This is a genomic window from Curtobacterium phoenicis (genome assembly GCF_047238015.1).
In the GTDB taxonomy this organism is placed as follows: domain Bacteria; phylum Actinomycetota; class Actinomycetes; order Actinomycetales; family Microbacteriaceae; genus Curtobacterium.
In genome coordinates this window covers 1,994,601-2,109,943 of the sequence record NZ_JBDFLZ010000002.1, presented here as the reverse complement: position 1 = coordinate 2,109,943, position 115,343 = coordinate 1,994,601, and the positions used below count along the sequence as shown (strand labels likewise).

Below are 115,343 nucleotides of genomic sequence, written 5' to 3'. Positions count from 1 at the left end.
TTCGACGAGCAGACCCACCACTACGAGAGCAACCTCGTCATCACCGCGACGCCGGTGGCATGACCCCGGAGCCACGACCGTGTGCCCGACGGACTCCGCCGCCACGGCACCCGTACGATCGGGGCACGGTCGATGCCGACCGCCCCGACGACAGGACCACGTGACGACCACCCTCCCCGACGACGGCGAGCTGTCCGACGCCTTCAGCGCCGGGAGCGAGGCCGCTCTGCGTGCCGTGTACGACCGGTGGTCACCGCTCGTGCACACCCTGGCGCTCCGGGCGTTGCGGGACACGATGGCCGCGGAGGACGTCACCCAGCAGGTGTTCGTCAAGGCCTGGCGGCGGTCCGGGAGCTTCGACCCCGCACGTGGACCGCTCGGCGCGTGGCTCGTCGGCATCACCCGCAACTGCATCGCCGACGCGATGGCCGAGCGCGCTCGGCAGGCACCCACCGCCGACCCGACCGTCGTCGAGGAGACGGCCGTCGCGCCGGAGTCTGCCTTCGACCTCGCCGAACGCGCACTCGTCGCCGGGGAGCTCGACCGCCTCGACGACGAGCCGCGCCGCGTCATGCGATTGGCCTTCTACGAGGACCTCAGCCATCGCGAGATCGCGGAGCGACTGCAGATCCCCCTCGGCACCGTGAAGAGCCACATCCATCGGAGTCTGGCTCGGCTCCGAACACGTCTGGAGGTGATCGAGTGAAGCACGTGGACGACGAGACACTGGCGATGCTCGCGGTCACCGGTGTCGTCGCGGACGACGACGTCGCGGCGCACCTCGCCGCGTGCGCGCGGTGCCGCGCCGAGGTCGCGGACCTCCAGCGCGTCGCGGCCGTCACCCGTTCCGCTGCCGACGTGGACCTCGTCGCGCCCCCGGCGCGCGTCTGGGACCGGATCGCGGCCGCCGTGCGCGCCGAGCAGGCGGAGGACGGACTGGAGGCCCGGGGCGACCCCGCCCCGCCGGTGCGGCCCGCCACCCCCACGACGCCCGTCACCCCCACGCGATCTGCGTCGACGACCGCCCGCCCCGCTGGCCGACGCGACCGGCGGGGCACCGCCGCGGTCCGCAGACGTCGTCGGACGGTCGCCGGCGTCGTCGCGGCCGGCATCGGCGTGCTCGCGCTCCTGATCGGGATCGGCGCGGTCACCGGGGTCGTCCCCGGCACCGGCAACGCCGAGACGGTCGTGGCTCGGGCGACCCTCGACGCCCTGCCGGACTGGGGCGGCGCGCGTGGGACCGCGGAACTCGAACGCGACCGGGACGGCCGGCTCACCCTCGTCGTCGACGTCACGGGCGACCGGGACGCGCCGGACTCGGGAGCGCTCCGAGAGGTCTGGATGATGCAGTCGGACCTCAAGGGTCTCGTCAGCGTCGGCTTCCTCGACGGCGACCGCGGCCGCTTCACGGTGCCGTCGGACATGGACCTGGCGAAGTACCCGGTGGTCGACGTCTCCGCCGAACGCGACGACGGCGACCCGGCGCACTCGGGCGACTCGATCGTCCGCGGCGACCTGCACGACCGGTAGCCTCGGGCCGTGATCACCGCGGCGGACCTGCTCGAGGGCCCGCGTGGCCGACGGTTCATCCTCGAACTCCTCCGGCAGTTGCTCGACGACGAGTCCGGCCCCGGCGAGCACCTCCACCAGGTGCTGTTCTGGGCCGAGTACCACGTCATGCGCGAACGCGGGGACGCACCGACGCTCTTCGGCCCCGGGGCCGACCGCCCGGAGCCGGCACCGAGCGACCGGGAACTCGCCGACGCACTCCGCGCCGCCGTCGACGTGGCGGACCCGTCGTCCGTCCGACCGGTGCACGTGCTCCGCGCACTGGCCGACACGGCCGCGGCCGCCCGGTACTGGCAGGAACCAGACGGCGAGGACGTCCTGCTGGCCCGGGCAGGCCTGGGCCCGGAGCTCGCACGGCTGGCGCGCGCGTGGGCCGGGGCTCCCGCTGTCGACTCGGTGGTCGCACCGAGCGATCCGGCCGCACCGTGGAGCACCGTGTTCGACGGCGACCACGGCCCGGAACCGCTCCGCTCGACCGCGCCCGGCGACGCCGCACGTGCGTTGCGGGACTGGCGTCGAGCACTGCAGGCCGAGGTCGACGCCGTCGGGTGGCGGGACCGACGACGACGTGTCGACGCGCGGTACAGCGGCGAGTGGTGGTCGACCCCGCCGTCCGGGCTCCTCGTGACGACCCCGTCCGTTCCGTCGCACGGGCCCCTCGGGGTGTGGGCGGTCGAGGACGACATGGGCTGGGAGCAGGCGACCGTCACCCCGGTCGTCCCGAGGGAAGGCGCGCTCGTGCTCGTCCTCGACGACGCGGACGACTGGGCAGCGCTCTGTCGCCGTTGGCCGATCGACGTCAGCTGGACCACTCGACGGCACGACTGGTACCGGACGACCGGCCGCGACGGCCGGTGGGTCACGCCCGACTGGGAGGGCGTCGCCGAGGCGTACGACGCGGTGCACCTCAGCGTGCGGTGCTGGCTGCGCGCAGCGGGCACGGCGATCCCGGTCAGCGCCGACGCCGCGAGCGTGATCGCCGGGTGGACGCCGGGGAGCACCGTCTGGCTCCGCGATCCGGTGCCCCCGGCCGACGTGCCACGGGCTGTCGACCTGATGTTCGACACCGACGAGCAGCAGTGGCACCGGAGCGATTGACTTCTCACAGACGGTGTATTCCCGATCCGTTCCTGTGAGTTCAGGCGCGGATGTCACCCGTTTTATCTCACGAGCGTGTTAGCGTGCCGTTCATGACCGACACCACCCTCGTCGCTCCCCAGACCACCGCAGCACCCCTCCGCGAGGTCGGCGCGCTGATCCGCGGTGCCCGCAAGGGCCGCGGCATGACGCAGGCGCAGCTCGCCGAACGCGTCGGCACGAGCCAGAGCGCGATCAACCGCATCGAGCAGGGCGGGCAGAACCTCAGCCTCGAGATGCTCACCCGGATCAGCGACGCGCTCGACCAGCAGATCGTCTCGATCGGCGGGGCCCCGCAGCGCGCGCACCTCCGCGTGCAGGGTGGCCGGAAGCTCAGCGGGTCGATCGCCGTCAACTCGTCGAAGAACGCCGCCGTCGCGCTCCTCTGCGCCTCGCTCCTCAACCGCGGCGTCACCCGGTTGCACCGGGTCGCGCGCATCGTCGAGGTCGACCGGATCATCGACGTCCTCCGGAGCCTCGGCGCGAGCGTCACGTGGTCCGAGGACGGCGAGGTGCTCGAGATCGTCGCCCCGTCCGACCTCCGCCTCGACGCGATCGACGCCGACGCCGCCCGCCGGACCCGCAGCGTGCTCATGTTCCTCGGCCCGCTGAGCGGCCGCTTCGACGCGTTCCGCCTGCCCTACGCCGGCGGCTGCGACCTCGGCACGCGCACGGTCGAGCCGCACCTCATCGCGCTCCGGCCGTTCGGGGTCGACGTCGAGGCCACCAACGGCTGGTACGAGGTCGACGTCGCGAACAAGGACGTCCCCACGAAGTCGATCGTGCTCACCGAACGTGGCGACACCGTCACCGAGAACGCGATCCTCGCCGCGGCCGCCCGCGACGGCGTGACGACGATCCGCAACGCCAGCCCGAACTACATGGTGCAGGACCTCTGCTTCTTCCTCGAGCTCCTCGGGGTCCGGGTCGAGGGCATCGGCACGACCACGCTCCGCATCACCGGCCGCAGCGTCATCGACGAGGTCGTGGACTACTGGCCGAGCGAGGACCCGGTCGAGGCGATGAGCCTCCTCACCGCGGGCATCGTGACCAGCTCGACGCTCACCGTGACGCGTGCGCCGATCGAGTTCCTCGAGATCGAGCTCGCGACCCTCGCCGAGATGGGGCTGCGCTTCGACGTCTCCGAGGAGTACGACGCCGCGAACGGCCGCACCCGCCTCGTCGACATCACGGTGCACCCGTCCGAGCTGCACGCCCCGATCGACAAGATCCACGCGATGCCGTTCCCGGGCCTCAACATCGACAACCTGCCGTTCTTCGTCGTCATTGCGGCGTGCGCGACGGGCACGACGCTCGTCCACGACTGGGTGTACGAGGGCCGGGCGATCCACCTGCTCGACCTCACCCGCCTCGGCGCGAACGTCACGCTGCGCGACCCGCACCGTCTCGACGTCACCGGGCCGACGCACTTCTCCGGCGCCGAGGTCAGCTGCCCGCCGGCCCTCCGTCCGGCCGTGGTCATCCTGCTCGCGATGCTCGCCGCGAAGGGCGAAAGCGTCCTCCGGAACGTCGGCATCATCGCCCGCGGCTACGAGGGCCTGCAGGAGCGGCTCAACTCGCTCGGCGCGTCCATCGAGACGTTCCACGACTGAGCCGCTCGGGCTGCGGTCGCTGACGTGACCGGATGACGGACGGGAGGCGCGGTGCCAGCTGGCACTCCTCCCTCGCAGGCTCGGTCGGCGCGCCCCGCGCAACGCTTCGCGTCGCCGCTGAGCGGGGCGCGCCCGTCCGTCGTCAGCCGCGTCCGACGAACGGCATGGCGGTCGGCATGATCGTCAGGTTCGGCACGTTCGTGCCGGTCGGCAGGCCGGCCATGTAGGCGACCGCGCGCCCGGTCTCCGCGACGTCCATCGTCGGCTCGGCGCGGGTCGAGCCGTCGGCCTGGAGCGTGCCGTCCGCCGCGCCGGAGCCCATCGAGGTGGCGGCGTTGCCGATGTCGATCTGCCCGCAGGCGATCCCGAACGGGCGGCCGTCGAGCTGGAGCTGCTTCGTCAGTCCGGAGATCCCGTGCTTCGCGACGGTGTAGGGCGCGGACAGCGGCCGGGGCGCGTGCGCGGAGATCGAGCCGTTGTTGATGATCCGACCACCCTGCGGGGTCTGGGCGCGCATCACCCGGAACGCCTCGCGTGCGCAGAGGAACGAGCCGGTCAGGGTCACCGCGAGCACCTCGTCCCAGGTGTCGAGCGTGAGTTCGTCGAAGGGTGTCGCGGCGGCACCGGTCCCCGCGTTGTTGAACAGCAGGTCGACGCGGCCGAAGCGGTCCACGGTCTCGTCGAAGAGTCGTCGTACGTCGGCCTCGACCGACACGTCGGCGACCACCGGGACGATGCGCTCCGACTGCACCGTGACCTGCTCGAGCGGTCCTGGCCTGCGCCCGGCGACCACGACCGTCCAGCCGTCGGCGGCCAGGGCGAGGGCCGCTGAACGACCGATCCCGCTCCCGCCACCGGTGACGATCGCGGTCCGGGAGGGCGTGGTCGGGTCGTCGCTCATGACCGCACGCTACCGGCCCGGCCCGCTCAGACGTCGAGGACGCCGTCGACCGCCTCGCTCCGGGGCGGGATGTGGCGGGTCGCGATCTCCTCCTCGAGGTACACCGTGACGTACCCGTGGTCGACGGGCCGGCCGGTGTCGTCGAACACACGGTAGCGGCGGCGGAGCCGCAGGAACGGGACGGCCGCGTGCTCGAACGACACCACGACCTCGGTGAACGGCCACTCGCCCTCGACCTCGACGCGCACGTCCCGGTAGTCGCTCCGGAACCGCCTCGGACCGTCGACGCCGCGTGACCAGCCGATCACCGGGTCGGCGAGGTGCGTGAACTCCTCGACGAGGTCGGCGGTGGCGCCTTCCCGTGTGTCGGTGTCGAGCTGGCGGAGGCTCCACCGCGTGCCATCGATGCCGTCGAGGTCGAACCGGTCGACGAACGGCGAGCGGCGCGCTTCGAGCTCGCCCGACGCCCGCTCCCGCTCGGCGTCAGCCGCGTCAGCGTCGTACTCCTCGTCGTCCTCGACCGGCACCGAGTGGAGCGACTCGGTGTCGATCGACCGTGGGAGGCCGGCGGACACGTCCACGACGACCTCCAGCGATCGGTAGACGACGTCGTGCCCACCGAACCGCCCGGGGACGAGGTCAGGGCCGGTGCGGTGGAAGCGGACGGTCATGCTGTCCCCGTCCACCGACACGCCCTCCACGAGGTGGTCGACCTGGATGGTCGTGCGTGTGCCGTCGGGGGCGATGCGCTGCAGTTCGGTCGGTGGGGTCGACGACGGCGGGCCGGGCTCGCCCAGCTCGGGTGCGTCGGATGCGTCGGCGTCGTCGGCGAACCCGATGGACCACTGGTACGCGGTGGCGACGACGCGGTCGTCGTCCGCGTCCGGGTCGGCGTCGTCGTCCGGTTCGGCGTCGTCGTGCACCGGCTGCCCGGCGTCCTCGTCCTCGTCGTCCTCGTCGTCGTCCGTCGGTTCGATCCAGGTCGTGGGGTCGGGCCAGAAGGGCTCGGCCTCTGCCCAGGGCAGGTCAGCGGACGCGAGGGCATCGAGGTCGTCCTCCTCCTCCCCGCCCTCGTCGTCGTCCCCGCTCTCGCTCCCGACCGGCCCCATCCACGCCGACGCGTCCCGGGGGTCCGCGAGCCAGAGGCCGGTGGCGTCCACGCCGACGACGCGCCGGTCTCCGAGGTCGACCGCTGCACCCACCCGCTCGGGGTCGAGGTGGACCGCGGTGCGGGTGGTCTCCTCGATGCCTTCGGAGCAGTACACGATCCAGAGGCCGTCGGGGGTGGGCCAGGCCTCGGCTCCGTCGACCGCCCGCTCCGGCAACGGGGCGTCCGGCCACGTCAGCCACCCCACGGGCTCGCCGTCCCGCAGCACGGCGGCCACCGGTCGTACCTCGTCCGGGACGATGACGTGTTGCCCGACCGGCACGGCGTCGAGCGGGACGAGGTGGTCGGGACGGCCGTCGGTGCTGGTCACGATCGTGACGCTACCGGCGCCGGTGCCCGACGCCCCGCCGACACCGCCGTCAGCGAGGAACGGGTTGACTGGGACGTCGGCCACATGAGGAGGAGGAACGCGTGCTCGGACCCGAACTCGTGGTGGTGCTCGGCCTCGCGATCGCCGTGACCGCCGGGGTCGCCGACCGGATCCGTGTCGCGCCGCCCGTGCTGCTGCTCGTCATCGGCGCGGGGTTGGCACTCGTCCCGGAGTTCGCGGACCTCCAACTGCCCGCCGACGCCGTCCTGCTGTTGTTCCTGCCGGCGCTGCTCTACTGGGAGAGCCTGACGACCTCGCTCCGGGAGATCCGGAAGAACCTGCGCGGCATCGTCCTCATGGGCACGCTGCTCGTGGTGCTCACAGCGGGCGCCGTGGCCGTGCTCCTCCACCTGCTCGGCGTCCCGTGGGGACCCGCGTGGGTGCTCGGTGCCGCGGTCGCTCCGACCGATGCCACCGCCGTCGGGGTCCTCACCCGGATGCTGCCGCGGCGGAACGTCACGGTCCTCCGTGCCGAGAGCCTCGTGAACGACGGCACGACCCTCGTCGTGTACGGCATCGCCGTCGCCGTCACGGTCGGGACGCAGGAGCTGACGTTCTGGAGCGTGTCCGGCATGCTCGTGCTCTCGTACGTCGGCGGGGTCGCCGCCGGACTCGCGGCCGCGTGGCTCGGGACGCTCGTGCTCCGTCGCGTCGAGTCCGTCGTGCTGCAGAACCTCCTCACGCTCCTGGTGCCGTTCGTCGCGTTCCTCGGTGCCGAGGCGATCGACGCGTCCGGCGTGCTCGCGGTCGTCACCGCCGGCATCGTCGTCAGCCAGGTCGCGCCGAAGCTCGACCGCGCCGAGACCCGACAGCAGGTGCGGGCGTTCTGGTCCTTCCTGACGTACCTGTTGAACGGTGCACTCTTCGTGCTGGTCGGCATCGAGGCCATGATCGCCGCGCGAGCGCTCGACGGGGGCGACCTGCTGCGGGCGACGGGCATCATCGTCGCGGTCGCGGTCCTGCTCGTCGTGGTCCGGTTCGCGTTCCTGGGTGCCGCGGGCGGCACCGTCTGGCTCGTCACCAGGAAGACCGGCGGCCAGCCACGCGAGGGTCACCGGGACCGTCTGGTCAGCGGGTTCGCCGGGTTCCGCGGCGCGGTGTCGCTCGCGATGGCCGTTGCGGTCCCGCGCACCCTCGAGTCGGGTGCGGCGTTCCCCGATCGGGACCTCATCGTCTTCGTCACCGCCGGCGTGGTCGTCCTGACGGTCGTCGGGCAGGCGCTCGTGCTGCCGGCGGTCCTCCGACGTGCCGCGCTGCCCGAGGACGAGTCGGTCGGCGAGGAGCGCCGGTACGCCGAGCGCACCGCGATCGAGGAGGCACTGGACGCCCTGCCCCGGCTCGCGCGCGAAGCGGGGGCCGACCGGACGATCGTGGACCGTGTGCGGAAGGACTACGAAGCCCACCTCGACGTCATCCGGGCGCGCGAGGAAGCCGAGGACGACGAGCACCCGGCACTGCAGCGGCACGACGCCGCGGTGGCGCTCGAACTGGCGCTCGTGCAGCACAAGGCGGCGACGCTCCTGCGGCTTCGCGACGCGGACGAGATCGACGACCTCGTCCTGCGCCAGGTGCGCGCCGGCTACGACGCTGAGGAGGCTCGGCTCGAAGGATCGACGCCGCCGTGACCGTCGACCTCGGCACACTGCTGTGGACGCTCGTCGGGGTCGCCGCGCTCGTCGCGATCGCCACCGCGGCGCTCCTGCTCGCGCGCGCACCGTCCCCGTGGGCACCCGCCCTGGCCGTCCTGCGGGGCACCGTGCAGCTCGCGGTGCTCAGCGTCGTGCTGACGGGTGTCATCCGGGACCCGGTGTGGATCGCGGTCGCGCTCGTCGTCATGTTCGGCGTCGCGACGACCACCGCGGCCCGTCGCCTCGGATCGCTGCGGACCCGCCTGCTCCCCGTGGCCCTGTCCATGGCGATCGGGATCGGGGCCGCGCTCGTCGTCGTGTTCGGCACGGGCGCGATCGAGTTCTCCCCGCGCTACGTCCTCGCGATGGGCGGCATCGTGATCGGGAACGCGATGACCATCGCCACGCTGTCCGGCCGTCGCTTCGTGGAACTCGTCGACGACCGCTGGGAAGACGTCGAGGGATGGCTCGCGCTCGGGGCCACACCACGCCGGGCGACCGCGGACCTCGTCCGACGTGCGATCCACGCGGCGATGGTCCCGAGCACCGACCAGACCCGCACCACGGGCCTCGTGACGCTGCCGGGAGCGTTCGTCGGCGCGGTGTTCGGCGGGGTGTCACCGCTCGAGGCCGGGCGGTTCCAGGTCGTCGTGCTCGCGGCGATCATCGCGGCGGGAGCGCTCGTGGCGGTCACGTTGACGCACCTGCTCGCACCGGTGCGGACGCGCCCGGTGCGCGCCGACTGACGCCGAGGTCCGTGGCGCCGCCGTGGCGGAGGCGAGTCGTGCCTCCAGGCCGGCAGCGAGGGTCTCAGGAGGAGGCCGGCGTGGTCGAGCGCACCATCCGCTCAGCGCCGGGTGTCGCCCAGACCGCACCGTCCACGTCGAAGGCGAGGACGTCGACCGCACCTTCGGCGGTGATCCGCCGCAGGTCGTCTGCGTCCCCCGCCACGATCGCCGTCGCGAGGACGTCAGCGCTGACGATGTCGTCCGCGACCACCGTCGCCTGGACGAAGGTCGGCGTCGACCGTCGCCAGACGTGCTCGCCGCGCTCCGCGGTTCCCGAGGTGGCGACGGCGCGTCGGCCCTCCTCGAGCGCGACGACCCCGACCACGGTGTCCCGTCGAGCGGGGTCGACGACCCCGACGCTCCAGGGCGCCACCCCGCGGTGACGCCCGCGTGCCAGGACGTCCCCGCCGGCGTTCAGCAGCCAGTCCTCGGAGACGTCGTCGAGCACCGCACCCGCGTCGCGGATCGCGAGCGCCTTCACGACGCCGGACAGGTCGACGACCCCGTCCGGGCGGTGCGGGGTGAACGCGCCAGCGGTCCGGTCCCGCCACTCGAGGGCGAGCGCGTAGGTGTCGCGGACCTCCTGCGGGGCGTCCGTCAGCCGCAGGTCACCGCGGGCGATCCTGCTCAGGACGGACGAGGGGTCGTACAGGCTGTAGCGGTGGTCGTAGGCCGCGAACACCCGACGGACGTCGGCCGCTGCGGACACATCGGCACCGCGGATGCTCACGACCGTGCCCATCGTCTCGAAGGTCGCGATGCTCACAGGCCGGCCTGGTCCAGCGCGGACTGGAGGGACGTGACGTAGCCCTCGCTCGTGTACGTCGCACCGCTCACGGCTTGGATCTGCGCGGACTGTGCCTGCAGGGCCTCCTGCCGGAGGACGGGGGCGGCCTGCTGGCTGATCTGCACGGACCGACCACCATCGTTCGTCAGCTGGAGCGCGGTGACGTCGGTCAGCTTGCCGCCGGACACCGTGATCTGCACCTGGACCGGCCCGTACTGGGTCTGCGCGGTCTGGCCGGCGAAGGTGCCGTCCTTGACCGAGGCCGAGCCACCCGTGCTGGTGCCGGTGCCGCTGCCTGTGCCGCCGCTGGTCGAGCCGGAGCTGCTGCCGCCGGTGCTCCCGCCGCCGGTGGTGCCGGCGCCTGCGCTGCCCGCACTCCCCGTGCCGCTGCTCGACCCGCCCGAGGTCGTCGCCTGCTGTTGCGAGGCCGTGAGCCCCGGCTGCGCACCGACCTGCCACCCGATGACCAGGATCGCTGCCGAGGAGACGATGCCCCCGGCGACCACCCGCCCGCGCATCACTCGAACCGTTCCTGGTGGATCTGGTGCTCGGGGACGCCGGCGAGCCGGGCCTCCCGGACGACCAGGTCGGACCACGCCTTCGGCCCGCAGACGTACAGGTCGGACTCGAGCAGGTGCGGGAACACCGATCGCAGGGTGACCCCGCGTCGGACGTCGTCCTCGGTCATCCAGCTCTCCCGCGAGTGGGCACGCCGTCCGACCATCGCGAACAGGGCACTCCCCGTGCGGGCGGCGAGCTCGGCGGTCTCGTCCCAGAGGTACTGCTGGTCGGCGTCGGTCCCGCGCAGGAGCACGGTGGCCTCGCCCGGTCGGAGGTCGGTGTCCTCGAGGAGCGACCGAACCGGGGTGATGCCGATGCCGGAGGCCACGAGTGCGAGGTACGGGGCGGTGCGGGCTCGGCTCGTGAACAGCCCGTAGGGTCCCTCGAGCGACACGAGGGCGCCCGGGCTGATGCGGCCGAGCCTGGCCGAACCGGCGCCGAGGTCACGCACCGTGATGCGGGCGTGTCCGCTGCCGGGGACCGCCGAGAACGACACCGGGTGCGCATGCCACCACGTCCGCGCGGTCCAGAAGCGCCAGACACCGTACTGCCCGCCCTGGACGCCGAGGCGGTCGAGGTCGCGTCCGGCGAGGTGGATCGACACGACGCCGGGCGCGATCGGCTCGACGGCGGTGACCCGGATGCGGTGCCGGAACGTCACGACGAGCGGGAGGACGAACCGGTACAGGGCGATGAGCCCGAGGGCGAGCACGTACAGCGCGATCCAGTAGGTGCGCTGCCACGAACCGGCGGACAGGACCCCGCCGACGCTGAGCATGTGCGGCAGCGCGACGAGCACGGCTGCGTAGCTGAGCAGGTGGATCACGTGCCAGGCCTCGTACGGCAGCCGGCGGCGGACCGCCACGAGCGACGACACCACGACCACCACGAACAGGCCCAGGGCGAGGTACGCGAGCGGCATGTCCGGGGTCGAGAACAGCGCGATCGTCTCGGCGACCGGGCTGGTCGCCGACTCGGCCGAGTAGCCGAGCGTGAGCAGGGCCCCGTGCGCGAGGAGCAGGTAGAACACGGGCTTGCCGAGCGACCGGTGCACCGCGATCGCGTTGTCCTGCCCGAACACGCGGTCGATGAGCGGGACCCGTGCGGCGAGCACGAGCATGACCAGGGTGAGGTCCGTACCGATCAGCCCGGCGACGATGCCCGCGTCGGTGATGACGCTGCCGACGCCGGTGATCGTGCGCGACGACGGGGTGACGAGCCAGAGCACGACGGCGAACGCGGTCGAGCTCCAGGCGAGCACGCTGAGCAGGTCGGCCATCGCGGTGCGGACACGGCGCGCACGGCGACGCCGTCGCGCGGCCGCGGCGAGCGGTTCGGACGGCGCGGGCCGGAGCCGGGCTCCGCTCGCTCCGGCCGGGCGAGCCGGGGGGCGGGTGGCAGGGCCGGCGGTGTCGATCATCGTCGTGGTCCTCTCCAGCAGCTGATCGGGTGACACCCAGCATCTGCATCGGAACCATGAGCGAACCCGGAATGGGCACGGTGCTTCGTTCGAGATCTCGAGTGATGGCGCGCCACGCACCGGGCACGCGCCGCGCACGCCGACCGCGGCGCGCGCAGCCCTCAGCGCGGCGGCAGCCTGACGGTCGCGACCGCTCCCCCGCCGACGCCGTTCTCGAGCACTGCCGAGCCGCCCGCACGTTCGGCGATGCCCCGGACCAGGGCGAGCCCGAGCCCGCTCCCGCCGAGCGCCGTCCGGGAGTCGTCCGCCCGCGTGAACCGGTCGAACGCCTGCGGCAGGAAGGCCTCCGGGACACCGGGGCCGTCGTCCGAAACGGTGAGGACGAGCGTCCCGTCCGCGGTCTGCCGGAGGTCGACCCGCACGACGCCGCCGTCGCTGCCCGCCGCGATCGCGTTGGCCACGAGGTTGTCGACCACGCGGGCGAAGGCCGCCGCTGCGAGACCGTAGCGAGCCTCGGGCTCGTCGACGTCCGCGGTGAAGTCGACGTCTCGCGGGCCCATCGCGTCGATGGCACGTGCCCGGTCGATCGAGGCCATGAGCTCCGACACGAGGTCGGACGCAGCGGTGGACGGCGCGGGCCCCTGTTCGTCGAGCCGGCTCAGTTCGAGCATCGTGTTCGCGAGCGCGACCAGCCGTGCCGCGTCCGCCTCGGCCGCGCTCAGCTCGCGTTCCAGGGCGGCCGCGTCGCCGGAGGACCGGTGGGCGAGCTCCAGCCGCGCCGTGAGCGCGGCGAGCGGGGTCCGCAGCTCGTGGCTCGCGTCCGACACCATGCGCCGCTCGCGCTCGGCGTTCTCGCGCTGTCGGTCGAGGAAGGCGTTCAACGTCCGGGCGAGGCCGGCCAGCTCGTCGTCCGTCCGGCCCTCCGGCAGGTGTCCGTCCGAGGAGCCAGAACTGATGGCCTCGGCCGTCCGCCGCATCCGGCCGACCGGTCGGAGCGCGAGCGTCGTCAGCAGCCACGCCGTCCCCCCGAACGCGGCGAGTGCGAGCACCGTCCCGACGACGAGCGACCGGTCGACGCGCTCCAGGGTCTCGTGTCCGGCCCGACCGTCCTGTGCGGCCCAGACGACGTACGAGCCGGTGTCGTTGCGCACGGGGATCCCGACGACGGTCGTCCGGTGGCCGTGCTCGGCGAGCCGCAGGGTCGTCTCGTGCTCCACCGTCCGCGGGAGCGCGTCCCGCAGGCCGTCGGGCAGCCGGTCGAGCACCCACGACCCGGAGGACGAGCGGATGCCGACGAGCAGTCCCTCGGTCGGACGGTCCGGAGCCTCGCCCGGGTTCGACCGGAGGTCGGCGACGAACGGCGCCGCGTCGCTCATCGCGAGCGACCGATCGGTCTCCAGCGACGCTCGGTCGATCTGCACGTGCAGGGCGACGGCACTCGCGACGAGGACGACCGCGCCGACGAGCACACTGCCGAGCGTGATCCGCGCACGGATCGACCAGCGCCGGAACAGCCTCACGACGAGCCCGTCACGACGCCACGACGTCGAGCGCGTACCCGACCCCGCGCACGGTGCGGATCGCGACGTCGGCGTCGGCGGCCTGCAGCTTCTTCCGCACGTAGCTGACGTACTGGTCGACGATCGTCGGGTCGAAGTGCTCCGCGCTCCCCCAGACCTCGTCGAGCACCTCGCTGCGCGACCGGGTCTGTCCGACGCCCTGCACGAGGAACCGCAACAGCGAGAACTCCTTGACGCTCAGCGGAAGGTCACGGCCGCGGACGGTGGCGCGGACGGCCACGGTGTCGAGCCGGACCGCTCCGGCCTCGACCACGGTCGGCGTGCCGGCGGCACGACGCCGCAGGTGTGCACGGATGCGCGCGTTCAGCTCCGCGATCGCGAACGGCTTCGTGAGGTAGTCGTCGGCTCCGGAGTCGAGCCCGAACACCCGGTCGTCGACGGCGTCCCGGGCGGTGACGAGCACGACCGGGAAGTCCTCGCCCATCTCCCGCAGGCGACGACACACCTCGAACCCGGTCATCTCGGGGAGCATCACGTCGATCGCCGCCGCGTCGAACGCGCCGGCCCGTGCAGCGACGAGCGCGGCGACACCATCGGTGACGAGGGTGACCGCGTGCCCCTCGTCACGCAGTCCGCGTTCGACCAGCGCACCCATCTCCGGGTCGTCCTCGACCACCAGGATCTCCGCCATGCACCGTCCCTTCCACCCACATCGTGCCGCATCCGACGACCGTCGCGCTGGGCGGGTGGTCGTGACGCGACCGCCTGGAGGCCCGGTGCCGGTCCGGCGAACCGGCACCGGGCCTCCAGGCGGTCACCGTCAGGGCCTGCGTCAGGCGACGCCGGTGGTCCCGAGGAGCGATCCGATGAGGAACGTCGCGGCGAGGGCGATCGCGCCGCCGACGACGACGCGGACGGTGGCGCGTGGGACGGAGCCGCCGCCGATCCGTGCGCTCGTCGCTCCGGTCAGGGCGAGCGCGAGGAGCACGACGACGAACGTGACCGGGATCCGTGCGCCGTCCGGCGGCAGGAGGATCGCGAGGAGCGGGAGCAGCGCACCGACCGAGAACGACGCGGCGGAGGCGAAGGCCGCGTGCCAGGGGCTGACGACCTCGTCCTCGTCGATCCCGAGCTCGGTCGACAGGTGCGCGGCGAGGGCGTCCCGCTCGGTCAGCTCGGCGGCGACCCGCTCGGCCGTGGACCGCTGCAACCCACGGGCCTCCCACAGACGGGTCAGCTCCTCGAGCTCGGTCTCCGGGTCGTCGGCGAGCTCCTTGCGCTCCTTCTCGATGAGCGCCTTCTGGCTGTCGCTCTGGCTGCTCACCGAGACGTACTCACCGAGCGCCATCGACACCGCGCCACCGACGAGCGCCGCGACCCCGGCGGTGGCGATCGCCGGCACGGAGGTCGAGGCCCCTGCGACGCCGACGACGATCGAGGCGGTGGACACGATGCCGTCGTTGGCGCCGAGCACCGCGGCGCGGAGCCAGTTGAGCTTGGAGGAGAGGCCGCCGGCGTGCGGCTCGCCGTCGTGGTGTTCGGTGTCGGTGTCGGTCACGTCCGCCAGACAACCACGCCGTCGACGACGCGTTCGTGTGTGTTTTCGAACGATGTCCGAGTGCGGTGACCGGCCTGCTCACGGGCGGGCGGCCCGTCGAGCGGGTTCAGTGGCCGTGGACGCCGAGGTCGCTCGGCGCGGAACCTGGAAGGGCTCTCGATGAACTGGCAGTACGGGGGCATCCCGCTCCACCCACTGTTCGTCCACCTCACCTCCGTCGCCGTGCCGGTCGCCGCGCTCGCGGCCGTCGCGGTCGCCGCCTGGCCCGCGGCACGCCGCTGGCTCGCGGTCGGCGCGCCGATCATCGGTCTGGTCGCGCTCGTCTCCGTGCCGCTCGCGACCCAGTCGGGCGAGTGGCTGGAAGAGCACGAGAAGGAGACCGCACTGCTCGAGCGCCACACGCACCTCGCCGACGGACTGCTGCCGTGGTCCGTCGCGGTCTTCGCGCTGCTCACCCTCTGGTGGGCGTGGCAGCGCTTCGGTGTCGCACGGGTCGACAGCCGCGGGCTCGTCCGCGCCGTCGGCATCGTGGGACCGGTCCTCCTGATCGCAGCCGGGATCGGCTCGCTCATCGAGGTCGTCGTCATCGGACACGCAGGGGCCGTGTCCGTCTGGAAGGGATAGGGAACAGGATCGATGGAACACGACGAGACGAACACCTGCAGCTACCACATGGGCGGGTCGCTCCCGGCGGGCGGTGACCACCTGGGCGGGGCGTTCGGCCAGTCGCCGACGCTCGAGCACTGGTACCCCCAGCGGCTCCGCGTCGATGCGCTGCACCGGAACGGGGTGGACGCGGACCCGCTCGGCGCAGAGTTCGACTACGCCGCGGCGTTCGCGACGATCGACCTCGAGGAGCTGAAGCGAGACATCAAGACGCTCCTCACGACCAGCGTCCACTGGTGGCCGGCCGACTACGGCAACTACGGCCCCCAGATGATCCGTATGGCCTGGCACGCCGCCGGGACCTACCGCATCGCGGACGGCCGGGGCGGTGCGGGCACGGCCATGCAGCGGTTCGCGCCGATCGGGAGCTGGTGGGACAACGGCAACACGGACAAGTCGCGCCGCCTGCTGCAGCCGATCAAGCACAAGTACGGCAACGCCCTGAGCTGGGCCGACCTCATGGTCTTGACGGGCAACTGCTCGCTCGAGCTCATGGGCCTGCCGACGTACGGCTTCGCGGGCGGCCGCCTCGACGCGTGGGAGCCGGACGACGGCACGTGGTGGGGCCCGGAGGTGTGGAACCCGCACGACGTGCACAGCATGGACGAGATGGTCTCCCGCGACGAGCGCTGGCACGGGCAGAACGGCGACGACGACTACGACCTCCAGAGCCCGCTCGCGGCGTCGCACCAGGCGCTCATCTACGTCAACCCCGAGGGGCCGTACGCGAACGGCGACCCGATGGGCTCCGCCCGGGACATCCGGATCACCTTCACGCGCATGGCGATGAACGACGAGGAGACCGTCGCGCTCATCGCCGGCGGACACGCGTTCGGCAAGAGCCACGGTCAGGTACCCGCGGCCGAGATCGGCCCGTCGCCCGAGCTCGCCCCGATCGAGCAGATGGGTCTCGGCTGGCACAACCCGCGCGGCACCGGGAACGCCGAGTACACGTCGACGAACGGCATCGAGGGCAGCTGGACCCAGGACCCGACCCGCTGGGACAACAGCTACCTCGAGAACCTGTTCGGGCACGAGTGGGAGCAGACGAAGAGTCCCGCCGGCGCGCTGCAGTGGACGCCGAAGGACCCCGATGCGCCGCGCACGCCGGACGCCCACGTGCCCGGTCAGACGCACGCGCTGATGATGATGACCTCGGACATCGCGCTCAAGGTCGACCCGGAGTACCGGAAGGTGTGCGAGAAGTTCCTCGCCGACTTCGACACCTTCACGCTGGCGTTCTCGAAGGCCTGGTACAAGCTCACCCACCGCGACATGGGTCCGAAGTTCCGGTACCTCGGGCCCGAGGTCACGATCCAGGACGACCTGCTCTGGCAGGACCCCCTGCCCGACGCCGAGGGCGCCCCGATCGGCGACGCCGACGTCGAAGCGCTGAAGGCCGCGGTCCGTTCCGCCGGGATCAGCGCCTCCGACCTCGTGTTCACCGCGTACTCGGCCGCGTCGACCTACCGCGACAGCGACAAGCGCGGCGGTGCGAACGGCGGCCGGATCGCCCTGTCCCCGCAGAAGGACTGGGCGGTCAACCGCCGGACGGTCCCGGTGGTCGAGGCGCTGGAGCGGATCAAGGACCAGCACCCGTCGGTGTCGCTCGCGGACCTCGTCGTGCTGGCCGGCTGCGTCGGGGTCGAGGACGCCGCCCGTGCCGCCGGCGTCGAGGTGACCGTGCCGTTCACGCCCGGCCGGGTCGACACCACGCAGGAGCTCACCGACATCGAGATGTTCGAGTGGCTCCGCCCGGTCGCGGACGGGTTCCGCAACTTCCGCTCCGAGCGGTTCGAGCAGTTCGCCCCGGGCGTCGCGCTCGAGCAGGTGTTCCTCGACCGCGCGAACCTGATGACCCTGACCGCGCCGGAGTGGACCGTGCTGACCGGTGGCCTCCGGGTCCTCGGCACCAACTGGGACGGCTCGGACGTCGGCGTGCTGACCGGGCGCGTCGGCACGCTGTCGACCGACTGGTTCGTCAACCTGACCGACACCGACCTGGTGTGGACGAAGACGGACGACAGCGAGACGGTCTTCGCCGGCACCGTGCAGGCGACGGGCGAGCGACGGTGGACCGCGTCCCGGCACGACCTCGTGTTCGGGTCGAACGCGCAGCTCCGGTCGATCGTCGACGTCTACGCCGGCAGCGACGGCCAGGAGCGCTTCGTGCGGGACTTCGTCGCCGTGTGGGACAAGCTCATGATGCTCGACCGGTTCGACGTGAAGGGACACAAGCGGTACGGCCCGATGGCCGCCTGACACCCCTTCCCGACCCGGCGCCCGCTCTGTCACCATGGTGGCGGAGCGGGCGCCGTCGTCCGCGCAGTTCGAAGGAGAACGCCATGACCGTCCACCTCAACCCCTACCTCGGGTTCCGGGACTCCGCCCGCCAGGCGCTGGAGTTCTACCACTCGGTGTTCGGCGGGGACCTCCGGATCGGCACCTTCCGCGAGATGGGCGCCGACGTGGGTCCGGACGACGCCGACAAGGTCATGCACGGCCAGCTCGACATCGGGGGCGGTCTCGTCCTGATGGCCTCGGACGCCCCTGCTGACCACCCGGTCGACTCCGGAAGCAGCATCTCGGTGTCCCTGAGCGGCGACGACGTCGAGGCGCTGACCCGATGGTGGCACGCCCTGTCGGAGGGTGCGACGATCATCGAGCCCTTCACCCAGGCGCCGTGGGGCGACACCTTCGGCATGCTCACCGACCGCTTCGGCACGACGTGGCTCGTCAACGCGACCACCACGCAGCTCGCATGAGGCGCCACCGCTGACGCGGTGACCACCGGACGGGAGGCCCGTGGCGGCGCCGCCACGGGCCTCCCGTCCGGCCGTGGCCACGCCCAGGGCGTTCCGTCCGTCCCGCGAGGGGGCGCGACGCGCGAAGCGCGGCGTCCGTAGGCTCGGGAGCATGTCCTACACCGCCGCGGACGACCGCTACGACTCCATGCCCTACCGCCGGACCGGCCGCTCCGGCCTCGACCTGCCCCTGCTCTCGCTCGGGTACTGGCACAACTTCGGCGACGACAAGCCGTTCGAGACGCAGCGGGCGGTCAGCCGCCGCGCGTTCGACCTCGGCATCACGCACCACGACCTCGCGAACAACTACGGCCCGCCCTACGGCGCCGCCGAGGTGAACTTCGGCCGGCTCATGCGCGAGGACTTCCGGCCGTACCGCGACGAGATGGTCATCTCGACGAAGGCCGGGTGGGACATGTGGCCCGGGCCGTACGGGCAGGGCGGCGGTTCGCGGAAGTACGTGCTCGCCTCGCTCGACCAGTCGCTCCAGCGGATGGGCCTCGACTACGTCGACGTCTTCTACTCGCACCGGCTCGACGCCTCGACGCCGCTCGAGGAGACCATGGGTGCGCTGCACACCGCCGTCCAGCAGGGCAAGGCGCTGTACGTCGGCATCTCGTCGTACGACGCCGAGCGGTCCCGGCAGGCCCAGGCGATCCTGCGCGACCTCGGGACCCCGCTCCTCATCCACCAGCCGTCGTACTCCATGCTGAACCGGTGGATCGAGGACGAGGGGCTCCTCGACGCCGCCGGCGAGCTCGGCTTCGGCGTCATCGGCTTCACCGCGCTAGCGCAGGGGCTGCTCACGGGGCGGTACCTCGACGGGGTGCCGGAGGACTCGCGCGCGGCGGCCGGCAAGTCCCTCGACGCCGGGTCGCTGACCCCTGAGGTCGTCGACCACCTGCGGGCGCTGAACGACGTCGCGGCCGCGCGTGGTCAGAGCCTCGCGCAGCTCGCGCTCGCCTGGGCGCTGCGCGACGAGCGGGTGACGTCGCTCGTGATCGGCGCGTCGCGGGTGGAGCAGCTCGAGCAGAACGTCGCGGCGCTCGGCAACCTGACCTTCACGGACGACGAGCTCCGAGCGATCGACGAGCACTCCGTGGGCGTGCTCGACGTCGACCTGTGGTCGGGCGCCCGGTCGGGCCAGGTGAGCTGAGGGGCTCGCGCCGGGTTCGGTGTGGTGCGGTGCGGTGGAGGTCGGTACGGGTGCGCCGAACCACGGAACCGACGTCGAAGCAGGGGCTGAACCTGGTTCGACGTCGGTTCTGCGGTTCGACGGCGGCTCAGACCGTGAGCACGACGGGCACCGCAGCCGACGTCTCCGACGCCGTCGCCGCTGCCGGCAGGGACGGCGTCCGCTGCCCGCTCATCGTCTCGAGCACCCGCACGACCTGCCGACTGTAGCCGTACTCGTTGTCGTACCAGACGTAGACCACCACCTGCCGCCCACCGTCCGCGATCGTCGCCAGCCCGTCGACCACGCCGGCCTTGCGCGAGCCGAGGAAGTCGCTCGACACGACCTCGGGCGACTCCACGTAGTCGACCTGCCTGCGGAGGGCCGAGCGGAGCGAGACCTCACGGAGGTACGCGTTGAGCGCCTCCCGGGTGACACCGGTGCCGAGCGTCAGCGTGAGCACCGCGATCGACACGTCCGGCGTCGGCACGCGGATCGCGCTGCCGGTGAGCTTCCCCGCGAGCGGCGGGTAGGCCTTCGCGACGGCCCGTGCGGCCCCGGTCTTCGTCGGCACCATGTTGAGCGCCGCCGAGCGGCCCCGCCGGGGTCCTCGGTGGTGGTTGTCGGTGAGGTTCTGGTCGTTCGTGAACGAGTGGACCGTCTCGATGTGCCCGTGCTCGATCCCGTACTGCTCGGTCAGCGCGGCGAGAACGGGTGTGACGGCGTTCGTCGTGCAGGAGGCCGCGGCGAGGACCGGCTCGTCCCCGATCGCGGCGTCGTTCACCCCGTGCACGATGTTCGGCACGTCACCCGACGCCGGTGCGGTGAGGAGGACACGGGACACGCCGGGAGCAGCGAGGTGCTCGGACAGCGCCGACCGGTCGGTGGACGCGCCCGTGCTGTCGACGACGATCGCGTCGTCGATCCCGTACGCCGTGAAGTCGACCTCGGACGGTGACGCCGCTGCGATGAACCGGATGACGGTCCCGTTCGCGGTGATGCTCTGCCCGTCCGGGTCGACGGTGATCGTCCCGTCGAAGGGCCCGTGCACGGAGTCGCGTCGCAGCAGGCTCGCCCGCTTGACGAGGTCCTCCGGGCCGATGGAGCGCAGGACGACCGCTCGGAGGCGGAGGCCGTACGCGCCTCCCGACCGGGCCAGGAGGATCCGCGCGACCAGTCGGCCGATGCGACCGAAGCCGGCGATGACCACGTCCCGCGGCGCAGCCGCGTACGGACCGCTGCCGACCGCGTCCGCGAGGACGAGCCGCAGGTGGTCGTCGAGGCCGAGCGTGTCCTGCCGACGGAAGCCGGCGTTGCACGCGGCGACGTCGACCACCGAGGGCCCGAGGTCGAGCCTGGTCAGTGCGTGCAGGACCGGCAGGACCTCGTGCGGCGAGAGCTCGACACCGTCCACGTGCCGTGCGAACCGGTGCAGCTTGAGGATCTCGTTGACGGAACGGCCGACGAGGCGCCGACCGTGGATCGTCGTCACCACGTTGTGGCGCCGGTGGAGTCCGTCGATGATCGGGATCATCGCGGCGGCGACCGATCCGCGGTCGACCCACTCGTCGAAGACCCGGTCGGTGCCCGCGCGGTTCACGCCGCGACCCCGACGGACGCGGTCACGCCGCGCTCGGTCGCCGCCTCACCGCGTTCGGTCGCCGCCGCCTCGAGGCGCGCCCGCAGCGCCGCGAGCTGCGCCCGCACCGCGGCGGGGACCGTCGGTCCGAGGGAGGCGAAGAACGCCTCGGTCCGGTCCGCCTCCTCGAGCCAGCTCACGGGGTCGACGTCGTACAGGGCCTGGAGGCTCGGCCCCGACAGCCCGAGACCGCTCACGTCGAGCGCACCCTCCGCGGGGACCGCGCCGAGCGGCGTCGAGCGCGTGGTCGGCGCGTCCGGGTGCGCGACCCGGTCGGCGATCCACGCGAGGACGCGGGCGTTCTCCCCGAAGCCCGGCCAGAGGAACGCGCCGTCCTCGCCCTTCCGGAACCAGTTCACCTGGAAGATCCTCGGAGCGTCCGGACCGAGCGCCTCGCCGACGTCGAGCCAGTGCTGCCAGTGCGACCCCATGTCGTAGCCGACGAACGGGAGCATGCCGAACGGGTCGCGGCGGAGTTCACCGACCGTGCCCTCCTGCGCCGCCGTGCGCTCGCTCGACACGGTCGCCCCGGCGAAGACGCCGTGCGCCCAGCTGTCCGTCTGGACCACGAGCGGCACGTTCGTCGCTCGGCGACCGCCGAAGAGGATCGCGTCGACCGGGACGCCGTCCTGCTCGTACCAGTCGTCGGCGAGGGTCCGGCACTGCTCGATCGGGCTCGTGAAGCGGGCGTTCGGGTGCGCCGCGGGTGTGCCCGACGCCGGCGTCCACTGCTCACCCCGCCAGTCGATGAGGTGCGCCGGCGGCTCGTCGGTCAGGCCCTCCCACCAGACGTCGCCGTCCTGGGTCAGGGCGACGTTCGTGAAGATCGTCCGCTTCCGCATGGTGTCCATCGCGACGGGGTTCGTGGCGACGGACGTCCCCGGAGCGACACCGAAGATGCCCGCCTCGGGGTTGATCGCGTACAGCCGCCCGTCCGCGCCCGGCCGGAGCCAGGCGATGTCGTCGCCGATCGTCTCGACGTGCCAGCCCGGCAGCGTGGGCTGGAGCATCGCGAGGTTCGTCTTGCCGCAGGCGCTCGGGAAGGCCGCGGCGACGTGGAACGCACGGCCGGCGGGGTCGGTGAGCTTGAGCAGGAGCATGTGCTCGGCGAGCCAGCCCTCGTCGCGCGCGATCGTCGACCCGATCCGCAGCGCGAAGCACTTCTTCGACAGCAGCGCGTTGCCGCCGTAGCCGGAGCCGAACGACCAGATCGCGCGTTCCTCCGGGAAGTGCGAGATGTACTTCGTCGGGTTGCTCGGCCACGCGACGTCCGGGCGCCGGGTGCCGTCGGCGTTCCGGAGCGGGTACCCGACGCTGTGCACGCCCGCGACCCACTTCGTGTCGGGTCCGATGAGCTCGAGCGCGTCGTCCCCGACCCGGGCCATGATCGCGAGCGAGACGGCGGCGTAGGCGGAGTCGGTGACCTGGACCCCGAGCTGCGAGATCGCGCCGCCGACCGGACCCATCGAGTACGGGACGACGTACATCGTCCGACCGCGCATCGACTCCGCGAACAGGCCGTTGAGCTCGGCGTGCATCGCGCGGGGGTCGCGCCAGTTGTTCGTCGGACCGGCGTCGGCCGGGTCGCTCGTGCAGATGAACGTCCGGTCTTCCATCCGGGCGACGTCGTCCGGTGTGCTCCGTGCGAGGAAGCTGTCCGGGCGAAGACCCGGGTCGAGGCGGATGAGCGAGCCTTCTTCCACCATGCGGTTCGTCAGGTGCGTCCACTCGGCCTCGGATCCGTCGCACCAGACGACCTCGTCCGGACGGGTCAGCAGCGCCGTGCGGACGACCCAGTCCGCGAGCTCGCGGTTGGCCAGCCCGTGCCGGTGCGCGCCGTCGGGGACTTCCGCACTCGAGCAGGCGGGGACCGGTGGGTGCGCGTGCCGGTGGGCGTCGGCGGTGGGGATCGGGCCCGTCTCGGCGTCACCGAAGCGGCGGTCACGGGTCGTGTCGGTCATCGTCATGCTGGTCTCCTCGTCGAGCCCTACGGTGGTCGTGCTCCTCAGCATGCGGGGCCGGACGCGCGCTATGCTCGCGACCAGACCGAGAAGAACGGCAGTTCTTCACACTCGAGGAAGAGTGACGACATGTCCCACGACGACGGCCCGCAGCGACTCCTCGGGCAGTGGATCCGGCACGTGCGGACGACGCGCGGGATGACCCTCGACGTCCTCGGTCGCGCCACCGACCTCGCGCCGAGCCGCCTCTCGATGATCGAGAACGGGCTCCGGGAACCGAAGGTCTCGGTCCTGGCCCGGATCGCGGCAGCGCTCGACGTCCCGGTCTCGACCCTCACGTCGTCGACCCCGCCGACCGAGCGGGCGCGGTTGGAGCTCGCGCTCGCCGCGTACCAGGACGCACCGCTCGCGGCCCGGCTCGACCTGCCCCGGATCGACGTGCGGAGGAGCCTGCCCGACGACGTCCTCGCCAGCGTCGTCGCGCTGCACGAGGCGTTGGAGCGGCGTGTGCAGGAGTCCGCCGTGACGCAGGCCGCCGGTCGGGAGGCGATGATCGCACTGCGACTGCAGGGCCAGTCGTCCGACAACTACTACGAGGACATCGAGGACCAGGCTGCCGACCTGCTCGCCACGGTCGAGCGCCCACCAGGGCCGCTCATGCACCACACGGTCGCCGCCCTGGCGTCGTCGCTCGGCTTCCGGCTCGTGCACGCCGACGACCTGCCCTCGTCCTCCCGCACGATCACCGACCGCGAGCACGGGGTGATCTACCTGCCCCCGGCCGCGACCCCGGGTGGGCGAGGCCTGCGCAGCCTGGCGCTGCAGGCGCTCGCGCACGTGGTGCTCGGGCACCGGCCGCCCGCCGACTACGCCGAGTTCCTGCGGCAGCGCATCGAGATCACGGCGTTCGCCGCGGCGTGCCTCGTCCCGCGTGACGCCGCCGTGCCGTTCCTGCAGCAGGCCAAGTCCCGGCGCGACATCGCCCTCGAGGACTTCCGCGACACGTTCGGCGTCACGCACGAGACGGCAGCGCACCGGTTCACCACGCTCGCCACCCGTTTCCTCGACCTGCCCGTGCACTTCGTCCGGGTCCGACGGTCGGGCGCGATCGTCAAGGGCTACGAGAACGACGGCATCACGTTCCCCACCGACACCGACGGCGGGATCGTCGGGCAGGTCGTCTGCGCGAAGTGGGCATCCCGGACGGCGTTCGAGGACCGCAACCGCTCCCGGGAGCACTACCAGTACACGGACACGCCGAACGGCACGTACTGGTGCAGTGTGCAGACCGGCACCGACGACGACGAGTTCTCCATCACGCTCGGCACGCCGTTCGCGCACGCGCAGTGGTTCCGGGGACGGGACACCACCGTCCGGCGGCAGTCGAACTGCCCCGACCCGTCGTGCTGCCGGCGCCCTCCGGCACCGCTCGAGGCGAAGTGGAGGGACGTCGCCTGGCCGAGCGCGAAGCTCGGCGAGCATGTCCTCGCTCCCCTGCCGACCGGTCGGTTCCCCGGGGTGGACGACGGCGAGGTGTACCGGTTCCTCGAGGCGCACGCCGACTGACGCCGTGCCGGCGGCGAGCCGCGCGTCGGAGCCGACCCGCGCCTCCTGGCCGGTACCGTCGCAGCCATGGTCGGAGCCGACTGCACCTTCTGCCGCAACATCGCGGACGACTCGTTCGACGTCGTCGGGAGCAGTGAGCGCGCACTCGTCGTGCTCGACCGTCAGCCCATCAACCGCGGACACGTCCTCGTCCTCCCTCGGCGGCATGCCGAGGACCTCGGCTCGCTCACCGAGGAGGAGGTCGTGGAGGTCGCACTCCTCGCGCAACGAGCGGACCGCAGCGTGCGGGCGGTCTTCGGCGACGTGACGACGGGGACGAACCTGCTCATGTCGAACGGTGCCAGCGCCGACCAGGGCGTGCCGCACGCACACCTGCACGTCATCCCGCGTCGCGCCGACGACGGGTACGAGTTCCGCGAGGACCTGACCCGGTACCCCCTCGCGCCGCTCGACGACGACGAACGCGAGGGTCTGCGTCGGCACATCGACACGGGTCACGCACCGTCGCCGAACCGCTCGAGGACGTGACCGTGACCGAACACCCCCTCGGGCGCCCGTTCGCCGCCGGGAGCAACGCCGCGCGACAGTCTCAACGGTGGCCTTCCGACAGACGGAGCCCGGGTCTCCGCAACCGTACGACCCGGGGTGGCGCGACTCGTACTCGCACGTCCGGGACCTCGTCACGGAGGCCCTCGGCGCCGACCACCGCATCCAGCACGCCGGCTCCACGGCCGTACCGGGCATGACCGCGAAGCCGGTCATCGACGTCGACCTGCTCGTACCCGACGTGCTCGACGAGGGTGCTTGGCTGCCGGAGCTCGAAGCCGTCGGGTTCCGCCTCCTCTTCCGCGACGCGATCGCCGGTGATCCACACCGGCAGCTCACCCTCGGCGAGCCGAACACGAACCTCCACGTCTGGGGGCCGGGTGCCGTCGAGCCGCAGCGTCACCGGCTCTTCGTGGCGTGGTTGTGCGACCACCCCGAGGACCGGCAGATCTACGCCGAGGCGAAGGCGCGTGCAGTGCGGGGCGAGGACGGACTCCGCTACGACGACGCCGAGGCCGCCGTCGTGTACGACATCTACGAGCGGGCGTTCGCGGCCGACCCGGACCACGCCCACGACCCTCGACCCCGATCGTGATCGCTCGGGATCACGGAAGGACGCGACCGTGCGACCACTGATCCTCACCGGGGGCCCGGCCGTCGGGAAGACGACCTGCGCGCGGGCCCTCGCCGCGGAACGGGAGCGCGGGGCCTACATCGACGGCGACGACATCCGGCAGCTGGTCGTCGCCGGTGCCGCGACACTGTGGTCCGGCACGGAAGGGACGGCGCAGCACGAGCTGGCTGCCCGGAACACCGCGGCGCTTGCGCGGAACCTCGCGGGGGCGGGCTTCGACGTCACTGCCTCCGACGTCGTCACCGCCGAGGTCCTGCCCGTGTACCGCGCACACCTGCCGGGGTGCTTCGTCGTGCACTTGGCGATCTCCGTCGACGAGGCCCGCGCACGAGCAGCGACCCGTCCGGAGTTCATCACGGACGAGGAGTTCGCGTTGCTCCACCGGACGACCGCCACCCCTCCGGCCGTGGACCTCGTGCTCGACGTCACGGGGATGACCGAGGACGAGCAGATCGAGCGGGTCCGCAGCGCCTGGGTCGCGGCCTGACGGCCGTCGCCACCACGTCACCGCGGCGCTGCCGCGCTGCCGCGCTGCGGTCGGCCCGTCGTGGGCCGACGAGCCGAACCCCGTGTGCGGTCGCCTCGGTGGACGAACAGGGAGCGGACGCTCCCGCGTCCGCACTTGTGCAGCCCCTGGGCACGGCCTGACCGGCACCCGGCAGGATGGACCCGACCGCGCGAGGGCGTCGGTCGGAGAGGACACCGTGTCGGACGACACCAGCAACGCTGCACTGCAGACGATGATCGAGCGCGCAGGGCGGATCACCGCCGAGGAAGCAGAAGCACTCGACGTGACCTGGAAGGCCGACGAGGGCATCGTGGTGCCCGAACCGAGTGCGTCGCTCGCCATCCAGGGCGGCGCGGACGGACGGATGGTCACGAACGCCGACCTCGTCGCCGCCTGGCAGCACGCGCTCGACGCTGCCGGCACTGCGGGTCGGGTCGAGGAGATCGAGGCCGCCCAGCAGGCCGGCCGCGCGGTCCGGCACTCGGACGCGCACCTGCGGGACCGCTCCGGAGCCGAGGAAGCGGTCCGGTCCGCGGTGCTCGCGACCGGCGTCCGCGACCTCATCGCCGACGACGAGTACGCCACGCTCACGGCGGCCTGGCGGAAGGTGCTCGGCGAGCTCTGACCAGCCCCAGGTGTGACGAGGGGACCCTGCCGGTTCCGACAGGGTCCCCTCGTCACGACGTGGCAGGTGCTCAGGCGCGTCAGCGCTTGAGGTTCGTCAGCTCCTGCAGCACCTCGTCCGAGGTCGTGATGATGCGGGCGTTCGCCTGGAACCCGCGCTGCGCCACGATGAGGTTCGTGAACTCCTGCGACAGGTCGACGTTCGACATCTCGAGCGTCCCCGCCGCGAGCGAGCCGACGCCGGCCGAACCCGGGCCGCCGATCGAGGCCTGGCCGGAGTTCGCGGTCGCGCGGTAGCCCGAGGCCCCGGTCTTCTCGAGGCCTGCCGGGTTCGCGAAGGTCGCGAGGGCGATGCGGCCGAGGGCGAGGGAAGCGCCGTTCGAGAACGTGCCCGTGACCGTCCCGTCCTTGGAGATCGAGTAGCCCTGGAGCGACCCGGCCTCGTGACCGTTCTGCGAGGAGATCGTCGCGGTGTTGAGGGTCGCGAACCCGGTGAGGTCCGACATGTCGACGGCGATGCCACCGACGGTGAGGGCACCGCCCGACGCGACCTTGCCGTCGGCGCCGAACGTGATCGACGAGCTGGCGGTGGCGCCCTGCCCGTTCGTGGCGGTGACGTCCCAGCCGGTGGCGGTGCGCTGGTAGGCGATCGACATGGTGTGCTTCGCACCGGTGGCGTCGTACACGGTGGCGTCACGGGTGACGGTGTCGCCGACGGCCGTGTCCGAAGGCAGGTTGCCGGTGAGCGCGGCGGTCGTGGTGCGGACGGCCGGAGCTGCGGCGTCGAGCGGCAGCGTGATGTCACCGAGCTGGCCGTTGGCGTTGACGACGCCGTTCACGGCCGGGTAGCCCTGGACGATCTTGCCGTCCGAGGAGACCAGGCGACCGTCGGCGTCGAAGTCGAACGCGCCGGCGCGCGTGTAGACGGTGTCGTTGCCGAGGCGGGTGACGAAGAACCCGTCGCCGGAGATCATGAGGTCGGTGGCCTTGCCGGTGGCCTGCGCCGACCCCTGGGCGAAGTTCGTGGACACCCCGGCGACCTGCACGCCGAGGCCGATCTGCGCGGGGTTGGTGCCACCGATGCCGGTCTGCGGACCACCGGCGCCCTGGGTCATCTGAGACAGGGTGTCCTGGAAGACCGTCGACGACGACTTGAAGCCGACGGTGTTGACGTTGGCGATGTTGTTGCCGGTGACGTCGAGCATCTCCTGGTGGGAACGGAGGCCGGAGATGCCGGAGTAGAGCGAGCGGAGCATGGTGCGTCCTTTCGTGGAGGTACCGCGGTACCGAGGAAGAAGAAGGGGAAGTGTGGGTCAGGAGGCGGTCGTGATGCCGGAGATCACGTCGAGGTCGACCTCCTTCCCACCCACCGTGACCGTGGGAACGCTTCCCGCGTACGACACCGCTGTCGCGGTCCCCTCGATCGACTTCCCCGTGGTGGCGTCGGTGTAGCTGACCTGTTTCCCGACGAGGTTCGCGGCGGCGATCCGCATCTGCAGCGAGAAGTTCTCGTTCCCCGTCGTGGTCTGGTTGGTGATCTGCTCCATCATCGCGAGCTGCGTCTGCTGGCTGATCATCTGGTTGGTGTCCATCGGCGAGGACGGATCCTGGTTCCGGAGCTGCGTGACGAGCAGCTTCATGAAGACCTCGGAGTCCATCGTCTGCGACCTGGAGGACGACTGGTTCGCGGCGAGGGCCGCGGCCTGCGTGGCCTGGTCGACCGAGCCGGAGATGCCGTCGAGGGGCATGGTGTGGTCCTTTCGTGCCGTCGCTCAGGCGAGGACGTCGAGGCCCGCGGTGCGGACGGTGGTCGTGGACGGGGTGCGGTGCGTTGCGGGCTCGGGTCGCGCCTCCCGGCCTTGACGGAGCACCTGCGGGCCGGGCGCTGGGCGCTCGTCGCGCCCCGGGGCGGAGTCCGGGTGGTTCTGCGAGGACAGGTCGAGCGTCGTCGACAGCCCGGTGCCGGCGGCGTCGCGACGGAGGTCCGGCAGGATCTGGCGGACGGCTTCGCGTCCCGCATCGGACGGCGCGAACAGCTCGACGTGCATGCTGTGCGCGGACACGTGGGCGCGCACAGTGACGGGCCCGAGCGTGTCCGGCGTCACCTGCACCGTGACAAGGTGCTCCCCCGGACCGGCGTGTGCGAGCGTGAACACGGGCCGCGCGAGTTGCTGGGTGAACGTCACCGGGGCGGCGTTCGCGGTCGCGGCTCCGGACGGCATAGCCGCCGTCGGTCCGGTGGTCGAGGGGGTCGGGAACGCCGTGGGTGCGGCTCCGGTGCGTGCACCGTCGACGGCCTGGAGGCTCGGCTCGGCCCCGGCGCTCGGCCGTCGATCCGTGCCGGTGCCGGTGCCGGTCCCTCCGGCATGTCCGCTGCTCACGGCCGCCGGTGCGACGGTGGCGCCCTGACCGGCGTCGCCGTCGGCTCCGGTGGCCGTCGGCTCGGAACGCGTCGGTGCCGTCGGAGCGGTGAGCGCTCCGGTCGCGGACCCCGCCGCACTCGCGGACGTCGCGGCGGTCGCGGACTCCGCTGCGGTCGCGGACACTGGCGCGGCCGCGGACGCGGACACGGACGCGGTGGGGTCGTCCCCGGCCGTGTGCGCAGCCGTCGGCGCCGCCGTCGCGGGCGCGGTGACCGCCGTCGGGGACGCGACGACCGCCGTCGTGACCGGAGCCGGTGCGGTGCCCGGCCCCGTCGAGCCGTCTGCGGCCGCCGTGCCGGGTGCCGGCGCGACCAGACCGACGGTCGTGGCAGCCGTCGGTGGCTGCGCGCCGTCGTGCACTGGTGCGCCCGCGGCGTTCGCGGCGCCCGCGGAGGCGCCGGTCGGCCGGTCGCTCGTGGGCGGCCCGACCGCGGCGGCCACACCGGCGGCGGCCACACCGGCGAGGGTCGAGGATGCGAGCGGTGTCCCGCCCAGCTGATCGGCCGCGGCGGCGTCGCTCACGGTGTCGGTGCCGCCGATGGCGTGTCCGTCCGTGGCGGGGACGGCCGAGGACGTCGACGGGGCACTCGGGGTCTCGGTCGTGAGCACCGGTCCGACCGCCAGGACTGCGAGCGGCACCGCGCCCGCGGTGGACGTGCTGCTCGCGGGGGCCGGGAGCGTCGTGCCGGTCGCGTCCACGGCGACGGCAGCACCGTCCGAGGCCCCCGGACCGTGGCCGGTGGCTGCTCCGTGCTCGCGCGACCCCACGACCGCGGATCCCCCGGCGTCGACCCCGTCGCGTCCTCGGCGCTCCTCCGTGACGCTCGTCGCGCCGTGGTGTGGTGCTGCCTCCGAGGTGTCGTGGCGGCCGGAACGAGCGCCTGCTCCCGCCACGACCCGCGAGCCGGCGAGGACGTCGCCGAACGCTGCTCCGCGGTCACCCGGACCGGCGGACGCCGTCCGTCCGGTCGGGACCGACGACGGCGTGGTGGTGGTGGTGGTGGTGGCGATCATCGTGCTCATGCGGCGCTCCCGGACTGCATCAGGGCCATCAGTGCGGCGGTCTGGAGATCGGTCCCGGACCCCGCGGTGCCCGAGCCCGCGGCGCCGGCGCTGCCGCCGACTGCCGTCCGTGCGGCGTCCTGGGCGGACGGCACGATGCGGCGGATCGTGGCGATGTCGGCGTCCGAGTACCAGTTGTCGACGATCCGGACGTCCTTGCCCGGACGCGGCGCGTGCAGCACCTTCCCGTCGCCGACGTAGATGACGATGTGCTGCTCGCCCTTCGGCACGATGAGGTCTCCGGGCTGCGCGTCCTTGAGCGACCCGACCGGGACCCCCATGTCCGCCTGGTCCGGCACGACCCGCGGCATGGTGACGCCGAGGTCCTTGAAGACGGTCTGCACGAGGCCGGAGCAGTCCATGCCGGCGGTCGTGGTGCCGCCGAAGACGTACGGGACGCCGAGGTACTTCTTCGCGTCGGCGACGACGTCCGCTCCGGTCGCCCCGCTGCCGGTGGCGAGGGTGCCCTTCCCGGCGTCGACCGAGGTGGCGGGCTTGGCCCCGGCGAGCCCGGCGGCAGCGGTGAGGTCGGCAGCTGCGGCGCCGGTGGTCGATCCCGTGCCCGTGCCGTTCGCGGTGGCGAGGGCGTCGGCGAACGCGGTCGACGCGTCGGCGGACGCGGCGGAGCCGGTCGACGAGGTCGTGTCGACCGTCCCCGTCCGCAGGGCGTCGATCTGGCCCTGGATCTCGGAGATCCGGGAGAGCACGGCGTCCACGCTCATCGGGCACCACCTTCCGCACGGCTCCGTGCCGCGATCTCGTCGAGGGCGTTCTGTTCGGCGCGGAGCTCCTCCGCGGTGGCGGCGACGGTGTGCTGCTCCTCGAGCTTCTCGAGCCCGAGGGCGGCACGGCGCGCGGTGCCGTACGCGTCCTGCGCGCGGTCGGCCTCTGCCCGCCGGCTCTGCACCACGGCGTCGAGTTCCTCGAGCATCCCGCGCGTGGCGGCCCGGGCCGCGGCGACCGCGCTGAGCGTCGCGGCGTCCCCGATCTGCTGCGCGTCTGCGTGGTCGGCGAGGGAGCGGCGAGCGGCGACCCGGGCGTCGGCGGCGTCGCGGAGCCGCTCGTTCGCGGTCGCGAGTCCGGCGGCCGCACGGTCCTGTTCCGCGTGCCGGAGCCGGAGCAGCCCGGCGAGCGGGAACTTCCTGGCCATCAGGCACCACCCCCGACACCGAGCGTGCGGACCAGGGAGCCGAGGGCGTCCCAGGACGCGGCCGCGGTCACCCGTTCGTCCATGCCCTGCCGGAGGAACGCGTCGATGGCGTCCTGGTGGTCGACCGCGGCGTCCACGAGCGGGTTCGTCCCCCGCTGGTACGCGCCGACGTCGAGCAGGTCCTGCGCGGCCCGTCGGGCGGCCATGACCTTCCGGAGCGCGGTGGCGGCGTCCCGCTGCTGGCGGGACGTCACCTTCGAGGCCACACGTGAGACCGAACCGAGCGCGTCGACCGACGGGAAGTGTCCGGTGACGGCGAGCTTCCGATCGAGCACGACGTGCCCGTCGAGGATGCTGCGTGCCGCGTCGGCGATCGGCTCGTTGTGGTCGTCGCCGTCCACGAGCACCGTGTAGAGCCCCGTGACGCTGCCGACCCGGTCGGTACCGGCTCGCTCCAGCAGTCCGGCGAGCACCGAGAACGTCGACGGCGGGTAGCCCCGCGTCGCCGGCGGCTCCCCGACCGACAGGCCGATCTCACGCTGGGCCATGGCGACCCGGGTGAGCGAGTCCATCATGAGCACGACGTCCTGGCCGGCGTCACGGAACGACTCGGCGATGCGCGTGGCGACGAACGCCGCACGGAGGCGCATGAGGGCGGGCTCGTCGGACGTCGACACGACGACGATCGAGCGAGCCAGGCCCTCGGCCCCGAGGTCGTCCTCGAGGAACTCGCGCACCTCGCGGCCGCGCTCCCCGACGAGGGCGATGACGTTGACGGCGGCGTCGCTCCCCCGCGCGATCATCGACAACAGCGAGGACTTCCCCACGCCGGAGCCGGCGAACAATCCCATGCGCTGCCCACGGCCGACGGTCGTCAGGGTGTCGAGCACGCGGACACCGAGCTGCATCGGCGTGTCGATGCGCGCTCGGCCCATGGCGTTCGGCGTCGGGTGGTCGAGCGACACCGTGCCGACGGGCTCGCCGTCGGCACCCCGCAGCGGACCGCGGCCGTCGATCGGTCGTCCGAGTCCGTCGAGCACCCGCCCGAAGAGCCCGGCGCCGGTCGGGACGAGCACGGGGCGACCGGTGGGCCGGGCGGGCGTGCCGGCGGTGACCCCGACGAGCCGACCGAGCGGCATGCACCGCACACCCGAGGCATCGGTCGCGACGACCTCGACGGCCGTCTGCGGTGCCCCTTCAGCACCGACGAGGACGACCTCGCCGACGTGGGCGTCGAGTCCGGCGACCGTGAGGCCGAGCCCGACGGCGCTCGTCACGACGCCCTGCCGCACGGGCCGCGCCCGGGTGACGGCGTCGTCGAGGAGCCGCGGTCGGAGGATCGTCGTGGTCACCGGGCACCGCCCAGGGCTTCGCGGGCGCGGTCGAGCGCGGCCCCGATGCGGGCGTCGAGCAGCCCGTCCGGCAGGTCGACGACGGCGTCCCCGTCGGAGAGTGACGCATCGCCGACGACGGGGACGACCGTGTCCAGGTCGGCGACCCGCTCCGCGTCGGTGACGCTGACCCGGACACGCAGCGCGACCGTCGGGTCGACCGAGGCGAGCGCCCGCAGGACGGTGGCCTCCGCGCCGGACGCGCACGGTGCCTCCCGGCCGGCGTCGGTGGTGTCCGTCGGCCTGGAGGCACGGATCGCGTACCCGACGACCGCCTCGGCCAGGTCCAGGGCCGCGTCCGCGAGCGACGCCTCGGCGTCACGGAGGACCGGCACGACCTGCGAGAGCAGGGCGTTCGTCGCGGCGTCGAGGACGGCAACGCGACGGACGGTGTCGGCGGTGAGCGAGGCCAGACGCTGGTCGTGCTCGGCCTGCAGTCGGGCGTGCAGCGCGGCGGTCTCCGCCTGGGCGGCGCGGAGCCCGGCCGCGTAGCCCGCGGCGTGCCCGCGGACCTCGGCCGCGGCGTCGCCGACGGGGGCGGCGGACCCGAGGACGGGGAACGTCATGCGCCGGACGGTCTGGTCAGTCAACGAGCTCGTCCTCCTCGGCGCGGTGGACGGTGATGACGCCCTGGGCCTCGAGTTCGCGGACGGAGCGGACGACCTCGGCTCGGGCCTCCTCGACCTGCGACACGCGGATCGGCCCCATCGCCTGCAGCTCGTCGTCGAGGAGCTCGCGGTTGCGCTCGGAGACGTTGGCGCGGATGGTCTCCACGACCGGTCCGGCGGCACCCTTCATCGCGGTCGCGAGGATCTTCGAATCGATGCCGCGGAGCACCTGCTGGATGTCGCGCGCCTCGAGCTTGACGATGTCCTCGAAGGTGAGCATCCGGGATCGGATGTCCTCGGCGAGCTCCGGGTCGCGGGCCTCGAGGCCGTCGAGCACCGCCTTCTCGGTCGCGACGTCGGACCGGTTGATGATCTCGACGAGCGGCGCGATGCCACCGACGACCTCGACGCTCTCGCGGGGCGACACCACGGCGCCGGCGCGCTGCCGGAGCACCCCGGCGACGATCCCGACGGCCTCCGGGGTGGCAGACCCCATCGTGGCGAACGCCTGGGCGACGTCGGTCCGGGCGCGCTCGTCGACCCCGGCCAGCACGGCGCTCGCCTGCCCGGGCCCCAGGTGGGCGAGGACGAGCGCGATGGTCTGCGGCAGTTCGCCCTCGAGCAGGGTGACGACCTGGCCGGGCTCGGCGTCGTCGAGGAAGTCGAACGACTGCCCGGCGAGGTTCGACGCCAGCCGGTCCATGACACCGGCGGCGCGCTCGGCCCCGAACGAGGCCTCGAGGAGCCCCATCGCGGTCTCCTTGCCGCCGCGCTTCTGCATGCGGCCGCTCTGGGTCATGCGGTGGAACTCGGTCATCGTGCGGTCGACGACGGCGTCGTCGACACGGCGCATCCGCACGATCTCGGCGGAGATCTCCTCGGCCTCGAGCTCGGTGAACTGCTTCATCACCTCGGCGGCGCGGTCGGTCTCCATCTGCATGAGGATGAGCGCGACCTTCTGCGCGCCGGTCAGCGGACGGTCGCCCCCGCTCACGCCGCTGCCGCCGGGTCCGCCGGGGCTCGGGACGAGGGCGCTCACACCGACGCCCGGTCGTCGAGCAGGCCGCGGAGGAGTTCAGCGGTCCGCTTCGGGTCCCGCTCGGCGAGGGACTGGATCTCCTGGCGGCGACGCTCGGCGCTGATGTCCTCGGTGGTGAGGAGCTCGGTCGGCGCGTCGTCGACGGGCAGGGTCGGCAGCGCGACGGTCGGGGCGTCGCCGGCGCGGAGCGCGTCGGGCTCGTCGACCGCGAGGGGCAGCTGGAACGTCTCCCCCGCGAACGCGTCGAGCTCGCCGAGGTCGACGGCCTCGCGCTCCTGGCGTCGGGCGCGGCGTGCGATGACCCACATGATCGCGATGAGGGCGAGGAGGCTGCCGATCACGATGCCGGCGGTCCGGATCGTCGCCCAGAGCGAGGCCTGCTGATCGGCCTGCTGCTGCGCCTTGAGCGCGGCGGCGGCCTGCGCGGCTGCGGTCGTGTCGAAGTCCATCATCGCCACGGCGACCTTGTCCCCGCGGTTCGTGTCGACGCCGGCGGCCCGGGAGACGAGGTCGTTGATGCTCTGCAGGTTCGCGTTCTGCACGCTCGCGGCCTTCGAGTTCAGCGCGACGGAGATCGACTGGTTCTCCAACGCCCCGGCCGGGATCTGCGTCGTCTCGGTGGTGTGGTCGACGGCGTTGTTCTTCGTCGCGGACTCGTTCTTGTAGTCGTTGCCGGTGCCGCTGCTCGCGGTGCCGTTCGGGACCGCGATGTTGTCCGGGCCGAGGACGCCGGTCGCCCCCGCGCCGCCCGCACCCGAGCCGGCGCCGTACTGCTCGGTCGTGCTCGACTCGTTCAGGGCGACCGGGCCGCTCGTCGGCGCGGCGTACGACTCGGAGGTCTTCGTGCCCGTGTTCTGGTTCATCGTCGCGGACACGACGACCGTCGCGTTCCCCGCGCCGAGCGTCGTGTCGAGCAGGTCCTGGATCTTCTTGCTGGTGGCCTGGTCGTAGTCGGCCGCCTGGTCGCTCCCGCTGCCCGCTGCGCCCGTGCCGACCGCGGAGAGGGTCTGCCCCTTCGAGTCGACGACCGACACGTCGGTGGGCTGCATGCCCTCGACCGCTGCGCTCGTCAGGTGCACGATCGCCTGCACCTGGTCGGAGCTGAGCTGCGCGCCGTTCTTCGTCGCGATGAACACCGACGCGGTCGGGTCCTTCTCCTCGGAGACGAACACGGTCTTCTCCGGGATCGCGAGCTGCACCGACGCGGTCTGCACGCCGTCCATCGCCTGGATCGTCTTCGCCAGCTCGCCCTCGATCGCGCGCTTGTACGTCACATTCTGCTGGAACTCGGAGCTCGTCACGCCCATCTGGTCGAGGAGCGAGTAGCCGCCCTCGTTCGACGACGGCAGACCGTTCGCCGCCGCCTTGAGCCGCTCGGAGTACACCGAGCCCTGCGGCACGAGGATCGTCGCGCCGCCGTCGGTGAGCTGGTACGGCACGCCGTCGGTGGTGAGCTGGTCGGTGACGCTCGCGGCGTCCGCAGCGGCGAGGCCGGTGAAGAGCGGGGCGTAGGACGCCTTGCCGAGCCAGCTCGCGAGTGCGATCCCGCCGAGCACGAGCGCGGCGACGACGAGGATCGCGATGGTGCGCTGGGCGGCGCTGAACCCCTTGACGTAGGCGGCGAGGCGCGCCCAGACGTTCTTGACGGCGACGGGCATCAGGCCTGCATCCTCATGATCTCGTTGAAGGCGTCGACGCCCTTGTTGCGGACGGCCGCCACGAGCTCGAGCGTGACCTGCGCACGGGTCGCGGCGATGGTGGCGTCGTGGATGTCGTCGAGGTTGCCGGTGACGGCCTTGAGCGCGAGGGTCTTCGAGTCGCTCTGCAGCTGCTGGAGGCCGTCGACCGCGTTCCCGAGGCTCGCGGCGAAGCCGTCGCCGGACGTCCCGGTGGCGGCGGTCGCCCCGACCCCGCTCCCGCCGACGGCACCGGCACCGGTCGCGGCGTCGGTCGCGTCGGCGAAGGCACGGGTCATCGCGTTGGTGGTCACACCGTTCACGGCGTCGATGGGCATCAGTTCTTCCCGATCTGCAGTGCCGCCTCGTAGGCGGTCTTGGCACGGTCGACCACGGCGGCGTTCGCCTGGTAGCCGCGCTGGGCCATGATGAGGTCCGCCATCTGCGTCCCGAGGTCGATGTCCGGCATGCGGACGTAGCCCTCGGCGTTCGCGAGTGGGTTGTCCGGGTCGTACGTCACCCGTCCGGCGGCGCTGCCGAACGCCGCACCCTTGACGTAGGCGCCGGAGACGCCGGCACCCTCCTGGACCTCGACGTAGCGGGCCTGGAATGCGGAGTCGTCCATGGACCGCACCGTGTTGACGTTCGCGATGTTGTCCGAGATCGCGTCGAGCCACTTCCGGTGCACGGTCATGCCGGTGCTCGCGATGCCGATCGCGTCGAACGTGGTCACGAGTTCGTCCGCATCGCCGCACGGACGCTGGTCAGCTCGGCGTTCATCGCCTGGGTCGCGAACTGGTACCGGAGCACCGTGTCGACGTTCGAGAGGGTCTCCTCGTCGAGGTTCACGTTGTTGCCGTTGGTGTTCGTCGGCTCCAGGCTGCGCGCCACCGTGGGGGTCGCCGCACCGTTGCCGTCGACGATCGACTTCGCGAGGGCGTCCTCGAACTGCACCTTCTCGGCGTGGTAGTTCGGCGTGTTGATGTTCGCGACGTTGTTCGCGATCACCCGCTGGCGCATCGACAGGCCGTCGAGGGCGCTCTGCAGCGCGGCGCTCGTCACGGAATCGAACACAGTTGGACCGTCCCCTTCGGATCGACGCGTCCCTGCGACGTCGTCGATGTGCGGTGGCCGATCCGTGGCCGGTTGGGCGAGCGATCCGTGCTCGTACGGGCCTGTCGGCCGCCGTGCGCCGGCGCGTTAGGCGTCGCCCCGAACGGGGGTGGTGCGGGTCCGGGGTCCACGAAACGCGCGCGTTCCGACGTCCCGCCCGTCGTTCGACGCGTGCGACGTCGCTCGCGCCGTGGTCCACGAAACGCGCGCGTTCCGACGTCCCGCCCGTCGTTCGACACGTGCGACGTCGCTCCATGCACGCGCACACGCACGCATGCGCTGCGCGCGACGGAACACGACTCGTTCGACACGTGTGACGTCGGAACGCGCGCGTTTCGTGTGGAGGAGGACCGCCTACGCGGAGGCGTCGAGGTAGACCGCGCCGCGCGGCTCGCGCGTCGCGTCCACCGCGCGCAGGGCACCGAGGTGTTCCAGGACGGCGGCGCGCTCGGCCTCCAGTGCGCTCACCCGGTCCCGCTGCGCGGCCAGCAGCCGGGAGGCACGACCCACCAGGTCGCGCGGCACCGGTCCCAGCCCGGCCGGTTCGGTCCACGCCGACGCCAGCGGTCCGGCAGCGGGTCCGGCTGCCGCCCCGGCCACCTGCGTGTCGAGGTCCTGTTCCAGGGAGGTGAGCAGTGCCTCCCAGTCGGCCCGCTGGGCGTCCGCGTCAGGCGACACCGAGCGCTCCGCCCGCCGCGTGTCCGACGACCGGCGCGGCGGAGGCCGCCGGGAGCGACGCTGCCGCGTCGTGCCAGGCCTGCCGGAGCGGCTCGAGGATGCGGATGCAGTCGCGCGTCGCCTGCACGTCGCGGTGCACGTTCGCCGTGATGAGCGAGGTGCTCGCGTAGTTGTAGATCGCGAGGAGGCCCTCGCCACCGTCCCACGCGTCGATGCGCAGGGTCGAGGACAGTTCGCCGACGATGGCCTGCGCGTGCAGGAGCTGCTCGCGCGCGGCTTCCCAATCGGAGCCGGTCTGGGCGGCCTCGGCGCGGTGCAGGTCGAGCAGGAGCCGGTCGTAGAGCATCGTGACGAGCTGGGCCGGCGTCGCCGAGAGCACGGCCTCGTTCGTGTACTGGGCGCGACGCTGGTCGGTCACGGTGCGCGGCTGCGCTGCCTGCCGGAAGGCGGCGGCCTGGAGGTCGTAGGTCATGGTCGTTCCCGTCAGGAGCTCGAGCTCGACAGTCCGGCGAGCTGGCCGGAGAGCCAACTGGACTGGGACTGGAGCTTGCTGAGGCTGGTCTCGAGCGCCGCGTACTGCGTCTGCAGGGTTGCGCGGCGCATGGTCAGGCGGTCGGTCCAGCTGTCGATCTGGGTGTTGAGGTCCTTCACGACCGACTGCTGACCGGAGATCGTCGAGGTGATCGAGCCGTCGTACTTGTCGGACGCCGCCGTGGCGGCCGCGCCCACCGTGGCCGCGATCCCGGACAGCATCGCCTGGGTGCCCGCGGGGTCCGCGGCGAGGGCCTTCTGGAAGGCGTCGGCGTCGAACGTGAAGTCACCGTCCTTCGTCACGACGATGCCGATCGACGACGGCGACCTCCCGTTCACCGGGGCGGACATCGCGGAGCTGAGGGCCTGCACCGCCGAGCGGGTGGTCGCGTCACCGAGCAGGACGCCCGCGGTCGTCGTCGTCGTGCCGGTGGTCGGGCTGGTCGTGCTGGTGACGGACGTGTTCGACCCGTAGTAGCTCGTGACGGCGTTGAGCGCGTCGACCAACCCGGACGCGACCGCCTGGGCCTTCGTGGTGTCCTGCGCGACGGTCACGGTGACGGGGTCCGTCGTCACCTGGCTGACGGTGACGCTGAGCCCCGGCAGCAGGTCGGTGAGCGTGTTCGACGCGCTGGTGACGGTCTGTGCGGCGGCGGTCCCCGCCCACAGGGTGACGCTCGCGTCCTTCGCGGGCGTGACGACGGCCGCTCCCGTCCCGGCGAGCACGTCCGTCGCGGTCCCGGCGTCGACGTCGGCACCGGAGCCGCGGTACACGCTGAACGCGCCCGCCGCACCGGTCGTCGACGCCGTGAACTGGAGACGGTACAGCTTCGTCCCGTCGGCGGCGGTGCCGGCGGCGACCTTCGTCGCCGTGACGCCCGCCCCGGACTTGTTCACCGCGGACACGGTGTCGTCGAGCGAACCCGACGCCGGGGTGACGGTGGTCTTCGTGCCGTCGGAGCCGACGATCGTCACCGGGCCCGGATCCGCCGGCCAGGTCGACATCGCGGCGGTGACCCCGACCTGCGCGGTCGCGGTGGAGCCGACGGTGAACGACACGGAGCCGGCCGAGGCGCCGGTGCCCGTCGTCGTGGTGACCGACGGCGACGAGGAAGTGGCGGCGAAGACGTCGAGCGAGGTGGCCTTCGCGGCGTCGGACGCCTTGGTGGCCAAGGTCTGGACGAGCCCGTTGATCGTCTGCAGCGACGAGATGAACGAGTTGGTCGACGTGACCTTGTTCTTGAGCAGCGTCTGCGGGACCTGCTCGATCGACATCAGGGAGTTGATGAGGTCGGTGGTCTTGAGGCCACTGACCAGGCCGTCGATCGCGAGCGACGACGCCGAGGACACGGACGACACGTGCGCTCCTTCCGACGGACTCGTACGGGACTCAGAGGGGGTGCGGCGTCCACCGGCATGCCTGAACTCTGCCGGTGGACGCCGCGGGGTTCACTAGCGGAGCAGCGAGAGCACACCCTGCGTGCTCTGGTTCGCCTGGGCGAGCATCGAGGTGCCGGCCTGGCTGAGGATGTTGTCGCGCGTGTACTTGACCATCTCCTCCGCCATGTCGACGTCCGTGATGCGGGAGCCCGCCGCGGTGAGGTTCTCCTTGGCCACGTTCGTCACGTTGATGGCGTGGTCGAAGCGGTTCTGGATGGCACCGATGTTCGAACGAGCGGACGAGACGTCCTTGATCTGCGCGTCGATCGCGGTGATCGACGCCTGCGCGTCGGCCGCGGAGTCGAACTTGAGCGCGGCGACGGCGGTCGAGACCGTCTTCACGTTCGCACCCGACAGGTCGACGGTGATCTGGCTCGCGGCGTCGCCGTTCGCGCCGACCTGGAAGTTCAGCTTGCCGTCACCTGCGGTGCCGGCGGTGCCGTCGAGCAGGTTGATGCCGTTGAAGTTCGTCGAGTCGGCGATCCGGCCGAGTTCGGCGCTGAGCTGCGTCACCTCGGTCGAGATCGCGGTGCGCGAGTCCGCGTTGTTCGAGTCGTTGCCCGCCTGCACGGCGAGGTCACGGACGCGCTGGAGGATGGCGTGCGTCTCGGTGAGACCGCCTTCCGCCGTCTGCACGACCGAGATGCCGTCCTGGGCGTTGCGGGCGGCGACCGTGAGGCCACCGACCTGGGACTTCAGCCCCTCGGAGATCGACAGACCGGCAGCGTCGTCGGCAGCACGGTTGATGCGGAGACCCGACGAGAGCTTCTTGAGGGACTTCGACAGGTCGTTCTGCGTCGCGTTGAGGTTCCGGTACGTGTTGAGTGCCGAGAGGTTGGTGTTGATGGACATACCCATGGTGGTTTCCTCCGTGAATCCTTGGGTTCGGTGTGTCTGCCCGTCCATGGGCTGACACGGGTGACTCTCGGCCGGCGGCGTCGAGTCGTTAGTGCCCGTCCGGAAAAACTCCGGCGGGACCTCTACCCCGCCGCGGGCACCGGCGCCGCGGCGGCGTCGTGCACGGCGCGGGCCACCCCGGCGGCGGCGTTCGCGGCCACCTTCGCGAGGTAGGCGCTGCGGCGAGCGGCGGTGGTCCGGGAGGCCGGCCCGGGCGCGGCCCCGCCGTCCCCGTAGTGCGTCGCGAGACCGTCGCGGAGCAGGCGCATCGCCTCGGAGCGCTGCTGCGACACCGCGGAGTGCGTGATGCCGAGCTCGGCGGCGACGTCAGTGACCGAGCGGTCGCCGAAGTAGACCTGCTCGACGATGAAGCGCATCCGCTCCGGCAGCGCCTCGACGGCGGCGCGGAGGTAGCGACGCTTCTCGGACTCGAGGAGGTCGTCCCCCGGGAGCGCGATGTCGGCGGCGATGACGTCGTGGACGGTCTCGTCGATGGCGGTGACGGTGCGGCCGGCGTCGCTCATGGCGTCCGCGGCGGTCTGTCGGTCGACGCCCATCGCGTCGGCGATCTCCTGCACGCCGACGGAGCGGCCGAGCCGGGCGGACAGTGCCTCCTGCGTGGCGAGGGTCTCGCGGATGCGCTTCCGGGTGCCGCGGGACGCCCAGTCGGCGGAGCGCATGTCGTCGGCGATCGCGCCGGTGATGCGGGTCCTGGCGTAGGCACCGAACGGGACGCCGAGGGTCGGGTCGAACGCATCGGCGGCGGCGACGAGGGCGAGGGACCCGACGGCGGCGAGGTCGTCCCGGTCGAGGTGGGTCGCGCGTGCTCGGACGTCGGCGACGATGTAGCCGACGAGCGGGAGGTGCTCGACGATCATCGTGTTGCGTTCGGTGCGGTCCATGCTGCTGTCCCCTGATCGACCTGAAGTCCCGTCCGTGGGTCGCCCGTCGGTGGGCACGACGGACACCGGCCTCGGCAGGCCGGAACGTACGTCGAAGACCGCCCGGGTCCCTCCGGGCGAGCACCTCCGCGTCCCTGCGACGCGTGCCGGGTCTGTCCCCCGGGGTGCGTTCTGAATGTATCGGCTGGGAGGGCACTGAACAGGCCCTCATCCGTACCCAGTGCGGGGGTGACCCCCGTGCACACGGGTCGGCATTTGGGAGGACACCGGGCCCGGAACGCTCCGTTCTGTCCCCCGATCACGGTCCGGACGGGAGGCCCGGGGTACGCCGCCCCGTCGGTCGCGTCGCCTCGCACCGCGGCGCGTCTGCGCTCACGACCGCACGGCGCTTACGTCCGCACGCGGCGGACCGATAGTTCCCGGTGTCCGCAGGATGACGGACCGAACCACCACCGGGAGGAGCTGATGAGCGTGAACGACCTGTCCGCCGTACTGTGGCGCGAACGTGAACTGCTCGAACTGCTCACGTTCAAGCTCGAGGAGGAGCAGCTCCTGCTCGCCGCCGGGCGCTCTCGCTGGGTGTCGCACGCCAGCCGTGAGGTCGAGCAGGTGCTCGAGCGGCTGCGCAGCACCGGACTCGAGCGGGCCGCGTCGAGCGCCGAGGTCGCCGAGGAGTGGGGCGTCGCCGCCGACGCTCCCCTGCGCGACGTCGTCGCCGCCGCACCGAACGGCCCGTGGGGCGAGATCCTCGCTGCGCACCTCACCGCGATGGTGGAGCTGACGACGCAGATCGGTGCGCTCCGCGACGAGAACGACCGCTTCCTCCGTGCCGCGGCCCACGCGACCGAGGAGACCCTCGCCGGCTCGGTCGGCGCCCCCGCGACGTACGACGCGAGCGGCACGAGCGGCTCCGGCGCCGACGGGGCACGGCTCTTCGAGGGGAACCTGTAGTCGTGGTCAGCACCTTCGGTTCCCTCGCCACCGCGTACTCGGGCCTGGCCGCGGCCCGCGCCGGCATCGACATCACCGGGCAGAACATCGCGAACGCCGGGACCACCGGGTACACGAGGCAGCGCGTGACGCAGTCGTCGATCCCCGCGGCACAGACCGGCTTCATGCGGGGCACGGCGGCCCTCGCAGGGCAGGGCGTCTCGGTCGACGGCATCGCCCGACTCGGGTCGCTCACGCTCGACGCAGGGGTCCGCGTCGCCGCCGGCTCCTCCGCGTACGCCGATGCCCGCGCCACCGCACTGAGCGCGCTCGAGACCGGGCTGCGGGAACCCGGCAAGGACGGTCTCTCCGCCGGGCTCGACGCGTTCTGGTCGGCCTGGGGCCAGGTCGCGGCGCACCCGGACGACCCCGGCGCCGCGAGCACGCTCCTCGGCGCCGCGAACACCGTCGCGTCGACGCTGTCGAGCGGTTCGAAGGCCCTCGACCAGCAGTGGTCGCAGGTCCGATCCACCGTCGCGGCGCAGGTGACGCAACTCAACGACGCCGCGAAGCAGGTGGCCGACCTCAACGGGCGGATCCGCTCGGCGCTGGCTGCCGGTGGCAACGCGAACGAACTGCTCGACCAGCGCGACCAGCTCACCGAGCAGATCGCGTCGCTCGCGGGCGGCACGGTCCGGACGAACGCCGACGGCACCGCGGACGTCCTCATCGCCGGCAACCCGATCGTCCAGGGCACCGATGCGCGTTCCCTCGCCCTCGGCGGCGCGACGGCGCTGCGCGACGGCGCCCCCGTGACCCTGACCTGGACCTCCGGACAGGCAGGTGCCGTGTCGCTGTCCGGCGGGTCGATCGGCGGCGCGCTGTCGCTCCTGGCGCCCGCGGATGCCCAGGGCACCGGAGGTGCACTCGCACAGGCGTCGGCGTCGTACGACGCCGTCGCGACGAAGCTCGCGGCCGTCGTGAACGCCGTGCACGAGACCGGCTCGACGGCGGACGGCATGACCGGCCACGCCTTCTTCGCGATCGCGACCGGGGTGTCCGCCGCGCAGGGTCTGTCCGTCGTCCCCACGGACGCGACCGGCCTGGCGACGCGGAACGCGGCGGGAGAACTCGACGACTCGTTCGCCGACGCGCTCTCGCGACTCGGGGCGGCGACCGACGGCCCGGACGCCGCGTGGGCGACGTTCGTGACGGGGGTGGGCAGTGCCTCCCGGTCGGCCGCGTCGGAATCGACACTCACCGGACTCGCCCTGACCAGCGCACGCACGCAGCAGCAGTCGGGTGCCGGTGTGGACCTCGACGAGGAGAACGTCAACCTGCTGAGCTACCAGCACGCGTACCAGGGCGCCGCGCGCGTCCTGACCGCCGTCGACGAGATGCTCGACACCATCATCAACCGCGTCGGCCTCGTCGGCAGGAGCTGAACATGATCACCCGGGTGACCACCCAGATGTCGATGGCCGCCGCCAGCGCGCGACTCCAGGCGGGCGCCGCCAAGGTCGCGCAGTTGACCGACCAGGCGACCACGCTCAAGAACATCTCGCGGCCGTCCGACGACCCGGTCGGGACCGGTACGTCGATGCAGGTGCGCAAGGAGCAGGCCGCGAACGCGCAGTACGCCCGGAACGCGGACGACGCGGTCGGCTGGCTCGCGACGACCGACAGCGCGCTGACCTCGGTGTACTCGGTGCTGAACAGCGTGCGCGACCTCACCGTGCAGGCCGCGAACTCCGGCACCATGAGCGACACCGACCGCGATGCGTTCATCACCGAGTTCCGGGCCCTGAAGTCGGACCTCGAGGCGCGCGCGAACACGACGTACGGCACGCGGAACGTCTTCGCGGGTTCGTCGACCGCCGCGACCGCGTACGACCCCGCGACCGGCTTCGCCACTGCCGGCACCGCCGTCTCGCGCCGCACCGGTGACGACGCCACCGTCCGGGTCGACACCCCCGGATCAGCCGTGTTCGGCTCCGGGTCGACGTCGGTGTTCTCGGTGATCGACTCGATCGTGTCCGACCTGCAGAACGGCGTGAACGTGAACCCGAGGCTCAACGACGTGGACGGTGCGATCGACACCGTGCGGGGTGCGCAGGCCGACGTCGGTGTCCGGCACGCCGCCGCGTTGACCGCGCAGGACACGCTCAAGACCGCGTCCGTCGCCCTCGAGGGGCGCCGCTCGGACGTCGAGGACAAGGACCTCGCGAAGGCCGTGCTCGACCTCCAGGTGCAGCAGACCAACTACCAGGCAGCACTCGCCGTGACCGCGAAGGTGCTGCAGCCGACCCTGATGGACTACCTCCGATGAGCATCGACCTGACCTTCCCCGTCCCGCCGTTCGGACTGACCGGGTCGGCCTTCACGCTGACCGCGGTCGACGGCTCCGAGGGGCTGTTCACCCTGGTCGGGGACGGCTCGCGCCTGTTCCTGCTCGACGCCGCGGTGCACCTGCCCGCGTACGCCCCGGTGCTCTCCACCGAGCAGGTCGACGTGCTCGGGCTGACCGCGCCCGAGGACGCGATGCTCCTCGTCGTCGCGAACCCGGCGGCGGAGGCCACGACGGTCAACCTGCTCGCCCCCGTCGTGGTGAACGCCCGCACGTCGGTCGGCGCCCAACTCATCCTCGAGGACCAGGACTTCCCGCTGCGCGCGGAGCTCGCTCGCCGGTAGGCGCCCGCGTCGGTCGGGTCGGGTCGGGTCGGGTCGGTCGGGTCGGGTCGGGTCGGTCGGTCGGGTCGGTCGGGTCGGGTCGGGTCGGTCGGTCGGGTCGGTCGGGTCGGGTCGGGTCGGTCGGGTCGGTCGGGTCGGTCGGTCGGGTCGGGTCGGTCGGGTCGGTCGGTCGGTCGGGTCGGTCGGGTCGGTCGGGTCGGGTCGGCCAGGTCCACGAAACGCGCGCGTTTCGACACCGCACGCGTCGTTCGACGAGGACCACGTCGAAACATGCACCCGAATCCGATGCACGCGCATGAGGCGACGAAACACGTGTCGATCGTCGAGCGTGTCGTCGCGGTAGGGAGACACCGAGCGCCGGACGATTCCTGCACCGATGCCCGCCGATGCTGCGTATTCCACGCATTCTCCGGCCAGGCCGGAGCGACGATGCTGATCACGCGACGGTGGGTGCATGCAACGAGCACTGGACGTCGAATTGATCCGGACCCGCGGTCTCACGAGTGCTGAACGCCGAGCCGTCGAACGCGACGCTGCTCGAGGTCGTCTGCAACGGATCCGACCAGGCGTCCTCGTCCGGACCGGCGCGCTCGACGGTCTGTGGCCGGAGGAGCGCCACGTCGTCGTCGTACGAGCGAACGCTCCACGCATCTCAGAGCCGTCCGTCGTCTCGCACGAGTCGGCGTGCGCGCTCCTCGGCATCCCGGTCGTCGCCGATTGGCCCACTCGCGTCCACCTCGCGGACGACACGACCAGCACGAGCCGCGTGACGTCGCACTTCGTCCGACACGGTGTCCGACGGCGCCGAATCCGGAAGACGGAGCACGTGCTCGGCCTCCGGGTGACCGACGGTGCACGGACGGCTGTCGATCTTGCCGCCCGGCGCGCGGAGGTCGTCGCCCAGCCGGCCGTCGACCACGTCCTCCGCACGGGGCAGGCGACTCCGCAGCTGCTCGTTCACGAGGTCGAGCGGCTCGCCGTCGGCAGCACCAAGGCGAGGAGTATCGTCGAGCGGGGGTCTGCGCTGTCCGGCTCGCCCGCGGAGTCGGTCTGCCGCGTACGGTTCCGGCAACTCGGTACCCCCGAGCCTGTCCAGCAGTACGAGTTCCGCCGCCCGGGTGCAGCTCCGGCGGTCGTCGACTTCTGGTTCCCCGAGCAGGGCGTGGTTGTCGAGGTCGACGGGCGCGCCAAGTACGAAGACCCGACGATGCTCGACGGCGAGACGACGGCCGATGCGCACTGGAAGGAGAAGCGGCGCGAGGACTTCGTGCGGTCCTTCCCCGAGGTGCGCTTCGTCCTCCGGTTCACGTGGCGGGACCTGCTGCACCCCGAGCGGATCCGCGACGCCCTCCGCCGAGCGGGTGTCCCGTGCCGCTGATCGGCCGGATCGCTCCCATGGGCGCGGCGTACGGTCTGGTGCATGGCCCGACAGCAGAAGGACCAGGCGATCATCCCGATGCCGGTCGCCCCGGTCGAACAGCACGCACTCGACGGCGACCGCAAGCGTGTGGACACCGGCACCGGCTGGGTGAAGTGGCTGGACCGCGTGCTCAGCGTCCAGCGCCCCATCGTGGTCGCGCACGTCAACCGGCTCCGTCGACGCCACCCGGACGCCACCCCGGCGGAGATCATCCAGATCCTGGAGCGGCAGTACCTCACGGCGGTCACGTCGGGTGGAGCGGCGGTCGGTGCGAGCGCGGTCATCCCCGGTGTCGGGATGGCTGCCGCACTGGGGTTGAGCGGCGCGGAGACGGTCGGATTCCTCGAGACGACCGCGCTGTTCGCGCAGTCGGTGACCGAGGTGCACGGGATCGCGCTGGACGACCCGGAGCGCGCACGCACCCTCGTGATGGCTCTCATCCTCGGCACGCCGGGGACGCAACTCATCAAACAACTCGCCGGTCAGGCGGCCGGGGGCCAGGCGCGGACGGCCTTCTGGGGCGAGATGGTCACGGCATCGCTGCCGAAGCAGGTCGTCTCCGGCATCGGCGGTCAGGTACGGGACCAGTTCGTCCGGCGGTTCGCAGCCCGACAGGGTTCCACGATCGTCGGTCGCGCACTGCCGTTCGGGATCGGAGCCGCAGTGGGTGGGCTCGGGAACCACGCGCTCGGCCGGAAGGTCATCCAGGCGTCGCGGACCGGGTTCGGGATGCCGCCGTCGCAGTTCCCGATCGTGCTCGACCCCACGCCTGCGCGTGCGTCGAAGGACCGCGGCCAGGGCGGTCAGAGCCGCGGGGCGCTGCCGTGGCGCCGACGGAAGGCAGACAAGGACCTCTGGGCGGAGACGCCGGACCCGAACCCGGCCGACCGAACGTCGTAGCGTCGCCACGACCGACCGGATTCGCACGGCGCGGCCCGGGAGCCAGAACCTGGGTGCGCAGCGCGTCGGCCCCGACGTACCGCGCCGCACGTCAGGGCGTCGGCCCGGACGCAGCGCGTCGGCCCCGACGCGCCGCGCCGCAAGTCAGGGCGTCGGCCCCGACGCACCGCGCCCCACCGCAGCGCACCGCGCGTCAGGGCGTCGGCCGCACCTCACCGCACCGAACCGCGCCGCGAGTCAGGGCGTCGGCCCGGGCGCACCGCCACGCCGCGCCGCGCCGCGCCGCGCGTCAGACTCAGCTCCGGCGCACCGGCGTCGTCACGACCTGCCCCGCGTGCGCGAACCCGCCGCCGAAGCCGAAGAGCAGCGCGGGCACACCCTCGGGCAGTTCCCCGCGGGACCACGCCTTCGACAGCCCGAGCGGCACACTCGCCGCCGACGTGTTGCCCGACTCGACGACGTCGCGGACCACGTAGCTGGGCGACCCGCCGAGCGCCTCGACGAGGGGTTCGATGATCCGGAGGTTCGCCTGGTGGAACGCGAACACCTCGATGTCGTCGATCGTCAGCCCGGCGGCGGCGACGACGGCGCGGGCGTGGTCGGCAGCCTCCGTGATGGCCCATCGGTAGATCGACCGTCCCTCCTGCGAGAACCGCTCGGGGTCACCGGACACGCGGACGGCCTGCTGCAGGTGCGGCACGCTCCCCCACGACACCGGCCCGATCCGTGGTTCGTCGGAGACGCCGACCACTGCTGCGCCGGCACCGTCGCCGACGAGCACGCAGGTCGAACGGTCCTCCCAGTCGACGATCCCCGAGAAGCTCCTCGGACCCGATCACGAGCGCGGTGTCGGCGGAACCGGTGCGCACGGCCTGGTCCGCGATGCCCATCGCGTACTCGAAGCCGCTGCACGCCGTGTTGATGTCGATCGGCGCTGCCCGTCCGGACAGCCCGAGCTCCGCCGCGACACGACCGGCGGTGTACGGCGCGCGGTCCTGGTGCGTGGTGGAGGCGACGACCACGAGCCCGACCTCGGCGGGGTCGACCCCGGAGTCGGCGAGTGCGGCACGCCCCGCCTCCACGGCCATCGAGGTGACGGTGTCGTCGGGCCCGGCGATGTGCCGCGTCTTGATCCCGGTGCGGGTCGTGATCCACTCGTCGTTCGTGTCGACCATGGTCGAGAGCTCGTCGTTGGTCAGGATGCGCGAGGGCTGGTGGTGGCCGAACCCGATGATCCGGCTGCCTCGGAGTGCGGGGATGTTCACCTGCGGCACGCTACTCCCACCGCCGACCGGTCCATGCCACCGCACGCATGCGCCTCGGCCCGCGCAGAGCGCAGCACACGACACGGACGAACGCGACCCGCGGCACGCCGCACGCCGCACGCCGCACGCGACGCCGACGAGCCAAACCCACTCCCGCAACCGGTACCGACAGGGCCTGGCTCACCCAGCGGACCGCGCGTAGACCGGCTCCATGGACTACACACACCTCGGACGGACAGGGTTGTCGGTGTCGCGAGCGGTGCTCGGCACGATGAACTTCGGGCCGGAGACCAGCGAGGACGACTCGCACGCCATCATGGACCGCGCCCACGAGCTCGGCGTGAACTTCTTCGACACCGCCAACGGCTACGGCGGATCGGTCGGCAAGGGGGCCACGGAGGAGATCATCGGCCGCTGGTTCGCCAAGGGTGGCGGCCGACGCGAGAAGACCGTCCTCGCCACGAAGGTCTACGGCGAGATGATCGACTGGCCCAACGGCGGCAAGCTCAGCGCGCTCAACATCCGCCAGTCGCTCGACGCCAGCCTCCGACGCCTGCAGACCGACCACGTCGACCTCTACCAGATGCACCACGTCGACCGGGACACCCCCTGGGACGAGATCTGGCAGGCGATGGACCTCGCCGTCCAGCAGGGCAAGGTGCTCTACGTCGGCTCGTCGAACTTCGCCGGTTGGCACATCGCCCAGGCGCAGGAGGCCGCGAAGCGCCGGAACTTCCTCGGCCTCGTCAGCGAGCAGGCGATCTACAACCTCGTGGTCCGCGACGTCGAGCGCGAGGTGCTGCCGTCCGCCCGGCATTACGGCCTCGGCCTGATCCCGTGGTCGCCGCTCCAGGGGGGTCTGCTCGGGGGGATCATCGAGAAGACCGAGCAGGGGTCGCGCCGGCTGTCGGGCCGCAGCGCCGAGTACGTCGACGGGCACCGCGACCAGCTCACCGCCTACGAGTCCTTCGCGAAGGAGCTCGGCCACACCCCCGGCGAGCTCGCGCTCGCGTGGCTGCTGCACCAGCCGGGCGTCACCGCGCCGATCACCGGCCCGCGCACGATGGAGCAGTGGGAGTCGGCCGTCCGAGCGGTCGACATCCGGCTCGACGACGCCGCGCTCGCGCGCCTCGACGAGATCTTCCCGGGGCACAAGACCTCCCCGGAGGACTTCGCCTGGTGACGTCCGTGACGAGACCGCCAGATCGCTGACGCAACCAGCAGATCGCTGACGCGACCATCCGACGGGAGGCGCGGTGCGGGTCCGACCCGCACCGCGCCTCCCGTTCGTGCTCACGACGACAGCGGAACGCGCGTGGCGATCAGAGCGCCGCGTTCTCGTCGTCCCGCAGCCCGATGCTTCGGAAGTACCCGTCCACCGAACCCCAGCGGTGCTCGAGGCGGTCGATGACCGTCGTCATGATCTCGGGCACGCAGCGCTGTGCGGTCGCGGTGGCCTCGGGGTCGGCGCTCGCTGCACGCTCGCGCGCGAAGCGGTCGACCAGGCCGGCGGCGCTGGCTGCGTAGTCCGTGCCGACAACCTCCAGGTCGGCGCCCCAGTGCCGCGCGAGCAGCGCACTCACGATGCCCGTGCGGTCCTTGCCCGCGGCGCAGCACACGAGCACGTCGCCGTCCGTGGCGGCGATCGTCCGGAGCGCGGCGGCGATGCCGGTCCGGTCCCGATCGAGCCAGTCGGTGTACTGGTCCTCGAGCTGGACGGCCTCCTCGGCGGACTCGATCGCGGACGACGGGTCGAAGAGCGGCACCGACCGGTACGCGGGAGTCGCGGCGAGCGGGTGCGGGACCGCTGCCGTCTCGTCGTCGCGGCGGAGGTCGACCACGGCGGCGAGACCGGATGGGTACGACTCCGGAGCGACCGGCTCGGTGTTCGCCCGGTACACGGTGCGCCGGCGGCCGTCCTGGAGCCCGAGCCCCCCGACCTCGCGCAGGTTGGTCAGCGTGTTCGACGTCGTCGTCATGCCACCACTCTGCCGGACGGAGCGCAGGGCAGCCCCGGGGATCGGTGGGCGGCTCCTGCGGCCAACCCGCACGACCGCGCGACCGCACGACCGCACGACGGCGTGACCGCACGACCGCACGACCGCACGACCGCACGACGGCGTGACCGCACGACCGCACGACCGCACCACCGCACAACCGAAGTCACCCGGAACCGCGCGTTCGCGTGGCTCGAGGTGACTTCGGTTGTGCGAATCCGTTCCGCGCCGCAGCGCAGCGCGGCGCAGCGCGGCGCGCCGGGGCCGCCCGGAGCCGCGGCACGGTGCCGCCGCCCACAACGGGCCCCGCGCCGCACACGACGACGGGCCCCGCGCCTGCTGTGTGCGCGGGGCCCGTCGGACGGGTGGTGCAGGTGCTACCGGACGCTGATCGGCGTCTCGTCGCGCTCCTCGTAGAGGACGTAGCCCTCTTCACCGTGGACCGCGGTGTCGATGCCGGCGACCTCGTCCTCGGTCTTCACGCGGAACCCGATCGTCTTCTCGATGGCGAAGCCGATCACGAAGGCGAGGACGAACGAGTAGAGCCCGACGACCGCGGCGGCCGTGGCCTGCTTGCCGAGCTGCTCGAACGAGCCCGAGAAGATGAGCCCGGTGCCGTTGGCGAAGAAGCCGAGGTAGAGCGTGCCGAAGATGCCGCCGACGAGGTGGACACCCACGACATCGAGCGAGTCGTCGAAGCCGAGGCGGTACTTCCAGTCGATCGCGAAGCAGCAGATGATGCCGGCGAGGAAGCCGAGCAGGATGCCCCAGCCGGGCGTCAGCGCGGCGCAGGCCGGCGTGATCGCGACGAGACCGGCCACGGCACCGGACGCGGCGCCGATCGAGGTGGCCTTGCCGTCGCGGATCTTCTCGATGAGCAGCCAGCCGAGGACGGCGGCGGCCGGAGCGGCGAGGGTGTTGACCCAGGCGAGCGCGGCGACGCCATCGGCGGCACCTTCGGATCCGGCGTTGAAGCCGAACCAGCCGAACCAGAGGATCGCGGCGCCGAGGAGGACGAAGGGCGGGTTGTGCGGCTTGTGCGCACCCTTGGCGAAGCCGACGCGCTTGCCGAGGACGATCGCGAGGGCGAGACCCGCGGCTCCGGCGTTGATGTGGACCGCGGTCCCACCGGCGAAGTCGATGACACCCCAGGTGGCGAACATGCCCGACGTGAGGTTGAACACCCACGAGGCGACCGGGAAGTAGACCACGGTGACCCAGATGCCGGAGAAGATCATCCACGCCCCGAACTTGGCGCGGTCGGCGATGGCACCGGAGATCAGGGCGACGGTGATGATCGCGAAGGTGGCCTGGAAGCCGACGAATGCCATCGAGGGGTACGCGGCGTTGATCTTCGAGGCCTGCGACTCCTCGAACGCCTGGCCGAGGCCGATCTGGTTCCAGTCGATGCTGAAGAAGCCGACGATGCCGGCGACGTTCGTCCCCGCACCGTGGTTCGCGAAGGCGATCGCGTACCCGTACAGCACCCAGAGGACGCCGACGAGCGCGATCGCGCCGAACGACATCATCATCATGCTGATGACGGACTTGGCCTTGACGAGGCCACCGTAGAAGAAGGCCAGGCCGGGTGTCATGAACAACACCAGCGCCGCCATGATCAACACGAATGCCGTGTTGCCCTGATCAAGCATCTGTTCACCTCTCGATTGCACGAACGGCTCTTGGACCGCCTCGGGTGCTGTCGAGTTTGGCGAGGTGCTGTTTCACCGATGAGCACGATCTGTTTCGCGGATGTAACGCGATGGCGCCCCGTGTGAACGTTGTGTTTCGAGGTCCGGCGGGTCGCCTGGATGCGACCCACGACTCCCCTGCGACCGTCTGGACGGTCGCGTCACGCGGGTGGTGACCACCGGACGGGAGGCGCGGTGCGGTCCCGCCGTGTGCCTCCAGGCGGTCAGCCGAACGGCCGTCGCGCGGACTCGGGCCGTCGGGCGGAACCAGGTTCCGGACACAGCACCGCGAATCTTCGCGGTGTGGTGTCCGGAACCTGGTTCCGCGGGTCGCCGCGACGGCAGCCGGCGCGACGTCAGGCGGCGCGCGTCAGCGCGACCACGCGCGATGCGGCGCGCAGGTACTTCTTGCGGTACCCGCCCTCGAGCATGGCCTCGGGGTAGACGGCGTCGAGCGGCGTGCCGGAGGCGACGATGCGCACCTGCGCGTCGTACAGCCGGTCGACGAGCGCGACCCAGCGGAGCGCGTCGGTCTGGTCCGTGAACGGCTTCGCGTCGGTGAGGCCGACCGCGTCGAGCCCCTCGACCAGGGCCACGTACTTCGAGGGGTGCACGGTGCCGAGGTGCGCGACGACCGCATCGAAGGCGTCGAGCGTCACGGTGCCGGCGGGCAGCGCTGCTGCGACGTCGGCCACCACCGCGGCGGACTCGTCGACGGCACGGCGGCGGTAGTCGAGCCCGTCGATCCGGAGGGTGTCGAACCGGTCGGACATCGCCTGGATCTCGCGGAGGAAGTCCTGCGCGGCGAAGCGCCCCTCGCCGAGCGCGCCCGGCGGGGTGTTCGACGTGGCGGCGAAGCGGGTGCCGGTCTCGGAGAGCTCCTTGATGAGCCGGGTCATCATCATCGTGTCGCCCGGGTCGTCGAGCTCGAACTCGTCGATGCACACGAGCGCCGTGCCGCGGAGCAGGTCCACGGTGCCCTGGAAGCCGAGTGCGCCGACGAGCGCCGTGTACTCGATGAACGTGCCGAAGGTCTTCCGGCCCGAGGCCGCGTGGTACGCCGCGGCGAGCAGGTGCGTCTTGCCGACGCCGAACCCGCCGTCGAGGTACACGCCCGACTTGGCGGCGGCTTCCGGCGCGGCGTTCCGGCGTCGCCCGAACAGCCCACGCCGGGGTGCACCGGTGCCGGCACCCGACGCGACGAACGCGGCGACGGTGTCGCGGACCTCGGCCTGGGACGGGTAGTCCGGGTCCGGGCGGTAGGACCCGAACGACGCATCGGCGAACTGCGGCGGGGGCACGAGCGCGGCGGCCATCTGCTGCGGCGTCACCTGCGGATCGCGGTCGACGAGGTGGCTCGGCGCCGAGGCGTGTTCAGGCAAGGACGGCCCTCCGGGAAGCATGTCGTGCGGTGCAACGTTGCGGCTGGAGCACGGTCCGCACGCGTACCGTTGCCCACAGGCACCGAGGACCGATCCTAGTCCGGCGCCCGATCACCACCTGGAGGTAGCACGCCATGACCGCACCGGTCGACCCGTCCGAGAAGTTCGCCGCCTACGCCCACCCGGAGCGCCTCGTCTCCACCGAGTGGCTGCAGGAGCAGCTCGACGCCGGGGTCGGCGCACCGGACCTGGTCGTCGTCGAGTCCGACGAGGACGTGCTGCTCTACGAGACCGGGCACGTCCCCGGCTCGGTGAAGATCGACTGGCACACCGACCTCAACGACCCGGTGCAGCGTGACTACGTCGACGGTGAGGCGTTCGCCCGGCTGCTCGGCGGCAAGGGCATCGCCCGCGACACCACGGTCGTGATCTACGGCGACAAGAACAACTGGTGGGCCGCCTACGCCCTCTGGGTCTTCACGCTCTTCGGCCACGAGGACGTCCGCCTGCTCGACGGCGGCCGGGCGAAGTGGATCGCCGAGGACCGCGCCCTGACGACCGACCGCACCGAGGTCACCCCGGTCGAGTACCCGGTCGTCGAGCGGAGCGACGCGCAGGTCCGCGCCTTCAAGGAGGACGTGCTCGCCCACCTCGGCAAGCCGCTCATCGACGTCCGCAGCGCCCCGGAGTACTCCGGCGAGCGGACCACCGCGCCCGACTACCCGGAGGAGGGCGCCCTGCGCGGCGGCCACGTCCCGACCGCGGTGAACATCCCCTGGGCGACCGCGGCCGCGCCCGACGGCACGTTCAAGGACCGCGCCGAGCTCGACGCGATCTACCGCGACGGCGCGGGCATCGGCGACGCGGACGAGGTCATCGCGTACTGCCGCATCGGTGAGCGGTCGAGCCACACGTGGTTTGTCCTGCAGCACCTCCTCGGCTACGAGAACGTCCGCAACTACGACGGCTCCTGGACCGAGTGGGGCAGCGCCGTCCGCGTCCCCATCGTCCAGGGCTCCGAGCCGGGCGAGGTCCCCGCCCGATGAGCGACGACACCGCGGCGCTGCCGGCGACGCTCGCCGAGATCCGGGACGACTTCCTCGAGCTCTCCCAGCAGGACCGGCTCCAGCTGCTCCTCGAGTTCTCCGACGAGCTCCCGGCGCTGCCCGAGCGGCTGCGGGGCCACGAGGACGAGCTCGAGCGCGTCGAGGAGTGCCAGTCCCCCGTGTTCATCACGGTGACGGTCGGCGAGGACGGCGACGCCCCCGACGTCGTCCGCATGCACGCGACCGCCCCGCGCGAGGCCCCGACCACGCGCGGCTTCGCGTCGATCCTCGCCCAGGGGCTCTCCGGCCTGACGGTCGACGAGGTCCTCGCCGTCCCTGCGGACTACCCGCTGACGATCGGGCTCTCCGAGGCCGTCAGCCCGCTGCGCATCCGCGGCATGGTCGGGATGCTCGGCCGGGTGCAGCGGCAGGTCCGCGCGCTGGCATCCTCATGAACGCGACCCGGTGACGGACTGGAGGCCCGTGGCGGGTCCGCCACGGGCCTCCAGGCCGTCACCGGGTCGCGTCTACGACGCGCGCGCCGCGCCCTGGCGCTGCACCACCTCGGTGAGCCACGCGAGGATGCGGGCGTCGAACCAGTCGGCGTCGTGGTTCCAGAGCTTGGTGTGCCGCGCGGTGTGCTGCACCTCGAGCCGAACGATGTCGGGTCGGACGCGGGCGAGGTCGTGCGACGCCGACGACGGGACGAAACCGTCGTCGTCGCTGTGCAGGAGCAGGATCGGGACGTGCAGTTCGTCGGCACGGGCGACCATGTCGAGCTCGCGGAGGTCGACGGGTGCGCGCAACCCGGCGAGGCGGTGCAGCACGGGCGCCCGGAGGAGCCACTGCGCGGTCTTCCGCACCGTCTTCGGGAACCGGAGCAGACGGCTCTGCGACTTGAGGACCGCGTGCCAGTCCACGACCGGGGACTCGAGCACGACGCCGTCCACGAGGTGGGCCGACGACGACCGCAGGAGTGTCTGGAGGACGACCGCGCCGCCCATCGACCAGCCCATCAGGACCACGCTGGTCGCGCCCGCGCCGGCCACCCAGCGCAGGGCGGCGTCGACGTCCTCCCACTCGGTGCTACCGAGGCCGTACCGGCCGTCGACACTCCGCGGGGCGACGCCGTCGTTCCGCCAGGACGCGAGGAGCACCGAGTACCCGGCAGCCCGGAACACGGGCACCGCGCGGATCGTCTCGGCGCGGGTGACACCGCGGCCGTGCACGAGCACCGCCCAGGGCGCGTCCGGGTCGTCCGCCCGGACGACCCAGGCAGGCGCGGGGCCGTTCGGGGTGGGGACGTCGACGTCCTCGACGGGGACGTCGAGCTCGCCGGGCGTCAGGTAGAACCAGCCGCCCCAGCGACCACGGCGGGCGTTCCTCGGATCACCGGCGTCGATCGCGATGATCCGTCGGGTGACGGTGGTGTCGGTCGTGCCGAGGACCTCGCCGACCCGCATGTGACCGGTGCCGGCCCCGAACCAGAGGCTGTACCGCCCCTGCAGCTCGGTGTCGGCCGTGCGCTCGATCGTCACGGTCCGGGATTCGGGGTCGACGGCGTGGATGGGGACCCGCTCGGTGCGCTTGCGGTCCGGCGTGACGACGGCCCGCGCGACCGCGGCGACGAACCCCCCGACGACCGCGGCGCCGATGGTGGCGGCCGCCAGTCCGGCGCCGAGCGCCACGACACCGGCCGACCGGGCCGATCGCTGGAGGGCGTCCTCGGCGGGTCGTGCTGATCCGGGCATGCCCGGGAGCCTAGTCTGCATCCGTGTCCGAATCCCGAGAGCCCGACGCCTTCGCGCGGCTCCGCGCGTTCGTGGCGTCCGACCGACCGCGCACCGAGACCACCGTCACCGAGATCCCCTCCCCGTCGCGGATCGCGCCGTGGTCGCTGGCGCTCGCCGCCGACGTCTCCGGTGCCGCGCACGGGGTCGACTCCGACCTCGGGACGGGCCGGTTCATCGCCCTGTACGACCCCGAAGAACCGCAGGGGTGGGACGGCGCGTTCCGCATCGTGACGTTCGCGCAGGCACCCCTCGAGCCGGAGATCGGTGTCGACGAGTTCGTCGCCGACGTGACGTGGAGCTGGCTCGTCGACGCGCTGGCCGCGCACGGTGCGACGTACGACCACGCCTCCGGGACGGCCACGAAGATCATCTCGCGCGGGTACGGTGACCTCGCGGCGCAGGGCGACGGTGCGCAGCTCGAGCTGCGCGCGTCGTGGACGCCGCGCGACGAGGACCTCACCGCGCACGTCCGGGCCTGGGAGGACATCGTCGCGATGCTCGCTGGCCTGCCGCCGACCTCTGACGGCGTGACCCTGTTGGCCCCGAGGAGGACCGCACGTGACTGACCCCGCTCCTTCGGCCGACGCACGCACGTCGGGCTCGTCTCCGTTCGAGGAGGGGCACGCCACGGTCCACGTGATCGAGTCGCGCGACGAGTACCTCGCCGCGGTCGAGGCCATCGCCGCCGGTCACGGGCCGGTCGCCGTCGATGCCGAACGCGCCAGCGGCTACCGGTACTCGCAGCGCGCCTACCTCATCCAGGTCTTCCGCCGCGGGGCGGGTTCGTTCCTGTTCGACCCGATCGCGATCGCGTCGTTCGCCGAGCTGCAGGACGCCATCGTCGACGAGGAGTGGCTGTTCCACGCCGCATCGCAGGACCTCCCGTGCCTGCAGGAGGTCGGCCTCGTCCCGACCCGGATCTTCGACACCGAGCTCGGCGCGCGCATCGCGGGCTTCCCCCGCGTGGGGCTCGGCGCCGTGGTCGAGCAGCTGCTGGGCATCACCCTCGCGAAGGCGCACTCCGCCGCGGACTGGTCGACCCGGCCGCTCCCGCAGTCCTGGCTCGTCTACGCCGCGCTCGACGTCGAACTGCTCCCCGACCTCCGTGACGCCCTCGCCGCGGTGCTCGACGAGGCCGGCAAGACGCGCATCGCTGCGGAGGAGTTCGCGGCCGTGCTCACCCGCGCCCCGAAGCCACCCCGGGCGGAGCCCTGGCGACGGCTCTCCGGCATGCACGCACTGCGCGGTGCCCGTGCGCTCGCGATCGCCCGCGCGCTCTGGACGGCCAGGGACGACTACGCCCGCGAGACCGACATCGCCCCCGGACGCACGATCCCCGACGCGGCGATCGTCGCCGCCGCGGCCGCGAACCCCGCATCGAAGGGCGAACTGGCCGGGCTCAAGGCCTTCACCGGACGGGCGAGTCGGAGCGAGATGGACCGCTGGTGGGCCGCCGTCGAGTCCGGTCGCACGACCGAGGACCTCCCCCGGCTCCGCGCCGCCGGCGACCCGTCACTGCCGCCGCCCCGAGCCTGGGCGGACCGCAACCCCGAGGCCGACCGCCGCTACAAGGCCGCACGAGCCGCGGTCGTCGCCCGCGCCGAGGCACTCGACCTGCCCGTCGAGAACCTGCTCACCCCGGACACCCTCCGCACGGTGTCGTGGGAGCCACCGACGCCGATCGCGACCGAGACCGTCGGCGCCGCACTCGCCGCCCACGACGCCCGGCCGTGGCAGGTCGAAGAGACCGCCTCGATCATCGCGCAGGCCTTTGTCGCTGCTGCACAGGAGCCTGCTGCTGAGAGCAACACCGACTCGTAGGAACACCCCAACCGGCATGCGCCCGCCCAGGCGGCGGGCATAGCGTCGGTACCGTCGCCGGGCTCGTCCCGGCCGGTCGGGGCGGAACGTGCCCCGACTCGATCGATGAGGATCTGGAGGGCCAGATTGCCCAAGGCAGCAGACGTCGTCTTCGTTGACGGCGTACGGACACCGTTCGGACGAGCCGGAGAGAAGGGGGTGTTCTGGAAGACCCGCGCGGACGACCTCGCGGTCCACGCCATGCGCGGTCTGCTCGACCGGAACAGCCAGCTCGACGGTGCAGCGGTCGACGACGTCGCCGTGGCCGCCACCACCCAGCAGGGCGACCAGGGGCTCACGCTCGGCCGCACGGTCGGTATGCTCGCCGGCCTGCCGAAGTCCGTCCCCGGGTACGCGATCGACCGCATGTGCGCGGGAGCCATGACGAGCGTCACCACGCTCGCGGGCGCCATCGCCTTCGGTGCGGCCGACGTCGCCATCGCCGGCGGTGTCGAGCACATGGGTCGGCACCCGATGGGCTTCGGAGCCGACGTCAACCCGCGGTTCGTCGCCGAGCGCATGGTCGCGACCGACGCACTCGTGATGGGGTCGACCGCCGAGCGCCTCCACGACCGCTTCCCGGCCATCACGAAGGACCGCACCGACGCCTACGCCGTCCAGTCGCAGCAGCGGTACGCCGCCGCGTGGGCGGCCGGCAAGCTGCAGCCCGACGTCGTCCCGGTCGAGGTCAACACCGGTGCGGGATGGGACCTCGTCACGAAGGACGAGCCGCCGCGGCCGGACACGACGCTCGAGGCACTCGCCGCGCTCAGGACACCGTTCCGCCCGCACGGCCGGATCACCGCGGGCAACGCCGCCGGCCTCAACGACGGCGCCACGATGAGCCTCCTCGCCTCCGCCGACGCCGCGAAGGAGCACGGCCTGCCGCAGAAGATGCGGATGGTCTCCTTCGCCTTCGCCGGGGTCGACCCCGAGGTCATGGGCATCGGCCCGGTCCCCGCGACCGACAAGGCCCTCGCCAAGGCGGGTCTCACCATCGACGACATCGGCCTGTTCGAGATCAACGAGGCGTTCGCCGTGCAGGTGCTCGCGTTCCTCGACAACTACGGCATCGCACAGGACTCCACGAACGTGAACGCCTGGGGCGGCGCCATCGCCGTCGGCCACCCGCTCGCGTCGAGCGGCGTCCGCCTGATGAACCAGCTCGCCGCACAGTTCGCCGAGCGCCCGGACGTGCAGTACGGCATCACGACGATGTGCATCGGGCTCGGCCAGGGCGGCACCGTCATCTGGGAGAACCCGAACTACTCGAAGTCCGCCGCCCGTTCCGCCCGGAAGGACGCCTGATCATGACCACCACCCCGACCGACCAGCTGACCGAGCTCAGTGCCGACGAGGTCGTCACCCACTCGTACGTCAAGCACGTGTCGCTCCCCTCCGGTGGCACGCTCGCCCTCGTCACCCTCGACAACGGCAAGGACTACAAGCGCCCCTCGACGCTCGGCCCGCGGACGATGCGCGAGCTGTCGGACGTGCTCGACACCCTGCGAGACGCGGCGTCCGCCGGCAGCATCCAGGCCGTCGCGATCACCGGCAAGGAGTACTGCTTCGCCGCCGGTGCGGACCTGTCGCAGGCGGCGGCGCTGCCCTCGCGCGAGGTGGCGCACGAACTCGGAGTCCTCGGACACGCGACGCTCCGCAAGCTGTCCGACCTCGGCGTCCCGTCGTTCGCGTTCGTGAACGGCATCGCGCTCGGCGGCGGACTCGAGATCGCGCTGCACTGCACCTACCGGGTGTTCTCGTCGGCCGCGCAGGGCATCGGACTGCCCGAGGTCTTCCTCGGCATCATCCCCGGCTGGGGCGGCGCCACCCTGCTCCCCCGTCTGATCGGCCCGGAGAAGGCGCTGCGGGTCATCGTCGAGAACCCGCTCAAGAACAACCGCCTCATGGACGGCACGGCGGCGGTCGAGCTCGGCATCGGTGACGCGCTCATCCCGTCGGTGACCTTCCTGCCGTCCGCGGTCGCGTGGGCCGACGGCGTCGTCTCCGGGCGCACCAAGGTCGTCCGCAAGAACGAGCCGGGCATGCTCGAGAAGGCCGCGTGGGGCACCGTCGTCAAGGTCGCGCGCCAGCAGGTCGCGTCGAAGATCGGCACCGTCCCGCAGTCGCCCTTCCGCGCGCTCGACCTCGTCGCCGCCGCGAAGTCGGGTTCGCTCGACGAGCGCTTCGCCGGCGAGGACGACGCCCTGGCCGACCTGCTCGCCGGTGACCAGTTCGCCGCGTCGATGTACGCGTTCGACCTCGTGCAGAAGCGCGCCAAGAAGCCCGTCGGTGCTCCCGAGGGTGTCGAGGCGAAGAAGATCACGAAGGTCGGCGTCCTCGGCGCGGGGCTCATGGCGTCGCAGTTCGCGCTCCTGTTCGCCCGACGCCTCGGTGTCCCGGTCGTCATCACCGACGTCGACCAGTCGCGGGTCGACGCCGGGGTCGAGCGCATCCGGTCCTCGGTCGACGAGCTGCTCGCCAAGAAGCGGGTCTCCCCGGACGACGCCAACCGCATCAAGGCCCTCGTCTCGGGCTCGGTGTCGTACGACGCCTTCGCCGACGCCGACTGGGTGATCGAGGCCGTGTTCGAGGAGATGTCCGTCAAGCAGGACGTCTTCCGCAAGATCGAGCAGGTCATCGCTCCCGACGCGATCCTGGCGACGAACACCTCGTCGCTGTCGGTCGACGAGATGGCGTCGGTGCTCGAGCACCCGGAGCGCCTCGTCGGCTTCCACTTCTTCAACCCGGTCGCCGTGATGCCCCTGCTCGAGGTGGTCCGCGCCGCGAAGACCTCGGACGAGGCCCTCGCCACGGCCCTGGCCGTCGCGAAGACCCTGAAGAAGACCGCGATCATCACCGCCGACCAGCCGGGCTTCGTCGTCAACCGCGTCCTCGCGCGCGTCCTCGGCGAGGCGATGCGCGGCGTCGAGGAAGGCACCCCCTTCGAAACCGTCGCGGACGGCGCTGCTCCCCTCGGCCTGCCGATGTCGCCGTTCGAGCTGCTCGAACTCGTCGGCCTGCCGGTCGGTGCCCACGTCCTCGACTCGCACCACGCCGCTTGGCCGGAGCGCTTCTACCCCGGCGACGGGCTGAAGCGCATCGCTGAGCACGGGAAGATCCTCACCCGCGACAAGAAGGGCAACGTGACCGGCTACGACCCGGCGGCCGTGAAGCTCGTCGCGCCGGCTCGTCGTGACGCGGAGCCGGTCGATGCCGCGACGATGCAGCAGCGCTTCGAGGACGCCCTGGCCGACGAGGTGCACCGCATGCTCGAGGACGGCGTGGTGCAGCACGTCGAGGAGATCGACCTCGGACTGATCCTGGGCGCAGGCTACCCGTTCCAGGCCGGTGGCATCAGCCCGTACCTCGACCGCTCCGGCGCGTCCGAGCGCGTGTTCGGCGGCCGGTTCCACGACCCCGCGATCGTGGGTCCTGCCTCCCGCTGACGGCTGGCGCCGCGCACTGCACAACCGAAGTCACCCCGAACCACGGTCCCCCGTGGTTCGGGGTGGCTTCGGTTGTGCGAACCGACGCCGCACCGCGCGCCGCGCGACCGCCCCGGGCGTAGCGTGCAGCCATGCGGCAGGAGTGGTGGGCACCGAGGACGACGAACCGCCCGTCCGTCGTCGTGCCGGTCCCCCTCGAGGAGGTCCCCGCGCTGCTCCGACGCGCGGTCGACGCCGTTCCTGGAGCCGCTGCGATGGAGATCCGTGAGGACGGCGCCGTGGTCGGACGCCGCACGTCGTTCGCCCTCCGCGCGGAGAACATCGTCTTCATCTTCCACCGGGAGGGACCGGGGTCCTCCCGCGTCGAGATCCTCCGCGAAGGCCGCGACGGTCTCGACTACGGACGCATCCTGTTCGTCACCCCGATGGCTCGCGCGATCCTGCGGGAACTCGTCGTGGCAGCCGGAAGCCACCAGGAGTGACGCTCAGTCCTCCGCGCGGAGGTCGTCGATCGGCACACGGAGCCCGTCGTCCATCGCCACCGCCATCGCCGCACGGTAGGCGCGGAGGTCGGCCGCGTCTTCCAGCCTCTCGGTCTGGTCGACACCGTCTGATGCGGCGACGCCGACCTCGACCCCCTCACCGCGCATCACCGCTCCGCTCCCGCGCTCGAGCGCGACCGCGCGGGCTTCGCCTGCGGCACCTTCGTCCCGACCACCTGGTCGATCACGTCCCGCGCGATCGTCTGCGCGGTCAGGCCGACGTCGTGCAGGATCTCCGAGCGGGACGCGTGGTCGATGAACTCGTCCGGCAGCCCGAGCTCGTTCACACCGGTGTCGACCCCTGCGGCACGGAGGTCCTGCCGCAGCCGCGTCCCGACGCCCCCGACCCGCACGCCGTCCTCGATCGTGATGACGAGCCGGTGGTCCCGGGAGAGGTCGATGAGCGACGACGGGATCGGTACCACCCACCGTGGATCCACGACGGTGGCGCCGATGCCCTGCGCCTCGAGCAGCGCGGCCGCTTCGAGCGCGACCGGCACCATCGACCCGACGGCGACGAACAGCACGTCGGGCTCTTGGTCGGACGACGGGGAGCGGAGCACGTCCACCCCGTCGGCGAGGCGACGCTCAGCGGGGATGTCCGACCCGACCTGCCCCTTCGACCACCGCAGCACGGTGGGAGCGTCGTCGACCGCGACGGCCTCACGGAACTCCTCGCGGAGGGTCGCGGCGTCACGGGGTGCCGCGATCCTGATGCCGGGCACCACCTGCAGGAGCGCGAGGTCCCACATGCCGTGGTGCGACGGTCCGTCGGGCCCGGTGATCCCAGCGCGGTCGAGGACGAACGTCACGCCGGCCTTGTGCAGCGCGACGTCCATGAGCACCTGGTCGAACGCCCGGTTGAGGAACGTCGCGTAGAGCGCCACCACGGGGTGCAGCCCGCCGTACGCGAGGCCCGCGGCGGTGGTCACCGCGTGCTGTTCGGCGATCCCGACGTCGATCACCCGGTCGGGGTGCTGCTCCTGGAACAGGTGCAGGCCCGTGGGGCGCAGCATCGCGGCGGTGATCGCCACGATCTTCTCGTCCGAGGCGCCGACCTCCGACAGCGTCGACGCGAACACCGACGTCCACGACGGTCCCGACGAGACGTCGAGCGACTCCCCCGTCTCGGGGTCGATGTGCCCGACGGCGTGGAACTGGTCGGCCTGGTCGCGGAGCGCCGGCTCGAACCCGTGGCCCTTCTCCGTGATGGCGTGCACGATCGTGGGCGCCCCGTACGCCTTCGCCTGCCGGAGGGCCGCCTCCATCGCGCGCTGGTCGTGCCCGTTCACCGGGCCGATGTACTTGATGTCGAGGTTCGAGTACAGCGCCTCGTTGTTCGTGAACCGCGACAGGAAGCCGTGCAGCCCGCCGCGCATCCCGCGGTAGAACGCCCGACCGGGTGCGCCGAACCGCGAGGCGACGGCCTGGGACTTCTCGAACAGCGCCCGGTACTCGCGACGGGTCCGGACCGAGCTGAGGAAGCGGGCCATGCCACCGATCGTCGGCGCGTAGGAGCGCCCGTTGTCGTTCACGACGATGACGAGGCGGCGGTCGTTGCTGTCCGAGATGTTGTTGAGCGCCTCCCAGGTCATCCCACCCGTGAGCGCCCCGTCTCCCACGACGGCGACGACGGTCCGGTTGGCCTGCCCGGTGCGCTGGAACGCGCGGGAGATACCGTCCGCCCACGACAGCGACGATGACGCGTGCGACGACTCGACGATGTCGTGCTCCGACTCGCTGCGCTGCGGGTACCCGGCGATGCCGCCGCGCTCCCGCAGCCGCGAGAAGTCCTGCCGCCCGGTCACGAGCTTGTGCACGTACGACTGGTGTCCCGTGTCGAACACGAACGGGTCGTCCGGGGAGTCGAAGACCCGGTGCATCGACAGGGTGAGTTCCACGACGCCGAGGTTCGGTCCGAGGTGCCCCCCGGTCTTCGCGACCGCGGCCACCAGGAACCGCCGGATCTCCGCGGCCAGGTCGGTCATCTGCGCGTCCGACAGACGCTTGAGGTCGCGCGGCGACGTGATGCTCGGAAGCAGGTCCACGGGGCGCTCCTTTCGTGGGGCAGGTCCCCACACTATCCACGCAACCGGGCGACGGACTGGAGGCGCGGTGCCAGCTGGCACCGCGCCTCCAGTCCGTCAGGTGGCCGCGTCAGCGACCGGTACGGGCGCTGCTCAGACGAGCGAACGGAGCACGTACTGCAGGATGCCGCCGTTGCGGTAGTAGTCGGCCTCACCGGGGGTGTCGATCCGGACGACCGCGTCGAACTCCACCGTCTGCTTGCCCGCGGGCGAATGCTCGCTCGGCTCGGCCGTGACGTGCACGGTCTTCGGCGTGCGGCCCTCGTTCAGCTCGGTCAGACCCGAGATCGAGACGACCTCGGTGCCGTCGAGCCCGAGCGACTCGACCGTCTCGCCGGCAGGGAACTGCAGCGGCACGACGCCCATGCCGATGAGGTTCGAGCGGTGGATGCGCTCGAAGCTCTCGGTGATGACCGCCTTGACGCCGAGCAGGTTCGTACCCTTCGCCGCCCAGTCGCGCGACGAACCGGAGCCGTACTCCTTGCCACCGAAGATGACGAGCGGGATGCCCTGCTCCTGGTAGTGCTGCGAGGCGTCGTAGATGAACGACTGCTCGCCGTCGGGCGTGGTGAAGTCGCGGGTGTAGCCGCCCTCCACGCCGTCCAGCAGCTGGTTGCGCAGGCGGATGTTCGCGAACGTGCCGCGGATCATCACCTCGTGGTTGCCGCGACGCGAGCCGTAGGAGTTGAAGTCCTTGCGGTCGACGCCGTGCTCGGCGAGGTACTTGCCCGCCGGGCTGTCGGCCTTGATCGAACCTGCCGGCGAGATGTGGTCGGTCGTGACCGAGTCGCCGAGCTTCGCCAGCACGCGGGCGCCGGAGATGTCCGAGACCGCGTCCGGCTGCATGGTCATGCCCTCGAAGTACGGGGGCTTCCGGACGTAGGTGGACTCGCTGTCCCACTCGAAGGTGTCGCCCGTCGGGGTCGGCAGGTTCTTCCAACGGTCGTCGCCCTCGAACACCGAGCCGTACTCGTGGGTGAACATCTCGGTGTCGATCGAGTCGTCGATGACCTGCTGCACCTCGACGGCGTCGGGCCAGATGTCCTTGAGGAAGACGTCGTTGCCGTCCTGGTCCGTGCCCAGGGCGTCGGTGTCGAAGTCGAAGTGCATCGACCCGGCGAGGGCGTAGGCGATGACGAGCGGCGGCGAGGCCAGGTAGTTCATCTTGACGTCAGGGTTGATGCGCCCCTCGAAGTTGCGGTTGCCGGAGAGCACCGCGGTGACGGCGAGGTCGTTGTCCTGGACGGCCTGGGAGATCTCCTCGGGCAGCGGACCCGAGTTGCCGATGCAGGTCGTGCAGCCGTAGCCGACCGTGTAGAAGCCGAGGTCCTCGAGGTAGCTCGTGAGACCGGCCTTCTCGTAGTAGTCGGTGACGACCTTCGAGCCCGGCGCCAGGGTGGTCTTCACCCACGGCTTCGCCTTGAGGCCCTTCTTCGCGGCGTTCCGCGCGAGGATGCCGGCGGCCATCATGACCGATGGGTTCGACGTGTTGGTGCACGAGGTGATCGCGGCGATCGCGACCGCGCCGTGGTCGATCGTGAACGCCTCGCCGTCCCCCACGGTGACGCTCGTCGGCTTCGTGATCGACGACGGGGCGCTCGAGACGTGGGTCTCGGCCGGGGTCTCGGACGGCTGCGCGTACTCGCCGTCCTCGACCGCGTGCTCGTCGCCGGGGGCAGCCGCCACCGGGTCCGACGCCGGGAAGGTGTCGGCGACGGCCTTGTCCTGCTGCGAGTGGTCGGCCGTGGCGTAGTTCTCGAGGTCGACCTCGAACTGGTCCTTCGCCTTCGACAGCTCGATGCGGTCCTGCGGGCGCTTCGGTCCGGAGATCGACGGGACGACCGTGGAGAGGTCGAGCTCCATGTACTCGGAGTACGCGGGCTCCACCGACGGGTCGTGCCAGAGTCCCTGCGCCTTCGAGTACGCCTCGACCAGGGCGATCTGCTCCTCGGAGCGGCCGGTGAGGCGGAGGTAGTCGAGCGTGACGGCGTCGACCGGGAAGATCGCGGCCGTCGAGCCGAACTCGGGGCTCATGTTGCCGATGGTCGCGCGGTTCGCGAGCGGGACCTCGGACACACCCTCGCCGTAGAACTCGACGAACTTGCCGACGACACCGTGCTTGCGGAGCTCCTGCGTGATCGTCAGGACCACGTCGGTCGCGGTCACACCGGCCGGGATCGAGCCGGACAGCTTGAAGCCGACGACCTTCGGGATGAGCATCGACACCGGCTGCCCGAGCATCGCGGCCTCGGCCTCGATGCCGCCGACGCCCCAGCCGAGGACGCCGAGGCCGTTCACCATCGTGGTGTGCGAGTCGGTGCCCACGAGGGTGTCCGGGTAGGCGTACAGCTCGCCGTCGAACTCGCGCGTGTAGGTGACCTTCGCCAGGTACTCGATGTTGACCTGGTGCACGATGCCGGTGCCCGGCGGGACGACCTTGAAGTCCTCGAACGCGGTCTGGCCCCAGCGCAGGAACTGGTAGCGCTCACCGTTGCGCTCGTACTCGAGGTCGGTGTTGCGCTGCAGGGCGTCCTCGCGACCGAAGAGGTCGGCGACGACGGAGTGGTCGATGACCATCTCGGCCGGCGACAGCGGGTTGATCTTGTTCGGGTCGCCGCCGATCTGCGCCATCGCCTCGCGCATGGTGGCGAGGTCGACGATGCACGGGACGCCCGTGAAGTCCTGCATGACCACGCGGGCCGGCGAGAACTGGATCTCGGTGTCCGGCTCGGCGTCGGGCTGCCACGACCCGAGGGCGCGGATCTGCTCCTCCGTCACGTTCGCACCGTCCTCGGTGCGGAGGAGGTTCTCGAGCAGCACCTTCAGGCTGTACGGGAGCTTCTCGTGCCCGGGCACCGTGTCGATCCGGTGGATCGCGTAGTCGACACCCCCAACCGACAACGTGTCCTTCGAGCCGAAGCTGTTGACTGCAGCCACTGTGCCGCCTCCCTGGTTGATCGGTGTGCCCCCATCCAAGCGGGCCGCAGAACGTCCCACCAGCAAGGCAAACCTAAACCCGCCGGCCCGCGAGGGTCCGCCGGAAAGTATCTCGATGTCGAGACAACTCTACACCGCGGCAGCGTCCTCGTCGTGCCCACGGCGCGTGTCCACGAAGGCGGTCCGGACGAGCAGCCACGTGACCCAGAGCAGCGCGGCGTAGAGCGGCACCCCGGTGATCAGCTTGATGCCGGCGAGCAGTTCGACCTGCGCGGTGAGGTACAGCGGGATCTCGATGAGCAGGCGGAGCGCGAACAACCCGACCCACATCCAGGTGGCGACGGTGAGGACGCGCCGCTTCGCCGGGTCGGCGCGCCAGTCGGTGCCGCTGCCGTCCTCGTCCTGCGGGAGCAGCAGCCCGACGATCAGCCCGATGAGCGGCCGACGGATCGCCAGCGTCACGAGCAGCACGAGGAGGCAGACCGCGTTGATGACGATCCCCGGGATGAAGTTGCTCTCGGCCTTCCCGGTCAGCAGCGCGAGCCCGGCCGAGACCGCGACGCCGAGGATGCCGGCGAAGCTCATCGCGAGCGACTGCCGCTGCACGAGCCGGAGCACCACGAACACGAGGCCGATGACGACCGGGATCACGACGCTCGGCACGAGCTCCTTCGTGATCGCGTAGACGACGAGGAACCCGAATCCGGGCAGCACCGACTCCGCGAGGCCCCGGACGCCGCCCACCGCCGTGAGCAGTGCACGGCCGGACGGCGCCTCGCCCGGAGCCACCTGCGCGATGCCAGCGTTCCGGACGGCGTCGCGGAGTTGCGCGTTGAGCGACAGCGGCTCGGCCCGCTCGTCCGCGAAGCGGTCGCCGGACGCGGCCGTCGCGGCGCGGTCTCCGGACGCGACCGGGTCGGGCGCGACCCCGTCGGGCGCGACCCCGTCGGGCGCGACCCCGTCGGGCGCGACCCCGTCGGGCGCGACCCCGTTGTGTCGGGGGGTGTCGTCGTGGTCCGGCACCGGGCCTCCTGGCTGGGTCAGATGGCCGACTGGGTCGACTTCGGCATGTGCAGCGGGATGAGGTCGCGCGGCGGCATCGGCGTCGATCCGCGCACCACGACGACACTGCGGAACAGCTCCTCGATGTCCTCCGCGTCGTCCGGCGACTCGGCGGCCTTGCCGGCGATCACGCCCCGCAGGAACCAGCGGGGTCCGTCCACGCCGATGAAGCGCGCAGCGCGGGTGCCGTCCGTCATGCCCTGCTCGTTCGCGACCGGGACCTGCGCGCGGAGCTCGGGGCCGAACGGGCCGTCGACCTCGACGACCTCGCCGCCCTGCGCCTCGATCTGCTCGGCGATCTGCGCGCGGATCTCGTGCCAGAGCCCCGTCGAGCGCGGCGCGGCGAACGGCTGGACCTGGAGCGTCGACTCGTCGAAGTCGAGCCCCACCGCGACGACGCGCTGCGAGCCCTCCTCGACCTCGAGACGGAGGTGCAGCCCTTCCCGCGGGAGCACCTTCACGCCGCCGAGGTCCACGTACGGACGGACCAGGTTCGCCTCGGTCTCGTCGTGCGGCCCGTTCTCGGCACGGTCCTCCGGGGCGGACTTGTCGGTCGGCGCGACCGCGTCCACCTCATCGAGGTCGGCGTCGGCGTCGGTGGCGATGTCCACCTCGGGGGTCGTGTCGGCGACCTCCACATCGTCGGCGACGGCGTCCGCCACCTCGACCTCGTCACGCTTGCGGCGGCCGAACTTCATGCGCGGGTTCCTTCCTGGACGTTCTCTGCGGCGCTGCTGACGGTACCGCTCCGGTCACCGTAGCCGGACGAGCCGAAGCCACCCTGGCCGCGGACGCTCTCGGGCAACTCGTCGACACGGGTGAAGGTGACCCGGGGCACCGGCATGACGACGACCTGCGCGATGCGGTCGCCGACGTGCACCTCGTACGGTTCGGAGGCGTCCGTGTTGAGCAGCGCGACCTTGACCTCTCCCCGGTAGCCGGCGTCGACGGTGCCCGGCGAGTTCACGATCGTGATGCCGTGCTTCGCCGCGAGCCCGCTCCGGGGGACCACGAACGCCGCGTACCCCTCGGGCAGGGCGATCCGCAGGCCGGTGCCGACGAGCCGTCGCTCCCCCGGCTGCAGCACGAACGCCTCGGCGGAGACGAGGTCGCCGCCCGCGTCGCCGGGGTGGGCGTAGTGGGGAGCGGTGTCCCCGGTCCAGAGGACGTCGACTGGTTCGGTCACGTGACGAGGGTAGTGCAGTCCGTGACCGTTCCGTGATGTCGCCGGAGTCGTGGTGGGATGGTCTCGTGACCCTGTACCGCGAACGACTCTGGGCGCCGCCCGCGCTCTACCTGGCGACGGCCCTCGTGATCCCCGCCAGCTTGCTCGTCTTCCTCCCCATCAGCGTGCTCGCCGGGGTGCTCGTGGCGATCGGCATGGAGATCGGGGTGCTCGTGCTCCTCTGGGCGCTCGCGCCGACGGTGGAGGTCACCGACACCGAGTTCCGGGCGGGCCGGGCGCACCTGCCCCGGGAGCTCGTCGGCGAGGTGGCGGGCTTCACCGGTGCCGAGGCAACGGCCCAGCGCGGGCCGCAGCTCGACGCCCGGGCGTGGACGCTCTTCCGCGGCTACGTCCGCGGCGTCGTCAAGGTCGAGGTGCGCGACGACGCCGACCCGACCCCCTACTGGTTGGTGAGCGTCCGGCGTCCGGACGAGGTCGTGGCGGCGCTCCGCGCCTGACCCGCCCCGCGCCGGGAACACCGCTGTCGGACGGGAGGCACGTGGCGGCGCCGCCACGTGCCTCCCGTCCGACCGCAGGTCGCGCCGGGAACACTGTGTGCCGTGCCGTGCCGCGCACGCCGCGCCGCCCGTTCCGCGGCGCCCGTTCCTTCCCAGAGCGGCTGCGATGGATGGCGCTTCCGGGCGTGCCTGGTCAGAATGTTCCGCCAGGTATGCCCGATCCGACCAGGTACGCCCGATCCGACCAGGTACGCCCGACGGGCGCGGCCCCGCGCACGCAGAAGACCCCGTCACCGGTCGGTGACGGGGTCTCGAGGACAGCGTGTCTACAGTGCGGCGCACTCCGCGCACACCGGGCCGAGCTTCGACTCGTGGTCGAGCTGCGAGCGGTGCTTCACCAGGAAGCACTCGACACAGGTGAACTCGTCGACCTGGGGCGGGAGGACGACGACGTCGAGGTCGACGTCGGAGAGGTCCTGACCGGCGAGCTCGAACGAGCCCGGGTTGTCGGAATCATCGTCGACGACGCCCGACATCTTGTCGGGGACGCGCTCCTTCAGAGCCTCGATCGACTCCGAGTCAGAGGAGTCGTCGGTCTTCCGGGGGGCGTCGTAATCGGTGGCCATGCCCATCCATTTCTCGTATCGAGAGGTCGTCGCCGGTGATCGGCGGCGACAGTTTGCACCACGGCCCGCCGGAGTGCAAACCGAACATCCCGGCGGTGCGTTCGGCCCGTGCAACCCGTCGCCGGGCCCTGCCATTCCCGGGTCCTCGGAACCGTCGTCCCGCACTCCGCGGCACGCCCGTGCGCCTCCCCGGGATCGGGGGCGACGCGCTGCATACTCACGGGGTACGACGCACGACCGTACGCACGCATCGGAAGGCGGAACCATGCAGGACCTGAGAGTCATCGGAGTGGAGTCGGGCGCACTCCTGCTCGCGACGGACGGCGGCACGGAGTACCGGCTGCCCGTCACCTCGTCCCTCCCGGGGCAGGTCCGGCAGGCGAACCCCGAGGGCGGACCGCAGAAGCGCGTGTCGCCGAAGGACGTGCAGGCGCGCATCCGCGGTGGTGCCGACGCCGCCGACGTGGCCGCCGCGCTCGACGTCGACGTCGACTACGTCCGCCGGTTCGAGGGGCCGGTGCTCGCCGAGCGCGCCTTCATCCTGGACGCAGCCCGCCGCGTGGCCGTGACACCCGTCGACGACGAGGCGCCGGACACCTTCGGCGAGGCGATCACCGACAAGCTCGAGGCGGGCGAGGCCACGGACGTGCAGTGGGCGTCCTGGAAGCACGTCGACACCGGCTGGCAGGTCCGCGTCCGCTACACCGTCGACGAGGTCGAGCACGACGCCCAGTGGCGCTTCGACCCGAAGACCTCGACCCTCCTGCCCGACAACGGTGACGCGCACCGGCTCTCCCACACGGACGACGAGGGCATCGCGCCGCGACTCCGCGCGGTCGAGTTCGAGCACGAGGACGCCGACGGCACCCGCTTCGACTCCGGCGCGTTCCGGGTCGAGTCCGCGGACGAGGAGACAACGAACCCCGAGGTCGCCGAGCGCGCCCCGCTGCGCGCACCGCTCCCCCGCATCGGGGCCGTCGCCCCCGAGGAGCGCGCGCCCGGCAACGAGACCGCCGACCTGCTGGAGGCGCTCCGCCGTCGCCGGGGTGAGCGCGAGGCCGCCTCGTTCACCGAGCACCAGGAGGAGCCCCGCCGCACCTCCATCAGCGTCGTCGACGTCCCGCTGCAGGGCTTCGAGGACTCGTCCGACACCGCTCCCCAGCCGGATGCACGTCCGTCCTCGGCACCGGAGCCCGAGGCGCGGGACCGCAAGCGGCGGAACCGCCGCTCGATGCCGAGCTGGGACGAGATCGTCTTCGGCACGCGCCCGGAGGACCCCGCCTGATCCCTGGCCTGGAGGCACGACCCGGCCCCGTCACGCAACGCGCGTGACGGGGCCGGTCACGTCCAGGGCATCCGCCGCGGGCCGCTCAGGGTCGCGTCGTCAACCCGCGAACGCGCCGGCGAGGCGGAGCGGCACGAAGGTCTCCTCGTCGGTCATCGCGCCGTGCTGCCCGAGCATGCGCTTCGGGACCTCCCCGGGACGCAGTGCGCGGTCGTCGTTGAACGCCCACGACCCGCGGGCGACGAGCACGACGTCGCCGATGCGGTCGACCACCTCCGGAGCCACAGCACCGAACCACCCGGCCTCGATCGCCTCGGTGCGGGTCGCGACGTACGCCTTCTTGCCGTAGCGCGCCCGGAACCGGCCGACGAGGTCCCGCACGTCGGTGCCCGGCGCGACGGCGAGCTGCCGGCAGCGCGGGTCACCGGCGACCCCGACGACGTCCGTGAGCAGCTCCGGGTCGATCGGCAGGTTCGCGTGCTCCGGGACGTCGAGCACGCCGTGGTCGGCGGTCACGACGACCCCCACGTCGGGCTGCAGCGCGCGGTCGAAACGTGCCAGCTCGCCGTCGAGCTGTTCGAGCGCCGCGGTCCACCGGTCGGACTGCCACCCGTGCTTGTGCCCGATCGAGTCGAGCTCGGGGACGTAGAGGTAGACGAGCGAGCGGCCCGTCGCGGTCTCGGCGAGGGCGGCGTCGACGCGCTGCGGGATCGAGTCGGCCGGGACGTACCGCGCGCCGCCGAGGACGCTCGCCGTCATGCCCGACGATCGGTAGCGGCCCGGCCCCACGACGACCGGGTCGACGCCGAGCGCCGCGGCCTCGGTGAACAGCGTCGGACCGAGCAACCAGTCCCCCGGCACCTCGTCGTCCCAGCCGCTGAGCAGGTTCATCACCCGGCCGGTGTCCGGGTTCCAGCCGCTGTACCCGACCACGCCGTGCGAGCCGGGCGGTCGGCCGGTGGTGAGGGTGCTCAGCGCCGCCGCCGTCGTCGTGGGGAACCCGCTCCGCAGGCGCTTGGCGGAACCGTTCGCCGGCGGGGCCGCCAGCCACCGGGCGTGCCCGGCGCGCGCGGAGAGCGCGGCGGCGCCGAGTCCGTCGACCAGCACGACGACCGCCGAGCGGGCGGGGCGGAACGCGATCCGTGCCTCCAGGCCGCGTGGTCGCAACCACGCGTCGTCCGCAGCGCCGAGCGCCACCAGGCAACTCGGGAGGACGTCGGCGAGGTTCGCGGCGGCGTCGGGGGCCGTCGGTACGCTGGTTCCCATCTCCCCCAGTCTCGCAGAAGGGTGCCATGGCACGCATGGAAGCAGTCGGCCTGCCCGACGGTGAACGCATCGAGGACGTCGACGTCTCCGAGGAGATGCAGGGCTCCTTCCTCGAGTACGCGTACTCCGTCATCTACTCCCGGGCACTCCCCGACGCACGCGACGGCCTCAAGCCCGTGCAGCGCCGCATCCTCTACCAGATGTCCGAGATGGGCCTCCGGCCCGACCGCGGGCACGTGAAGAGCGCCCGTGTCACCGGCGAGGTGATGGGCAAACTGCACCCGCACGGCGACAGCGCGATCTACGACGCACTGGTGCGCATGGCGCAGCCGTTCACGATGCGCGTGCCGCTCGTCGACGGCCACGGCAACTTCGGCTCGCTCGACGACGGCCCCGCAGCCGCCCGGTACACCGAGGCCCGGCTCGCCGAACCCTCGATGGCGATGACGGAAGGGCTGGGCGAGGACGTCGTCGACTTCGTCCCGAACTACGACAACCAGATCATGCAGCCCGGTGTCCTGCCGGCGGCGTTCCCGAACCTCCTCGTCAACGGCGCCTCGGGCATCGCGGTCGGCATGGCCACGAACATGGCGCCGCACAACCTGGGCGAGGTCGTCGAGGCCGCGAAGCACCTCCTCATGAACCCGCAGGCCTCGCTCGAGGAGCTCATGGAGTTCGTGCCCGGCCCGGACCTGCCGGGTGGCGGCACGATCGTCGGGCTCTCGGGGGTCCGCGACGCCTACGCCACCGGCCGCGGCTCGTTTCGCACCCGCGCGAAGGTCAGCGTCGAGAACCTCACCCCGCGCAAGGCCGGGCTCGTCGTCACCGAGCTCCCCTACCTCGTCGGCCCCGAGCGCGTGATCGAGAAGATCAAGGACGGCGTCCAGTCGAAGAAGCTCGTCGGCATCTCCGACGTGAAGGACCTCACCGACCGGAACCACGGGCTGCGACTCGTCATCGAGATCAAGTCCGGCTTCAACCCCACTGCGGTGCTCGAGCAGCTCTACAAGCACACCCCGCTCGAGGACGGCTTCGGCATCAACAACGTCGCACTCGTCGACGGCTCCCCACGGACCCTGGGGCTGCGGGACCTGCTCGACGTCTACGTGCGGCACCGCCTGTCCGTCGTCACCCGACGGTCGGAGTACCGGCTGGCCCGGCGCCGTGAGCGGCTCCACCTGGTCGAGGGCCTGCTCATCGCGATCCTCGACATCGATGAGGTCATCGAGGTCATCCGCTCGTCGGACGACTCCGAGGCCGCGCGCTCCCGACTGCAGACGGTGTTCGACCTGTCCGAGGTGCAGGCCGAGTACATCCTCGAGCTCCGGCTCCGCCGCCTGACGAAGTTCTCGCGCCTCGAACTCGAGGGCGAGCGTGACCAGCTGCTCGCCGACATCGCCGCGCTCGAGGAGCTGCTCGGCTCCGACGAGCGGCTCCGGGCGCAGGTGTCGCTCGAGCTCACGGAGGTGTCGGACCGCTTCGCGACCCCGCGGCGCACCCTCCTGACCGAGGCCGACGTCCCGGTACGCGGTGGACGGAAGGCCGCGGTCGACCCGGAGTCGCTGCAGATCGCGGACTCGCCGTGCCGCGTGATCCTCTCGACCACGGGACGGCTCGTCCGGGTCGACATCCCGGACACCGACCTCGGCATCGTGCGGGTCCCGAAGCGGTCGAAGCACGACGCCGTCCGGTCCTCGGTCGTCTCCACGGTCCGCGGGGAACTCGGCGCGCTGACGTCGACCGGGCGCGTGCTGCGGTTCTCCCCCGTCGACGTCCCCGCGGTGCCACCCGCGTCCGTGCGGCTCGACGCCGGCGTCCGGGTCTCGGAGTACCTCGGCGTGCCGAAGACCGAGACCGTCGTCGCCCTCATCGCCCTGAACGCCGCCGACTCGGTGGCGATCGGGACGGCGCAGGGCGTCGTGAAGCGGGTCGTCGCCGGCGCGTGGCCGGACAAGCCCGAGGTCATCGCCATCGGCCTCAAGCCCGGCGACTCGGTGGTCGGGGCGACCCAGGCACCCGAGGACGACGACCTCGTGTTCATCACCTCGAACGCCCAGCTGCTGCGGTTCTCGGCGTCCGGCGTCCGGCCGCAGGGACTGCCCGCCGGCGGCGTCGCCGGGGTCGCACTGGCTGCTGGGGCGTCCGTGATCTGGTTCGGATCGGTCCCCCGCTCCGACGACGCGGTGGTCGCCACGGTGTCCACCTCCTCGTCGGCGCTGCCCGGCACCGACAACGGCCGGGCCAAGGTGTCGGCGCTGTCCGAGTTCCCGGCGAAGGGCCGTGCGACCCAGGGTGTCCGGGCGCACGCGTTCCTCAAGGGCGAGGACGGCTTGACCGTGGCGTGGGCGGGCATCGCGCCGCCGCACGCCGTGGGGACGGACGGCGCAGCGCGGACCCTGCCGGACTGGCTGTCGAAGCGCGACGGGTCGGGCAGTCCGCTCGACGCCGTGATCGGCACGATCGGCGGGAGCGCGGCCGCGCTCGACGGGACCGCAGGCGAGGCGTAGGCGCGCGGCCTCCCGCTGCATTTCGCGAAAGCGACAGTTCACCGCCGAGTTCTCCTGGCTATCCGTCGCTTTCGCGGCACGAACGGCCTCGGAGCCCGGCGATCTGTCGCTTTCGCGGCACGGACGGCCTCGGAGCCCGGCGATCTGTCGCTTTCCCGGCACGGACGGCATCGGAGCCCGGCGATCTGTCGCTTTCGCGGCGCGCCCGGCAACGGAGCCCAGCACACTGACGCAACCGCAGGTCGCACGACGCGCGGTGCACGGAAGCGGATCAACCCGCCGGGGCGACAGAGTGCGGCCGTACACACGCGGGACTCTGTCGATTCCGCAGAACAACGCGCAGAGCGGCGGTGTCTTCGACGGCTCCCACCGCGCGCAGCGGGCCGCGCGCTACGCGTCGATGCGGTCGCGGTCGAGCCCCTCGCCCGCGAGGATGAACTCCTTGCGCGGCGCCACGTCGTTCCCCATCAGCAGCTCGAACACCTTCGCGGCGTTCTCGGCGTCGGGCACGTTCACCCGCCGGAGCGTTCGGTGCGTGCGGTCCATCGTGGTCTCGGCGAGCTGGTCGGCGTCCATCTCACCCAGGCCCTTGTACCGCTGGATCGGCTCCTGGTACTTCTTGCCCTGCTTCTCGAGCTTCTTCAGCACGGCCTGCAGCTCGGCCTCCGAGTAGGTGTACAGCGTGTCGTTCGCCTTGCCGCGGTTCACCACGACGACCCGGTGCAACGGCGGCACGGCGGCGAACACCCGGCCCTGCTCGATCATCGGCCGCATGTACCGGAAGAACAGCGTGAGCAGCAGTGTCCGGATGTGGGCGCCGTCGACGTCGGCGTCGGACATGATGATGATCTTGCCGTAGCGGGCCTGGTCGATCTCGAACGTCCGGCCCGACCCGGCACCGATGACCTGGATGATCGACGCGCACTCGGCGTTCGACAGCATGTCGGACACGGAGGCCTTCTGCACGTTGAGGATCTTGCCCCGGATCGGCAGCAACGCCTGGTACTCGCTGTTCCGCGCGAGCTTCGCGGTGCCGAGCGCCGAGTCACCCTCGACGATGAAGAGCTCGGTGCCCTCGGCGTCCTGCTTGCGGCAGTCGGCGAGCTTCGTCGGCAGCGAGGAGTTCTCGAGCGCGTTCTTCCGCCGCTGCGTCTCCTTGTGTGCGCGGGCGGAGATGCGGGTCTTCATCTCGTTGACGATCTTCTCGAGCAGCGTCGCGGCCTGGGCCTTCTCGGTACGCTGCGTCGAGGTGAGTATCTCGGTGAGCCGCTTCGAGACGACCTGGTCGACGATCTTCCGGACCGCCGGCGTGCCGAGCACCTCCTTCGTCTGGCCCTCGAACTGCGGCTCGGGCAGGCGGACGGTCAGGACGGCGGTCAGGCCGGCGAGCACGTCGTCCTTCTCGAGCTTGTCCTGGCCGACCTTGAGCTTGCGGGCGTTCGCCTCGACCTGCGCGCGGACGGCCTTCACCACGCCGGACTCGAAGCCGGCCTGGTGCGTCCCACCCTTCGGCGTCGCGATGATGTTCACGAAGCTGCGGAAGACGGTCTCGTAGCCGCTGCCCCACCGCAGTGCCAGGTCGACCTCGCACTCGCGGGTCACCGCGGTGGAGACCATGTGCCCCTTGTCGTCGAGCATCGGCACGGTCTCGGTGAAGGTACCGGTGCCCTGGATGCGCCAGACGTCGGTCACGGCGGAGTCGACGGCGAGGTGCTCGACGAACTCGCTGATGCCGCCCTCGTACCGGAAGCGCTCGATGACCGGGCCGTCCTCGAGCGGCGCACCGGTGGCGGCGGCCCGCGCGGCGGCTGCTTCGATCGACGACGGTCGAGCGTCCGTGATGGTGATCCCCAGCCCGGGCACCAGGAAGGCCGTCTGCCGCGCGCGGTTCACGAGGTCCTGCGTGCTGAAGCGTGCGTCGGGCGTGAAGATCTGCCGGTCGGCCCAGTACCGGATGCGCGACCCGGTGACGCCCTTCTTCACCTTGCCGACGACGCGGAGCTCGCTGCCGGAGGTGAAGGGCGTGAACGGTGCGTCGGGACCGTCGCCCGAGAACGTGCCCGGTTCGCCCCGGTGGAAGGACATCGCGTAGGTCTTGCCGCCCCGGTCGACCTCGACGTCGAGCCGCTCGGACAGCGCGTTCACGACCGAGGCACCGACGCCGTGCAGTCCGCCGGACGCCGCGTACGAGCCGGAGCCGAACTTGCCGCCCGCGTGCAGCTTCGTGAACACGACCTCGACCCCGGTCAGGCCGGTCTTCGGCTCGACGTCGACCGGGATGCCGCGCGCGGTGTCCCGGACCTCGACCGAACCGTCCGGGTGCAGCACGACGCCGATCTCGTCACCGTGGCCGGCGAGGGCTTCGTCGACGGAGTTGTCGATGATCTCCCACAGGCAGTGCATGAGACCGCGGGAATCCGTCGAACCGATGTACATGCCCGGACGCTTGCGGACCGCCTCGAGTCCCTCGAGGACGGAGAGATGGCGTGCAGAGTAGTCGGAGCTCACCACCCGATCGTACTGAGCACCACCGACTCGCAGCGCCCTGACACTCGGTCTGGGGCCCTCGGGTCCGCGCTGAGCGAAACGTGCCCCGAAGATGCCGTACATCCAGGCAGCACGTGTTGAAATGGTCAGCAACCGGCACCCGTTGGGTGGCAACACCGGCACCCGACCTGCGATCCGTGAGGAGCACAGCAATGACCCAGACCGTGCAGGACCTCTCCATCGACGAATTCGGCAGCAACCAGCTCACCGCTGCTGACCGCTGCGACAGCTGCGGGGCGCAGGCCTACATCCGAGCGACCATGGCCAGCGGCGAACTCCTCTTCTGCGCGCACCACGGCGCGGAGTTCAAGGACAAGCTCGCGGCGACCGCCATCGAGTGGCACGACGAGAGCAGCCGACTCTACGAGTCGAAGTAGCGTTCCGACGGCCGTCGGACGCAACGGACGGGAGGCGCGGTGCCAGCTGGCACCGCGCCTCCCGTCTGTGTGTGGTGGGCCTCGTCAGGCGATCCGCTTGAACGCCTTGTCCACGTAGCGGTCGATGGTGGCGCGCGCCTCGCGCGCGAACCGGTCGATCGTCGCGGTGCGCTGGGCGTCCGGCGCGTACGAGCGCCCGAGCCGCGCGGTCGCGGCGGCGAGCACACCGTCGGTCAGCTGCGGGTTGAGCGGCAGGATCGGGCCCTGCGTGTGGGTCCCGAAGGAGGTCCCGGTGATCGCTCCCTCGACCGGGCTGCCGGCCTGGTTGCCGCCACCGGACACGACGTCGGCGAACGGCGTCACACCGTCGCCGAGCTCGATGCGGGTCGCGTGGTCCTCGAAGCCCGCGATCCGGGTCGGGGCGCCGCCGAGCAGGGGGTACCGGGTCTCGAGCACGAAGTAGTTCACCCGGCGCTCGGCTCCGCGGACGGCTCGGGCGTCGAACACCCCGAAGCCGGTGACGTCGGCACCGTCGGAGGACACCACGCTGTTGGTGGCGAGGTCGAACCCGCCGCCGACCGCGACCACCGGGACACCGGACGCAGCGAACTCGCGCAACGGCGCGCCGACACGGGAGACGTCCGCACCGAGGGACCGCATCGCGCTGAGCGGACCGTTGCCGATCACGACGACGTCCGCCGTGGTGGGCAGTGTGTCGCCGGGGGCGTACTCGACGACCTCGGTGGCGATGTCCGCGGCCGCCGCACGGCGGACCAGGGCAGCGACGTTGCCGCGGTCCCCCGAGACGCCCATCTGCCGCGGGTAGACGTGCAGGATGGTCAACCGGTCGGCGGTCATGCCGTCTTCTCCATGTCCGGGTGGCCGAGGGCCTTGCGGGCAATCATCATGATCTCGTAGTTGACGATGAAGTTCTTCGTCCCGCTCGTCGTCGTGCCGAGCTGCTCCATGTGCCGGATGGCGGCCTCGACGTCGGGCTCGACCTTCCCGATACGGACACCGGCGTGCTCCAGCGCGATCGCGATCTGCCAGGCCTTGTCGCCGGAGACGACGTCCACGTGGTCGAGCTTCGAGAAGTCGATGTCGTAGATCCAGGAGATGTCCGGCGTACCCTCGTCGATCGCCATGAGCACCTGCTCGGGGCGGTCCGGGAGCGCGTCGAGGTTCAGCTGGAGGCTCGCGGCGTTCTTGAACATCGTGAACTCAGCCGACTCGCCCGCGATCGGGAGGCGCTCACCCCGGCCGTAGGCGGGCTTCATCGTGCCGAAGGCCTTCGTCACCGCGTCCGCACGGAACTGGTCGCCCAGTGCCGCACTCGCGGAGGCCGTGGCAGCGGCGGCGTCCACGGCGTAGTGCAGGCCGCGGGCCGGGAGCCGGACGGGGATGTCCGCCCCGGCGAACCGGATGGTCGCACCGTCGCCCGTGTTCACGACGACCTCGGCGTCGGCGACGTTCGGCTCGGCGTCCTGCCGGTCGAAGTCGTCGGCGTTCTGCAGCCCGTTCGGCGCCGCCGCCACGACCTCGGCGCTCGCGCCGAAGCGGAGCACCTGCTGGCCGGCCGCACCGACGTACGCGTCGAGGAACTGGTCGTCCCGATTGGTGATGACGTTCCGGGCCGAGAGCGCCGCGGTGTCGAGCATCATCGTCGCCACGCGCTCGGTCTCGAAGAACCGGTAGAGCTGGTCGACCTGGACGTTGAGCATCGTCACCGTGGACGGCGACAGGATGCCCGCGAGCTCGACCGCGAACGCCTCGTCGACCTCGAGGATGCCGATGTCGGCCTTGAGCTTGCCGGTCAGCGACACCTCGGAGAGGAGCGCCGAGGCGATGCCCTGCGGCAGGTTCGCACCGGAGGGGTTCGTGAAGACGCGGAGCCCGTGTGCTCGCACGATGTCGGAGATCATGTGCGTCGTCGTGGACTTGCCGTTCGACCCGAGCACGAAGACGACGCCGTTCGGGAACTGCTTCGTCACGTGCTGCAGGAAGTCGGGCACGAGCTTGAGGACGATGTACCCGGGGTAGGCGGATCCACCGCCCCGCGCACGGGCGAGGGCGCGGAGGATCCGCCCGACGAGGATCGGGATGAGGAAGCGCATCGGCCTACTCGAGGTAGTCGCGCAGCGACTGCGACCGCGACGGGTGGCGGAGCTTCGCCATCGTCTTGGACTCGATCTGGCGGATGCGCTCGCGCGTCACGCCGAACGTGTCACCGATCTGGTCGAGGGTCTTCGGCTGACCGTCACCGAGGCCGAAGCGCATGCGGATCACACCCGCTTCACGCTCGGACAGGGAGTCGAGCAGGCTCTCGAGCTGCTTCTGCAGCATCGTGAAGCCCACCGCGTCAGCCGGCACGACGGCCTCGGTGTCCTCGATGAGGTCGCCGAACTCGGAGTCGCCGTCCTCGCCCAGGGGCGTGTGCAGCGAGATCGGCTCGCGACCGTACTTCTGGACCTCGACGACCTTCTCCGGGGTCATGTCGAGCTCGCGGGCGAGCTCTTCCGGAGTGGGTTCGCGACCGAGGTCCTGCAGCATCTGCCGCTGGACGCGCGCGAGCTTGTTGATGACCTCGACCATGTGCACCGGGATGCGGATGGTGCGCGCCTGGTCGGCCATGGCGCGGGTGATCGCCTGGCGGATCCACCACGTCGCGTAGGTCGAGAACTTGAAGCCCTTCGTGTAGTCGAACTTCTCGACGGCACGGATGAGGCCCAGGTTGCCCTCCTGGATGAGGTCCAGGAACTGCATGCCACGGCCGGTGTAGCGCTTCGCGAGGGAGACGACGAGGCGGAGGTTCGCGCCGAGCAGGTGCGACTTCGCTCGCTGACCGTCGCGGGCCACCCAGCGGAGCTCCCGCTCCTCGGGCTTGGACAGACCCGTCGCGTGCTGGAGCTTGTCCTCGGCGAACAGGCCGGCCTCGATGCGCATCGCGAGCTCGACCTCTTGTTCGGCGTTGAGGAGCGCGACCTTACCGATCTGCTTGAGGTAGTCCTTGACCGGGTCGGCGGTGGCACCCGTGATGGTCGTCGAGTAGACCGGGGCCTCGTCGTCGTCGGACTGCGAGATGACGAGTGCACCGGCAGCGACCGCGGCGGCCTCGGCCTTGGTGTCCTTCGGGGCTTCGTCGTCGGTGTCGGTGTCGGTGTCGGTGTCGGTGTCGTCCGTGGCGTCGTCCGTCGATTCGTCGACTGGCTCCACGGGCTCGTCGTCGAGCTCTTCGTCGTCGCCGGCCTTGGCCTTCTTCCCACCCTTGGCGGTGGACTTCTTCGGCGCGGCCTTCTTCGCCGGCGCCTTGGTGGCGCGCTTCTTCGGCGCAGCCGTCTCCTCGGCCTCGGCGGACGCAGCCGTCGTGCCCTCGGGGTCGGTGTCCTTCGTGGGATCGATCGTCGTGCTCCGGGCAGCCATGCGATCACCTCTCTCGTCGTGCCACGTTCGTGGGGTCGTGGCCTCCCTCGCCGCCCAGGGCCGTCGCCGCAGTCCCCCGCGTCAGCCGGTCCTACCAATCCGGGCAGCACTAGGACCCATGTCAAGTCCCCGCGTTTCCGCGCGCTCCGGGGAGCGGTCGGTCACGAGGGGCCCGATGGGTCCAGCAGTCATTATTGCACGCCGCGCTTCCGCACACGTGCAACCAGTGCAACCCAGAGCGGGCCGACGCGTATTCCCTCCTGTTCGCGCAGGACACGACGGGTCCGGTGCCGCGCGTGCAGCAGCATGCCCACCCCGAACCCGACGACGACGTACTGCACGGTGAGGGCGACGCGGAAGTTCGCCCACGCGAAGACGGTCTGCCCCGTCGCGCGGGACACGGCGTCGAGGATCGTGCCGATGAGGAACATCATCACGAACGCCGCGAGGAAACCCCCGACGTTCACGAGTCCGTTCGCCGAACCGAGCGCGCCGACCGGGTTGAACGACCGAGCGAAGTCGAACCCGATGAGGGAGCCCGGGCCGCCGATGCCCATCGCGACCACGAGCAGCACGAGGAGCCAGGTCGGTGGCTGCCCCGGCCATGTCAGCACAGCCGTCCAGACCACCGCGAGGAGCGCCACGCACCCCAGCACGAGGTTCGACCGGCGGAGCGGGTACCGGGCGCAGAGGACACCGAGCAGCGGCCCGGCGACGAACCCGGTCACCACGATCACGGTGAGGAAGCCGGCGGCCTCGGTCGGGGTGTAGCCGAGCCCACGGAGCATCGGGACGCCCCACAGCAACGAGAAGACGGTGCCGGACGACTGCGTCACGTAGTGCGACCAGAACCCGAGCTGCGTGCCCGGACGCCGCACCGCGTGTGCGAACGTCCGGAGCGCACCACCCCACGAATGCGGCAGCGGGATCGCACCCGTGCGGACCGGCACCGGGCCGTTGCGGACGAAGACGAACGCGAGCACGAGGCCGACGGCCCCGGCTCCGGCAGCCACCCCGTACGCCGTGCCCCAGCCCGTGGTGTGCAGCAGCAGCGCGAACGGGAACGCCGACAGCACCTGCCCGACCTGCCCGAGGTTGCCGGTCCACTGCGAGATCTGGGGCAGGATCCGCCCGCTGAACCACATCGGCAGCAGGCGGATCACCGAGATGAAGGTCATGGCGTCACCGGCGCCGACGAGCACACGCCCGACCACCGCGAGCCCGATCGTGGGCGACATCGCCACGATCGCCTGCCCGGCCACGAGCAGGGCCGCACCGAGCAGCACGAGTCGCCGGGGACCGAACCGGTCGAGTGCGATGCCGACCGGGATCTGCAGCGCCGCGTACACCGCGATCTGCACGACCGCGAGCGTCGACAGCACGGCCGCGGACACCGCGAAGCGCTCCTGCGCATCAACCCCGGAGACTCCGAGCGTGGATCGTTGCACCACGGCGAGGACGTAGGCCAGCACCGCGACGCCCCAGACGAGGAAGGCACGGCGCGAGTTCACCCGGCCAGGCTACCGGCGTGGTCCGGTCGCTCCGACCGCACGGCCGGTCCTGTGGACCGCCCCGCGGCCGGGCCGTCCTGTGCAGGACGCGACCCGCGGGGCGGGCGCTCGATGCGCCTCCAGGCAGGACCCGGCCGGGAGGCGCGGCCGGCGCCCGTCGGTCGGCGCACCCCGGACGGTGGCGCGCCCGTCAGTCCGCGGTGCCGTCCGCCTGCCCGCGTCGGTCCGCCAGGAACCGCTCGAGCTCCGCCGCGATCGCGTCGGCGGAGGGGACCTCGCCGTCGACGCCGGTGAGCGGCGAGCCGATCGGGTTGCCGGCCATGTACTCGTCGTGTCGCTCCTCGAGCACCGATACCAACCGCTGCAGTTCCCCGTTCCCGCCGACCTGCTCGTCGACGCGCGCGAGGAACTCACGACCCTCCTCGCGGAGGGCGTCGGACGGGAAGATGAGGCCCGTGGCGGCGGACACCCCCGCGAGGGCGGCGACCGCGGCGTCCGGGAACTCGGTGTCCGAGAGGTAGTGCGGCACGAGCAGCACCAGCCCGGTGACGTCGTGTCCAGACTGCGCCAGCCGGTGTTCGACGAGGTGCAGGACGTTCGCGGGTGCCTGGGTCTCCGGCTTCCAGACGCTCATCTGCTCGACGAGGTCGGCGCGCGTGCCGGACACCGTCATCCGGATCGGGCGGGTGTGCGGCACGGGCATCGGGATCGACTGGACCCACGTCGTGTCGACGACCTGCAGCCGTTCGGCGAGGTCGGTGACCGCGGCGACGAACGCGTTCCAGCGGAAGTCGGGCTCGTACCCGGAGAGGAAGAGGAACGGCTGACCGATCTCGTCGCGCACGAGGGACAGCCTGAGCCGCGGGACCGAGACCGACTCGATGTGGTCGTGCTCGAACGTGATCACCGGGCGTCGAGCGCGCCAGTCGAGCAGGACGTCGGGGTCGAACTCGACGACCGTCTCCGACTCGAGCGTCCCCTCGATCGCCGTCGTGACCTGCGCCACCGCGGCGCCCGCGTCCGCGAAGCCGGTCAGCGCCGCGACGAGGTGGAGGCCCGCCGGCACCTCGGGAGCGCCGTCGACGAACGAGTAGAGGTCCTCGGGGTGGTTCACCGTCCCCATGCTAGGCGGGCGTGCGCACTGGCCCGGGCGGCACGACCACGCCGACAGCGAACACCGCGCGGATAGGGTTGGGAGCATGGTCCGACCGATCCTCTCCACCGTCTCGTCCGCGCCCGTCGAAACGGAGGCCGACGTCCTCGTCGTCGGCGTCCGACCGGGGGTGGACGGCGGCCCGGCGACCGCCGTCGGCGCCGACTTCCTCGGTGACCTCGACCTCGCGGCGATCGGCGTGACCGGCGCCAAGGACCAGCTCGTGCGGCTGCCGGGGACCGGCGTCGCGGCGTCCTCCGTCGCCCTCGTCGGTCTCGGCTCGGGCACCGACGCCGCCGCCGTGCGGAGCGCCGCCGGCAGCGCCGTCCGCCAGCTCCCGCTCGTCGAGTCGATCGCGATCGCCCTGCCGACCGACTCCGCCGAGCTCGTCGAGGCGGCGCTCGAGGGTGCCGCCCTCGGCTCCTACGTGTTCACGACCCACAAGGGCACCGGCACCGCCGGACCGGTCCGCGGCGACCAGCGCATCACGGTGGTCGCGCCGGCCGACGTCGAGGTCGACACCACCCGCGCGTCGGTCGTGGCGGAGGCGGCCTCGACGGTCCGGGACCTCGTCAACACCGCCGCTGGTGACCTCGGTCCGTCCGACGTCGCGGACGTCGCGGTCGCGCAGGCGGAGGGCCTCCCCCTGACCGTCGAGGTCCTCGACGAGCACGAGCTCGCGGCGCAGGGCTTCGGCGGCATCGCCGGGGTCGGCCGCGGCTCGGTCCGTCCCCCGCGGCTCGTCGTCGTCCGGTACGCGCCGGAGTCCGCGTCGAAGCACCTCGCGCTCGTCGGCAAGGGCATCACGTTCGACTCGGGCGGCCTCTCGCTCAAGCCCGCCGCGTCCATGCTCGGCATGAAGACCGACATGACCGGGGCGGCCACGGTGCTCGCCGCGACGGTCGCCGCGGCGAAGCTCGGCCTCGACACGAAGGTCACGGCGTGGCTCTGCCTCGCCGAGAACATGCCGTCCGGCTCGGCCACCCGCCCCGGCGACGTCCTGACGCTCAAGAACGGCAAGACCGTCGAGGTCACGAACACCGACGCCGAGGGTCGCCTGGTGCTCGGCGACGGCATGGCCGCGGCGTCGCTCGAGCACCCGGACGCGATCGTCGACGTCGCCACGCTCACCGGCGCGCAGGTCGTGGCACTCGGCGACCGCACGACCGGCCTCATGGGCAGCGACGACCTCGTGGCGCAGGTCCGGGCGATCGCGGACGCCGTCGCCGAGCCGATCTGGCCGATGCCGCTGCCCGAGGAGCTCGACGCCCGACTCGCCAGCGACGTGGCGGACATGGTGAACGCGACCGTCGGCAACCCGGCGGGCGGGATGCTCCTGGCCGGCAAGTTCCTCGAGCGCTTCGTCGGTGAGGGCATCCCGTGGGCGCACCTCGACATCGCGGGTCCCTCGGAGCACAAGGGCGGCGGCTACGGGTGGCTCGGCAAGGGCGCCACGGGCGTCATGGTCCGGACACTCATCGCGCTCGCAGAAGAGCTCCAGTCCAAGTAGTAGGTTTGAGTCCGGCGGGGCGGCCGCGTGCGCGCGCACCCCGCCGGACCCACACGGGACGGGACCGGAACCACACGGTCCGACCGTGGGACGCCGCTCGCCGCGGTGTCCACGGGGCCTGACCGGTCCCGAACACGCACGAGGGAGTTGCACCAGGTGACGGAACAGACTTACGACGTCGTGGTCCTCGGTGGCGGCAGCGGTGGCTACGCCGCAGCGCTCCGGGCCGCCGAGCTCGGGATGAGCGTCGCGCTCATCGAGGGAGACAAGCTCGGGGGGACGTGTCTGCACCGCGGGTGCATCCCGACGAAGGCGCTCCTGCACGCCGCGGAGATCGCCGACGGCACGCGCGACGCCGAGAAGTACGGCGTCATCGCCGAGTTCGCCGGTGTCGAGGTGCCGAAGGTCATCGAGTACCAGCAGGGCGTCATCTCGTCCAAGTACAAGGGCCTCCAGGGGCTCATCAAGGCGCGGAAGATCACCGTCGTCGAGGGCTGGGGCCGTCTGACCTCCCCGAACACCGTGCAGGTCGGCGACCAGACCGTCACCGGCAAGAACGTCGTGCTCGCCACCGGTTCGTACTCGCGCTCGCTGCCCGGGCTCGAGATCGGCGGCCGCGTCATCACCTCCGAGACCGCGCTCAAGATGGACTACGTCCCGAACAAGGTCGTCATCCTCGGCGGCGGCGTCATCGGCGTCGAGTTCGCGAGCGTCTGGAAGTCCTTCGGCGCCGAGGTGACGATCGTCGAGGCCCTGCCCCACCTCATCCCCGCCGAGGACGAGTCGATGTCGAAGCAGCTCGAGCGCGCATTCCGCAAGCGCGGCATCGAGTTCTCCCTCGGGGTGCGCTTCCAGGGCGTGGAGCAGCACGAGAACGGCGTCGTCGTCACGCTCGAGGACGGCAAGACCTTCGAGGGCGACGTCATGCTGGTCGCCGTCGGTCGCGGCCCGCTCACCCAGAACATGGGCTTCGAGGAGGTCGGCGTCACGATGGACCGCGGCTTCGTCACGACGAACGAGCGCCTCGCCACGAACGTCCCGAACGTGTACGCCGTCGGCGACATCGTCCCCGGCCTGCAGCTCGCGCACCGTGGCTTCCAGCAGGGCATCTTCGTCGCCGAGGAGATCGCGGGTCTGAACCCGGTCGTCATCTCCGACACGAACATCCCGAAGATCACGTACTCGGACCCCGAGGTCGCGTCCGTCGGGCTCTCCCAGGCCAAGGCCGAGGAGCAGTACGGCGCCGACAAGGTGGACTCCTACGAGTACAACCTCGCCGGCAACGGCAAGAGCCACATCATCGGCACGTCCGGCTCGGTCAAGGTCGTCCGCGTGGTCGACGGCCCGGTCGTCGGCGTCAGCATGATCGGCGCACGTGTCGGCGAGCTCATCGGCGAGGCACAGCTCGCCGTCAACTGGGAGGCCTACCCGGAGGACATCGCACCCCTGGTCCACGGACACCCCACGCAGAACGAGGCGCTGGGCGAGGCGTTCCTGCACCTCGCGGGCAAGCCGCTGCACGCCCTGTGAACACCATGACCACCACCACGAACCACCCCTGCGAAGAGGAGTCCACCCGATGAGCGAATCCGTCAACCTCCCGGCGCTCGGCGAGAGCGTCACCGAGGGCACGGTGACCCGATGGCTGAAGAACGTCGGTGACCGGGTCGAGGTCGACGAGCCGCTGCTCGAGGTCTCGACCGACAAGGTCGACACCGAGATCCCCTCGCCCGTCGCGGGCGTCGTGGAGGAGATCCTCGTGCAGGAGGACGAGACCGTCGAGGTCGGCACCGCGCTGGTGAAGATCGGCGACGGCTCCGGCTCCTCGGACGGCGGCTCCGACGAGGGCGCGTCCGACCAGGGCGCCTCCGACCAGGGCGCATCCGAGCAGGGTTCCGACGAGGCCCAGGCCGACGCCACCGAGCCCGAGCCGGCCCCGAGCACGGAGCAGCAGGAGGAGCAGAAGGCGCCCGAGCCGCAGCGGGCCGAGCCCGCCCCGGACGGGCAGACGCAGCCCGCCGCGCCCCAGGCGCCGTCCGCTCCGCAGGCCGTGCCCCCGGTGCCGCAGGCCGCTCCCGTGCCGCCGCCCGCCGCGGCTCCCCCGGCGGCCGTCCCGGCTCCGGCTCCGGCTGCCGCGCCGGCCCCCGCCGCGGCTCCGGCTGCATCGGGTCAGTCGGCGTCCGTGCCGAACCCGACGCAGGACGGTTCCGCGTCCGGCTACGTCACCCCGCTCGTCCGCAAGCTCGCCAACGAGCAGGGTGTGGACCTGTCGACCGTGACCGGTTCCGGTGTCGGTGGACGCATCCGCAAGGAGGACGTCCTCGCCGCCGCGGCTGCGAAGTCCGCTGCCGGGGGCCAGTCCGCCGGGGCTCCGGCCGCGTCGGGTCCGTTCGTCGCCGAGGTGTCGCCGCTCCGTGGCACCCGCGAGAAGATGACCCGGCTCCGCAAGGTCGTGGCCGAGCGTGCCGTGCAGTCGATGACCTCGACCGCGCAGCTCACGAGCGTCGTCGAGGTCGACGTCACGAAGGTGGCGCAGTTCCGCGACGCGCACAAGGCCGAGTTCCTCGAGAAGACCGGCTCGAAGCTCTCCTTCATGCCGTTCTTCGCGCTCGCCGCGTCGGAGGCGCTCAAGGCGCACCCGAAGATCAACTCGACGGTCGACGGCGACGAGATCGTCTACCCGGACACCGAGAACGTCTCGATCGCGGTGGACACGGAGCGCGGACTCCTCACCCCGGTGATCAAGGACGCCGCGTCGCTGAACCTGGCGCAGTTCTCCCAGTCGATCGCCGACCTGGCCGAGCGCACGCGCAACAACCAGCTCAAGCCGGACGAGCTCGCGGGCGGGACCTTCACGCTGACCAACACCGGTTCGCGTGGTGCACTGTTCGACACGCCCGTGGTGTTCCTGCCGCAGTCGGCGATCCTCGGCACGGGCATCGTGACGAAGCGTCCGGCGGTCGTGAAGGTCGACGGACAGGAGGCGATCGCGATCCGTTCGTTCGTCTACCTCGCGCTGTCGTACGACCACCGGATCATCGACGGTGCGGACGCGTCGCGCTACCTGGTCGCGGTCAAGAACCGCCTCGAGGAGGGCAACTTCGCCCCCAACCTCGGGTACTGAGACCCGGCGTCCCAGCACAGCACGACAGGACGGCCCCGCTCCCCAGGGAGCGGGGCCGTCCCGCGTCCCGAGCAAGGGAGCGGGGCCGTTCCGCGTCCGTGACGGGATCGCGCCCCACCACCGCGCCCGACCGTCACCCGCCGAGCGCCGTCACCGCGGACACCACCACCCCGACGGCCACCACGACGCCCACGCCGACCTGTCGCACCGGGACCCGGCGCCCACCGAGGGGCACACCACGCTCGACGACGGACCGCACCCGAGTGATCACCGCGTCGACCGCCGTCACGGTCGGCTCCGGCCCCGGGGCGGAGGACCCGACCTCGTCGAAGGAGAACACCCCAGCGGGTGGGTCCCAGCGCACCGGCCGCGGCGCCCCTGCCGTCCGGACGGTCGCACGCAGGCGTTCGAGTGCGTCCGGGTCACCGGACCGGGCGTCGACGATCGCGGCGTCGATGAGTGGCCGGCACGGCTCGCGCGGATCGACTCGTTCGCAGACGATCCGGACGGCGAGCAGCAGCGCGGTGACGCCCTCGACGAGACCCGCATCGGCGCTCGACCCGACCACGAGCGGGACGGCACCCGGCGGCCGGTCGCAGAGGACGACGGCCCCGGAGTCGTCCACGACGACGTCGTCGAGCCGAGCGCACCCGAGCACGACCGCACCACGCGACGCGGCAACGGCGAGGTCGAGCAGCGGCGTGGTCAGCGTGACCGCGACCCCGACGCTGGGTGTCCCGAGGCGGTCGAGCGCCGCTGTGATCGACGGCCCCGCCGGTCGCAGGAGCTCGACCACCAGGGTGCCCGTCCCGGTACGACCGACCGCGCGCACCGGGCCGAGGTGCCGGTCCGGAGGAGCACACCGTGTGGCGACCCAGCCGAACAGGTCCCCCTCGGACGCAGCAGCCCACCAGGTCGTCCGCTCGTCGTCCTGCAGCACGGTGACCATGCTCCCCGCGCGGGGCGGTCCCGGCACTGCCTCGTCCGGGACTGTGGACGCCGCCCGTTCGCCCACAGCCTCGTCCGGACCGGTCTCCGAGTGCCTGCTCAGGCCGTATCCTGTGTGCATGGCACGCAGCAGTTCTTCCGACACGAAGGCGAAGGAGCCCGGTCGTCTCAAGCAGATGTACCAGGTCTTCCAGATGACCCGTCGGGCCGACCCGTCGTCCGTCTGGTGGTTCGCCCTCGCGTTCCTGGTCCCCGTCGTCCTCGGCGTCCTCCTGGCGCTGCTGCTCCCAGGCCAGAACTGGCTCGCGGTCGTCCTGTGGATCGTCGCGGGCGTGCTGCTCGGCGTGCTGCTCTTCCTCATCGTCCTCGGCCGGCTCGCCGAGCGCGCCGCCTACTCGCAGATCGAGGGCCAGCCCGGAGCCGTCGGCGCCGTGCTCTCGAACTCGCTCCGTCGCCAGTGGCGCTCGAGCGAGATGCCCGTCGCCGTGCACGGTCGCTCACAGGCAGCCGTCTACCGGGCCGTCGGTACGCCGGGCGTCGTCCTCATCACCGAGGGCCAGCTCGGCAACCTCACCCGTCAGGTGGACGAAGAGCGCCGCAAGGTGCAGCGCATCGTCCCGAACGTCCCGGTGCACGTGGTCCACGTCGGTGGCGGCGACGACGCCGTCACGTTGCACAAGCTCCCCCGCGCGATGAACAAGTTCAAGAAGGCGCTCAACCGCAACGAGGTGCTCGCGGTCGCCAACCGGCTCGACTCGCTGACGCAGAGCCCCGCTGCCTCGATCCCGAAGGGCATGGACCCGATGCGGGCACGTGCCGGTCGTCCGCGCTAGCACTCCGACCACACCGGCGACGACGCCCCGACGACGAAGCCCACACGCAGAACGCCCCCGGCCGCGACGGTCGGGGGCGTTCTGCGTCCGGGCGACGCCGTCGATCAGCGCCGGACGAGCACCGTCCCGGCGATCCGGTCGTGGGCACCGCGGCTGTCGCGGTCGATGATGAGCGCCGGCACGACGAGGCAGAGCAGCACGGTCCGGACCACCGGGCGCCAGACCCCCACGTAGCCACCGCGGATCGGCACGACGCGCAGGCCGACGCAGATGTGCCCGAACGACCCGGACAGCAGGCAGATGAACAGGATCTGCAACACGGCGAAGATGGCGATCTGGACCCACGAGTGCGCGATGTCGCCGGAGCCGTTCACGGGCGACCACACGCCAGTGACGTACGCGACGAGGTCCGCGAGGGCACCGTCGATGAGCAGTGCCACGACGCGGCGACCGATGCGGCCGACGCTGCGGGGGCCCTCTTCCGGGAGCCCGAGGTCCTTGCCGGGCCATCCGTCCGGGTGCGGAGTGGCGGTCGACGAGGAGGAGGTGGAGCGGGCCATGCGACAAGGGTAGGCGACCTCCGCCGCGTAACACGCACGAAACAATGCAGTCACGTCCGGGAAACCCGGTGTCAATAGCCTCGTCGGAGGGTGCCGAAAGGTCCCTGCCGACATCACCCAACCCCACAGGAGATCGACACACATGTTCAGCGATTCCTCCGAGGTGCTCGCCTTCATCAAGGACACGGACGTCAAGTTCCTCGACATCCGCTTCACGGACCTTCCCGGCGTCCAGCAGCACTTCAACATCCCGGCGTCGACGGTCGACGAGGACTTCTTCTCGGTCGGACAGCTCTTCGACGGCTCCTCGATCCGCGGCTTCGCGTCGATCCACGAGTCGGACATGCAGCTCATCCCGGACGTGACGACGGCCTACATCGACCAGTTCCGCGCCGAGCGCACGCTGATCATGATCTTCGACATCTACAACCCGCGGAACGGCGAGATCTACGGCCGTGACCCGCGTCAGGTCGCCAAGAAGGCGGAGAAGTACCTCGCGTCGACGGGCATCGCGGACACCGCGTTCTTCGCTCCCGAGGCCGAGTTCTACATCTTCGACGACGTCCGCTACTCGGTCACGCAGAACAAGTCGTTCTACTCCGTCGACTCGGAGGAGGGCGCGTGGAACACCGGCCGCGAGGAAGAGGGCGGCAACCTCGCCAACAAGACCCCGTACAAGGGCGGCTACTTCCCGGTCTCCCCCGTCGACAAGACGGCTGACCTCCGCGACGACATCACCCTCAAGCTGATCGAGGCGGGCTTCGAGCTCGAGCGCTCGCACCACGAGGTGGGCACCGGCGGCCAGCAGGAGATCAACTACAAGTTCGACACGATGGTCCACGCCGCGGACGACATCCTGAAGTTCAAGTACATCGTCAAGAACACGGCCGACCAGAGGGGCAAGGTCGCAACGTTCATGCCGAAGCCGCTCTTCGGCGACAACGGATCGGGCATGCACACCCACCAGTCGCTCTGGAACGACGGCAAGCCGCTGTTCTACGACGAGAACGGCTACGGCGGCCTCTCGGACGTCGCGCGCTGGTACATCGGTGGCATCCTGAAGCACGCCCCGGCGCTCCTCGCGTTCACGAACCCGTCGATCAACTCGTACCACCGCCTGGTCAAGGGCTTCGAGGCTCCGGTCAACCTGGTCTACTCGGCCGGCAACCGTTCCGCCGCGATCCGCATCCCGATCACCGGCACGAACCCGAAGGCCAAGCGCATCGAGTTCCGCGCGCCGGACGCCTCGGGCAACCCGTACCTCGCGTTCGCCGCGCAGCTCATGGCGGGCCTCGACGGCATCCAGAACCGCATCGAGCCGCACGAGCCGGTCGACAAGGACCTCTACGAGCTCCCGCCGGAGGAGGCCAAGGGCATCCCGCAGGTGCCGGGCTCTCTCGACGAGGCGCTCGAGGCGCTCGAGGCGGACCACGAGTTCCTCACGAAGGGCAACGTCTTCACCGAGGACCTCATCCAGACGTGGATCGACTACAAGCGTGAGAACGAGATCCTCCCGCTCGCGCAGCGTCCGCACCCGTTCGAGTACGAGCTCTACTTCGGCGTCTGATCCTCGCAGACACCACGACGGCCCCGCACCGGTTCCGGTGCGGGGCCTTCTGCGTGTGGCGCCGGTGACGCGGTGGTGGTGACCGCCTGGAGGCCCGGTGCCGGTCCGGCGGGCGCGCGCCGGGCCTCCCGGCGGTCGCGCTGGCACGTTCCTTCCCATCGCAACTGCGATGGAAAGCGAGAACGGGCGTACCTGGTCGGCACGACCGACCAGGCACGCCCGGAAACACCAGGTACGCGCGGGAACACCAGGTACGCCCGGGAACACGAGGCACGCCCAGGAACACCAGGCACGCCCGGAAACACCAGGTACGCGCGGGAGCAGGAGGGCCCGCGCACGCCGGAACGGGGCCCGTGCCGCCCCCGGCACGGACCCCGCTCGTTGCGGTGACGGGACTAGCGTGCCGTCGCCAGCACGTCGTTCGCCCCCGCGGCGACGCTCACGGGTGCACCCGTGACCGGAGTGGGCCGTCCCAGGGAACGGACTGCCCAACCCGCCTCGACCCAGTCAGCGACCGGGAGGCAGTTGCGCGCGTCGATCACGACGCGGCGCCCGACGACCTCGCCGAGCGCGACCGGCGACGCCTCGATGATCTCGTCCCACTCGGTGAGGACCAGGACGACGTCGGCGCCCTCGATCGCGGCTTCCTTCGTCGCCGCGTAGGTCAGCGTCGGGAACGAACGGCGGGCGGTCTCGTTCGCCTCCGGGTCCCACAGCGAGACCTGGGCGCCGCGGAGGTGCAGCGCGGCGGCGACGTTGAGCGCCGGGGAGTCGCGGACGTCGTCGGTGAGGGGCTTGAACGCGGCACCGATGACCGCGACACGGCGGTTGAGCACCGATCCCCCGACGGCCTCGATGGCCATGTCGATGACCCGCTCGCGCTGCCCCATGTTGATCTCGTCGACCTGCTGCATGAGGCCGACGACACGGCCTGCGCCGAGCTCGTTCGCGCGGTGCATGAGCGCCCGGATGTCCTTCGGCAGGCAGCCACCGCCGAAGCCGAGGCCGGCGTTCAGGAACTTCCGGCCGATGCGGGCGTCGTGCCCGAGGGCGTCGGCGAGCGTCGACACGTCGGCTCCCGTGATGGCGCACATCTCCGAGATCGCGTTGATGAACGAGATCTTCGTCGCGAGGAAGGCGTTCGCGCTGACCTTGACGAGTTCGGCCGTGGCGAGGTCCGTGGTGATGACCGGGCAACCCTCGGCGATCGGGGCGGCGTAGACCTCGCGGATGACCGCGTCGGCTTCGGGCGAGGCACCGCCCCAGACGAGGCGGTCCGGGTGCAGCGTGTCCTCGACGGCCTTGCCCTCGCGGAGGAACTCGGGGTTCCAGATGAGTTCCGCGTCGATCCCCGCGGGGGTGAACTCGCGGACGAGCTCCCGGAGCCGGGCCGCGGTGCCGACCGGCACGGTCGACTTGCCGACGATGAGCCCGGGGTGCGTGAGGTGCTCGGCGACACCGCGGGTGGCGGCCTCGACGTAGGCGAGGTTCGCGGCGTGCGACCCGGCCTTCTGGGGGGTGCCGACACAGACGAAGTGCACGTCGGCGGCGGCCACGGCCTCGGGGAGCGACGCGGTGAAGCGGAGCTTGCCGCTGGCCACGTGCTTCGTGATGAGTTCGGGGAGGCCCGGCTCGAAGAACGGGACCTCGCCGGCGGTGAGGGCGGCGAGCTTGGCGGGGTCGACGTCCACGCCGATCGTCTCGAAGCCCATCTCGGCCATGGCGGCCGCGTGGGTGGCGCCGAGGTAGCCGGTGCCGATGACGCTGATGACGGGTGCGGGTCGCGAGTCGACGGAGGACTCGGTCTTCTTCGGCGCGGTCATTGCGTGACCTCCTGCAGGTCGTAGTCGATGTCGGTGCGCGCGATGCCTTCACGGAAGGTCTCGAGGCTGTCGGCGCGGGAGTTGAGACGCCAATCGTTGGTGGTGCGGGCACCGTCGACGATCGTGGTGGCGGTCTCGGAGAAGTAGGCGAAGCCGATGATGTCGTCGTTCGCCGGGTCGGCGAGGGCGTCGAAGAGCGACGTGATCCAGCGGGACTTCTGCGAGTCGGAGACACTGCCCCCGGTCTCCGTCGCGCCGATCTCGTTGAGGACGATGCCCTTGCCGGGAGCGATCTCACGGATCTGGGCGAGCGTCGCGCCGAAGGTGTTCTCGAACGTCGGGGACTCGGTGGCGTCGCGGTAGTAGCCGCTCATCCCGACCCAGTCCACGTACTCGGACCCCGGGTAGTAGTTCCGCATGTAGTCCACGGTCTGGTACTTCGGGTTGCCGAGCTTGTCGATGCGCGACGGGGACCAGTCCCAGATGGCGTACTGGTTCGCGCCGTTGTCCTGGAAGACCTGCCAGACGTGCTTCCACATCGCCACGTACGACCCGGGAGCGTTCTGCTGCTTGGTCGATTCCGACCAGTTGTACCACTGGCCGTTCATCTCGTGGTCGAGCCGGATGACGAGGGGCATCCCGTTCGCGGCGAGGTCCTTCGCGTACTTGGTGAGGTAGGCGTCGAACTTGCCGGAGATGATGTCCTCGTTCGTGTACCCAGGGACGTACGGCTCGTCGTTGCCGGTCTTGGCGGGCACGGACTCCCACGTCATCATCGGCAGGCGGCCGTTCGCCCACGAGCGCTGGACGGCGCTCTGGTTGAAGTCCTGGTCGAAGCCCTGGAAGAAGCCGACCATGTTCGTCGCCTTGCCGACCTGCTGGGACACCTGGTCGTACTCGGACCAGTTGAACGGCGACTGCGCGGTGTAGAGGCCGTACCACCGGGACTGCTGCGCGAGGACCTGGGCCTTGCTCGGCGCGGTGACGGGCGCGGGGCCCGGGTCCGTGGAGGGCCCGGTGTTCGGGTCCGAGGCGTTGCCGCCCGAGCCGGACCCGGAGCCGCTGCCCGAACCGCCGGCCGATGCGCCGGAACCGCCGCCCGACGAGCCCGAGCCACCGGACGAAGCAGCGCCGCCCGAGGAACCGGCGCCGGAACCGGCGCCGTCGGTGCCGGAACCCGACCCGCTGGCGTTCGCCGTGCCTCCCGACCGGCTCTGCGCAGCGCCGAGCTGCGACTGCAGCGAGGCCAGCTGTGCCTTGAGCTCGGCGATCTGGTCACCGCGGGATCCGGCCTTGGCGGTCGTGGAGTCGAGCTTGCCCTCGAGGGCCCAGATCTTCTCCTGGGCCGCGGTGAGCTTCGTCTGCAGTTCGGCAGCCGAGACCTGCTTCTTCGGCGGGGTGACGCCGAGGGCCTGGTGGACGGCGGTGGACACCGGGCCGGCCGGGGACACCCAGACCGTCCAGGTGATGAGGCCGAGGACGACCAGGATGGCGGTCGTCCCGACGGCGGTGAGTCGGGCGTGCTTGCTGGACTGGGCCCACCAGGCACCGGAGGAGCGGATGAGGTCAGACAATGAGGAACGCCTCCAGGGCGAAGATCGCGATGCCGATCACGTACGGGATCGCGGCGTACGGATTGTGGCGACGGACCCTGGCCGGCTTCACGGCCGCGCGGGTCGGAGCCGGTGCGGCTGCCTGCTCGGACGAGCGTCGGGTCGCGAGCACCGTCGCGGTCGAGTTGGTGGTCGCGTCCGCGCCGTCGTCGAACTCGGTGCGGCGCGTGCTGGCACCGGCGCCGAAGATCTCGTCGAAGGCACGGTCGGCCGCGGCCTGGTCGTCGGACGACGGGGACGCGTCGACCGGGCTGACCGGCGTCTGCACCGCGAGGTGCTGCGGCTGCGCCGGGTCCTCCTCCGTCGGTCCGCCGGCGTAGGCACCGGCACGGGTGCCCCAGCCGGAGGCGTGCGCCAGGCGGAAGAAGCCGATGAGTCGGATCGGCATGAGGAAGAACGTCGACACGATGATGAACATCGGCAGGCGGAAGAAGTCGCTCGGCTTCTCGGAGAGGTGCCGGATCTGCCGGATCGCCATGCTCAGGACGCTCGACACGACCATGAGCGCGGCCACGTAGACGAAGCCCGTCGAGAAGCCGTACTGCTGCAGGATGCCCTGGTAGAGGTTCTCGCCCTGACCGGTCACCGCGCGGTAGATCCAGCCGGCGATGACGCCGAACAGCATGAACGGCAGGATGATGTCCGTCACGAAGAAGAGCGCGAGGACCGGCGCGTGCCCGATCATCCACGGCAGCATCCGCAGGGTGTTGTACTGCGAGCCGCGGGCCCAGCGGAGCTGCTGCTTGAACAGCTTCTTCACCTGGAGCGGGGCGTCCGTGTAGACCAGCGAGGTGTACTGGTAGACGGTCCGGTACCCCTCCTTGAGCGTGAGGTTCGTGAGCGTGCGGTCGTCGGACACCTCGAGGAAGACGCCCATGAACTTCTCGTGCATGAACTTGTCCATGACGCGCATGAGGATGTTCCGGCGGAACGCGATCGTGCGGCCGGGCAGGCAGCCGATCTGCCCGAGGACGCTCTGCGCGGGCATCGAGTACAGCGCACGCGAGTTCTCCAGCCAGTCCGCCCAGCGGGTGATCCAGCTGCGGGTCGGCTCGAGGATGCGCTGGCGCGTGGTGACGCCGCCGACGGACTCGTCCGCGAAGGGCTTCAGGAGTTCGGACAGCGTGCCGGGGGTCCACACGGTGTCGGAGTCGACGAGGATCGTGATGTCCCCGTTCGACATCTCGGTGCCGACCTTGACGGCGTTGCGCTTGCCGGGGATCGGCGTGTGGGTCCAGCGGACGAGCGGGGCGAACTCGTCGCACACCCCCTCGAGCGCTTCGTTCCGGGCGCCGTTGATCACGACGATGATCTCGCCGGGCTGCTGCTCGACCATGCGGCCGATGACGTCCCGGAAGAGGTCGAGCGGCTCGTCCACGACGGGGACGACGACGCTGGTCGTGCCGGTGTAGGTGCCGGTGAAGGGGCGGTAGCGGGCGGACAGGACGACCTTGAGCAGCCAGAGCAACCAGATCACCGCGGAGTACACGGCGAACAGGTAGAACTCGGGGTGCCCTTCGACCATCTGCCGGATCTGCAGAATGAAGGTGAACATCGATCCCTGCTTCAACGTTCGAGGTGGGGATTCCGCTTCATCGAGGAACCAGTGGTCGGTTCGGGTGCAGCCATTGATGCAGAAACGTGACACCCCTCGCAACACGGCCCCCGTCCGGGGGTGTTACCGGCACGTTACGGGGTACACGCCTGTCCGCTCCGAGGCGGACGCGGGTTGTCCCCACCTGTGCTGACAGCAATGCGGCGGACCGCTCCGAGCGATGGTCGCGTGGTCGGGGGCGCGCCGGCCAGACGGGAGGCGCGACTGACCGACCATGAAAAACCCAGGTCAAGAGATGGTTGACAGGAGGAGCGGAGCATGGACGACCGGACCCGCCGCGAACGCGTGGAGGGCCGACGGCGGCGGTTCGCGCGCTGGGAGCGGTCCCATGCGCGGGGTACAGATCCGGAAACAGTGGGGGACGGTTCCGGACACGCGGAATTCACTTTCGACGACACGTCATCTCCGCCCCGGAAGCGTCATCCCGGGCGTGTCGAGCGGTTCCGACGGCAGCGTCGAACAGCGCCGTGCGGTGGGCGTCAGGCGCCGTGCGGTGGGCGTCAGGCGCCGTAGAACGCCCGCTCGAACACCTGCCGGGCGCGCCGGGTGATGCCGAGGTAGTCCTCCTCGAGCTGCGTCGCCGACCCGGGCGGGTACTCCATCAGCCGTGCCACGCCCTCGAGCTGGATGCGGTCGACGGGCAGCACGTCCGTGGTCTTCCCCGACCAGAGCACGAGGGCGCTCCGGGCACGGGAGGCGAACCGCCACGCCGCGCCGAGTCGTCCGGCGTCCTCCGGTGCGACGAGTCCGGCCTCGGTCGCCGCCGACAGGGCCTCGAGCGTCGAGGTCGTCCGCAGCCCGGGCACCGTGAGCGCGTGCTGGAGCTGCAGGAGCTGCACGAACCACTCGACGTCGCTCAGCGAGCCACGACCGAGCTTGAGGTGCCGCGCCGGGTCCGCGCCGCGCGGGAGCCGTTCCGACTCGACACGGGCCTTGATGCGTCGGACCTCACGGACCGCGTGGTCGTCGATGTGCTCGGGGTACCGGGTGCGGTCGGCGACGTGCTCGAAGTCCCGGAGCAGCTGTTGGTCCCCCACGGCGCCGCGGGCCCGCAGCAGCGCCTGCGCCTCCCACGTCAGGGACCACCGCGCGTAGTAGGCGGCGTACGAGTCGAGTGTGCGGACGAGTGGACCGTTCTTCCCCTCCGGACGCAGGTCGACGTCGAGCTCGAACGGGTGGATCGCGTCCTCGGTGAGGCGGCCGAGCTCGCGCACGATCGCCTGCGCGGCGCGCGACGCGACCTCCGGTTCGGTCCCGTCGGCCGCGCGGTACACGTAGAGGACGTCGGCGTCGGATCCGAAGCCGAGCTCCCGACCACCGAACCGGCCCATCGCGACGATGCCGAACTCGAGTCCCTCCGGCGCGTTCCTGCGAGCGAGGGCGAGCGCGCCGGCGAGGGTGGCCTCGGTGACGTCGGTGAGCGCGGGCCCGAGGGCGTCGACGTCGAGCCAGCCGAGCACCGCCGCCATGCCGAGCCGCAGGGTCTCCCGGCGACGGGCAGAGCGGACGAGCGCTGCCGAGCCGTCGACGTCGTCCCCGTGGCGAGCGGTCGTGGCGGTCATCTCGGCGAGCAGCGACTCGATCGGTCTCGGCCGCAGGAGGGACTCGGGCTCGTCGAGCCACGCGACGGCCTCCGGGAAGCGTTCGAGCAGGCCGGACAGGAACGCCGACTCGGACAGCACGGTCGTGAGCGAGTGTGCGGCTCCGGACGAGTCGCGGAGCATCCGGAGGAACCAGCTCGACTCCCCCAACGTGTCGCTGAGCCGCCGGAACGCCAGCAGTGCACGGTCCGGCGCCGGTCCCTCGGCCATCCAGCGCAGGAGCACCGGGAGCAGGTTCCGCTGGATGGTCGCACGCCGGCTCGTCCCCTGCGTGAGGGCGCGGATGTGACCGAGCGCACCGGCGGGGTCCGCGAAGCCGATCGCGCCGAGGCGGTCCGCCGCCTGGTCGCTCGTCAGGACGATCTCGCCGTCGGTCGCGGCCACCGCGGACAGCAGCGGACGGTAGAACAGCCGCTCGTGGAGCCCGCGGACCTCGAGCTTGACCGATCGCCACCGGTTCTCCAGCGCCGACGCGGAGGTCGCGAACCCGCTCGCCCGCGCGAGGACGCGCAGTTCCTCCTCGTCGGAGGGCATCAGGTGCGTGCGCTGCAGCCGCCGGAGCTGGATGCGGTGCTCGAGGACCCGGAGCAGCGCGTAGTCGGGCCCGAAGCGCGCGGCCTCGGGGCGGCCGACGTACCCTGCGGCGGTGAGGGCCTCCATCGCGTCGAGGGTCGAGCGCTCGCGGACGCTCTCGTCGTCACGGCCGTGCACGAGCTGGAGCAGCTGCACCGTGAACTCGACGTCGCGGAGCCCGCCCGGACCGAGCTTGAGCTGCCGGTCGACCTCGGCGTCCGGGATGTGCTCGGTGACGCGCTCCCGCATGCGCTGCACGGACTCGACGAAGCCGGGCCGGGTGGCGGAGTTCCACACGAAGGGTGCGACCGCTTCGGCGTACCGCTGCCCGAGGTCCGCGGAGCCGGCGATCGGCCGGGCCTTGAGGAGTGCCTGGAACTCCCACTCCTTCGCCCACCGCTGGTAGTACGCGACGTGGGAGTCGAGCGTCCGGACGAGTGCGCCGTCCTTGCCCTCGGGTCGGAGGTTCGCGTCGACCTCCCACAGCGCGGGCTCCGCGGCGAGGTCGGTGATCGCGTGGGTGGCCGCGACGGCCAGCCGCGTGGCGATGAGCACGGCACGGTCGGTACCGACGCCGGTGCCGGCCTCGTCGTCGCGGGTGGGTTCGGTCACGAAGATGACGTCGACGTCGCTGACGTAGTTGAGCTCGCGCGCGCCGGCCTTGCCCATCGCGATGACCGCGAGCGGGGTGGCTTCGACGTCGGCGGCCGGGAACGGGACCTCGCGCCGGGCGATGTCGACCGCGGCCTCGAGCGCGGCTCCCGCGAGGTCGGCGAGTCCGGCGGCCACGGCCGGGAACGCCTCGGTCGGGGCCTCGTGCAGCACGTCGAACAGGGCGATGTGCGCGAGGTGCCGTCGGTAGCGCACGCGGAGCCGGAGTCGGGCGTCCTCACCGGTGGCTCCGTCGACGGCGTCGAGCAGCGAGGCGGTGTACGCCTCCTGCGTCCACGGGGGCGTCACCGGGTCGGACAGCAGCGCGAGTTCCGCGGGCCGGCGGTGCAGGAACTCCCCCAGCCCGACCGACGCCCCGACCAGCCGGACGAGCCGTTCGGCTGCAGCGCCGTCGGCGAGGACCGCAGCGACTTCCTCCGGCGCCCGCTCCGACAGCCGTTCGAGCAGCCGGACCGCGCCGTCCGGATCCGCGGTCGCACCCCAGACCGCTGCCGGGTCGAACCCGGGCAGGCCGGCGGGAGCGGCCCCGCCGCCCACAGCGGCAGACCCGATGCCCGCATGCGGCAGGACGGCGCCGAACCGCGCCTCCAGGCCGGTGGTCCGTTCGAGCGCAGCGATCCGCTCGAGGCTCTCCGAGAGCTCGGCGAAGCCGAGCCGGGCGAGCTCCGAGCGTGACGTCTTCGTCCGACCGGTCATGGGGGCGGCGTCAGAGAGCGCCGAGGTTCGTGTCGAGCTCGAACGGCGTCACCTGGTCGCGGTACGCCTTCCACTCCTGCCGCTTGTTGAGCAGCACGAAGTTGAAGACCTGCTCGCCGAGGGTCTCCGCCACGAGCTCCGAGTCCTCCATGAGGCCGAGCGCGTGGTCGAGGCTCGCCGGGAGCTGCTTGTAGCCGAGGGCGCGGCGCTCCGAGTCGGAGAGGCTCCAGACGTTGTCCTCGGCCTCGGCGGGGAGCTCGTAGCCCTCGTCGATGCCCTTCAGGCCGGCCGCGAGGAGCAGTGAGTACGCCAGGTACGGGTTCGCCGCCGAGTCGATGCCGCGGTACTCGATGCGTGCCGACTGGCCCTTGTTCGGCTTGTAGAGCGGGACGCGCACCAGGGCCGAGCGGTTGTTGTGACCCCACGTGACGAAGGACGGGGCTTCGTCGCCACCCCAGAGCCGCTTGTACGAGTTCACGAACTGGTTCGTGACGGCGGTGATCTCGGGCGCGTGACGCAGGACGCCGGCGATGAAGTGCTTCGCGGTCTCGGAGAGCTGGTACTGCCCGCCGGCTTCGTAGAAAGCGTTCTGGTCGCCCTCGAAGAGCGACACGTGCGTGTGCATGCCCGACCCCGGCTGGCCGGAGATCGGCTTCGGCATGAACGTCGCGTAGACGCCCTGTTCGATCGCGACCTCCTTCACGACCGTGCGGAAGGTCATGATGTTGTCCGCCATCGTCAGCGCGTCGGCGTAGCGGAGGTCGATCTCGTTCTGGCCGGGGCCGGCCTCGTGGTGGGAGAACTCCACCGAGATGCCGAGGTCCTCGAGCATGCGGACCGAGCGGCGTCGGAAGTCGTGCGCGCTGCCACCGGGGACGTTGTCGAAGTAGCCGGCCTGGTCGACGGGCTGGGGACCGCCGTCCTTCCAGTCACGGCTCTTCAGGAGGTAGAACTCGATCTCCGGGTGCGTGTAGAACGTGAAGCCGCGCTCGCTCGCCTTCGCGAGGGTCCGCTTGAGCACGTTGCGCGGGTCGGCGACCGCGGGCTGCCCGTCGGGCGTCGTGATGTCGCAGAACATCCTCGCGGTCGGGTCGATCTCGCCACGCCACGGGAGGATCTGGAACGTCGAGGGGTCCGGGTGCGCGAGCACGTCGGCCTCGTAGCTGCGGGTCAGGCCCTCGATCGCGGAACCGTCGAAGCCGATGCCCTCCGCGAAGGCACCCTCGACCTCGGCCGGCGCGATCGCGACCGACTTGAGCGTCCCGATGACGTCGGTGAACCAGAGTCGGATGAACTTGATGCCGCGCTCCTCGATGGTGCGGAGCACGAAGTCCGTCTGCTTGTCCATTGACGCCCTTTCCGTGGAGCAGCTGGGATGCTCAGCCTATTGGTTCCCGGGTCAGTCTTCGTCGTCCCACCGCTCGTTGTTCGCCTTGATGCGGTCGAGGGCGTGCTGCGCCTCCTCGCGCGTCTCGAACGGACCGATGCGGTCGCGCTGCGGGGACTGCGGGCCCTGCTCGACCTCGTGCGTCTTCTCGTTGAACCACCACTGGGACTCGATGCGTTCGTCGCTCATGTCGCCACCGTACCCACGGCGGCGCGGCGGGGGCCGGCGCGGTGCGGTGCTCTCTGAGTCTCGCAGCGGGGGCGGCGGTGCGCGCGGGCGCGGTGTCGCTTTCGGAGGAGCGACAGTGTGCTGCCGCCAGCGCGCGGCGTTCCGTCGCTTTCGCGGCGCGGTCCCGAGCGGCGGCGGCTGATCTGTCGCTTTCGCGGGGCGCGCCGCGCGCGGCGCCCACCCGCGCACCCGCGCCGTGCGCCGCGCGCGGCGCCCACCCGCGCACCCGCGCCGTGCGCCGCGCGCGGCGCCCACCCGCGCACCCGCGCCGTGCGCCGCGCGCGGCGCCCACTCGCGCACCCGCGCCGTGCGCGGCGCGCGGCGCCCACCCGCGCACCCGCGCCGTGCGCGGCGCAGGCGCGCCGCACGCCCGGATAGAGTGGTCGGCATGCCCCGGGACGCACACGGACACCTGACCGCCGGCCGGATCTCCCCGCAGCGACCCGTCCCGAAGGACATCGAGCGACCCGAGTACGTCGGACGCGCCGAACCCGACGAGCACGGCCACGGTGACACCTACACCGCAGAAGAGGTCGAGCGGATCCGGACCGCCGGACGCATCGCCTCGCAGGCGATCGACGCCGTCGGTGCAGCGATCCGTCCGGGCGTCACCACCGACGAGCTCGACCGCATCGGCCACGAGTTCGTCGTGTCGCACGGCGCCTACCCCTCGACGCTCGGGTACCGCGGCTACCCGAAGTCGCTGTGCTCGAGCCTCAACGAGGTGATCTGCCACGGGATCCCGGACGACACGATGCTGCAGGAGGGCGACCTCGTCAACATCGACATCACCGCGTACAAGGACGGGATGCACGGCGACACGAACCGGACGTTCCTGGTCGGCGAGGCCGCGCCGGAGGTGCAGGACCTCGTCACCCGGACCGAGGAAGCGCTCCGCCGCGGCATCAAGGCCGTCGCGCCCGGGCGCCAGGTCAACGTCATCGGCCGGGCGATCGAGGCGTACGCGAAGCGCTTCGGCTACGGCGTCGTCCGCGACTACACCGGGCACGGCGTCGGACGGGCGTTCCACTCCGGGCTGATCATCCCCCACTACGACGCGCCCCACCACGACACCGTCATCGAGGAGGGCATGGTGTTCACGATCGAGCCGATGCTCACCCTCGGCGGCATCGAGGCGGACATCTGGTCGGACGACTGGACCGTCTCCACCCGCGACAAGTCGTGGACCGCACAGTTCGAGCACACCCTCGTCGTCACCGAGCGCGGTGCCGAGCTCCTGACCGTCTCCTGACCGCTCCCCCGACCTACCAACCGAAAGGCTCCTCATGACCACCCTCGCAGTCGGCGTCGACATCGGCGGTACGGGCATCAAGGGCGCGATCGTCGACGTCTCCACCGGCGAGCTCCAGACCGACCGGATCAAGAAGGCCACCCCCGAGGGCGGTAAGCCGCACGACATCGTCGCGGTGGCGAAGTCGATCGTCGACGAACTCGCGCCGGCAGCGGACGTCCCGGTGGGCGTGTGCTTCCCCGCGATCGTCCGCGACGGCAAGACGATGTCGGCGGCGAACGTGTCCAAGAAGTGGATCGGCTTCGAGGCCGAGGCGCTGTTCGAGAAGGAGCTCGGCCGTTCGATCCACTTCGTCAACGACGCCGACGCCGCCGGCTTCGCGGAGCAGCAGTTCGGCGCGGCGAAGGGCAAGGACGGGCTCGTCGTCGTCACGACCCTCGGCACCGGGATTGGTACGGCGCTCATCAACGACGGTGTGCTCATCGTGAACTCCGAGCTGGGACACCTCGAGATCGACGGCCACGACGCGGAGACGAAGGCCTCGTTCGCCGCGAAGGAGCGCGACGACCTGTCCTGGAAGCACTGGGCGAAGCGGCTGCAGAAGTACTACTCGACGCTGGAGGCGCTGCTCTCCCCCGAGCTCTTCGTCGTCGGCGGCGGCGTGTCGAAGCACCACGAGGAGTTCCTGCCGCTGCTCGACCTGCAGGCGGGCATCATCCCCGCGACCCTCCGCAACAACGCGGGCATCATCGGCGCGGCGACGCTCGCCGCCCGGTCGAAGCCGCAGCAGTAGTCGCCTCGCGGCGCCAGCGGTCGGCCGCATCGACAGCCTGTCGCGGCGCCCGCGGTCGGCCGCGTCGGTGGCACTCCCGCGGTGTGCCGTCGCGGTGGTGCGTCGCGCCTCGGTCGGGCCGCAGCCGCGCGCCGAGGTTCCACGACTCGCCGCGGGTGGAGCGTGGAGGTTCCGAGAACGGGCGCCCCACGGGTCGAGATGTCGGGACTTCGGAACCTCGCGGGGCCAGCTCTCCCAACCGGGAGACACGTGCACGCGCGGATGTGCACGCTGCGCGGGCGCGTCACCCGGTGGACTCGGCGGTGCGAACGGGTCGCCGGTGTGCACGCTGCGCGGGCGCGTCACCCGGTAGACTCGGCGGTGCGAACGGGTCGGTGAGACGGTCGCGTCACTCCCCCGGGAGTGCCGAGGAACGTCCGGGCTCCACAGAGCAGGGCGGTGGGTAACACCCACCCGGAGCAATCCGCGAGACAGTGCCACAGAAAGCAGACCGCCGGCGGCGACGTCGGTAAGGGTGAAACGGCGGTGTAAGAGACCACCAGGGGTCCGGGTGACCGGATCCGCTCGGTAAACCTCGTCCGGAGCAAGGTCAGACAGAGGACGACGAGGCTGCTCGCTGAGTCCTCGGGTAGACCGCTGGAGGCCGACGGCAACGTCGGTCCGAGAGAGATGGCCGTCACCGCGAGAGCGGGACAGAACCCGGCGTACGGCCGGCCCGTTCGCACACACTCGCGCCCGTCAGGGACGCACGGGAGGCCCGGTGCCGGCTGGCACCGGGCCTCCCGTCGTTCCGGTGGTCGGGTCTACAGCCCGGACTCGGGCGTGCGCACGAGGATCGCGTCGCTGTCCGGGCAGAGCACCACGTCGTCCGGCGCCGCCGCACGGATCGCCTGCAGGTCCGAGTTGGTCAGGGTCACGCCCGAGGCGGTCGACACACCGCCCTGCAGCAGCGACGCTCCGAAGCCGTACCGGGCGCGCTGCCGGTCGTACAGCGCCAGGAGCTCCGCGGGGACCTTGGCGGCGACGTCGGCGCGAGCGTGCACGGCCGAAGCGTGGTCGGCCTCGAGCCGGGCGATCTCGGCATCCCGCTCGGCGAGGAGCCCGGCGCGTGCGGTGTCGGCGTCGGCGAGCTGCGCCTCGACGTCGCCGACCCGGGCGCGGAGGCCGTCGAGCTGCTCCATGACCTCGAGTTCGCTCGTCTCGAGGTCGCCGATGCGCCGCTGGAGCGAGTCGAGCTCGCTCTGCAGACCGGCCGCGTCCTTCGCGTTGGCGACGTTCTGCAGCAGCGTGGTGTCACGCTCGACCCGGGCCTGCGCGATGGCGGTGTCCGATTCGAGGCGTGCGAGCTCGCGCTCGGCGTCCTCGACGAGGCCGGTCGCCGTGGCGAGCTCACCGCGCAGCTTCGCCGCCTTCGTGCTGAGCTCGGTGAGCTGGTCGCCCTTGCGGAGCGCGGTGATGCGGTGCTCGATGCGGGTCACGTCGTTGTCGAGTCGTTGAACGTCGAGGAGGATGACCTGGTCCTCGGGTGCTGCCTTCACGGTCAGGCTCCTTCTGCTTCGGTAGTGGTCGCGGCTGCCGCCCCGTCAGGCGCGGCGACGGCACGGTCAGGATCGGAGGCCGGCTCGGTCGGTTCGGCGGCCGGCAGGACGGCGAAGTCCCACGGGTCGGTCCGGAGGTCGCTCACGGTCACGCGGACCCCTGCGGCGGCCGCCAGCGCACTCGCGGCGACGTCGAGCCAGAGCCACTCGGTGGCCCAGTGCGACGTGTCGATGAGTGCGGGTCCGGCGGCGAGCTGGGCCTGCTCGCGGAACTCGGAGGCCGGGTGGTGCCGGAGGTCGCTCGTGACGTACACGTCGGCGCCGAGGACGGCGGGGTGTCCGAGGAGTGAGTCGCCCGCGCCGGCACACAGTGCCACCGTGCGGATCGGGTCGTCGTAGCCGCCGGAAACACGGACCCCGGTGGCGGTCCCGGGCAGCAGATCGACGAGCGTGCGGGCGAGGGCGCCGAGCGTGGTGGGTTCGGCGAGGGTGCCGACGCGTCCGATCCCGGTGGCGGGGTCGACCCCGGGATCGATCGGCCGCTGGTCGGTGAGGCCGAGTCGGTCGGCGAGCACGGCGGACGTGCCGGTGGTCACGACGTCGGCGTTGGTGTGCGCGGCGAGGAGTCCGGCACCGCCGCGGACGAGGGTCGCGAGGACGGCGCCCTTGTAGGTCGACTCGGCGATGGTCGTGACCCCGCGGAGCAGCAGTGGGTGGTGCGTCAGGAGCAGGTCTGCCCCGAGCGCCACGGTCTCCGCGGCGGTCGCGGGGACGGCGTCGACGGCGAGGTGCACGTGCTGCACGTCGGCGTCCGGGTCGCCGGCGACGAGGCCGACCGCGTCCCACGACTCCGCTCCGGCGGACGGCCAGAGCTGCTCGACGACGTCCTGGATCTCGCGGAGCTTCGGCATCCCGTCAGTCTACCGAGACGACCACGCGCACCACGCTGGCGGTGCGACCCGGGCGATCCGTGCCTCCCGGCCGCACCTCAGGCGCGTCCGAGCGCCCGCAGCACGCGGGCGACGAGGCGCTGCCACCAGCCGGCGGCCTGCTCCTCGGTCGCTGCATCCGACGTCGGCTGCGCATCCGCGGGACGGGCCGCCTCGGGCAGGACGACCGGCGTGCTCGCCGTGGCGCCGACGTGCGCGGTCAGCGCGGCGGCGAACGCCTGGCGGTCGATGACGGTGGGCCCGGTGGCGGGCTGGACCAGCGGCGTCGGTCGCGTGTTCGCGGACACCGGCGTGACGGCCAGGAGGCCCGGCGCGGGTCGGGCGGGCTCGTCACGGTCCGCAAGGGGTTCCGGTGCACGCTCCGGCTCGACGAGCACTGCGGCTGGCGCCGCGACCGCCGGCGCTGCCGCGGACCGGGGTGCGGCCTGGGGCTGCGTCCGCGTCGGATCCTCGGTGGCGGCGGTCCCGCGCACGGGACCGGCTGCGGTGCGGACCGCACCGGTCGCCGCGCGTCGGGACGCAGCGCGGTCGCGGCGGTCCGCCTCGACCGCGGCGTCGGCCAGGAGGTCCGCGAAGACCGTACGGGCGAACGCGCGGGCGGCGCGCACCTCGGGGTCGTCGAGGTCGGCGACCGTGGCCTCCCACGCAGCGAGTCGTGCGAGGTCCTCGTCACGGCGGCGGACCTCGTCCTCGAGGAGGACGATGCGCTCGATCGTGGGCCGTCCGGTGGCGGGGTCGACCTCGATCGCGAGGTCCTCGATGCGGAGTGCGAGGCGGGCCGGGGGCTCCGGGAACGACGGGGTGCAGGCGGCGTGGCGGGCACGGTCTCGGGGGCGGCGGAAGGCCTCGGCCGTGGTGTCGGCGGCGGTGGTGTCGCCGTCGGCCGCCGCCGAGTGCGCGGCCGTGTCGGAGACGGCGGCCGTGTCGGTCGACGGGGCGGTCAGCGTCGCGGCGTCCGGCCGCTGCACGGGGCCGGTGACCGGCGGGACGACGAGGTCCGCGAGGTAGGGCGCGCGCGTGGCCGGGGCGTCACGGAGCCACTCCTCGAGCTCGCGACCGAAGGGGTCGACGAGGGGGGTGCGTGCACCGGACTGCGTCTCCATGCCCGAACCGTAAATATCGGGAGCGTCGAACCGTGGGAGATCCGCGGAGTGTCGCGAGATCCGCTGCAATGTCACGAGGACGTGAGCGGCGTGTCGGCCCCGGGCGCCCGCGTCGCGCTCAGACCGGTCGGTCGATGGTCCGGAGCAGGGCGCGTCCGGCCTCCCACGCTCCGACCCCAGCGGCCACGTTGACGTGCTGCAGCGCACCGATCCGGTGCACCGTCGCACCGAGGGTCGAGGCGAACTCGAGGGCCCGGTCCGCCGAGCAGTACGGGTCGTCGTCGCTGACGACGAGGTGCACGTTCCCGATCACCGAGCGGCCGGTCGGGGCCGTGAACCCGCTCGCCTCCGGAGGGAAGCCGGGCGCGGCCGGGTCCGGTGGCGCGACGAGGAGTGCTCCCGCGACGGGGAGCGCCCCGCCGGCGGTCCGGCCTCGGGCCGCCCGCCCGGGCTCGGACAACCAGCGTGCGGTCGCGAGGACGCCGAGGCTGTGCGCGACGAGGACCGGCGGACCGTCTGCGGGGTCGAGCGAGGCGACCGCGGTCGAGATGGCCGCCTGCCAGTCGTCGGACTCCGGGTGGGACCAGGACGTGGGAGCGATCCGCACGACGCGACCGTCGTCAGCTGCACGTTCCGCCTGCCACAGGGACTGCCAGTGTCCGGGGTCGGAGTTCCAGATGCCGGGCACGATCACCCAGGGTCGCGGTCGCTGCACGGGGGAAGCGTAGCGGTCGGCCTCCCCGCGGGCGTCCGGGTCGGGCGTCGTCAGCGCTGCAGTGTGTCGCGCGGGTACTCGCCGAAGCGCCGTGCGTAGGCGGCGGAGAACCGACCGAGGTGCGCGAAGCCCCACCGCACGGCGACGGACGCGACCGTCGTCTCGCCGGGCCGGGCGCGCTCGAGTTCTTCGTGGATCCGGTCGAGGCGGATGCCTCGGAGCATCGCGTTCGGCGCCGTGCCCACCTGACGTTGGAACGCCTGCTGCAGCCCTCGGACACTGAGGCCGACGCGCTCGGCGACGTCCGTCGTCGTGATCGGCGTGTGCGCGGACGCGTGCATGAACTCGATGGCGGCGCGGACCCGTCCGGTGGCACCCTGGGGCAGCGGGACCTCCGGCGCGAGGACGGTGTGCGGGAAGGTGCGGAGCAGGGCGCGAGCGGTCTCACGGGTGGTCTCCGCCATGGCGAGCCGCGAGAGCGGTTCCGGGCCGAGGACGATGCGGGCTGCCCGCTGCACGTGCGCGTTCCAGGCGCGCAGGTCTGCGGGGTCCGGCGTGCGTGCGTGGTCGAACACGAGCGGTCCGGGTTGGACCCCGTGCACCTCGGCGGCGACGCCCTCGAGGTACGCGCGGTCGAACTGCACGAGGCTCTGCCGGAGGTCGGCGAGGTCGAACACGAAGGGGCGCCCGGACGGGAACATCACCGGCATCCGCGGCCCGAACGACACCTCGTCACGGCCGACGTCGACGCGACCCCCGCCCTCCGCGGTCCACATCACGACGTACTCGTCCCGCACCTCGACCTCACCGCGCATCCGGCCGTCGAACCGGGTGGAGCGGAACGTCATGGTGTCGTCGCCGACGACCTTGAAGCGGTAGCCGAACACCCGGTCGGTCCGCTCGGCGGCGAACCCGGAGCCCTCGTAGGCGTCCTGGTACATCCGAACGGCTTCCTCCGGGTGCATGCCGGACACGTCGAAGGTCGACCGGGGATCGCGGTCGGCCCGTGCGTCTTCGGCAGCGGCGGTGCTCATCGACCGAAGCGTCGCACGGGGGGCCGCGCTTCCCGCAATCGGGGCCCGCACCGTGCGGGAAACGGCCCGGCGAGTGCGGTCCGTGGACCTGTCGAGCGAGGCTCAGTCGTGACGGGCACGCTGGAGCGTCCAGCGGTTGCGGTCACCCACCCGGTCGTACCGGAGGTCGTCGACGACCATCTTCACGAGCGCGAGCCCACGCCCGCTCTCGGCGAGGTCGTCGGGCAGCTCGGCCGCCGCGGGGTCGATGCCTGCCGGAGCCCCGTCGTCGCTCACCACGGCGGCGTACCCGTCAGAGGAGCAGGAGAGGTCCACCCGGCATGCGAGCTGACGCCCACGGCCCGCGTGCTCGATCACGTTGGACGTGAGCTCGACGAGCGCGAGTTCGAGCGCCATGCGGTCCTCCGCGGACACCGACGGCTCCGCCTGCCACACGCGTGCGAGGAACTCGTGCACCGCCGTGACGTCGTCGGGCGGGCAGTCCATCTCGACGCGGTGCGCGCCGGTCGCGGTGGTCACAGCCAGTCGGACACCGCGGCGTCCCCGTTGGGGTACGTCCGCAGGATCTTGTCGATGTTGCTCAGCTTGAGGACCATCTGCACCTGCTCGGAGGGCGCGGCGATGCGGAGGTCTCCCCCGGCCTGCCGTGCGGTCTTGAGCGAGCCGACCAGGGCACCGAGGCCCGACGAGTCCATGAAGTCGACCCCGGACAGCTCGACGGCCAGGTTCGCGCGTCCGCCCCCGACGACCTCGGCCACCCGCTCGCGGAATGCCGGAGCGGAGACCATGTTGAGCCGGCCACTGCACTCCAGGACGGCTGTGTTCGTTGATGCCTCGTGTACGACGATGTCCATCCGGTGCGCTCCCCTTCGGTTCGTGCTCGCAACCTACCGCGTCGAACCTACCGGGCAACGCGGGTCACGCGTCGGCACGGCCGCGGCGCGTGGCCGTGCCGCCCGACCGTCACCCGGCGACGCGGGCCCGGCGCGTGGCGACGAGCTGCACGACGACCGCAGCGGCCATCAGTGCCGCCATGACCGACCCCATCGCCACCGCAGTGCCGCCGAGCGCGCCGGCGAGGGGTGTCCCGAGGCCACCGAGCCCGAACGTCAAGCCGCCCTGGAGCGCCGCGGCGGTCCCCGGGTGCGCCGCCCCGACGTGCTGTGTGCGGGTCATGGAGGCGGGGAGCACGAAGCCCCACGCCCCGGTCACGACGGCGAGCGAGCACCACACCGGGACCGGCCCGGCACCGAGCAGCGCCGACGCCAGGACACCGAGCGCGCCGAGCGTCCCGACCGCCAGGCCGAAGGAGAGCAACCCGTCCTCGGACCACCTGCCGACCACCCGGCGGAACACCAGGGTCGTCACGATCATCATCGACGCGTTCGTGGCGAACACGAGCGTGTACAGACCCTCGCTGAACCCGTACTGGGTCTGGAACACGAACGAGCTGGTGGCGATGTACGCGAAGAACCCGATGGTCGAGAGGACCCCGGTGAGCACGTAGGCGCGGAACCGTCCGATCGCCAGGAGCTGCCGGATGCGGTCCCGGTTCGCCGCGAACCCGACGCCGCCGCGCCGATCCCTCGGCAGGGTCTCGTGGAACCGCAGGACGACGAACAGGAAGAAGACCGCGCCGAGGACCGCGAGCACCACGAACATGAACCGCCAGGTCGCGACCGTGAGCACCGCACCCCCGATCAGCGGCGCGACCACCGGCCCGATCGCGTTGATCGCCGCGAGGGTGCCGAACACCCCGGCCATCCGCGGACCGTCCGTGACGTCGGACACCATCGCCCGTCCCGCGACCGCGCCGGCAGCGCCGGCGAGCCCCTGGAGCACCCGGGCGACGACGAGCGTCACGGCGTCCGGAGCGAGCGCACACCCGACGGACGCGAGCGCGAACACCGCGGTGCCGACGAGCATCAGCGGTCGACGCCCGATGCCGTCGCTCACCGGCCCCGCGAGCAGCTGCCCGACGGCGAACGCGACGAGGAACGCCGTCAACGACAGCTGCACGGCACCGGGTGTCGTCGCGAGGTCCCGGGCGATGGCCGGGAGCGCGGGGATGTACATGTCCGTGGCGAACGGCGACACCCCGACGATGAGGGCGAGCGGCACGATCGGGGGCAGCGTGGCCCTGGTGGTCGTCCGGTCCGTGCTGCGCTCCGTCGTCACCCCCGCCACGCTACGCCGCGTCGAATCGATTCGACAAGGGTTCGGTTCCCACGGGACGCGCGCGTTCCGACACCGCGCGCGTCGATCACCGGGTGGGAGGTCGGAACGCGCGCGTTTCGTGGATCTGCCCAGCATGGAGGACCGGTGTCGGCCCGCCGGACGCGCACCGGGCCTCCAGGCGGTCCCGCGGGCGCCGGCGACGCGACGGGAGGGGCGGTCTCGGGAAACGCGCGCGTTCCGACGCCGTGCGCGTCGATCGACGGGTGGGAGGTCGGAACGCGCGCGTTTCGTGGATCTGTCCAGCATGGAGGACCCGTGCCGGCCCGCCGGACGCGCACCGAGCCTCCAGGCGGTCGCGCGGGCGCCGACGACGCGACGGGACGCGCGCGTTCCGAGACCACGCGCGCCGCACACGACGAAACGCGCGTCGTTCGACGGGTGGGACGTCGGAACGCGCGCGTTTCGTGAGGGAGGACGATCCGTCAGCCGGTGTTCTGCAGACCGGCGGCGATGCCGTTGACGGTCAGGAGGAGCAGGCGGTGGTCGCCGTCCGTCGGGTCGGTGCTGCCGCTCGTCCGGATCGAGCGGAGCGCCCGGAGCTGCAGGTGCGAGAGCGCGTCGACGTACGGGCTGCGGAGCCGGACGGCACGAGCCAGGACGGGGCGGTCCTCGAGGACGTCCGCGCCGCCCGAGATCCGCAGCACCCAGGCTCGGGTGCGTCGCATCTCGTCGAGCACGCGCGCGGCGAGGTCGTCGCGGTCGGCGAGCTCGAGGTAGCGGCCGGCGATGTACTCGTCGGTCTTCGCGAGCGACATCTCGACGTTCTTGATCATCGCGCCGAACAGCGGCCACTCGGCGGCGGCGCGGCGGAGGACGTCGACGTCGCCGACGGCCTCGAGCGCGGACCCGAGGCCGTACCAGCCGGCGAGGTTGATCCGCGCCTGCGTCCACGAGAACACCCACGGGATCGCCCGGAGGTCCTCGAGGGACTCGACCGACAAGCCTCGGCGAGCCGGGCGCGACCCGAGGGGCAGCAGACCGAGCTCCTCCATCGGGGTCACCCGGGCGAACCACGGCGCGAAGCCGTCGGCCTTCACGAGGTCGTAGAACGCCTGACGCGACACGTCGTCGAGCTGCTGCGCGAGGTCGGCGAACTCGGTGGCCGCCGCGGCCGTGCGCTGCTCGTTCGACGGCGACGACGCGAACAGCGTGGCGGAGGCCATCTGCTCGAGGTGCCGCGCCGCGATGTCCTGGTCGCCGTACTGGGCGAAGATGACCTCGCCCTGCTCGGTGAGCTTGAGCCGACCGTCGATCGACCCCGGCGGCTGGGCGAGGACGGCCTCGTTCGCCGGTCCGCCACCGCGCCCGAGCGAGCCGCCGCGGCCGTGGAACAGCGTGAGCTCGACGTCGTTCGCGGCGGCCCAGTCGGCGATGCGGGCCTGCGCGTCGTACAGCGCCAGGTTCGCCGACACCGGGCCGACGTCCTTCGACGAGTCGGAGTAGCCGAGCATGACCTCGAGCCGACGCCCGGTCGCGGCCAGGCGTCGCTGG

General features: G+C 71.8%; 105 protein-coding genes and 1 other RNA gene (2 of these 106 cut by a window edge). 42 read left to right on the top strand and 64 right to left on the bottom strand.

Annotation, left to right across the window (positions count from 1 at the left end; genetic code table 11):
- From ABC270_RS10225 to ABC270_RS10205, 5 genes are all read left to right on the top strand, one after another.
- On the top strand, positions 1-63 hold the 3' end of the coding sequence (locus ABC270_RS10225; RefSeq protein WP_412880694.1) for a class F sortase. It extends 567 nt beyond the left edge of the window; only the last 63 of its 630 coding nucleotides appear in the window; its start codon lies off the left edge, out of view; its stop codon occupies positions 61-63.
- Positions 64-160: 97 nt separating this feature from the next.
- Positions 161-706, top strand: coding sequence for an RNA polymerase sigma factor (locus ABC270_RS10220; protein WP_412880693.1), 546 nt, complete (start codon positions 161-163; stop codon positions 704-706).
- A 5-nt stretch (positions 707-711) separates the two neighbouring features.
- The gene (locus ABC270_RS10215) at positions 712-1,530 is read left to right on the top strand and encodes an anti-sigma factor domain-containing protein (protein WP_412880692.1); all 819 of its coding nucleotides are present in this window, start codon (positions 712-714) and stop codon (positions 1,528-1,530) included.
- Between the two features lie 9 nt (positions 1,531-1,539).
- A complete protein-coding gene (locus ABC270_RS10210) occupies positions 1,540-2,667 on the top strand; it encodes a hypothetical protein (protein WP_412880691.1) in 1,128 nt (375 codons plus the stop codon).
- Between the two features lie 92 nt (positions 2,668-2,759).
- The gene (locus ABC270_RS10205; RefSeq protein WP_412880690.1) at positions 2,760-4,319 is read left to right on the top strand and encodes a helix-turn-helix domain-containing protein; all 1,560 of its coding nucleotides are present in this window, start codon (positions 2,760-2,762) and stop codon (positions 4,317-4,319) included.
- A gap of 142 nt (positions 4,320-4,461) precedes the next feature.
- Here the strand turns inward: ABC270_RS10205 and ABC270_RS10200 are convergent, their stop codons facing one another.
- Both ABC270_RS10200 and ABC270_RS10195 read right to left on the bottom strand, forming a co-directional pair.
- Positions 4,462-5,220, bottom strand: a complete 759-nt coding sequence (locus tag ABC270_RS10200; protein WP_412880689.1) for an SDR family oxidoreductase — start codon at positions 5,218-5,220, stop codon at positions 4,462-4,464.
- Positions 5,221-5,246: 26 nt separating this feature from the next.
- The gene (locus tag ABC270_RS10195; protein WP_412880688.1) at positions 5,247-6,698 is read right to left on the bottom strand and encodes a hypothetical protein; all 1,452 of its coding nucleotides are present in this window, start codon (positions 6,696-6,698) and stop codon (positions 5,247-5,249) included.
- A gap of 101 nt (positions 6,699-6,799) precedes the next feature.
- Here ABC270_RS10195 and ABC270_RS10190 point away from each other — a divergent pair, with 101 nt between their 5' ends.
- Entirely contained in the window at positions 6,800-8,383 is a 1,584-nt protein-coding gene (locus ABC270_RS10190; RefSeq protein WP_412880687.1) for a Na+/H+ antiporter, read from the top strand.
- The gene (locus ABC270_RS10185) at positions 8,380-9,132 is read left to right on the top strand and encodes an ABC transporter permease (protein WP_412880686.1); all 753 of its coding nucleotides are present in this window, start codon (positions 8,380-8,382) and stop codon (positions 9,130-9,132) included. Before ABC270_RS10190 ends, ABC270_RS10185 begins: the two co-directional genes overlap by 4 nt.
- 64 nt (positions 9,133-9,196) lie before the next feature.
- Here the strand turns inward: ABC270_RS10185 and ABC270_RS10180 are convergent, their stop codons facing one another.
- The 6 genes from ABC270_RS10180 to ABC270_RS10155 all read right to left on the bottom strand — a co-directional run bounded on the left by ABC270_RS10180 (position 9,197) and on the right by ABC270_RS10155 (position 15,020).
- Positions 9,197-9,940 carry an FAD:protein FMN transferase gene (locus ABC270_RS10180; RefSeq protein ID WP_412880685.1) on the bottom strand — a complete coding sequence of 248 codons (744 nt, stop codon included), beginning with the start codon at positions 9,938-9,940 and terminating at the stop codon, positions 9,197-9,199.
- Positions 9,937-10,479 carry an FMN-binding protein gene (locus ABC270_RS10175; RefSeq protein WP_412880684.1) on the bottom strand — a complete coding sequence of 181 codons (543 nt, stop codon included), beginning with the start codon at positions 10,477-10,479 and terminating at the stop codon, positions 9,937-9,939. The genes ABC270_RS10180 and ABC270_RS10175 overlap by 4 nt, the downstream gene beginning before the upstream one ends.
- The gene (locus ABC270_RS10170; RefSeq protein ID WP_412880683.1) at positions 10,479-11,942 is read right to left on the bottom strand and encodes a ferredoxin reductase family protein; all 1,464 of its coding nucleotides are present in this window, start codon (positions 11,940-11,942) and stop codon (positions 10,479-10,481) included. The genes ABC270_RS10175 and ABC270_RS10170 overlap by 1 nt, the downstream gene beginning before the upstream one ends.
- 161 nt (positions 11,943-12,103) lie before the next feature.
- The gene (locus ABC270_RS10165; protein WP_412880682.1) at positions 12,104-13,462 is read right to left on the bottom strand and encodes a HAMP domain-containing sensor histidine kinase; all 1,359 of its coding nucleotides are present in this window, start codon (positions 13,460-13,462) and stop codon (positions 12,104-12,106) included.
- Between the two features lie 10 nt (positions 13,463-13,472).
- Positions 13,473-14,153: a response regulator transcription factor gene (locus ABC270_RS10160; protein WP_412880681.1), complete on the bottom strand. Its 681-nt coding sequence runs from the start codon at positions 14,151-14,153 to the stop codon at positions 13,473-13,475.
- A gap of 141 nt (positions 14,154-14,294) precedes the next feature.
- Complete coding sequence (locus tag ABC270_RS10155) at positions 14,295-15,020, bottom strand: VIT1/CCC1 transporter family protein (RefSeq protein WP_412880680.1); 726 nt, start codon at positions 15,018-15,020, stop codon at positions 14,295-14,297.
- A 159-nt stretch (positions 15,021-15,179) separates the two neighbouring features.
- On the opposite strand from ABC270_RS10155, the gene ABC270_RS10150 reads away from it, so the two are divergent.
- From ABC270_RS10150 to mgrA, 4 genes are all read left to right on the top strand, one after another.
- Positions 15,180-15,644, top strand: a complete 465-nt coding sequence (locus tag ABC270_RS10150; RefSeq protein WP_412880679.1) for a hypothetical protein — start codon at positions 15,180-15,182, stop codon at positions 15,642-15,644.
- A gap of 12 nt (positions 15,645-15,656) precedes the next feature.
- On the top strand, positions 15,657-17,948 hold the full coding sequence (katG, locus tag ABC270_RS10145) for a catalase/peroxidase HPI (protein WP_412880678.1): 2,292 nt from the start codon (positions 15,657-15,659) through the stop codon (positions 17,946-17,948).
- Between the two features lie 83 nt (positions 17,949-18,031).
- Positions 18,032-18,451: a VOC family protein gene (locus ABC270_RS10140; protein WP_412880677.1), complete on the top strand. Its 420-nt coding sequence runs from the start codon at positions 18,032-18,034 to the stop codon at positions 18,449-18,451.
- Between the two features lie 151 nt (positions 18,452-18,602).
- A complete protein-coding gene (mgrA, locus tag ABC270_RS10135) occupies positions 18,603-19,646 on the top strand; it encodes an L-glyceraldehyde 3-phosphate reductase (RefSeq protein ID WP_412880676.1) in 1,044 nt (347 codons plus the stop codon).
- Positions 19,647-19,773: 127 nt separating this feature from the next.
- On the opposite strand, the gene ABC270_RS10130 is transcribed toward mgrA, so the two are convergent.
- Together ABC270_RS10130 and ABC270_RS10125 are read right to left on the bottom strand one after the other, a co-directional pair.
- Entirely contained in the window at positions 19,774-21,264 is a 1,491-nt protein-coding gene (locus ABC270_RS10130; RefSeq protein WP_412880675.1) for a glyceraldehyde-3-phosphate dehydrogenase, read from the bottom strand.
- Positions 21,261-23,270 carry a phosphoenolpyruvate carboxykinase (GTP) gene (locus tag ABC270_RS10125; protein ID WP_412880674.1) on the bottom strand — a complete coding sequence of 670 codons (2,010 nt, stop codon included), beginning with the start codon at positions 23,268-23,270 and terminating at the stop codon, positions 21,261-21,263. Before ABC270_RS10125 ends, ABC270_RS10130 begins: the two co-directional genes overlap by 4 nt.
- A gap of 123 nt (positions 23,271-23,393) precedes the next feature.
- Between ABC270_RS10125 and ABC270_RS10120 the strand changes: the two genes are divergently transcribed.
- From ABC270_RS10120 to ABC270_RS10100, 5 genes are all read left to right on the top strand, one after another.
- Complete coding sequence (locus ABC270_RS10120; RefSeq protein WP_412880673.1) at positions 23,394-24,830, top strand: helix-turn-helix domain-containing protein; 1,437 nt, start codon at positions 23,394-23,396, stop codon at positions 24,828-24,830.
- Between the two features lie 66 nt (positions 24,831-24,896).
- A complete protein-coding gene (locus ABC270_RS10115; protein ID WP_412880672.1) occupies positions 24,897-25,358 on the top strand; it encodes an HIT family protein in 462 nt (153 codons plus the stop codon).
- Between the two features lie 67 nt (positions 25,359-25,425).
- Positions 25,426-25,971: a GrpB family protein gene (locus tag ABC270_RS10110; RefSeq protein ID WP_412880671.1), complete on the top strand. Its 546-nt coding sequence runs from the start codon at positions 25,426-25,428 to the stop codon at positions 25,969-25,971.
- A gap of 28 nt (positions 25,972-25,999) precedes the next feature.
- Complete coding sequence (locus tag ABC270_RS10105) at positions 26,000-26,497, top strand: ATP-binding protein (protein ID WP_412880670.1); 498 nt, start codon at positions 26,000-26,002, stop codon at positions 26,495-26,497.
- A 217-nt stretch (positions 26,498-26,714) separates the two neighbouring features.
- On the top strand, positions 26,715-27,143 hold the full coding sequence (locus ABC270_RS10100; protein WP_412880669.1) for a hypothetical protein: 429 nt from the start codon (positions 26,715-26,717) through the stop codon (positions 27,141-27,143).
- Between the two features lie 79 nt (positions 27,144-27,222).
- Here the strand turns inward: ABC270_RS10100 and ABC270_RS10095 are convergent, their stop codons facing one another.
- From ABC270_RS10095 to ABC270_RS10015, 17 genes are all read right to left on the bottom strand, one after another.
- Positions 27,223-28,398, bottom strand: a complete 1,176-nt coding sequence (locus ABC270_RS10095; protein ID WP_412880668.1) for a flagellar hook protein FlgE — start codon at positions 28,396-28,398, stop codon at positions 27,223-27,225.
- Between the two features lie 57 nt (positions 28,399-28,455).
- Positions 28,456-28,890, bottom strand: a complete 435-nt coding sequence (locus ABC270_RS10090) for a flagellar hook assembly protein FlgD (RefSeq protein WP_412880667.1) — start codon at positions 28,888-28,890, stop codon at positions 28,456-28,458.
- Between the two features lie 24 nt (positions 28,891-28,914).
- Positions 28,915-30,588 (bottom strand): flagellar hook-length control protein FliK, encoded by a 1,674-nt coding sequence (locus tag ABC270_RS10085; RefSeq protein ID WP_412880666.1) that lies wholly within the window; start codon positions 30,586-30,588, stop codon positions 28,915-28,917.
- On the bottom strand, positions 30,585-31,349 hold the full coding sequence (locus tag ABC270_RS10080; protein ID WP_412880665.1) for a C40 family peptidase: 765 nt from the start codon (positions 31,347-31,349) through the stop codon (positions 30,585-30,587). Before ABC270_RS10080 ends, ABC270_RS10085 begins: the two co-directional genes overlap by 4 nt.
- Positions 31,346-31,777, bottom strand: coding sequence for a flagellar FliJ family protein (locus ABC270_RS10075; RefSeq protein WP_412880664.1), 432 nt, complete (start codon positions 31,775-31,777; stop codon positions 31,346-31,348). Before ABC270_RS10075 ends, ABC270_RS10080 begins: the two co-directional genes overlap by 4 nt.
- Positions 31,777-33,129 (bottom strand): FliI/YscN family ATPase, encoded by a 1,353-nt coding sequence (locus ABC270_RS10070; protein ID WP_412880663.1) that lies wholly within the window; start codon positions 33,127-33,129, stop codon positions 31,777-31,779. Before ABC270_RS10070 ends, ABC270_RS10075 begins: the two co-directional genes overlap by 1 nt.
- Positions 33,126-33,734 carry a FliH/SctL family protein gene (locus ABC270_RS10065; RefSeq protein WP_412880662.1) on the bottom strand — a complete coding sequence of 203 codons (609 nt, stop codon included), beginning with the start codon at positions 33,732-33,734 and terminating at the stop codon, positions 33,126-33,128. The genes ABC270_RS10070 and ABC270_RS10065 overlap by 4 nt, the downstream gene beginning before the upstream one ends.
- A gap of 16 nt (positions 33,735-33,750) precedes the next feature.
- Positions 33,751-34,815: a flagellar motor switch protein FliG gene (gene fliG, locus ABC270_RS10060; protein ID WP_412880661.1), complete on the bottom strand. Its 1,065-nt coding sequence runs from the start codon at positions 34,813-34,815 to the stop codon at positions 33,751-33,753.
- The gene (gene fliF, locus ABC270_RS10055) at positions 34,812-36,473 is read right to left on the bottom strand and encodes a flagellar basal-body MS-ring/collar protein FliF (protein WP_412880660.1); all 1,662 of its coding nucleotides are present in this window, start codon (positions 36,471-36,473) and stop codon (positions 34,812-34,814) included. The genes fliG and fliF overlap by 4 nt, the downstream gene beginning before the upstream one ends.
- On the bottom strand, positions 36,473-36,829 hold the full coding sequence (fliE, locus tag ABC270_RS10050; RefSeq protein WP_412880659.1) for a flagellar hook-basal body complex protein FliE: 357 nt from the start codon (positions 36,827-36,829) through the stop codon (positions 36,473-36,475). The genes fliF and fliE overlap by 1 nt, the downstream gene beginning before the upstream one ends.
- On the bottom strand, positions 36,829-37,224 hold the full coding sequence (locus tag ABC270_RS10045; protein ID WP_096899330.1) for a flagellar basal body rod protein FlgC: 396 nt from the start codon (positions 37,222-37,224) through the stop codon (positions 36,829-36,831). The genes fliE and ABC270_RS10045 overlap by 1 nt, the downstream gene beginning before the upstream one ends.
- The gene (locus tag ABC270_RS10040) at positions 37,221-37,565 is read right to left on the bottom strand and encodes a flagellar basal body rod protein FlgB (RefSeq protein ID WP_412880658.1); all 345 of its coding nucleotides are present in this window, start codon (positions 37,563-37,565) and stop codon (positions 37,221-37,223) included. The genes ABC270_RS10045 and ABC270_RS10040 overlap by 4 nt, the downstream gene beginning before the upstream one ends.
- A 393-nt stretch (positions 37,566-37,958) precedes the next feature.
- Positions 37,959-38,282 (bottom strand): hypothetical protein, encoded by a 324-nt coding sequence (locus ABC270_RS10035; RefSeq protein WP_412880657.1) that lies wholly within the window; start codon positions 38,280-38,282, stop codon positions 37,959-37,961.
- Positions 38,272-38,754, bottom strand: coding sequence for a flagellar export chaperone FliS (gene fliS / locus ABC270_RS10030; RefSeq protein WP_412880656.1), 483 nt, complete (start codon positions 38,752-38,754; stop codon positions 38,272-38,274). The genes ABC270_RS10035 and fliS overlap by 11 nt, the downstream gene beginning before the upstream one ends.
- Positions 38,755-38,765: 11 nt before the next feature.
- On the bottom strand, positions 38,766-40,172 hold the full coding sequence (gene fliD / locus ABC270_RS10025; protein WP_412880655.1) for a flagellar filament capping protein FliD: 1,407 nt from the start codon (positions 40,170-40,172) through the stop codon (positions 38,766-38,768).
- 93 nt (positions 40,173-40,265) lie between these two features.
- A complete protein-coding gene (locus ABC270_RS10020; protein WP_412880654.1) occupies positions 40,266-41,111 on the bottom strand; it encodes a flagellin N-terminal helical domain-containing protein in 846 nt (281 codons plus the stop codon).
- A gap of 122 nt (positions 41,112-41,233) precedes the next feature.
- Complete coding sequence (locus ABC270_RS10015) at positions 41,234-42,052, bottom strand: sigma-70 family RNA polymerase sigma factor (RefSeq protein ID WP_412880653.1); 819 nt, start codon at positions 42,050-42,052, stop codon at positions 41,234-41,236.
- A gap of 465 nt (positions 42,053-42,517) precedes the next feature.
- On the opposite strand from ABC270_RS10015, the gene ABC270_RS10010 reads away from it, so the two are divergent.
- The 6 genes from ABC270_RS10010 (at position 42,518) to ABC270_RS09985 (ending at position 47,993) form a co-directional block, all read left to right on the top strand.
- Entirely contained in the window at positions 42,518-43,003 is a 486-nt protein-coding gene (locus ABC270_RS10010) for a flagellar protein FlgN (RefSeq protein ID WP_412880652.1), read from the top strand.
- Positions 43,004-43,005: 2 nt separating this feature from the next.
- Entirely contained in the window at positions 43,006-44,427 is a 1,422-nt protein-coding gene (gene flgK, locus ABC270_RS10005; protein ID WP_412880651.1) for a flagellar hook-associated protein FlgK, read from the top strand.
- Between the two features lie 2 nt (positions 44,428-44,429).
- A complete protein-coding gene (flgL, locus tag ABC270_RS10000; protein WP_412880650.1) occupies positions 44,430-45,311 on the top strand; it encodes a flagellar hook-associated protein FlgL in 882 nt (293 codons plus the stop codon).
- Positions 45,308-45,673 carry a flagellar assembly protein FliW gene (fliW, locus tag ABC270_RS09995; RefSeq protein WP_412880649.1) on the top strand — a complete coding sequence of 122 codons (366 nt, stop codon included), beginning with the start codon at positions 45,308-45,310 and terminating at the stop codon, positions 45,671-45,673. The genes flgL and fliW overlap by 4 nt, the downstream gene beginning before the upstream one ends.
- Before the next feature lie 454 nt (positions 45,674-46,127).
- A complete protein-coding gene (locus ABC270_RS09990; protein WP_412880648.1) occupies positions 46,128-47,051 on the top strand; it encodes a hypothetical protein in 924 nt (307 codons plus the stop codon).
- A 42-nt stretch (positions 47,052-47,093) separates the two neighbouring features.
- Positions 47,094-47,993: a hypothetical protein gene (locus tag ABC270_RS09985; RefSeq protein WP_412880647.1), complete on the top strand. Its 900-nt coding sequence runs from the start codon at positions 47,094-47,096 to the stop codon at positions 47,991-47,993.
- 295 nt (positions 47,994-48,288) lie between these two features.
- On the opposite strand, the gene ABC270_RS09980 is transcribed toward ABC270_RS09985, so the two are convergent.
- Both ABC270_RS09980 and ABC270_RS09975 read right to left on the bottom strand, forming a co-directional pair.
- Positions 48,289-48,774, bottom strand: a complete 486-nt coding sequence (locus ABC270_RS09980) for a 3-oxoacyl-[acyl-carrier-protein] synthase III C-terminal domain-containing protein (RefSeq protein ID WP_412880646.1) — start codon at positions 48,772-48,774, stop codon at positions 48,289-48,291.
- Complete coding sequence (locus tag ABC270_RS09975) at positions 48,656-49,258, bottom strand: thiolase family protein (protein WP_412880645.1); 603 nt, start codon at positions 49,256-49,258, stop codon at positions 48,656-48,658. The genes ABC270_RS09980 and ABC270_RS09975 overlap by 119 nt, the downstream gene beginning before the upstream one ends.
- Positions 49,259-49,469: 211 nt before the next feature.
- Between ABC270_RS09975 and ABC270_RS09970 the strand changes: the two genes are divergently transcribed.
- Positions 49,470-50,441 carry an aldo/keto reductase gene (locus ABC270_RS09970; protein ID WP_412880644.1) on the top strand — a complete coding sequence of 324 codons (972 nt, stop codon included), beginning with the start codon at positions 49,470-49,472 and terminating at the stop codon, positions 50,439-50,441.
- Between the two features lie 139 nt (positions 50,442-50,580).
- On the opposite strand, the gene ABC270_RS09965 is transcribed toward ABC270_RS09970, so the two are convergent.
- The 3 genes from ABC270_RS09965 to zapE form a co-directional block, all read right to left on the bottom strand.
- A complete protein-coding gene (locus tag ABC270_RS09965; RefSeq protein WP_412880643.1) occupies positions 50,581-51,237 on the bottom strand; it encodes a tyrosine-protein phosphatase in 657 nt (218 codons plus the stop codon).
- A 395-nt stretch (positions 51,238-51,632) separates the two neighbouring features.
- Positions 51,633-52,907 (bottom strand): ammonium transporter, encoded by a 1,275-nt coding sequence (locus ABC270_RS09960; RefSeq protein ID WP_412880642.1) that lies wholly within the window; start codon positions 52,905-52,907, stop codon positions 51,633-51,635.
- Between the two features lie 395 nt (positions 52,908-53,302).
- Positions 53,303-54,349, bottom strand: a complete 1,047-nt coding sequence (zapE, locus tag ABC270_RS09955) for a cell division protein ZapE (RefSeq protein WP_412880641.1) — start codon at positions 54,347-54,349, stop codon at positions 53,303-53,305.
- 113 nt (positions 54,350-54,462) lie between these two features.
- On the opposite strand from zapE, the gene ABC270_RS09950 reads away from it, so the two are divergent.
- Positions 54,463-55,374: a sulfurtransferase gene (locus ABC270_RS09950; protein WP_412880640.1), complete on the top strand. Its 912-nt coding sequence runs from the start codon at positions 54,463-54,465 to the stop codon at positions 55,372-55,374.
- Entirely contained in the window at positions 55,371-55,829 is a 459-nt protein-coding gene (locus ABC270_RS09945) for a SufE family protein (RefSeq protein ID WP_412880639.1), read from the top strand. Before ABC270_RS09950 ends, ABC270_RS09945 begins: the two co-directional genes overlap by 4 nt.
- A 72-nt stretch (positions 55,830-55,901) precedes the next feature.
- Here the strand turns inward: ABC270_RS09945 and ABC270_RS09940 are convergent, their stop codons facing one another.
- On the bottom strand, positions 55,902-57,125 hold the full coding sequence (locus tag ABC270_RS09940; protein WP_412880638.1) for an alpha/beta hydrolase family protein: 1,224 nt from the start codon (positions 57,123-57,125) through the stop codon (positions 55,902-55,904).
- Between the two features lie 23 nt (positions 57,126-57,148).
- Between ABC270_RS09940 and ABC270_RS09935 the strand changes: the two genes are divergently transcribed.
- The 5 genes from ABC270_RS09935 (at position 57,149) to ABC270_RS09915 (ending at position 62,958) form a co-directional block, all read left to right on the top strand.
- A complete protein-coding gene (locus ABC270_RS09935; protein WP_412880637.1) occupies positions 57,149-57,733 on the top strand; it encodes a DUF3000 domain-containing protein in 585 nt (194 codons plus the stop codon).
- 70 nt (positions 57,734-57,803) lie between these two features.
- Positions 57,804-58,988 carry an HRDC domain-containing protein gene (locus ABC270_RS09930; protein WP_412882069.1) on the top strand — a complete coding sequence of 395 codons (1,185 nt, stop codon included), beginning with the start codon at positions 57,804-57,806 and terminating at the stop codon, positions 58,986-58,988.
- A 105-nt stretch (positions 58,989-59,093) separates the two neighbouring features.
- Positions 59,094-60,335, top strand: a complete 1,242-nt coding sequence (locus ABC270_RS09925) for a thiolase family protein (protein ID WP_412880636.1) — start codon at positions 59,094-59,096, stop codon at positions 60,333-60,335.
- Between the two features lie 2 nt (positions 60,336-60,337).
- Entirely contained in the window at positions 60,338-62,476 is a 2,139-nt protein-coding gene (locus tag ABC270_RS09920; protein ID WP_412880635.1) for a 3-hydroxyacyl-CoA dehydrogenase NAD-binding domain-containing protein, read from the top strand.
- Between the two features lie 131 nt (positions 62,477-62,607).
- Positions 62,608-62,958, top strand: coding sequence for a hypothetical protein (locus tag ABC270_RS09915; RefSeq protein WP_412880634.1), 351 nt, complete (start codon positions 62,608-62,610; stop codon positions 62,956-62,958).
- 3 nt (positions 62,959-62,961) lie between these two features.
- On the opposite strand, the gene ABC270_RS09910 is transcribed toward ABC270_RS09915, so the two are convergent.
- The 6 genes from ABC270_RS09910 to dut form a co-directional block, all read right to left on the bottom strand.
- Positions 62,962-63,126 (bottom strand): hypothetical protein, encoded by a 165-nt coding sequence (locus ABC270_RS09910; RefSeq protein WP_412880633.1) that lies wholly within the window; start codon positions 63,124-63,126, stop codon positions 62,962-62,964.
- Positions 63,126-65,066 (bottom strand): 1-deoxy-D-xylulose-5-phosphate synthase, encoded by a 1,941-nt coding sequence (gene dxs / locus ABC270_RS09905; RefSeq protein WP_412880632.1) that lies wholly within the window; start codon positions 65,064-65,066, stop codon positions 63,126-63,128. The genes ABC270_RS09910 and dxs overlap by 1 nt, the downstream gene beginning before the upstream one ends.
- A 132-nt stretch (positions 65,067-65,198) precedes the next feature.
- Entirely contained in the window at positions 65,199-68,042 is a 2,844-nt protein-coding gene (locus ABC270_RS09900) for an aconitate hydratase (RefSeq protein WP_412880631.1), read from the bottom strand.
- A 129-nt stretch (positions 68,043-68,171) separates the two neighbouring features.
- Positions 68,172-69,065 carry a DUF3159 domain-containing protein gene (locus ABC270_RS09895; RefSeq protein ID WP_412880630.1) on the bottom strand — a complete coding sequence of 298 codons (894 nt, stop codon included), beginning with the start codon at positions 69,063-69,065 and terminating at the stop codon, positions 68,172-68,174.
- 17 nt (positions 69,066-69,082) lie between these two features.
- Complete coding sequence (locus ABC270_RS09890) at positions 69,083-69,802, bottom strand: DUF3710 domain-containing protein (protein WP_412880629.1); 720 nt, start codon at positions 69,800-69,802, stop codon at positions 69,083-69,085.
- The gene (gene dut / locus ABC270_RS09885) at positions 69,799-70,290 is read right to left on the bottom strand and encodes a dUTP diphosphatase (protein ID WP_412880628.1); all 492 of its coding nucleotides are present in this window, start codon (positions 70,288-70,290) and stop codon (positions 69,799-69,801) included. The genes ABC270_RS09890 and dut overlap by 4 nt, the downstream gene beginning before the upstream one ends.
- 65 nt (positions 70,291-70,355) lie before the next feature.
- On the opposite strand from dut, the gene ABC270_RS09880 reads away from it, so the two are divergent.
- Positions 70,356-70,787 (top strand): DUF3093 domain-containing protein, encoded by a 432-nt coding sequence (locus ABC270_RS09880; protein ID WP_412880627.1) that lies wholly within the window; start codon positions 70,356-70,358, stop codon positions 70,785-70,787.
- Between the two features lie 326 nt (positions 70,788-71,113).
- On the opposite strand, the gene ABC270_RS09875 is transcribed toward ABC270_RS09880, so the two are convergent.
- A complete protein-coding gene (locus ABC270_RS09875; protein ID WP_031272446.1) occupies positions 71,114-71,413 on the bottom strand; it encodes a DUF4193 domain-containing protein in 300 nt (99 codons plus the stop codon).
- Between the two features lie 265 nt (positions 71,414-71,678).
- On the opposite strand from ABC270_RS09875, the gene sepH reads away from it, so the two are divergent.
- The gene (gene sepH / locus ABC270_RS09870; RefSeq protein WP_412880626.1) at positions 71,679-72,698 is read left to right on the top strand and encodes a septation protein SepH; all 1,020 of its coding nucleotides are present in this window, start codon (positions 71,679-71,681) and stop codon (positions 72,696-72,698) included.
- Positions 72,699-72,797: 99 nt separating this feature from the next.
- On the opposite strand, the gene ABC270_RS09865 is transcribed toward sepH, so the two are convergent.
- Positions 72,798-73,964 (bottom strand): alkaline phosphatase family protein, encoded by a 1,167-nt coding sequence (locus ABC270_RS09865; RefSeq protein ID WP_412880625.1) that lies wholly within the window; start codon positions 73,962-73,964, stop codon positions 72,798-72,800.
- 26 nt (positions 73,965-73,990) lie between these two features.
- Here ABC270_RS09865 and ABC270_RS09860 point away from each other — a divergent pair, with 26 nt between their 5' ends.
- Positions 73,991-76,471, top strand: a complete 2,481-nt coding sequence (locus ABC270_RS09860; RefSeq protein ID WP_412880624.1) for a DNA gyrase/topoisomerase IV subunit A — start codon at positions 73,991-73,993, stop codon at positions 76,469-76,471.
- Between the two features lie 390 nt (positions 76,472-76,861).
- On the opposite strand, the gene ABC270_RS09855 is transcribed toward ABC270_RS09860, so the two are convergent.
- The gene (locus ABC270_RS09855; RefSeq protein ID WP_412880623.1) at positions 76,862-78,982 is read right to left on the bottom strand and encodes a DNA gyrase/topoisomerase IV subunit B; all 2,121 of its coding nucleotides are present in this window, start codon (positions 78,980-78,982) and stop codon (positions 76,862-76,864) included.
- A 188-nt stretch (positions 78,983-79,170) separates the two neighbouring features.
- Here ABC270_RS09855 and ABC270_RS09850 point away from each other — a divergent pair, with 188 nt between their 5' ends.
- The gene (locus tag ABC270_RS09850) at positions 79,171-79,395 is read left to right on the top strand and encodes a DUF7455 domain-containing protein (RefSeq protein ID WP_058725269.1); all 225 of its coding nucleotides are present in this window, start codon (positions 79,171-79,173) and stop codon (positions 79,393-79,395) included.
- 84 nt (positions 79,396-79,479) lie between these two features.
- On the opposite strand, the gene ABC270_RS09845 is transcribed toward ABC270_RS09850, so the two are convergent.
- The 5 genes from ABC270_RS09845 to ABC270_RS09825 form a co-directional block, all read right to left on the bottom strand.
- The gene (locus tag ABC270_RS09845; RefSeq protein ID WP_412880622.1) at positions 79,480-80,253 is read right to left on the bottom strand and encodes a type 1 glutamine amidotransferase; all 774 of its coding nucleotides are present in this window, start codon (positions 80,251-80,253) and stop codon (positions 79,480-79,482) included.
- Positions 80,250-81,509 carry a MurT ligase domain-containing protein gene (locus ABC270_RS09840; protein ID WP_412880621.1) on the bottom strand — a complete coding sequence of 420 codons (1,260 nt, stop codon included), beginning with the start codon at positions 81,507-81,509 and terminating at the stop codon, positions 80,250-80,252. The genes ABC270_RS09845 and ABC270_RS09840 overlap by 4 nt, the downstream gene beginning before the upstream one ends.
- A gap of 4 nt (positions 81,510-81,513) precedes the next feature.
- Positions 81,514-82,815 (bottom strand): RNA polymerase sigma factor, encoded by a 1,302-nt coding sequence (locus tag ABC270_RS09835; protein WP_412880620.1) that lies wholly within the window; start codon positions 82,813-82,815, stop codon positions 81,514-81,516.
- Between the two features lie 191 nt (positions 82,816-83,006).
- A complete protein-coding gene (locus tag ABC270_RS09830) occupies positions 83,007-84,326 on the bottom strand; it encodes an MFS transporter (protein WP_412880619.1) in 1,320 nt (439 codons plus the stop codon).
- Between the two features lie 190 nt (positions 84,327-84,516).
- A complete protein-coding gene (locus tag ABC270_RS09825; RefSeq protein ID WP_412880618.1) occupies positions 84,517-85,449 on the bottom strand; it encodes a proteasome assembly chaperone family protein in 933 nt (310 codons plus the stop codon).
- A gap of 76 nt (positions 85,450-85,525) precedes the next feature.
- On the opposite strand from ABC270_RS09825, the gene ABC270_RS09820 reads away from it, so the two are divergent.
- The 3 genes from ABC270_RS09820 to sucB all read left to right on the top strand — a co-directional run bounded on the left by ABC270_RS09820 (position 85,526) and on the right by sucB (position 90,113).
- A complete protein-coding gene (locus tag ABC270_RS09820) occupies positions 85,526-86,989 on the top strand; it encodes a leucyl aminopeptidase (RefSeq protein WP_412880617.1) in 1,464 nt (487 codons plus the stop codon).
- 156 nt (positions 86,990-87,145) lie between these two features.
- A complete protein-coding gene (gene lpdA / locus ABC270_RS09815) occupies positions 87,146-88,519 on the top strand; it encodes a dihydrolipoyl dehydrogenase (protein WP_412880616.1) in 1,374 nt (457 codons plus the stop codon).
- 49 nt (positions 88,520-88,568) lie between these two features.
- Positions 88,569-90,113: a 2-oxoglutarate dehydrogenase, E2 component, dihydrolipoamide succinyltransferase gene (gene sucB / locus ABC270_RS09810; RefSeq protein WP_412880615.1), complete on the top strand. Its 1,545-nt coding sequence runs from the start codon at positions 88,569-88,571 to the stop codon at positions 90,111-90,113.
- Between the two features lie 133 nt (positions 90,114-90,246).
- Here sucB and ABC270_RS09805 read toward each other — a convergent pair whose 3' ends face one another.
- Positions 90,247-91,053 carry a hypothetical protein gene (locus ABC270_RS09805; RefSeq protein WP_412880614.1) on the bottom strand — a complete coding sequence of 269 codons (807 nt, stop codon included), beginning with the start codon at positions 91,051-91,053 and terminating at the stop codon, positions 90,247-90,249.
- A gap of 127 nt (positions 91,054-91,180) precedes the next feature.
- On the opposite strand from ABC270_RS09805, the gene ABC270_RS09800 reads away from it, so the two are divergent.
- The gene (locus ABC270_RS09800; protein ID WP_412880613.1) at positions 91,181-91,894 is read left to right on the top strand and encodes a DUF4191 family protein; all 714 of its coding nucleotides are present in this window, start codon (positions 91,181-91,183) and stop codon (positions 91,892-91,894) included.
- Between the two features lie 104 nt (positions 91,895-91,998).
- Here ABC270_RS09800 and ABC270_RS09795 read toward each other — a convergent pair whose 3' ends face one another.
- Positions 91,999-92,454 (bottom strand): RDD family protein, encoded by a 456-nt coding sequence (locus ABC270_RS09795; protein ID WP_412880612.1) that lies wholly within the window; start codon positions 92,452-92,454, stop codon positions 91,999-92,001.
- A gap of 142 nt (positions 92,455-92,596) precedes the next feature.
- Here ABC270_RS09795 and glnA (ABC270_RS09790) point away from each other — a divergent pair, with 142 nt between their 5' ends.
- Positions 92,597-94,021, top strand: coding sequence for a type I glutamate--ammonia ligase (gene glnA / locus ABC270_RS09790; RefSeq protein ID WP_412880611.1), 1,425 nt, complete (start codon positions 92,597-92,599; stop codon positions 94,019-94,021).
- A gap of 395 nt (positions 94,022-94,416) precedes the next feature.
- Here glnA (ABC270_RS09790) and ABC270_RS09785 read toward each other — a convergent pair whose 3' ends face one another.
- The 6 genes from ABC270_RS09785 to ABC270_RS09760 form a co-directional block, all read right to left on the bottom strand.
- The gene (locus tag ABC270_RS09785) at positions 94,417-95,844 is read right to left on the bottom strand and encodes a UDP-glucose dehydrogenase family protein (RefSeq protein WP_412880610.1); all 1,428 of its coding nucleotides are present in this window, start codon (positions 95,842-95,844) and stop codon (positions 94,417-94,419) included.
- Complete coding sequence (locus ABC270_RS09780) at positions 95,841-97,418, bottom strand: glycoside hydrolase family 26 protein (RefSeq protein ID WP_412880609.1); 1,578 nt, start codon at positions 97,416-97,418, stop codon at positions 95,841-95,843. The genes ABC270_RS09785 and ABC270_RS09780 overlap by 4 nt, the downstream gene beginning before the upstream one ends.
- Positions 97,411-99,012: a glycosyltransferase family 2 protein gene (locus ABC270_RS09775; RefSeq protein WP_412880608.1), complete on the bottom strand. Its 1,602-nt coding sequence runs from the start codon at positions 99,010-99,012 to the stop codon at positions 97,411-97,413. The genes ABC270_RS09780 and ABC270_RS09775 overlap by 8 nt, the downstream gene beginning before the upstream one ends.
- A gap of 560 nt (positions 99,013-99,572) precedes the next feature.
- Positions 99,573-102,614 (bottom strand): bifunctional [glutamine synthetase] adenylyltransferase/[glutamine synthetase]-adenylyl-L-tyrosine phosphorylase, encoded by a 3,042-nt coding sequence (locus ABC270_RS09770; protein ID WP_412880607.1) that lies wholly within the window; start codon positions 102,612-102,614, stop codon positions 99,573-99,575.
- 10 nt (positions 102,615-102,624) lie between these two features.
- Positions 102,625-103,962 (bottom strand): type I glutamate--ammonia ligase, encoded by a 1,338-nt coding sequence (glnA, locus tag ABC270_RS09765; protein ID WP_290131909.1) that lies wholly within the window; start codon positions 103,960-103,962, stop codon positions 102,625-102,627.
- Positions 103,963-104,013: 51 nt separating this feature from the next.
- A complete protein-coding gene (locus ABC270_RS09760) occupies positions 104,014-104,190 on the bottom strand; it encodes an SPOR domain-containing protein (RefSeq protein WP_402742477.1) in 177 nt (58 codons plus the stop codon).
- A 427-nt stretch (positions 104,191-104,617) separates the two neighbouring features.
- Between ABC270_RS09760 and map the strand changes: the two genes are divergently transcribed.
- From map to rnpB, 3 genes are all read left to right on the top strand, one after another.
- The gene (gene map / locus ABC270_RS09755) at positions 104,618-105,481 is read left to right on the top strand and encodes a type I methionyl aminopeptidase (RefSeq protein ID WP_412880606.1); all 864 of its coding nucleotides are present in this window, start codon (positions 104,618-104,620) and stop codon (positions 105,479-105,481) included.
- Positions 105,482-105,515: 34 nt separating this feature from the next.
- The gene (gene ppgK / locus ABC270_RS09750; RefSeq protein ID WP_412880605.1) at positions 105,516-106,274 is read left to right on the top strand and encodes a polyphosphate--glucose phosphotransferase; all 759 of its coding nucleotides are present in this window, start codon (positions 105,516-105,518) and stop codon (positions 106,272-106,274) included.
- Between the two features lie 367 nt (positions 106,275-106,641).
- Positions 106,642-106,996: RNase P RNA component class A (gene rnpB, locus ABC270_RS09745), an RNA gene on the top strand.
- A gap of 81 nt (positions 106,997-107,077) precedes the next feature.
- Here rnpB and ABC270_RS09740 read toward each other — a convergent pair.
- The 9 genes from ABC270_RS09740 to ABC270_RS09700 all read right to left on the bottom strand — a co-directional run.
- Positions 107,078-107,812 carry a zinc ribbon domain-containing protein gene (locus tag ABC270_RS09740; protein WP_412880604.1) on the bottom strand — a complete coding sequence of 245 codons (735 nt, stop codon included), beginning with the start codon at positions 107,810-107,812 and terminating at the stop codon, positions 107,078-107,080.
- 2 nt (positions 107,813-107,814) lie between these two features.
- Positions 107,815-108,723, bottom strand: coding sequence for a Nif3-like dinuclear metal center hexameric protein (locus tag ABC270_RS09735; RefSeq protein WP_412880603.1), 909 nt, complete (start codon positions 108,721-108,723; stop codon positions 107,815-107,817).
- Between the two features lie 77 nt (positions 108,724-108,800).
- Entirely contained in the window at positions 108,801-109,865 is a 1,065-nt protein-coding gene (locus tag ABC270_RS09730) for a hypothetical protein (protein WP_412880602.1), read from the bottom strand.
- Between the two features lie 118 nt (positions 109,866-109,983).
- Complete coding sequence (locus ABC270_RS09725) at positions 109,984-110,580, bottom strand: RBBP9/YdeN family alpha/beta hydrolase (protein WP_412880601.1); 597 nt, start codon at positions 110,578-110,580, stop codon at positions 109,984-109,986.
- A 50-nt stretch (positions 110,581-110,630) separates the two neighbouring features.
- On the bottom strand, positions 110,631-111,614 hold the full coding sequence (locus ABC270_RS09720; RefSeq protein WP_412880600.1) for a helix-turn-helix transcriptional regulator: 984 nt from the start codon (positions 111,612-111,614) through the stop codon (positions 110,631-110,633).
- Between the two features lie 102 nt (positions 111,615-111,716).
- Positions 111,717-112,133 (bottom strand): ATP-binding protein, encoded by a 417-nt coding sequence (locus ABC270_RS09715; RefSeq protein WP_412880599.1) that lies wholly within the window; start codon positions 112,131-112,133, stop codon positions 111,717-111,719.
- The gene (locus ABC270_RS09710) at positions 112,130-112,468 is read right to left on the bottom strand and encodes an STAS domain-containing protein (protein WP_412880598.1); all 339 of its coding nucleotides are present in this window, start codon (positions 112,466-112,468) and stop codon (positions 112,130-112,132) included. Before ABC270_RS09710 ends, ABC270_RS09715 begins: the two co-directional genes overlap by 4 nt.
- A 109-nt stretch (positions 112,469-112,577) precedes the next feature.
- Positions 112,578-113,792 carry a multidrug effflux MFS transporter gene (locus tag ABC270_RS09705; protein ID WP_412880597.1) on the bottom strand — a complete coding sequence of 405 codons (1,215 nt, stop codon included), beginning with the start codon at positions 113,790-113,792 and terminating at the stop codon, positions 112,578-112,580.
- Between the two features lie 482 nt (positions 113,793-114,274).
- A protein-coding gene (locus ABC270_RS09700) for a phosphoenolpyruvate carboxylase (protein ID WP_412880596.1) crosses the window boundary here: on the bottom strand, positions 114,275-115,343 show its 3' portion. Its footprint extends 1,589 nt past the window's final position; only the last 1,069 of its 2,658 coding nucleotides appear in the window; its start codon lies off the right edge, out of view; it ends in the stop codon at positions 114,275-114,277.

Bases quoted from the DNA above. Each gene is read 5' to 3' on its own strand.
- ABC270_RS10205 (WP_412880690.1), top strand. From the start codon at position 2,760: ATGACCGACACCACCCTCGTCGCTCCCCAGACCACCGCAGCACCCCTC.
- ABC270_RS10200 (WP_412880689.1), bottom strand. From the start codon at position 5,220: ATGAGCGACGACCCGACCACGCCCTCCCGGACCGCGATCGTCACCGGT.
- ABC270_RS10175 (WP_412880684.1), bottom strand. From the start codon at position 10,479: ATGCGCGGGCGGGTGGTCGCCGGGGGCATCGTCTCCTCGGCAGCGATC.
- ABC270_RS10170 (WP_412880683.1), bottom strand. From the start codon at position 11,942: ATGATCGACACCGCCGGCCCTGCCACCCGCCCCCCGGCTCGCCCGGCC.
- ABC270_RS10160 (WP_412880681.1), bottom strand. From the start codon at position 14,153: ATGGCGGAGATCCTGGTGGTCGAGGACGACCCGGAGATGGGTGCGCTG.
- ABC270_RS10150 (WP_412880679.1), top strand. From the start codon at position 15,180: ATGAACTGGCAGTACGGGGGCATCCCGCTCCACCCACTGTTCGTCCAC.
- katG (WP_412880678.1), top strand. From the start codon at position 15,657: ATGGAACACGACGAGACGAACACCTGCAGCTACCACATGGGCGGGTCG.
- ABC270_RS10140 (WP_412880677.1), top strand. From the start codon at position 18,032: ATGACCGTCCACCTCAACCCCTACCTCGGGTTCCGGGACTCCGCCCGC.
- mgrA (WP_412880676.1), top strand. From the start codon at position 18,603: ATGTCCTACACCGCCGCGGACGACCGCTACGACTCCATGCCCTACCGC.
- ABC270_RS10125 (WP_412880674.1), bottom strand. From the start codon at position 23,270: ATGACGATGACCGACACGACCCGTGACCGCCGCTTCGGTGACGCCGAG.
- ABC270_RS10120 (WP_412880673.1), top strand. From the start codon at position 23,394: ATGTCCCACGACGACGGCCCGCAGCGACTCCTCGGGCAGTGGATCCGG.
- ABC270_RS10115 (WP_412880672.1), top strand. From the start codon at position 24,897: ATGGTCGGAGCCGACTGCACCTTCTGCCGCAACATCGCGGACGACTCG.
- ABC270_RS10095 (WP_412880668.1), bottom strand. From the start codon at position 28,398: ATGCTCCGCTCGCTCTACTCCGGCATCTCCGGCCTCCGTTCCCACCAG.
- ABC270_RS10090 (WP_412880667.1), bottom strand. From the start codon at position 28,890: ATGCCCCTCGACGGCATCTCCGGCTCGGTCGACCAGGCCACGCAGGCC.
- ABC270_RS10085 (WP_412880666.1), bottom strand. From the start codon at position 30,588: ATGAGCACGATGATCGCCACCACCACCACCACCACCACGCCGTCGTCG.
- ABC270_RS10080 (WP_412880665.1), bottom strand. From the start codon at position 31,349: ATGAGCGTGGACGCCGTGCTCTCCCGGATCTCCGAGATCCAGGGCCAG.
- ABC270_RS10075 (WP_412880664.1), bottom strand. From the start codon at position 31,777: ATGGCCAGGAAGTTCCCGCTCGCCGGGCTGCTCCGGCTCCGGCACGCG.
- ABC270_RS10065 (WP_412880662.1), bottom strand. From the start codon at position 33,734: ATGACGTTCCCCGTCCTCGGGTCCGCCGCCCCCGTCGGCGACGCCGCG.
- fliF (WP_412880660.1), bottom strand. From the start codon at position 36,473: ATGCCCGTCGCCGTCAAGAACGTCTGGGCGCGCCTCGCCGCCTACGTC.
- fliE (WP_412880659.1), bottom strand. From the start codon at position 36,829: ATGCCCATCGACGCCGTGAACGGTGTGACCACCAACGCGATGACCCGT.
- fliS (WP_412880656.1), bottom strand. From the start codon at position 38,754: ATGACCTACGACCTCCAGGCCGCCGCCTTCCGGCAGGCAGCGCAGCCG.
- ABC270_RS10020 (WP_412880654.1), bottom strand. From the start codon at position 41,111: ATGGGTATGTCCATCAACACCAACCTCTCGGCACTCAACACGTACCGG.
- ABC270_RS10015 (WP_412880653.1), bottom strand. From the start codon at position 42,052: ATGGACCGCACCGAACGCAACACGATGATCGTCGAGCACCTCCCGCTC.
- ABC270_RS10010 (WP_412880652.1), top strand. From the start codon at position 42,518: ATGAGCGTGAACGACCTGTCCGCCGTACTGTGGCGCGAACGTGAACTG.
- flgL (WP_412880650.1), top strand. From the start codon at position 44,430: ATGATCACCCGGGTGACCACCCAGATGTCGATGGCCGCCGCCAGCGCG.
- fliW (WP_412880649.1), top strand. From the start codon at position 45,308: ATGAGCATCGACCTGACCTTCCCCGTCCCGCCGTTCGGACTGACCGGG.
- ABC270_RS09990 (WP_412880648.1), top strand. From the start codon at position 46,128: ATGCAACGAGCACTGGACGTCGAATTGATCCGGACCCGCGGTCTCACG.
- ABC270_RS09985 (WP_412880647.1), top strand. From the start codon at position 47,094: ATGGCCCGACAGCAGAAGGACCAGGCGATCATCCCGATGCCGGTCGCC.
- ABC270_RS09970 (WP_412880644.1), top strand. From the start codon at position 49,470: ATGGACTACACACACCTCGGACGGACAGGGTTGTCGGTGTCGCGAGCG.
- ABC270_RS09965 (WP_412880643.1), bottom strand. From the start codon at position 51,237: ATGACGACGACGTCGAACACGCTGACCAACCTGCGCGAGGTCGGGGGG.
- ABC270_RS09960 (WP_412880642.1), bottom strand. From the start codon at position 52,907: ATGCTTGATCAGGGCAACACGGCATTCGTGTTGATCATGGCGGCGCTG.
- zapE (WP_412880641.1), bottom strand. From the start codon at position 54,349: ATGCTTCCCGGAGGGCCGTCCTTGCCTGAACACGCCTCGGCGCCGAGC.
- ABC270_RS09950 (WP_412880640.1), top strand. From the start codon at position 54,463: ATGACCGCACCGGTCGACCCGTCCGAGAAGTTCGCCGCCTACGCCCAC.
- ABC270_RS09945 (WP_412880639.1), top strand. From the start codon at position 55,371: ATGAGCGACGACACCGCGGCGCTGCCGGCGACGCTCGCCGAGATCCGG.
- ABC270_RS09940 (WP_412880638.1), bottom strand. From the start codon at position 57,125: ATGCCCGGATCAGCACGACCCGCCGAGGACGCCCTCCAGCGATCGGCC.
- ABC270_RS09925 (WP_412880636.1), top strand. From the start codon at position 59,094: ATGAGGATCTGGAGGGCCAGATTGCCCAAGGCAGCAGACGTCGTCTTC.
- ABC270_RS09920 (WP_412880635.1), top strand. From the start codon at position 60,338: ATGACCACCACCCCGACCGACCAGCTGACCGAGCTCAGTGCCGACGAG.
- ABC270_RS09915 (WP_412880634.1), top strand. From the start codon at position 62,608: ATGCGGCAGGAGTGGTGGGCACCGAGGACGACGAACCGCCCGTCCGTC.
- ABC270_RS09910 (WP_412880633.1), bottom strand. From the start codon at position 63,126: ATGCGCGGTGAGGGGGTCGAGGTCGGCGTCGCCGCATCAGACGGTGTC.
- ABC270_RS09890 (WP_412880629.1), bottom strand. From the start codon at position 69,802: ATGAAGTTCGGCCGCCGCAAGCGTGACGAGGTCGAGGTGGCGGACGCC.
- ABC270_RS09875 (WP_031272446.1), bottom strand. From the start codon at position 71,413: ATGGCCACCGATTACGACGCCCCCCGGAAGACCGACGACTCCTCTGAC.
- sepH (WP_412880626.1), top strand. From the start codon at position 71,679: ATGCAGGACCTGAGAGTCATCGGAGTGGAGTCGGGCGCACTCCTGCTC.
- ABC270_RS09865 (WP_412880625.1), bottom strand. From the start codon at position 73,964: ATGGGAACCAGCGTACCGACGGCCCCCGACGCCGCCGCGAACCTCGCC.
- ABC270_RS09860 (WP_412880624.1), top strand. From the start codon at position 73,991: ATGGCACGCATGGAAGCAGTCGGCCTGCCCGACGGTGAACGCATCGAG.
- ABC270_RS09850 (WP_058725269.1), top strand. From the start codon at position 79,171: ATGACCCAGACCGTGCAGGACCTCTCCATCGACGAATTCGGCAGCAAC.
- ABC270_RS09845 (WP_412880622.1), bottom strand. From the start codon at position 80,253: ATGACCGCCGACCGGTTGACCATCCTGCACGTCTACCCGCGGCAGATG.
- ABC270_RS09840 (WP_412880621.1), bottom strand. From the start codon at position 81,509: ATGCGCTTCCTCATCCCGATCCTCGTCGGGCGGATCCTCCGCGCCCTC.
- ABC270_RS09835 (WP_412880620.1), bottom strand. From the start codon at position 82,815: ATGGCTGCCCGGAGCACGACGATCGATCCCACGAAGGACACCGACCCC.
- ABC270_RS09825 (WP_412880618.1), bottom strand. From the start codon at position 85,449: ATGGGGACGGTGAACCACCCCGAGGACCTCTACTCGTTCGTCGACGGC.
- ABC270_RS09820 (WP_412880617.1), top strand. From the start codon at position 85,526: ATGGTCCGACCGATCCTCTCCACCGTCTCGTCCGCGCCCGTCGAAACG.
- sucB (WP_412880615.1), top strand. From the start codon at position 88,569: ATGAGCGAATCCGTCAACCTCCCGGCGCTCGGCGAGAGCGTCACCGAG.
- ABC270_RS09800 (WP_412880613.1), top strand. From the start codon at position 91,181: ATGGCACGCAGCAGTTCTTCCGACACGAAGGCGAAGGAGCCCGGTCGT.
- ABC270_RS09795 (WP_412880612.1), bottom strand. From the start codon at position 92,454: ATGGCCCGCTCCACCTCCTCCTCGTCGACCGCCACTCCGCACCCGGAC.
- glnA (WP_412880611.1), top strand. From the start codon at position 92,597: ATGTTCAGCGATTCCTCCGAGGTGCTCGCCTTCATCAAGGACACGGAC.
- ABC270_RS09785 (WP_412880610.1), bottom strand. From the start codon at position 95,844: ATGACCGCGCCGAAGAAGACCGAGTCCTCCGTCGACTCGCGACCCGCA.
- ABC270_RS09775 (WP_412880608.1), bottom strand. From the start codon at position 99,012: ATGTTCACCTTCATTCTGCAGATCCGGCAGATGGTCGAAGGGCACCCC.
- ABC270_RS09770 (WP_412880607.1), bottom strand. From the start codon at position 102,614: ATGACCGGTCGGACGAAGACGTCACGCTCGGAGCTCGCCCGGCTCGGC.
- glnA (WP_290131909.1), bottom strand. From the start codon at position 103,962: ATGGACAAGCAGACGGACTTCGTGCTCCGCACCATCGAGGAGCGCGGC.
- ABC270_RS09760 (WP_402742477.1), bottom strand. From the start codon at position 104,190: ATGAGCGACGAACGCATCGAGTCCCAGTGGTGGTTCAACGAGAAGACG.
- map (WP_412880606.1), top strand. From the start codon at position 104,618: ATGCCCCGGGACGCACACGGACACCTGACCGCCGGCCGGATCTCCCCG.
- ppgK (WP_412880605.1), top strand. From the start codon at position 105,516: ATGACCACCCTCGCAGTCGGCGTCGACATCGGCGGTACGGGCATCAAG.
- ABC270_RS09735 (WP_412880603.1), bottom strand. From the start codon at position 108,723: ATGCCGAAGCTCCGCGAGATCCAGGACGTCGTCGAGCAGCTCTGGCCG.
- ABC270_RS09730 (WP_412880602.1), bottom strand. From the start codon at position 109,865: ATGGAGACGCAGTCCGGTGCACGCACCCCCCTCGTCGACCCCTTCGGT.
- ABC270_RS09720 (WP_412880600.1), bottom strand. From the start codon at position 111,614: ATGAGCACCGCCGCTGCCGAAGACGCACGGGCCGACCGCGATCCCCGG.
- ABC270_RS09710 (WP_412880598.1), bottom strand. From the start codon at position 112,468: ATGGACATCGTCGTACACGAGGCATCAACGAACACAGCCGTCCTGGAG.